Origin of the sequence: Ensifer sp. KUDG1 (assembly GCF_050434285.1) — a bacterium.
Taxonomy (GTDB): Bacteria; Pseudomonadota; Alphaproteobacteria; order Rhizobiales; family Rhizobiaceae; genus Ensifer.
Genome location: NZ_JBNDIG010000009.1, coordinates 1 through 115,343, shown reverse-complemented (window position 1 = coordinate 115,343; position 115,343 = coordinate 1). Strand labels below are relative to the sequence as shown.

Here is a 115,343-nt window from a genome sequence, read left to right as displayed (position 1 = left end):
CGATGCGGCCGGCATTGCCCGCAGCCGCTTCCGGCCGCTTCGCCCGGGCGAAATCTTCGATGTACCGGCCGGCGGCGAGGGAGCCAAATAAAGGCGGCACTGGTATTTTCCGGGCTTTTCCGCCATATACAGCCCGAATGAAGGATTGCCCGCCCGGAGCGGGCCCGTTTGGACAATCGCGACATGACCGACAACGTGCAATTTGCCAGGATGAACGGGCTTGGAAACAAGATCCTCGTCGTCGACATGCGCGGTCGGAAAGATCGGGTGACGCCGGCTGCCGCAATCGCGCTCAATGCCGATCCGGCAACTGCCTTCGATCAGATCATGGCGATCCACGACCCCAAGGCCGCCGGCACCGACGCCTGGATCGACATCGTCAACTGCGACGGCTCCATGGCCCAGGCCTGCGGCAACGGTACCCGCTGTGTTGTCCAGGCGCTCGCCGCCGAAACCGGCAAGAAGGCCTTCACCTTCCAGACCATTGCAGGCATCCTCAACGCCACCGAGCATGAGGACGGCACGATCTCGGTCGACATGGGCAAGCCGGTCTTTGCCTGGGACAAGATCCCGCTTGCCGAAGAGTTTGCCGATACGAGCCGCATCGAACTGCAGATCGGCCCCATCGACAATCCCGTCCTGCATTCGCCCTCGGCAATGTCGATGGGCAACCCGCACGCGATCTTCTGGGTCGACAAGGACCCGATGTCCTTCGACCTCGATCGTTTTGGCCCGCTGCTTGAAAACCACCCGATGTTTCCCGAGCGCGCCAACATCACGCTGGCACAGGTGCTTTCGCCCTCGTCGCTGCGCACCCGCACCTGGGAACGCGGCGCCGGGTTGACGCTTGCCTGCGGCTCGGCGGCTTGCGCGGCAGCCGTCAGCGCCGCGCGCACCGGCCGCACCGGCCGCAAGGTGACGATCGATGTCGCCTCAGCCCCTGCCCCGGCAAAGCTGACCATCGAATGGCGCGAGCACGACGACCATGTCGTCATGACGGGACCGGCCGAATGGGAATGGTCCGGCACGCTGAACCCGACGACCGGCATCTGGCAGCGCGACGCGGCCGAAGCCGGCGGAGCCCGGGCGCTTTGAGCGGCGTCGAGGTCATAACCTTCGGCTGCCGTCTCAATACCTACGAATCCGAAGTGATGCGGGCGGAAGCCGAGAAGGCGGGACTGAACAACGCCATCCTCGTCAACACCTGCGCCGTCACCGGCGAGGCGGTGCGACAGGCGCGCCAGGCGATACGCCGTGCGCGCCGCGACAATCCGCATGCCCGCATCATCGTCACCGGCTGCGCCGCGCAGACAGAGAAGCAGACCTTCGCCGAAATGGCCGAGGTCGACGCCGTGCTCGGCAACGACGAGAAGCTAAAGAGCGCCTCCTATCGTTCGCTGCCGGATTTCGGCGTCTCGGCGGAAGAGAAGCTGCGGGTCAACGACATCATGAGCGTGCGCGCCACCGCGCCCCAGATGGTCAAGCATATCGACGGGCACGTGCGCGCCTTCATCCAGGTGCAGAACGGCTGCGACCACCGCTGCACCTTCTGTATCATCCCCTATGGCCGCGGCAATTCCCGCTCCGTGCCGATGGGCGCCGTGGTCGATCAGGCGCGCAGACTGGTCGAAACGGGCTATTGCGAGATTGTGCTGACCGGCGTCGACGCGACGAGCTACGGCACTGATCTTCCGGGCGCACCGACGCTCGGGATGCTCGCCAAGACGCTCCTGAAGCAGGTACCGGAAATTCGCCGCCTGCGCCTTTCCTCGATCGACGGCATCGAGGCCGACAAGCACCTCTTCGACCTGATCGCCGACGAGGCGCGCTTCATGCCGCATCTGCACCTGTCGCTGCAGCATGGCGACGATTTGATCCTGAAGCGCATGAAGCGTCGCCATTCGAGCGCCGACGCTCGCGCTTTTGCCGATCAGGTGCGCCGCCTGCGCCCGGAGGTCAGCCTCGGCGCCGACATGATCGCCGGCTTCCCGACCGAAACCGAGGAGATGTTCGATAATGCCGCGAGGCTGGCCGAGGACTGCGGCATTGCGCATCTGCACGTCTTCCCCTACAGCCCGCGTCCCGGTACGCCGGCGGCACGCATGCCGCAGCTCGACCGGGGCCTCGTCAAGGATCGTGCCGCTAGGCTTCGCGCCGTCGGCGCGATGCTCTATGCCCACCACCTCGACGGCATGGTCGGCAGCGATCAGACGATCCTGGTCGAGAACAACGGGCTCGCCCATACACAAAATTTCACGCTCGTCGACGCGGCTGGCCTGACGCCCCGTGCGCTTGTCCCGGTCTTAATCACCGGCCACAATGGCAAGCATCTGACGATGCAGGTAAAACAGATGGCTGCGGCCTGATTTATGCGGAATTCCTGAATGGCAATGGGTTTCATCAAGAGGATCTTCACCTTCGGCAAGGGCGCGGTGGAGGAAACGAAGCCGCCGGAAGGTGTGCCGGAGGAGACCATCGTCTCTGCGCCCGAGGCGGAACAGCCGTCTCCGCTGTCCACGGAAAGTCCCGAAGCGGCCGCCCCCGTCGTTCAGGCAGTGGTCGAAGAGAGCTCGGAAGCTGCTTTCGAACCGCTCGTCGAGATCGAGACCTTGCCACTCTCCGACAGCGATCCTGTGCTGAAAGCCGAGATCGAGACCGCCGGCGGCCCGGCTTCGGATGATGCCGAGGAACTGGCGCGTGACGATGCCGCCGCGGTCGAGGCTGAGGTAACGCCGGCCGAGACCGACACCGCGATACTCCCCTCCGTCCCTACGGAACATCTCCCCCACAAGGAGGGAGAGCCGACGGAGGCCGAGGCTGCGGCAGAAGAAGCGGTAGCAGCTACCGAGACTGCGGAACCAGTTTCCAGCGAAAGCCCTGCGACCGAGGAAGACACGCTTGCAGCCGCTCACGCGGAGACCATCGAAAACACCGCGAACACGTTGCCAGTCGACGCCAACGATGTCGAAGTGGAAGCAACGACCGAAACGCATGCTTCCGAACTCGAGAGCGAGCCCAGCGCAATCTCTCCCCTTGTGGAGGAGATGCCCGGCAGGGCAGAGAGGGATGAAGCCGCAGCGCTCCGCGAGGGCGTCGCGACCGACACGGCAGGAGCTGTCGAAACCCCATCGACCGAGACAACCGAGGCCGAGCCCACTGCCGCCCCCGCTCTCCCCAAAGGCTTCTCCACCAGCGAGCGCAAGCCCAAGGAAGAACCTGTCGCCGCGCCGAAGGAAAAGCTCAGCTGGTACCAGCGCCTGCGCCGCGGCCTTGCGCGCACCTCGTCGCAACTGACCGGCCAGATCGCCAGCCTGTTCACCAAGCGCAAGCTCGACGAAGCGACGTTGCAGGACCTCGAAGACCTCTTGATCCAGGCCGACCTCGGCGTCGAAACCGCGATGCGCATCACCGACACGCTCGCCTCGGAACGCTACGGCAAGGATGTCTCCGGCGAGGACGTTTCGCGCATCATGGCCGGCGAGATCACCAAGGTGCTATCGCCCGTCGCCAAGCCGCTGGAACTCGATCTCAGCCACAAGCCGCACGTCATCCTTGTGGTCGGCGTCAACGGCACCGGCAAGACGACGACGATCGGCAAGCTCGCCGCCAAGCTTTCCGGCGCGGGCCTGAAGGTGATGCTCGCCGCCGGCGACACCTTCCGTGCCGCCGCGATCGAGCAATTGAAGATCTGGGCCGAGCGCACCAACTCCGAGATCGTCTCCTCCAAGCTCGGCGCCGATGCGGCAGGCCTTGCCTATGAGGCCTTCCAGCAGGCGCGCGAGAAGCAGTCCGACGTGCTGATCATCGATACGGCCGGCCGCCTGCAGAACAAGGCGGAGCTGATGGCCGAGCTCGAAAAGATCGTGCGCGTGCTCGGCAAGCTCGATCCTGATGCGCCACACACGGTTCTCCAGACGCTGGACGCCACCACTGGCCAGAACGCGCTGCAGCAGGTCGAGATTTTCCGCAACGTCGCGGGCGTCAGTGGACTGATCATGACCAAGCTGGACGGCACGGCGCGCGGCGGCATCCTCGTGGCGATCTCCGCCAAGCACAAGCTGCCGGTCTATTTCATCGGTGTCGGCGAAGGCATCGACGATCTCGAACCCTTCGAAGCCAAGGATTTTGCCGAGGCGATCGCCGGCGTTGCCGCCTGACGGGGCGATCGGGCCCGTGCACAGTTGCGCCGGCCCGTTGCCTTGATATGGTTTTGCCGCAAAGCTGGTGTTATGAGCAGCAGGTACATGCAGAAACAGGACCCCCAGATGTCGTCGATCGAGGCTTCCAAGCCGCAGAAGGAAGTCAGCCCCTTGCTCAAGATGGTGCTGGAGCTTGGGCCGCTGATGGTCTTCTTCTTCGCCAATTCGCGCGGCGAGTGGCTGGCCGGGCATTTTCCGGCGCTTGCCGAGCTCGGCGGTCCGATCTTCATCGCCACCGGCCTCTTCATGGCCGCGACCGCAATCGCGCTTGCCGTCTCCTGGGTGCTGACACGCACCCTGCCGATGATGCCGCTGATTTCGGGCATCGTCGTCTTCGTCTTCGGCGCGCTGACGCTCTGGCTGCAGAACGACACCTTCATCAAGATGAAGCCGACGATCGTCAACACGCTGTTCGGCGCGATCCTGCTCGGCGGCCTGCTGTTCGGCAAGTCGCTGCTCGGCTACGTCTTCCACTCCGCCTTCAAGCTCGACGAGGCCGGCTGGCGCAAGCTGACGCTGCGCTGGGGCGTGTTCTTCCTCTTCCTGGCGGTGCTCAACGAAGTGGTCTGGCGCTCGTTCTCGACCGATTTCTGGGTCGCTTTCAAGGTCTGGGGCACGATGCCGATCACCATTCTGTTCACGCTCGCCCAGATGCCGCTGATCATGAAGCACTCGCTTGACCAGGAGAACGCCGAGTGAGCACGATGCTCGAGGAGAATGACAGCCGCAACCGGCACGCACTCCTCTGGCTCGCCGCCTGTCTTGCTGTTCTCGTCATCCAGATCGTCACCCAGCATCTGATGGGTCGTCTCTGGATCTGCGAATGCGGCTACGTCAAACTGTTCGAGCCGGTCGCCAAATCCAGCGGCAACTCGCAGCACATCGCCGACTGGTACACGCCGTCGCACATCATCCACGGCTTCCTGTTTTACGGCCTCGGCCATCTGCTCCTGCGCGGCAAGCCGCTGACGGCAAAACTCTTCCTTGGGACAGTGATCGAATCCGCCTGGGAGATCGCCGAAAACACGCCGATGGTGATCAACCGCTACCGCTCGGCAACGATCTCGCTCGACTATTTCGGCGACAGCATCCTGAATTCGACGATGGATACGCTGGCCATGGCCGCTGGCTTCCTGTTTGCCGCCCGCATGCCGGTCTGGCTGACCGTGACGGTCGCCATCGTCTTCGAGCTCTTCACCGGCTGGCTGATCCGCGACAACCTCACGCTCAACGTGCTGATGCTCGTCTGGCCGCTGGATGCGGTCCGGGATTGGCAGGCAGGGATCTAGCGGACCTTCGGCATTTGCTTCGGCGCCTTATCCGCGCGGTGAGGGCTTGCCCTCATCCGGCTGCCGCCACCCTCTCCCCGCTCGCGGGGAGAAGGGAGTTGTGCCAACCCGACTGCGCTACATTCCCACGCCCTCAAGGGCGAGATCAGTCACGCCCACGACATGCAATCCCGATGATTTGGACGGTCGATCGCCACACGTCTCCTTCTCCCCGCGAGCGGGGAGAAGGTGGCCGGCAGGCCGGATGAGGGGGCAGTTTCCGACGACAGCGCCCAAGCGCTCACGAGCCCGCAGCCGCCTTCTCGATCGCCGGCAGCAGACCGGTTTTCACGCTATTTTCGTCGAACGGGCCGACGCGCTTGTAGAGGATCGTGCCGTCAGCGCCGACGAGATAGGATTCTGGGATACCGTAGACGCCCCAGTCGATCGCTGCCTTGCCGCGCGGATCGACGCCGATGGCGGAGAAGGGATTGCCGAGTTCGCCGAGGAACCTGAGCGCGTTTTCGTTCTGGTCCTTGTAGTTGATGCCGACGACGGTCAGCCGCGGATCCTTCGACAGTTCCAGGATGAAGGGATGCTCCTGCCGGCAGGGCACGCACCAGGAGGCCCAGACGTTGACGAGCGTCAGCTTGCCCTTGATCGCCGCATCGGTCAAAGCCGGCATCGGCTGGCCGTCACGGGTGGCGCCTTCGAGCACCGGCATGTCGAGCTTCGGGGCCTTGGTGCCGATCAGCGCCGAGGGGATTTCGCTCACATCCTTGCCGGAATTGAGCTGGCTCCAGAAGATCGCGGCAAGCGCAGCGAAGATGATCAGCGGCAGCGCCGCCAAAATGTAGCGCATCGGCCCAGGCTTACGCTCCTCGCCGCGCGGGGCGGGGATGTTTCTCATGGCGTTTCTCCCGGGGCGTGACCGGCGGAGCGCCGGCGGATGCCGGAAGCCTCAAGTTCGGCCAGTTCGCGACGGCGGGCGCGACCGTCGAAAACGACCCAGGCGATCAGCCCGAGCACCGTCACCGTCGCGATGCCGTAGCTTGTGAAAACATAGGCGGCGTGGCTCATCATTACGCGCGGGCTCCCCGTCCGGCAGCACGGGCCGCGAGACGCCTGAGTGCTGTGACGCGCCGACGCAGGATTTCATTGCGCATGGCGGCGATGTGCAGCGTGAAGAACAGCAGCGTAAACGCGATCGCCATCACGATCAGCGGCCGCAGGAATTCCGGATCGATCGTCGGCCCGTCGAGCCGCATGACGCTCGCCGGCTGGTGCAGCGTGTTCCACCATTCGACCGAGAACTTGATGATCGGGATGTTGACGAAGCCGACCAGGACCAGAATGGCCGAAACCTTGGAGGACCGGGCGGGATCGTCGATCGCGCGGTTGAGCGCCATCAGCCCGAGATACATGAGAAACAGCACGAAGACCGAGGTCAGCCGCGCGTCCCAGACCCACCAGGTGCCCCACATCGGCTTGCCCCAGAGCGAGCCGGTGACGAGCGCCAGGAAGGTGAAACAGGCACCGATCGGCGCTGCAGCGCGCGAGGAGACGTCGGCAAGCGGATGGCGCCAGACGAGCGTACCGAGGGCGGCGAGGGCCATCACCGAATAACACATCATCGACAGCCAGGCGGCCGGCACGTGCACATACATGATGCGCACCGTCTCGCCCTGCTGGTAGTCGCCTTCCGTCGTGAAGGAAAGCCAGACGCCAGCAACGAAGAACAGCGCCGTCAACCCGGCAAGCCAGGGCAGCAGACGGTCGGCCAACGCCAGGAACCGCGTCGGGTTGGCGAGATCGCTGAATTTGCGGATGGCCAGGCTGTTTTCGCTCATGTTGGCTCTTTAACGCTTAAGGCGCCCGGCTGCAATTGATCCGCGTCAATCGCCCGATCACGATCGAGTTGGAGCGCGGACCATAAAGGTGTTCGATCTGAACAGTTTAGCGCCAAATCCATGGGAACGCCGCAAACACTTTCGCCCGTTCTGGCGCGATTGCGTCAATCGGACGCGTGCCGAAGGGCGGCAGCGGCGGCGACCGGGCCGATGACGGCAAAGAACAGGGTGATCGCCGCAAGGATCATCAAAGGCGGCAGGAACGGCGCCGGATCTTCGATCGCCGCATAGACGGCGCTGACGCCGAAGATCAGCACCGGGATCGCCAGCGGCAGCACCAGGATCGATACCAGCAGCCCCCCACGCGGCAAAGACACGGCAACGGCCGCACCCACTGCACCGATGAAGGTGATCGCCGGCGTGCCGATCAGAAGCGTCAGCATGGTGGCGCCGATGGCGATCTCGCTCATGTTCATGAAGAGCCCGAGCAGTGGCGAGGCGATCACCAGCGGCAGGCCGGTCGCCGCCCAATGAGCCGCGCATTTGACGAAGACGGTGGCAAGCAGCGGCGTTTCCTGCATCAGCATCAGGTCGAGCGAGCCATCGTCGCGCTCGGCCTGGAACAGCCGATCGAGACCGAGCAGCGAGGCGAGCAGCGCCCCAATCCAGAGAATGGCGGGTCCGATGCGCGAAAGCAGGTTCAGGTCCGGACCGACGCCGAAGGGAATGACAGCCACCACCGTCATGAAAAAGAGCACGCCGATCATCGCCCCGCCGCCGGCGCGGATCGACAATTTGAGATCGCGGAAGAAGAGCGCGATCATAGCGGCAGTGTCCGGTTGGGCACGGGCGCGTTTTCCGGCAATGGGCGTCCAGGCATCGCGTCCCTATGCATCATGCCAGTGGTCTCCCGCCAGATGCTCGAACCCCGTCATGTGCAGTTCCTTCTTGCGGTCGAGCCCGAGCGGCTGGTGGGTCGCCGCAATGACGATGCCGCCCTTGCCAAGATGTGCCTTCACCAGGTCGGCAAACAGCCGGTCGGCGCCGGCGTCAAGGGCTGCTGTCGGCTCGTCGAGGATCCAGATCGGCCGATAGGCAATGAGCAGCTTCGCCATCGCCATGCGCCGCTGCTGTCCGGCCGAGAGATAGCCGAAGGGCAGATGAGCGATATCCGGCAAGCCGACCGCTTCGACGGCCTCGGTGAGCGTCGCGCCCTTCCCCTCTGGTGAATCACCCATGAAGTCCCGCCAGAAGGAGAGATTTTCCGCGACGGTCAGTTCGCGCTTCATCGCGTTGCGGTGTCCGAGATAGTGGCTGAGCTCGGATGGATGGGCTATTTCCGGGGGGCCATTCTCAAGTTTCAGATGCCCGCTTTCGGGCCTCAACAACCCCGCCAGAACCCGCAGCAAAGTCGACTTTCCCGACCCGTTCGGGCCTGTCACGACAAGGGCTTCCGAGGCGTCGAGAACAAAGGAAATATCGTTAAAAATCAGATCCTCACCGCGCTTCGCGCTCAACCCTTCAGCCATGAGGCGCATGAACTATCAGCTTCCCTTCACTCTCTTTGTCGCAGGGCAAAAAAAGTCCCCTTTCGACCTTCGTTGCTCTGGCACGTTTTGGAGAAATTATCTATAAGGCGGCCAACACGCCAGCGGTCGGCGTGAATTTCATCCAAGCGCCGAACATGGAAAGAATTTCCACGTACGGACAGCGGAAATGGCCGCACCCGCATCCCAATTCGCGCTTCACAGGCGCTCGGGCGTTCGTACGTCAGTTTTTGGCGATCAGACGGAACGGGGTATTATCCAGTGTCCAAGTCCCTAGATAGCTTCAATTGTCGCTCCACGCTCACCGTCAACGGTGTGGACTACGTCTATTACAGCCTGCCCAAGGCTGAGGCGAACGGTCTCGCCGGCGTATCCAAGCTTCCCTACTCGATGAAGGTTCTGCTCGAGAACCTGCTGCGCAACGAAGATGGCCGCTCCGTCACCAAGAAGGACATCGAGAACATTGCCGCCTGGCTCAACGACAAGGGCACGGCTGAAAACGAAATCGCCTACCGCCCGGCCCGCGTGCTGATGCAGGACTTCACCGGCGTTCCGGCCGTCGTCGACCTCGCAGCGATGCGCGACGCCATGGTCTCGCTCGGCGGCGACCCGGAGAAGATCAACCCGCTCGTTCCCGTCGACCTCGTCATCGACCACTCCGTCATCGTCGACGAATTCGGCACGCCGAACGCCTTCGCCCGCAACGTCGAACTCGAATACGAGCGCAACGGCGAGCGCTACCGCTTCCTGAAGTGGGGCCAGCAGGCATTCAAGAACTTCCGCGTCGTGCCTCCGGGCACCGGCATCTGTCACCAGGTCAATCTGGAGTATCTGGGCCAGACCGTCTGGACCCGTGAAGAAGATGGCGAAATCACCGCCTACCCGGATACCTGCGTCGGCACCGACAGCCACACCACCATGATCAACGGTCTCGGCGTTCTCGGCTGGGGCGTCGGCGGTATCGAGGCGGAAGCCGCGATGCTCGGCCAGCCGGTCTCCATGCTCCTGCCCGAGGTCATCGGCTTCAAGCTGACCGGCAAGCTCAAGGAAGGCGTTACCGCGACCGACCTCGTGCTCATGGTCGTCCAGATGCTGCGCAAGAAGGGCGTTGTCTCGAAGTTCGTCGAATTCTTCGGCCCGGGCCTCGACAACATGACGCTCGCCGACCGCGCCACCATCGGCAACATGGGCCCGGAATACGGCGCGACCTGCGGCTTCTTCCCGGTCGACAGCGAAACCATCAACTACCTCACCATGTCCGGCCGCGAAGAGAGCCGCATCGCTCTCGTCGAAGCCTATTCGAAGGCGCAAGGCATGTGGCGCGACGGTGACGGCTCCGAGCTCGTCTTCACCGACACGCTCGCACTCGACCTCGGCGACGTCGTTCCGGCCATGGCTGGTCCGAAGCGTCCGGAAGGCCGCATCCCGCTCGAAAACATCGCCTCGGGCTTCGCAACTGCACTTGAAGGCGACTACAAGAAGCCGGGCCAGCTTTCGAACCGCTACGCCGTCGAAGGCACCGATTTCGATCTCGGCCACGGCGACGTTGCCATCGCCGCGATCACGTCGTGCACCAACACCTCCAACCCGTCGGTCCTGATCGCTGCCGGCCTTCTCGCCCGCAACGCGGTCGCCAAGGGCCTGAAGTCCAAGCCCTGGGTCAAGACCTCGCTCGCACCGGGATCGCAGGTCGTCGGCGAATACCTCGCCAAGTCCGGCCTGCAGAAGGACCTCGACGCGCTCGGCTTCAACCTCGTCGGCTTCGGCTGCACGACCTGCATCGGCAACTCCGGCCCGCTGCCGGCGCCGATCTCGAAGACGATCAACGACAAGGGCCTGATCGCCGCCGGCGTTCTCTCGGGCAACCGCAACTTCGAAGGCCGTATCTCGCCGGACGTCCAGGCGAACTACCTCGCTTCGCCGCCGCTCGTCGTCGCCTACGCGCTTGCAGGTTCCGTCCAGAAGGACCTCACCAGCGAGCCGCTCGGCGAAGACAAGGACGGCAAGCCGGTCTTCCTCAAGGACATCTGGCCGACCTCCAAGGAAATCCAGGAGTTCATCTTCAAGTACGTCACCCGCGAACTCTACGCGACCAAGTACGCCGACGTGTTCAAGGGCGACGAAAACTGGCAGGCCGTTCAGGTTCCTCCGGGCCAGACCTACGCCTGGGACGACGGTTCGACCTACGTGCAGAACCCGCCCTACTTCGTCGGCATGGGCAAGTCCGGTTCGGGCATCTCCGACATCAAGGGCGCCCGCGTGCTTGGTCTCTTCGGCGACAAGATCACCACCGACCACATCTCGCCCGCCGGTTCGATCAAGGCTGCCTCGCCGGCTGGTGCCTACCTCATCGGTCATGGCGTCGGCGTTGCCGACTTCAACCAGTACGGCACGCGTCGTGGCAACCATGAGGTGATGATGCGCGGCACGTTTGCCAACATCCGCATCCGCAACCACATGCTCGGCCCGAACGGCAAGGAAGGTGGCTACACCATCCACTATCCGTCGAAGGAAGAGATGTCGATCTACGACGCCGCCATGCAGTACAAGGAAGAGGGCGTTCCGCTCGTCATCTTCGCCGGCGTCGAATACGGCAACGGCTCGTCGCGCGACTGGGCTGCCAAGGGCACCAATCTGCTCGGCGTCAAGGCCGTCATCGCGCAGTCCTTCGAGCGTATCCACCGCTCGAACCTCGTCGGCATGGGCGTCATTCCCTTCGTCTTCGAAGAAGGCACGACCTGGGAATCGCTGGGCCTCAAGGGCGATGAGATCGTCACGATCGAAAACCTCGCCAACGTCCAGCCGCGCGAAAAGCGCGTTGCCAAGGTCACCTATGGCGACGGCAGCGTGAAGGACGTGCCGCTGGTCTGCCGTATCGATACGCTCGATGAAGTGACCTACGTCAACAACGGCGGCATCCTGCAGACGGTTCTGCGCGACCTCGCCGCTTAATCGCGCGAGCGCAGACAAGACTCTTGAGCCGGGACGCCGAAAGGCGCTCCGGCTCTTTCTTTGAGGTGCAACTGCCGCGATCCGGCTGCTGGATCGCACTCACTTGCCACCTCACTCCAACGTGACTTCCCGTTGATGCAGGGGCGTCGTATGTAGTGAACTCCCCCACAAGGAGTAGGCCGACGGCCGGTAACGAAGTGACGCCATGACATCCGCAGACCGTTCTTTCATTCGTCCTGTTGCACTGGCTCTCGGGCTGCTCGCAGCTGCCAGTACCCCCGTCGGGGCGCAGGAGAAACAGGCGGTCAAGGGCGTTGTCGAGCTGTTCACCAGCCAAGGCTGTTCGTCCTGTCCGCCGGCGGATGCGGCGCTGAAGTCGCTGGTCGACGAAGGCGATGTGGTGGCGCTCGCCTATCACGTCGACTACTGGAACTATCTCGGATGGGCCGACACGCTGGCATCGAAGGAAAACACCGAGCGGCAATATGCCTATGCGCGCATGCTCGGTCGCAACGGCGTCTACACGCCGCAGGCGATCCTGAATGGCCGCGACCATTTGAACGGCGGCAACCTGCAGGCAATCAAGACACGGCTGGAAACGATGAAGGCGGAAGGCAAGGGGCTTGCTGTTCCCGTCGACGCCAAGATCCTCGGTGAAGAAATCCAGATCACCGTCGGCAGCGGCATCGGCAAGGCCAATGTCGTCGTCGTCTATTTCGATCGCGCCAAGATCGTGAAGATGGAGAAGGGGGAAAACAGCGGCAAGGAAGTCCCCTATTGGCATGCGGTGCGTGACATTCAGACGATCGGCATGTGGGACGGCCAGCCTGCGACCTTTACGCTGCCGGCAACGGTGCTGACCGAGCGCCCCGGAAACAGCGGCTGCGCGATCCTGCTGCAATCGATGAAGGACAAGGAAACGCCGGGCGCCATCATCGGCGCTGCGGCCGTGCTCGCCGGCCCTCAGGGCAAATTGTAGGGACGGCGAAGCGCAAGGGGTTGGTTCGGCCCGGCAGCATCGAGGGGCTGGGGCTGAGGGTTCGAAGTTACCGGACCGAACCGGCCATAACTGCGTTCGGTGAACTCCCGCAGCATGACGATCTGACCGGACATACGGTGGCAACGACTCTGTCCGTCAGCGCCCGCGAGTTTTGCGATGAATTGGGGCGCCGGTTTGACTGAAATGGGGCAGAGGCAAGAAATGACCTCACTGTCCCATGGCTTCCGGCTTGCTTTTCGGCTCGTGTCAGGCACACTGTTATCGTTCTGTCACAACAGAAGGCCGGATTGCCGATGACCGATGAGCCGGATTTGCCGCAAGGCGAGGCGCGCCATCAGCGCGAGACCACCTCGGAAGTGGTCGTCGATCTTCACGAATACAAGAACGCCAAGAACGCTCCCCCCATCACTTTCCATCGCCGCGAATTGGATCAGATCCTGTGGGTTTACGGCCGCATGGTCGGCGAAGGCGAGTGGCGGGACTACGCCATCGACCACCTGAGGGACCGCGCGGTCTTCTCGGTGTTCAAGCGTTCGGGCGAAATGCCGCTCTACCGGATCGAGAAGAACCCGAAACTGGCCGCGAAACAGGGCGCCTATAGCGTGCTGAACATTCACGGCACGATCCTGAAACGCGGCCACGAGCTCGCCCAGGTGCTCAAGGTATTCGACAAGGTGCTGAGGCTGGTGGAAACCTGACCACCCGGGAAAGGGTGCGATCAGGGCGCACGCCGACGTCACAGGCGGCAACGGCACGATTTGCCTATGCGGGCTGCGAGCGCGCTTCGCCGACCGAGACCCTTCAGCAAGCGACGATCACTGGTAGAGCGTGTCCGGATAGACGTCTTCCGGCGGGTCGGTCGCCTGGCCCTCGCCAAGCGCGAGCTGCATGATCGTCGTGTCGAGCCAGCGGCCGTGCTTGAAGCCGGTCGCTTTCATCGTGCCCTGGAGTTCGAAGCCAAGCGACCGGTGTACGGCGATCGAGGCCGGATGGGCACCCCCGATCACCGCGACCATCTGGCGGAAGCCGAGCTCCGTGCAACGCCGCACGAGTTCGACCAGCAGCGCCTTGCCGGCGCCCTTGCCGCGGGCTTCCGGCGCCAGGTAGATGGAATCCTCGACCAGGAAGCGATAGGCTGTGCGCGTCCGGAAACCGGATGCGTAGGCATAGCCGATGATCGTCCCGCCCTCGTCTACCGCGACCATGTAAGGGTAGCCGTTGCCGATGATCGTTTCGAACCTGGCCCGCATCTCCTTTTCGGATGGCGGGTTGATCTCGTAGGTCGCGACGCCGTGCAACACGGATTCGCGATAGATCTCGGTGATGACGGGAAGATCGGCCAGGGTGGCGTCGCGCAGGGTCAGGGACATGGCTTTAGACTTGATCCCAAGGTTTCGTCGTCCTTTCACTCCCACGGAGCCCGGACGCTTTCAAGCTGCTTCAAGAAACAAAAAAGGCGGCCGAAGCCGCCTTTTCCGTCTGCTGTTCAGACTTAGTTGTTCCGGTTGCCCATGAACTGGAGCAGGAACATGAACAGGTTGATGAAGTCGAGGTAGAGCGTCAGCGCGCCCATGATCGCCTTGCGGCCGGCAACGGTGCTGTCATCGGCTTCAAAGTACATTTCCTTGATCTTCTGCGTGTCGTAGGCGGTGAGGCCTGCGAAGATCAGCACGCCGATCACGTTGATCGCGAAGGCGAGCGCCGAAGAGCCAAGGAAGATGTTGACGATCGACGCGATGATGACGCCGAACAGACCCATGATCAGGAACGAGCCCATGCCGGACAGGTCCTTCTTCGTGGTGTAGCCGTAAAGCGACAGGGCTCCGAACGAAGCTGCGGTCACGAAGAACGTCTGAACGATGCTCTGGCCGGTGTAGATCACGAAGATCGACGACAGCGACAGGCCCATCAGGGCGGCATAGATCCAGAACGTCGTCTGCGCGGCAGAAACGCTCATGCTATTGATGCGGAAGCTCATGAAGAACACGAGTCCCAGCGGCGCCAGCATCACCACCCACTTCAGCGGGCTCGTGTAGATCGCAGCACCGAAGGCAGTCAGCTGGCCATCCGAAAACGCCATCTGGAAGGCCAGGTAGGCCGCGACGCCAGTGATCGCCAGACCAAGCGCCATCAGGTTGTAGACCTTCAGCATGTATGCGCGAAGGCCTTCGTCAATCACGGCACCCGCCTGAGCGCCGGCGGGCGACATTCGGGTTTGGTAATTTCTCAGATCAGCCATTGTTTCCTCATTCAAGCTCCGGTGGATGTTACGGTGTCGGGCGGCGAGTATCGCCCTGGAAGATGAGCTTCCACGCCCAGGCGCCGCTGCGGAGCTCCAGCATGCCTGTGGACAAATATGATGCCGAAACCCGCTGCACACAAGACCCGGCACTCCCGGATTCCGTTGCACCGGACCGATTCAGTCCGGTGCAATAGGGATTTACGGTTAACTCGGCCCGGTCAAAGTTCGCGCAGGACGGGCGCCGCCTTCTGCCCGAGAATGCGCCATGTACCGGCAAGTCCGATGCCGACCGTCATCACCAGCGCCGCTACAACCGTCACGATCGCCACGTCGGGCAGGAAGCTCGAGGGTAGCGTCATGATGCGGTTGACGACGAACCAGGCGGCGATACCGCCGGCAAACAGCGCAAAAACGGCGGTTGCAAGACCGAGGATTGCGTATTCGTAGCTGAAGGCCTTGATGAGCGTCACCCGCGTTGCCCCCAGCGTCTTCAGGACGACCGCGTCATGGACGCGCGCCCGGTTGCCGGCAGCAAGCGCGCCGGCCAGCACCAGCACGGAAGCGACCAGCGCCACGGCCGCCGCCGCCCGGATCGCCGTTGCCAGCTGTCCGAGCAGACCATTCACAATGTCGAGAGCGTCCTTCACCCGCACGCTGGTGATCGTCGGATAGGCATTGGTGACGGCCTTCAGGACCGCCGCCTCCTCTTCCGGCGTCGCCGACGGATCGATCACCGTCGCCAGCCAGGCATGCGGCGCGCCGGCAAAGGTATTCGGCGAGAACACCATGACGAAGTTGATCGACAGCGATTCCCACTCGACATTGCGGAAATTGGCGATCTTGGCGGTGATGTTGCGGCCGAGCACGTTGACGGTGACCGTATCGCCGATCTTCAGGCCGAGTTCGCCGGCCTCCTCGGACGAGAAGGAAACCAGGGGTTCGCCGCTGTAGTCGGCCGGCCACCAGGTGCCCTCGGACAAGGTCGAGTTCTCCGGCTTGTTCTTGGCGTAGGTGATGCCGCGGTCGCCGCGCAGCACCCATTGTCCTGCGGGCGGCACGTTGCGGCTGTTCACGTCCTCGCCGTTGAAGGCGGTGATGCGGCCGCGCAGCATCGGCACCTCGATGACCTTGCCCTTCGGGATCGCCTGGTTCAGCACCGAACGGAAACCTTCGATCTCGCTGCCCTGGATATCGACGAAGAAGAAGTTCGGCGCGCGCTCCGCCATGCTGCCGGTGAGTTCGCGGCGCAGGTTGCCGTCGATCAAAGCCAGCGTCACGAGCAGCGCAAGCCCGAGGCCGAGCGACAGCACCACCGAGGAGGTCAGCGCACCCGGACGGTGAATGTTGCCGATCGCCAGCCTGAGAGCCGGCGAATTGACCCGCGGGCTGCGGCGCGCGAGCCAGGCGATCGCCAGCGCAACGGCCCGAAGCACGATGAAGGCGAAGGCGATCGCGCCGAGGAAGACGAGCGAAATGTAGCGGTCGTAGGCCGTAAAGATCGCCAGCCCTGCGAGCGCGGCAAGGCACGCAACGGCACCGAGCAGATAGGGCCATGCCGGAAAGCCCGAGGGGTCGAAGCCCTGCTGGCGGAAGAGCGCCGTCGCCGGAATGGCGCGCGCCCGGCCGAGCGGCAGGATGGCGAAGGTCAGCGCCGTCAGCACACCGAACAGCGCGGCAAGCCCGAGTGCCCCCGGATAGAGATGGAAAGCGGTCGAAATCGGCAGCAGGTCGGCCAGGAATTGCGCCGCGACAAAGGGGATCAGTGCCCCGAGCACAAGCCCGATGACGATGCCGATCAGGGCGATCATCAGGATCTGCGCGAGATAGATCATCGCCACCAAGGCGGCAGGCGCGCCCAGACATTTGAAGGTCGCGATCACGCTGCGTTTGGCATCGAGATAGGCGCGCACCGCATTGGCGACGCCGACGCCGCCAACGATCAGCGCCGTCAGGCCGACAAGCGTCAGGAACTGCGAGAAGCGGGTGATGTTGGCCGTCAGCGCCGGTGCCGCGTTGCCGCTGGTGCGGATCGACCAGCCGGCGGCCGGCTGGCTTTTCTCCGCCTCGGTGCGAATGGCGGCGACCCCTGCCGGGTCGGCAAGCTTCACCTTGTATGTGTGCTCGACGAGGCTTCCGGTCTGCACCAGTCCCGTCGCCGCCAGGGCTTCTTCCGAGATCATCAGGCGCGGCGCGAAGCCGAAGCCGTCGGAAAGCGCGTCCGGCTCGCGTGTGATCGTGCCGGCGATCCGGACACGGGCGTTGCCGAGAAGGATTTCGTCTCCGACCTTGACGTCGAGGCGGTCGAGCAGCAGAGGCGCCACGACCGCACCGAAGACGTCGCCGTCACGGGCGATGAGGTCGTGCAACGGCCGGTCGGGTTCGCTTTCCAGCGTGCCGTAGAGCGGATAGGCCGCATCGACGGCCTTCAGTTCCACCAGGGCCTGGTTGGAACCATCGGGCAACCGCGCCATCGATCTGAGGCCAGCGGAAACCGCAACGGTTCCAAGGCCATCGAGATAGGCGCGCTCTTCGGCCGTTGCGACACGATTATTGAGCTCGAAGCGGATATCGCCTGCGAGCAGTTCCTGCCCTTGCGAGGCGATCGTCGCGGTGATCGATTGCGACAGCGAGTTGACGCCGGCAATCGCCGCGGTCCCGAGCGCAATGCAGGCGAGGAAGATGTAGAAGCCCTTGAGCCCGCCGCGCATTTCACGCAGCGCCAGCCTGAGGGCAAGCAGCGGCCGCAGCCGTACCGAAGGCGCGCCGATCATGCGGAGGCCGCCTGCTGAACCGGCGCCACCGCCACGGGGTCCGCCGCACCGCCGGCAACGATCTCGCCCGAGCGCACCCGTACCTGCCGCGCGCAACGGTCCGCAAGGGCGGCATCATGAGTCACGAGCACGAGTGTCATGCCACGGTCACGCTGTTCGGCGAAAAGCAGGTCGGCGATCTGCCGTCCGGTTTCGGCGTCGAGGTTACCGGTCGGTTCGTCGGCGATCAGAAGCTTCGGCGAGGGCGCAAGCGCCCGTGCGATCGCAACGCGCTGCTGCTCGCCGCCCGAGAGCTGGCCGGGATAGTGGCTGAGCCGCTCGCCCAGGCCGACGGCGACAAGCTCCTTGCGCGCAATCTCGAAGGCGCCGGGGACATTGGCAAGCTCAAGCGGCACGGCGACGTTTTCGAGCGCCGTCATGTTGGGAATGAGGTGGAAGGACTGGAAAACGATGCCGATATTGCGTCCGCGAAAGTCCGCGACCCGGTCCTCGTCGAGCCGGTGCAGCGGCGTGCCGTCGATAACGATCTCGCCGCGATCCAGCCGCTCGAGCCCGGCAAGCACCATCAGCAATGTCGACTTGCCCGAACCGGACGGGCCGACGATGCCGACGGATTCTCCGGCATCGATCGTCAGGCTCATACCCTTCAGCACATGCACCGAGGCGGCCGCCTCGCCCAGCGTCAGATCCGCGTTTTTAAGTTCGATGATGGTGCTGGCCAAGCGAAACAACCCTATATGAAACGAAGTGGGGAACAGAAACGGCATTCGGGATTTAGGAACAGGCCCATGGCATTAAAAGGATTTCAACGGGTTTTCTTGGCACTGATGATGACATTTGCGTTATCATGCACGGCACGCGCCGAGACGATCAGCCTCATCGGCTTCGGCGACAGCCTGATGGCGGGTTATCAGCTCCCGCCGGAGGACGCCTTCCCGGCCCGGCTGGAAAAGGCGCTGAAGGAAAAGGGCTTCGACGTGACGATCGCGAACGCTGGCGTTTCCGGCGACACGAGTTCCGGCGGTCTTGCCCGCATCGACTGGTCGGTGCCGGATGGCACCAAGGGCGTGATCCTCGAGCTCGGCGCCAATGACGCGCTGCGCGGCATTGCGCCTGAAGAGACCCGCAAGAACATCGAGGCGATGATTACCCGATTGAAGGACCGCGGCATCGCCGTGCTGCTGGCCGGCATGATGGCGCCGCCGAACATGGGCGCAGACTACGCCGCCCGCTTCAACCCGATCTATCCGGAACTCGCCGAAAAATACGGGCTGGAACTCTATCCGTTCTTTCTCGATGGCGTGGTGACCGAGGCCAAGCTCAAGCTTGAGGACGGCATGCATCCCAATGGCGACGGCGTCGGCGTCATGGTCGAGAAGGCCCTGCCCGTCGTCGAACGGTTTCTGGCAACGCTGAATAAGACGGAGTGATGACATCGTCCACAGTTAAGACAACGTTAATATTCTGAAGCGTCAAATACCAGTTGCGTGCAGATGCGATGCGTGATTCGCTAAGACATCTGCAAGAGATTCGGGGAGCTCGCCATGCCGAGACTATTCACCGCCCTCGAAATTCCGCGCAATGCTGCAATGAGTCTTTCATTGCTGCGCGGAGGTCTTCCCGGAGCTCGCTGGATCGATGTGGAGAACTACCACATCACCCTGCGCTTCATCGGTGACGTCGACTGGCGCACCGCCGACGAGATCATCGACAAGCTCGATCGCATCGAACGTCCCGAATTCCAGCTGCAACTGACCGGCACCGGCGCCTTCGGCTCGAAGAAGCCGCATTCGGTCTGGGCCGGCGTCACCAATCATCCGGAAATGTATGCGCTGCAGGCCGAAATCGAGCGCATCTGCCAGCGGCTCGGACTGGGGCCGGACCCGCGCAAGTTCACCCCGCACGTGACGCTCGCCCGGCTGCGCTCCAGCCGTGTCGAAGACGTGGTCGAGTACCTCTCCGGGCGCGGCAACTTCATGACCTCGCTCTTCAACGTTTCCCGCTTCGTGCTGCTCTCGTCGCGCGATTCGGTCGGCGGCGGACCCTACCTGACGGAAGAGGTCTTCCCGCTTCATGAGGTGCGTTCGCCGAACCTTTCGAGCAACGACGAACATCCGGCCTCAAGCATCTGGTAAAGCGCCTCGAAGGCTTCCGGCCCGTCATAGTAGGGATCCGGCACGTCCCGGCTCTTGCCTGACGCATAGTCGAGAAAGAGATGCACCTTCTGTGCCGTGCCCGCAGGCGCGAGCCTTTTCAGTGTGCGGACATTGTTCTCGTCCATGCCGAGGATGATGTCGAAATCGTCGAAATCTGCCGCCGCCACCTGGCGGCCGCGCAGCGCAGAAATATCGATGCCATGCCGCCGCGCCGCCTGGATTGATCGCCGGTCCGGCGGATCGCCGATATGCCAGGCGCCGGTTCCCGCCGAATCGATCTCCAGCGCGACGGCCAATCCCTTTTGCTCCGCCAAGGCGCGCAGCACGCCCTCGGCAAGCGGCGACCGGCAGATGTTGCCGAGACAAACGAAAAGAACTCTGACCGGTTTCATGCTATTCAGATTCGAAGGCTGGAGACAGTGGACGCTTATACGCGACAGCTCGGCCTTCGAACAGGCGGATGGGAGGAGACAAGCGATGGCAGCGGAGAAACTGGACGAGGCGGCGATTGCCGACAACCTGCACAAGATGGAAGGTTGGGTGCGGGCCGAAGACGGCAACTCGATCTGGAAGGCGTTCCGCTTCAAGAACTTCGTCGAGGCCTTCGGCTTCATGACCGAATGCGCAATCGTCGCCGAGAAACTCAACCATCACCCGGAATGGTTCAACGTCTACAATCGCGTCGACGTGACGCTCACGACCCATGACGCCGGCGGATTGAGCGAACTCGACTTCAAGCTGGCGGCGCGCATGGACAAGGCAGCGGCCGGCCGCATGCCCGATCATTTGAAATAGAACAGCCAATCCCCATATTGTGAAGCGCTGCAACAGCGGAAGCGGGACGATGGACGACATCAAGATCGGTGAAATTCTCTTGCCGGGCGAAGAATCCGAGCAGGAGCGGCGGGAAAAGCGCGTGAAGCGCCGCTTCTGGCCCACCTTTCGAAGGGCTGCCCGGCAGATCCCCTTCAGCCGCGACCTGGTCGCCGCCTACTATTGCGCGATCGATCCGAAGACGCCGACGCGCACCCGCGGCATCCTGCTTGCCGCCCTCGCCTACTTCGTGCTGCCGATCGATATCATCCCCGACGTGCTGGCCGTCGTCGGCTTCTCCGACGACGTGGCCGTCTTGACCGCGGCCTTTGCTGCGATCAGCGGGCAGATCAAGGAAACGCACTATACCAAGGCCGACGAGACGCTGGCCGACACGCCGGAGAGCTGACGTCGGACGCACGGCTGTCCGGTTGTGGCGCCCCATTCCCGCCCAAAAGTCAAACTCTTGCCCAATTCTTTGTGGCATACACATGCAAATGACGCCGGCCGCGCGATTTGGCGTGGCTGACGTCAAAGATTGGCTTGGGGCAGGAAACCTTCCGGAACGGCATTCCGAGGCAAGGCGCATCCGGTATCGGACCCGGTTCGGCGAAGATGCGAAGCGGCGGTCGGAAAGCAGTGCGCAACGGGGCAAACCGCTCCGTTTCGGGGCTAAAAGCCGAGGTTTTCGGCCATCGTTGACGGTTTGGTAACCTGAATTAAGTCAAAACAAATTCAAATGATGACTACGCGTCGCCCGTCTAACCTGTTTCGGGTGATCGAAGAGCAAGAAAAGCGGCAGGACCTCATGTTTGTAAGAAAGATCGCAACCGCAATCGCACTCGTTCTGGCGACCGCCAGCATGGCTGCCGCCCAGTCTCCGACGCGCATCCAGCAGTTCAACGCCTGGGGCGCCTATTCCTACAACGCCGGCGGCGGCAAGGTCTGCTACGTCCTCTCGGTTCCCAAGGACAAGAGCCCGGCCGGCGTCGACCACGGCGACATCTTCTTCCTCGTTTCCCAGCGCCCCGGCCAGAACATCAGCTACGAGCCGCAGGCGATGATGGGCTACCCCCTCCAGGAGAACTCCAAGGTCAACGTCGTCATCGACGGCCGCACCTTCGTGATGTTCACCAAGGGTAACTCCGCCTGGGTCGAAAACGCTGCCGAAGAACCGGCCCTCGTCGCCGCGATGAAGAACGGCAAGGCCATGTCGGTCAACGCCAAGTCGCGCAAGGGCACGGCAACCTCCTACTCTTACTCGCTCTCGGGCATCTCCGCTGCGCTGAAGCAGATCGAGGCCTGCAAGTAATCACGGGACGACACGTCACGCGCAAAGGGCCGGCTGCAGAGCCGGCCTTTTGCGTTCACGGACCCTGCCGCGTGACTCCGGGCCAAAACAATGCTAAAGCCCGGCCCAACTTGAGAGCCTCCGCGCCCCGATTGGCCGCTTTCGATGGCTCGACCGATTTCAATTCGCGCATCAGGACGATTTCCGGACCCGCTCTCCGGACGGCCTCACGCCGTATGACAGGACATCATGAGCATGGCAGCCACTGAAATTCTGAACCGGGTGGAAATCGCCAAGGCGCCCCAAGTGCGCGCAGCCGTAGAGGCGGAAAAGCCGTCGCTGATCGGTCTTCTGCGCGAGGACATGGCCAAGGCGCTGGTCGAAAAGGGCGTGCCGGAGCGCCAGGTCAAGATGCGCGTCAGCCAGCTCTGGCATTGGCTCTATGTGCGCGGCGTCTCCGACTTCGACCATATGACGAACGTATCCAAGGACATGCGCGAGATGCTGAAGCAGCATTTCACCATAGCACGCCCGGAGATCGTCGAAGAGCAGATTTCCGGTGACGGCACCCGCAAGTGGCTGCTGCGCTTCCCGGCGCGTGGCGCCGGCCGCCCGGTCGAGATCGAGACCGTCTACATTCCCGAGGAAGGCCGCGGCACGCTCTGCATTTCGAGCCAGGTCGGCTGCACCCTTACCTGCTCGTTCTGTCACACCGGCACACAGAAGCTGGTGCGCAACCTGACGGCCGAGGAAATACTCGCCCAGCTGCTGCTTGCCCGCGACCGGCTCGGCGATTTCCCCGAGCGCGATACGCCGCAGGGTGCAATCGTGCCGGCCGAAGGCCGCAAGATTACCAACATCGTGATGATGGGCATGGGCGAACCGCTCTACAATTTCGAGCAGGTGAAGACCGCGCTCCTGATTGCGTCCGACGGCGAAGGCCTGTCGCTTTCCAAGCGCCGCATCACCCTTTCGACCTCCGGCATCGTGCCGGAGATCTACCGCACCGGCGAAGAAATCGGCGTCATGCTGGCGATTTCGCTGCATGCGGTTCGCGACGACCTGCGCGACATGCTGGTGCCGATCAACAAGAAGTACCCGCTGAAGGAACTGATGGACGCCTGCCGCGCCTATCCGGGGCTTTCGAACGCCCGCCGCATCACCTTCGAATATGTGATGCTCAAGGACGTCAACGACAGCCTGGAAGACGCCAAGCAACTGGTGAAGCTGCTGAAGGGCGTGCCGGCGAAGATCAACCTCATCCCCTTCAACCCCTGGCCGGGCACCAACTACCAGTGTTCCGACTGGGAGCACATCGAGAAGTTTGCCGACTTCATCAACCAGGCCGGCTACGCCTCGCCGATCCGCACGCCCCGCGGCCGCGACATTCTCGCCGCCTGCGGCCAGCTGAAGTCGGAATCGGAACGCATGCGCAAGGTCGACCGCCTCGCCTTCGAGGCGATGATGATCGCCAACCACGGCGAAGACTGAGGCGCAGCGCCTGCTTGCGGTTCCTCCGCTCTGCCATCACCCATCGATGAAGAACTTTGATGGGTGATGCAGATCCTATCGATTGATTTCATGTCCCCGGTTTCCTAAGAAAGCGGGAAATCAATTCAGGAGGACAACCCATGCGCTCACTTCTCATCGCCCTTGCCGCCACGGTGGCATTCACTCTGCCCGCCCGTGCCGATGAGGTGACCGTCGCCGTGACCGCGATCGTCGAGCATCCGGCGCTCGATGCCGCCCGCGACGGCGTGAAGGATGCGCTGGCCGCCGCCGGCTACAAGGAAGGCGAGAACCTCAAGTTCCTCTACGAGTCGGCCCAGGGCAACCCGGCGACCGCCGCCCAGATCGCCCGTCAGTTCGCAGGCGAAGCCCCGAACGTGATCGTCCCGATCTCCACGCCTTCGGCACAGGCGGTCGTCTCCTCGACCCGTGATATCCCGGTTGTCTTCACTGCCGTTTCCGACCCGGTCGGCGCGCAGCTGGTCAAGGACATGGACAAGCCCGGCGGCAACGTCACCGGCCTCTCCGACATGTCACCGGTTGCCGAGCACGTCGCCCTGATCAAGGAAATCCTGCCGAACGCCAAGTCGATCGGTTACCTCTACAATTCCGGAGAAGCCAACTCCGTTTCGCTGCTCGCGGTGCTGAAGACCGAAGCCGAAAAGGCCGGCCTGACCGTCGTCGAGTCCGCCGCGACCAAGTCGGCTGAAGTCCAGGGTGCTGCCCGCGCTCTCGTCGGCCGCGCCGATGCGATCTACGTGCCGACCGACAACACGATCATCTCCGCGCTCGAAGGTGCTGTCGCCGTCGCCGAGGAAGCCAAGCTGCCGCTCTTCACTGCCGACACGGATTCCGTTGCTCGCGGCTCGCTCGCAGCCCTCGGCTTCAACTATTACGACGTCGGCAAGCAGACCGGCGAAATCGTCGTTCGCATCCTCAAGGGCGAAAACCCGGGTGATATCGGCGTCAAGGTTGCTGCCGGTTCCGACCTGGTGATCAACAAGAAGGCCGCCGAGAAAATGGGCGTCACCCTTCCGGAAAGTGTCGTAAAGCGCGCAACCCGCGTCGTTGAATAACGCGTTCGACCTTTTCAGGTTCAAGTTTGTTGCGTTTTGCCCGCCTCCGTTCCATACGGGGGCGGTTCGCTATGAGGGGCCTGATCCTTTGGATCGCGGGGCCGCTCCGAAAGTTCTGAGCCGCACATGCGCCGGCCTTGGGCCCCATGTGCCAAGCGGGAGCGTCGCGCCCATAACGACAACCACGCGCGACACGTAAAAAGAGGGTCTGGGGTTGAGTCTAATCGCTTTCTGGGGAGCCGTGGAACTGGGGCTGGTCTACGCCTTCGTCGCCCTTGGCGTCTTTCTCGCATTCCGGGTGCTCGATTTCCCCGACCTGACCGTAGACGGGTCCTTTCCGCTGGGGGCAGCCGTCACCGCCGTGCTGATCATCGCCGGCGTCAACCCGTGGCTTGCGGCCTCTGTCGCCATGGTGGCGGGTGCCGCCGCCGGTATCGTCACGGCGATGCTCAACGTGCGCTTCAAGATCCTCAACCTGCTCGCCTCGATCCTGACGATGATCGCGCTGTTCTCGGTGAACCTGCGCGTCATGGGCAAGCCGAACGTCGCGCTGATCAATGCCGACACGATGCTATCGCCCTTCTACGGCCTGGGCTTGCGCGATTTCTACGTCCGGCCGCTGTTCATCGGCGTGCTCGTCGTCGTCGCCGTCATCATCGTCTGGCGCTTCCTTGAGAGCGATGCCGGCCTTGCGATGCGCGCCACCGGCGCCAATGCCCGCATGGCCCGCGCTCAAGGCGTCGATACCAACCGCCAGATCTATCTCGGCATGGCGATCTCCAACGCGCTCGTCGCCTTCGGCGGCGCGCTGTTTGCCCAGACCAACGGTTTCGCAGACGTCACCTCGGGCGTCGGCACGATCGTCGTCGGCCTCGCAGCCGTTATCATCGGCGAGACGCTGCTCGGCGCCCGCGGCATCCTGATTGCGCTCATCGGCTGCGTGCTCGGCTCGATCCTCTACCGTATCGCGATCCAGCTGGCGCTGTCGACCGACATGCTCGGGCTACAGGCCTCCGACCTCAACTTCGTGACTGCGGCACTCGTCACCTTCGCCCTCGTCCTTCCCCGTCTGCGTCGTGGAGGTGCGGCATGATCAGCGTCAACAACATTCAGGTCATCTTCGGCAAGGGCACGCCGCTGCAAAAGCAGGCGCTGAACGGCGTCAGCCTGACGATCGAGCAGGGCTCGTTCGTCACCGTCATCGGCTCCAACGGTGCCGGCAAGTCGACGCTCCTCGGCGTGCTCGCCGGCGACGTGCTGCCGAGTGCCGGCCAGGTGATGATCGGCAAGACCGACGTCAGCCGCAAGGGCACCGCCGCCCGCGCCGGCCTCGTCGCCCGCGTCTTCCAGGATCCGCTGACCGGAAGCTGCGGCGCGCTCTCGATCGAGGAAAACCTGGCGCTCGCCGCCAAGCGTGGCGAGGCACGCGGCCTCGCGGCCGCCCTCGGCCCGAAGCGCCGCGAGCATTTCCGCGAGCGTATCGCCGAGCTCAACCTCGGCCTTGAAAACCGCATGGGCGACCGCATGGATCTTCTGTCCGGCGGCCAACGTCAGGCGGTCTCGCTGGTCATGGCGACGCTTGCCGGCTCCGAAGTGCTGCTGCTCGACGAACACACGGCAGCGCTCGACCCTGGCATGGCCGAATTCGTGATGAACCTGACGCAGAAGATCGTTTCCGAGCGAAAGCTGACGACGATGATGGTGACCCACTCGATGCGCCAGGCGCTCGACTACGGCCACCGCACCATCATGCTGCACGGCGGCGAGATCGTGCTCGACGTCGCCGGCGACAGCCGCAAGGAACTGCAGGTCGAAGACCTCATCGCCATGTTCCGCCGCATCCGCGGCCAGACGCTCGACGACGACGCGCTGCTCATCGGCTGAGTACGGAAGACGACTTCAGAACGAGGCCCGGACATCCACGATGTCCGGGCTTTTTGTTTACCGCGCCGTCGTCATGAAAATCTTCACCGCGAACACCGAAAAGACGCCGGCGAAGCTGAAGTCCAGTGCCCGCATTACGCCCCTGTTGCGCTGCAGCCATGAGGCAAGCCAGTCGGCAGTGAAGACGACCAGCATGTTCACCGGCATGCCGATGGTGATGAAGAACGCGCCGAGGAACAGAAGCTTGCCGGTGACCGAGGGATCGTCGGCGCTGACGAACTGCGGCAGGAAGGTCATGAAGAAGATGATGACCTTGGGGTTCAAGAGGTTCACCCAGAATCCGGCCGAGATGTTGGCAAGCGCCTTGCCTTCCGTCGGCTCGACCTTCTGCACCGAAATGCTGGAGCCGAAGCGGATCGCCTGGATGGCAAGCCACAGCAGATAGGCGGCACCGCCGGTCTTGAGGATGGCAAAGGCGGTCGGCGAAGCGGTGATCAGCGCCGAGATGCCGAAGGCGACGAGCAGCGTATGCACGACGATGCCGAAGCTGGTACCGAGCACGACGAAAAGGGCTGCCTTCTTGCCCTGGGCGAGCGCCCGGCTGATCGAAAGCGTCATGTCGGGGCCCGGCGTGGCCGCCAGGAGCAGTGTCGCGGCCGCAAAGGTCAGAAGGGTCGCAAGGCTGGGAATGAAGTCCATCGTCGTTTCCTCGGCGCGGGGGTCGCCTCCAGTAATCATGCGCCTGCGCTTTTGCCAGCGGATTCGCATCGTCAGGCGTTCTAGCGCTTGTATCGCCGCAGGTTCTGGCTAAAGTGCCGCAGATTTGCACGCGGCATCGCCGCCCTCCCCAAGACCAGACGGACGGAAACCATGGCATCGCATAAAGACGTGAAAAAGGTCGTTCTCGCCTATTCGGGCGGTCTCGACACCTCGATCATCCTGAAGTGGCTGCAGACCGAACTCGGCGCGGAAGTCGTCACCTTCACCGCCGACCTCGGCCAGGGCGAAGAGCTCGAGCCGGCCCGCAAGAAGGCCGAGATGCTCGGCATCAAGGAGATCTACATCGAGGACGTCCGCGAGGAGTTCGTCAAGGATTTCGTCTTCCCGATGTTCCGCGCCAATGCCGTCTATGAAGGCGTCTACCTGCTCGGCACTTCGATTGCCCGCCCGCTGATCTCCAAGCACCTGATCGACATCGCCAAGAAGACCGGCGCCGACGCGATCGCCCATGGCGCGACCGGCAAGGGCAACGACCAGGTTCGCTTCGAGCTTTCGGCCTATGCGCTGAACCCGGACATCAAGATCATCGCGCCGTGGCGCGACTGGTCGTTCAAGAGCCGCACCGACCTGCTCGAATTCGCCGAGAAGCATCAGATCCCGGTTGCCAAGGACAAGAAGGGCGAAGCGCCGTTCTCCGTCGACGCCAACCTGCTGCACTCCTCGTCCGAGGGCAAGGTTCTCGAAGACCCGGCACTGGAAGCCCCTGAATACGTGCACATGCGCACGATCTCGCCGGAAGCCGCTCCGGATCAGGCCACCGTCATCAAGATCGGCTTCGAGCGTGGTGACGCCGTCTCGATCAACGGCGTGCGCCTGTCCCCGGCCACCCTGCTTGCCAAGCTCAACGAATACGGCCGCGACAACGGCATCGGCCGCCTCGATCTCGTCGAGAACCGCTTCGTCGGCATGAAGTCGCGCGGTGTCTACGAGACCCCCGGCGGCACCATCCTGCTCTCGGCGCACCGCGCGATCGAGAGCATCACGCTCGACCGCGGCGCTGCCCACCTCAAGGACGAGCTGATGCCGCGCTACGCCGAGCTGATCTATTACGGCTTCTGGTTCTCGCCGGAGCGCGAGATGCTGCAGGCGGCGATCGACAAGAGCCAGGAGCATGTTGAAGGCGAAGTGACGCTCAAGCTCTACAAGGGCAACGTCATGGTCATCGGCCGCGAGAGCGACAAGTCGCTCTACTCCGACAAGCTGGTCACCTTCGAGGACGACCAGGGCGCCTACGACCAAAAGGACGCCGCCGGCTTCATCAAGCTCAACGCGCTGCGCCTGCGCACGCTAGCCGCGCGCAACCGCTAAGCCCTGACTGTTGAAACAGAGCCGCGGCGGAGCGCTCTGCCGCGGCTTTTTTGTGCGTGAATGGTGGGGAGGAGAGTTACCGCCCGGCACCCGGCTAGCGTGCTACTCCGCCGGCTCGGAAAGCGACGCACCCGCCGCAGCAGCCAGCGGCCGTAACCGCACCGTCCGGCGATACCAGACATAGCTGAGGATACAGACGAGGCCGAAGCTGGGGATGATCGCGCCGAGCGCCAGCACCGGCACGCCGACGGCAGCGGCAATCGCACCGCCGAGCAGGCCTGAGCCCATCTGCACGAAGCCCATGACAGCCGATGCCGTACCAGCGATATCGGGAAAAGGCGCCATTGCGGCGGTCATCATGTAGGGCATGACGAAGGCGATACCGAACGCATAGATGCCTATGGGCAGCATGACGGACAGGAAGCTCGGTGGAAGCGCGTGCATGGTATAGGCAAGCGCCAGGCTGGCAGCCCCGATGAAGACGAGGCCGGCGGGCACCAGCGCCTGCGGCGTGAAGCGCCGCATCAAGAGCCGCACCACCACAGTTCCCGAAAAGAACAGGCCCGACTGCATCAGCATCCCAACGCCGAATTCGGTGGGCGTCAGGCCGACTTCGTTGATCAGCACAAAAGGCAGCATGGTCGCCCAGGCATAAAGTGCGCCGACCGCTCCGCCGATCACAAGTGTCGAGGAGATGAAGCGGCTGTCGCTCACCAACCGCCGATAGGCCGCAAGGATGGGCTTCAGGTGGCCCTTGGCCGGATCCGGGGTCGCGGTCTCGGCCATGAAAAACTGCACGGTGAGACAGGCCATGGCGGCAAAGCCGACCATCAGGAAGAAGATCGACTGCCACCCGAAGAGACCGAGCGCCAGGCCGCCAAGCGTCGGTGACACGGCGGGTCCGAGGGCCAGCATCATGCCAATCATGTTCATGATGCGTGCGGCTTCAGTCCCGGTGAACTGGTCGCGCACGATCGCACGCGCCACGGTCATCCCGACGGAGGCGCCGATGCCTTGCACCAGGCGGCCGGCCAAAAGCACCGCGACGGAAGGCGCGAAGGCCGCCATCAGGCTGCCGACGAGGTAGATGGCCATGAAGATCAGCGTCGCGCGCCGGCGGCCGATGACGTCGGAAAGCGTGCCGGAGACAAGCTGGGCAAAGGCAAAACCGGCGAAATAGAGCGACAGCGTCATCTTGATCGCCGCTTCGCTTGAGGAGAAGGCACGCACCAGTTCGGGCATCGCCGGCGTATAGAGCGCCATGGAAACGGGGCCGAGCGCCACCAGGAAGGCGCCGATGATGCTTGTGCGCCGCTCGCTCATGCGACGCGTCATTGCGAGGCTCCGACCCGAACCTCGGCCTTCTCCGCTGTATCCTTGCCCGCAAGGCACGGATCGAGCTGACGCAGATTGTCACGCAGGATGCGCAGGTTGGAACAGAGAAGCGCGCGCGCTTCCGCATCCAGCCCCTCGGTATAGGCATCCATCATTTCGCGAAGCCCGGTCATCAGCTCGTTGAGCAGCGGACCCGCCTTTTCGGTGATGATGACATTCTTGGCGCGACGATCCGCCGGATCGGGAACACGGGCGACGAGCCCGTTCGTCTCCAGCCGGTCGAGATAGGCCGACAGCGTCATCGGCTCAATGCCCATGCGCGTTGCGATTTCGGCCTGTTTGATGCCCTCGGTAAGCGCCGCCTGGATCAGCGTGCGCGCCTCGCCGGGCGTGATGCCCAGGTCCATGGCATTGACCTTGCGGTCGAAGGCCCCGCGCAAGAGGCGCGAGACATCGGTCAAAAGCATTCCAATGGTTTCGGATTCTAGCTTGAAGGGCATCATGATCGTTCACAGGTGATATAATAAGTTTTACTTATCATAGCATCTGATAACGTTCAACGCGGCAAGCCATCTTTCCCTTACCAGTTTAACGGTAAAACCCGCAAGGATTCAACGTATTACCTTCGCATTCACGCATGGAGCCGTCGTGGTTGCGCCTCAGCCCTCGAGCTCCTCGCGCAGCATCTCGAGCTCCAGCCATTCCTCTTCCATGCGAGCGAGGTCGGCACGCAGCTTTTCCAGTTCCTGTGCCAGTTTCGCAAAAGCATTTGGATCTTTTGTGAAGAGCTTGGGATCCGCCATCTTTTCTTCGCGCTTGGCAGCCTCGGCCTCCGCCTTGGCGATCTCCTTCGGCAGGTTTTCGAGCGCGAATTTCTGCTTGTAGGAAAGCTTGCCCTTGGCAGCCTTCGGCGCTTCGGCGGCAGGCACGGCGGCATCGGCCTTGGCCTTTTCCGCCTTCTCGGCTTTGCGCTTCTCCTCGATCGCGCCCTTGCGCTGCGCCATCATGTCGGAATAGCCGCCGGCATACTCGATCCAGCGCCCATCCGGCGCCTCCGGATTGGCTGGCGCAATCGTCGAGGTGACGGTGCGGTCGAGGAAGTCGCGGTCGTGGCTGACGAGGATCACGGTTCCGGCAAAACCGGCGACGATCTCCTGCAGCAGGTCGAGCGTCTCGATGTCGAGATCGTTGGTCGGTTCGTCGAGAATGAGAAGGTTCGTCGCCCGCGCCAGAATGCGCGCCAGCATTAGCCTTGCGCGCTCGCCGCCCGACAACTCACGGATCGGGGTGCGCGCCTGCTCCGGCTGGAACAGGAAGTCCTTCATGTAGCCGGTAACGTGGCGCTGCTCGCCATTGACCAGCAGGTTGTCGCCGCGCCCGTCCGTCAGGTAGTGCGCCAGCGTATCGTCGAGATTGAGGTCTTCGCGCTTCTGGTCGAGCGTCGCGATTTCCAGATTGGTGCCGAGCTTGACCGTGCCTGTGTCCGGCTCGATCTGCCCGGTCAGGATCTTCAGGAGCGTCGTCTTGCCGGCGCCGTTCGGGCCGACGAGACCGATGCGGTCGCCGCGGTGCACGCGGATCGAGAACGGCGCGACGATGGTGCGCTCGCCATAGGCCTTGGTGATCTTCTCGGCCTCGATCACCAGCTTGCCGGATTCCTTGGCGTCGGCGGCCGTCGCCTGCACGGTGCCCTGCGGCCCCTTGTGGCCGCGATAGGTCGCCCGCATGGTCTGCAGCTCGCCGAGGCGGCGCATGTTGCGCTTGCGCCGCGCGGTCACACCGTAACGCAGCCAATGTTCCTCGCGCTCGATCGCCTTGCCGAGCTTGTGCTGCTCCAGCTCCTCGGCCTCCAGCACCTCGTCGCGCCAGGCCTCGAAATGGGCAAAGCCACGGTCGAGGCGACGGGACTGACCACGGTCGAGCCAGACGGTGGCGGTCGAGACCTTTTCCAGGAAGCGCCGGTCGTGCGAGATCAGCACCAGCGCCGAGCGGCTGCGGATCAGTTCGTCTTCCAGCCATTCGATCGTCGGCAGGTCGAGATGGTTGGTCGGCTCGTCGAGCAAAAGGATGTCCGGCTCCGGCGCCATGACGCGCGCGAGTGCTGCGCGACGCGCTTCGCCGCCAGAAAGGCGCTTGGGATCCTCTTCGCCGGTCAGACCCAGATGCTGCAGCAGATAGGCGACGCGATAGGGATCGTCGCTCGGGCCGAGACCCGCCTCGGCATAGGCCTGCACCGTGTCGTAGCCGTCGAAATCCGGCGCCTGATGCAGATAGCGGATGGTTGCCGAGGGATGGCGGAACACTTCGCCCGACTGCGCCTCTGCAAGGCCCGCGGCGATCTTCATCAGCGTCGATTTGCCCGAGCCGTTGCGGCCGACCAGGCAGATCTTGTCGCCCGGCTCCACTTGAAAATTGGCGCCGGCAAGCAGCGGCGTGCCGCCAAAGGTGAGGAAGATATCGTCGAGTTTCAGAATGGGAGGCGCCAAGGCTCAGGCTCCGGAAAGGTCATAGGGGCGGGCAAGCACGAGGGCGCGGCCGCTCTTGAGAGTGAAGCGAAGGTGACCCTCCGCAACGTTGGAAACGGTTCGGGACGAGCCGAACGGCAGGGTGAAATCGTCGAGCGGATAACGCGCATTGACGATCGAAAGACCGGTCAGCTCGGTCAACCCGAGGACCGAGAAGAGGCAGCCCTTGGGCAGGTCGACTTCGAGCGAGCCGGCCAGCAGCGGATAGGCCTCCTCCTCGCCCGACGTCATCAACACCGAAAGCCCGCGCTCGGCAAGGGCGACGGCATGAAGCAGATGCATGAACGCATGATCACTGCGGGTGCCGCCGAGCGCGCCGGCGAAGATCAGGCGATCGGCGCCACGCGACAGCGCCGCCTCGACCGCGATCTCACCGTCCGTCGCGGCCTTTGCCGCCGGATAGGGCTCGCGCGGGACGGAGGCGTAGTCCGCAAGAAGGGCTTCCTCGGTCGAGTCGAAATCACCGACCCAGACATCGGGCACGATGCCGAGCAGCCGCGCATGGCGCATGCCGCCATCAGCCGCGATGAAGCGACTTGCGGCCAGCTGGTGAGCCAACCGGTCGGTCAGCGAAAGGGCGCCGCCAAGCAGAATGGTGAAGGTCGATCGAGCCATGGCAAAGCCCATAGCGCAAAGGACCGCCGAAGGAAAACGAAGAAAACCGTCGGGCGACCGGTTCTTAAGATTTTGGTCAGACCGTCAATGCCCCTCGGGCACCGGATCGGGGAACAGCATGCCGGCATAAATGCCGGGGGTCGAATCCGGGATCTCGACGGCCCCGGCCACCCGCTCGTAGAACTTCGCCGGCCCGACACCGCCGATAATCGCGTAGCCGTAGCCGGCCTCGCGCATGGCCGTCAGGCTTGCAAGCAGCAGCGCCTCGCCGATGCCCTGCCCGCGCATGCTTTCGTCGACACCGGTCGGACCAAAGAAGCCGAGCGCCGTCACGTCGTGGCAGGAAAAGCCGACAATCTTTTCCTCATGGACTGCGACATGCATACGCGTCGGGGTCGAGGAAAAGGCGGCTTCCGCCTCGCCCGCCCATCCGGCGCCAAAGGTCTTTTCGATCCAGGACACGACAAGGCGGCGCTCCGGCGCCATGGCGCGGCGAATGCTGACGCCAGGACCAAGCTTCGACTGAGGCTCAGCCGGCAGGGCATAAAGTCGAACGAGCATATCGGGCATGACATTTCCTCCTCGCTGCCGTTGTGTAGCGCAGTTGGCGGCTTACGCAAACACGCGCCGTCGTGCCGGCCAGGCGCCTTTGCTTCCCCGCAAACATCGCTTGCCTTGGGGCCTTGGCAGCGGTAAATCTCTTGCCGCTCTAACGGGGTGCCTCCCGACCGCACAGCGGCCGGAGGCTGAGAGGCGTCAAAACGCCAACCCGCGGAACCTGATCCGGCTCATACCGGCGGAGGGATTAGACGCGATCGGATCGATACGCCCTTTTCCCATGTAACAACGAACTTTGGGAGAGAGGTCCTCGCCATGTCCAATTCATCGCAACTCAAACTCTTTAGCCGGCTAGCCCTTGCGGCCACCGCAAGCCTCGTTTTTTCCGGCGTCGCGATCGCCGCCGACAAGACGCTGACGGTCTATACCTATGAGAGCTTCATCACCGAATGGGGACCAGGCGCCAAGGTTGCGGAAGCGTTCGAGAAGACCTGCGAGTGCAAGGTCAACTATGTCGGCGTCGCCGACGGCGTCGAGCTTCTCACCCGCCTGAAGCTCGAAGGCGAGGCTTCCAAGGCCGACATCGTGCTCGGCCTCGATACCAATCTGGTTGCGGAAGCCAAGGAAACGGGCTTCTTCGCGCCGCACGGCATCGAGGCAACCGGCGTCACCGTGCCCGGCAACTTCTCCGACGACACGTTCCTGCCCTATGACTACGGCCACTTCGCCGTCGTCTACGACACCGAGACGCTGAAGACGCCGCCGAAAAGCCTGAAGGAACTGGTCGAAGGCGACCCGTCGCAGAAGATCGTCATCGAGGATCCGCGCACGTCGACGCCGGGCCTCGGTCTGCTCCTCTGGGTCAAGGCCGTCTATGGCGATGAGGCGGGTGCCGCCTGGGCGAAGCTGAAGGACCGCGTTCTGACCGTCACCCCCGGCTGGTCGGAAGCCTATGGCCTCTTCACCAAGGGTGAGGCGCCGATGGTGCTGTCCTACACCACGTCGCCGGCCTACCACATGGTCGCGGAAAATACCGAGCGCTATCAGGCGGCTGCCTTTTCCGAAGGGCACTACATCCAGATCGAAGTCGCCGGCATGACCAAGAACGCCAAGGAGCCGGAACTGGCAAAGCAGTTCCTCGCCTTCATGACCGGTCCGGAGTTCCAGTCGATCATCCCGACGACCAACTGGATGATGCCGGTCGCAGCAACCAAGGAGCCGCTGCCGGACGCCTTCAACAAGCTGGTCAAGCCGGATAACACCTTCCTCCTGCCCTCGGAGGAGGTCGCCAAGAACCGCAAGGCCTGGATCGACGAATGGCTCGCCGCCATGAGCAAGAACTGAGGCCGGATTGTTCGCACTGCGCGAAAATCGCATGACAGTGGTCGCCGGGGCAGCCTGCCTCGGCGCCTTCGTCCTTTTCGTCGGCCTGGCGATCGTCGCCTTGCTGAGCCAGACGGGCGGCGCCAGCGATGACGCGCTGTTCGACGCCTATATCTGGCGCGTCACCCGCTTCACCCTGCTGCAGGCGACACTCTCGACGCTGCTGTCGGTGCTCTTTGCCATCCCCGTCGCCCAGGCGCTGGCGCGGCGGCCGCAGTTTCCCGGCCGCATCTGGCTCTTGCGCCTGATGGCGCTGCCGCTCGGCCTGCCCGTTCTCGTCGGCGCACTCGGGCTGATCGAGATCTGGGGGCGCCAGGGATTCCTCAATTCCGGCCTGCGCTGGCTCGGCCTCGCGCAGCCCGTCAGCATCTACGGCCTGTTCGGCATCCTGCTCGCCCACGTCTTCTTCAACATGCCGCTTGCGGCACGCCTGTTCCTGGCCGGGCTCGAGCGCATCCCCGCCGAATACTGGCGCAGCGCCGCCAATCTCGGCATGCCGTCGCGCGCACTCTTCCGCTTCATCGAATGGCCCGTCCTGCGCGGCCTCCTTCCAGGTGCCGCCGGCCTTGTCTTCATGCTCTGCGCCACCAGCTTCACCCTCGTGTTGACGCTCGGCGGCGGGCCTGCGGCCAGCACAATCGAAGTGGCAATCTACCAGGCGCTGCGCTTCGATTTCGATCCGCCCCGCGCGATCGCGCTATCGGCCCTGCAGATCGCCATGACCGGCCTGCTGCTGTTCCTGCTTCGTCATCTGGCGACCGGGCCGGAAGAGGGCATGACCGGTGGCCGCACCGTGCGCCGCTTCGATGGCGCATCCAGGATCGCGCGCCTGACCGATGCCGCCTGGATCGCCCTTGCCTTTCTGTTTCTTGGCGCACCGCTGGTCGCCGTCCTCATCTCCGGTCTCGAAGCCGATCTGCTGAAGCTCGCCCGCGATCCGGCCGTGCACCGGGCGCTGCTGACCAGCGCGGCAATCGCGCTCGCCTCGGCCCTCGCCTCCGTCACCATGGCGGCCGTGATGATCCGCGCAGCCGCGACCGTCACCGCGCCGCGTCACGCGACGTCGCTCGCCCGCGGTTTCGCCGGCGCCATCGGCGCCAGCACCTCGCTGATCCTGCTGGTGCCGCCCGTGGTGCTTGGCGCCGGCTGGTTCCTTCTGCTGCGTCCCTTCGGCGATGTCGCGCGTTTTGCGCCCGTTATCGTCGTGGCGATCAATGCGCTGATGGCGCTTCCCTTCGTCCATCGCATCCTCGCGCCGGCAATGGCGACCCATGCGGCGCGGTCGGAACGGCTGACGGCAAGCCTTGGCATCCGTGGTTTTGATCGCCTGCGATGGATCGACTTTCCGGCGCTGCGCAAGCCGCTGCTGATGGCACTTTCCTTCGCCATGGCGCTGTCGCTCGGCGATCTCGGCGCCGTCGCCCTCTTCGGCAGCCAAGACATGGTCACGCTGCCCTGGCTGCTCTACAGCCGCATGGGCAGCTACCGCACCGCCGACGCCGCCGGTCTCGCCCTTTTCCTCGGGCTTCTGTGCCTGATCTTCACCATCCTCGGCACGGCGAATGACAGCCGGCCGGAAAGACGCAAAGCATGACCCACCCCGTCCCCGCGATAGAGCTGCGCGATGTCGAGGTCCGTTTCGAAACGGCCGCGCTCACCTTCGATTGCGCGATTGCCACCGGTGGCATCGTCGCCGTCGCCGGTGCGTCTGGCTCCGGCAAGTCGACGCTGCTCCACCTTATTGCCGGGTTCGAGGACCCCGATCGCGGCGAGGTCCGCATTCTCGGCGAGAACGTGGCCGATCGGGCGCCGTCGGAACGGCCGGTCTCGATGATCTTCCAGGACAACAACCTTTTCGCCCATCTCGACGTCGCGACCAATATCGGCCTCGGCATCGACCCGGCGCTTCGATTGACCGCGACCGACCGCGACAAGATCGAATACGCGCTCCGCCGCGTCGGGCTCGAAGGCTTTGGGAAAAGGCTGCCGCCAACGCTTTCCGGCGGCGAACGCCAGCGTGTCGCTCTTGCCCGGGCGCTTGTGCGAAAGCGCCCGCTGCTGCTGCTCGACGAGCCCTTCGCAGCGCTTGATCCCGGCATGCGCGCCGGCATGCGCACACTCCTGCGGGAACTGCACGCGGAGGAGGCCAACACGATCCTGATGATCACACACCATCCCGAAGACGTGAAAGCCCTGGCCGACAGCGTGCTTTTTCTCGACCAGGGGCGTATCATCGCAAACGATACCCTCGACCGTTTCCTGGAGCGGCGGGATAATGCGGCGATCGACCGCTTTCTCGGCAATACTTGAAGGACGGATCGGATTCACCGCGCCCTTGGCCGGTTGCCACAATTTGACCGCGGCGCCATGCGACGCGCGAAATATCCGGCAAGGCGCGAATATTCCCGCATCCGTTGCCGTGATACCACGGGGCAACTATTTCTACCGAGACAAACTAGGCAGGTGGCGCTGAAATCAGATACAGCAAGACCAGGACTGAAAGGTCGCGGCAGAGCAACGCTGCCGGGCTGAAAAAGTAGGACTTTCAACGCTGTCGTTCCACGTTTCCGCAGGATGCGGGCGGAGCGACGGACGGAAACGGGCTGAGGCATGGAGAGGCATACAGTCACACACGACCGGATCCCGCCGACGGGCGGACGGCTGCGTGGACGCGCCGTGGTTGCATTGCTTGCGACCACGCTCCTTTCCGCATGCCAATCCGTGATCGAGCAGACTTATCAGCCGACGGTTTCGCCTTCCTCCAATCCGCAGATCGTCGAGGAAGTCCAGAAGAACGATCCGCGGGCACAGCTGGGCGCGCGCGAACATCCGCGCATCGTCGCAAGCTACGGCGGCGAGTACAAGGACGCCAAGACCGAGCGCCTGGTGGCGCGCATCACCGGCGCGCTGACGGCGGTCTCCGAGAATCCGCAACAGTCCTATCGCATCACCATCCTGAATTCGCCGGCGATCAACGCCTTCGCACTGCCTGGCGGCTATCTCTACGTCACCCGCGGCCTGCTGGCGCTTGCCAATGACGCCTCCGAGGTCGCAGCCGTGCTGTCGCACGAAATGGCCCACGTCACCGCCAATCATGGCATCGAGAGGCAGCAGCGCGAGGAAGCGGAAGTGATCGCCAGCCGGGTGGTCTCCGAGGTGCTGTCCTCCGATATCGCCGGCAAGCAGGCACTCGCCCGCGGCAAGCTCCGGCTCGCGGCCTTCTCGCGCAACCAGGAACTCCAGGCCGACGTGATCGGTGTGCGCATGCTCGGCGAAGCCGGCTACGACCCCTATGCCGCCGCGCGCTTCCTCGACTCGATGGCCGCCTATAGCCGCTTCACGGCGGTCGATCCGGAATCCGACCAGAGCCTCGACTTCCTGTCGAGCCACCCGAACGCGCCCCAGCGCGTCGATCTCGCGCGCCGGCATGCCCGTGCCTTCGGCCCCGAAGGCACCAGCGGCGACCGCGGGCGCGACTACTATCTCGCCGGCATCGACGGCCTGCTCTATGGCGACAGCCCGCAAGAAGGCTATGTGCGCGGGCAGACCTTCCTGCACGGCCAACTCGGCATCCGCTTCGACGTGCCCGCCGGATTCCAGATCGACAACAAGGCCGAGGCGGTTCTCGCGACCGGCGCCGGCGACATCGCCGTGCGCTTCGACGGCGTCGCCGACACGGGTGGCCGAAGCCTGACCGACTATATCGCCAGCGGTTGGGTGACGGGCCTGAAGCCCGATACGATCCGGCAGATCAGCGTCAACGGCCTGGAAGCCGCGACCGCGCGAGCCTCCGCCGACCGTTGGGATTTCGACGTGACGGTCATTCGTATCGATACGCGGATCTACCGCTTCCTGACCGCCGTGCCCAAGGGATCGAACGCGCTCGAGCCGACCGCAAACCAGTTGCGCACCTCGTTCCGCCGCATGACGGCCGCCGAGACACAGTCGCTGAAGCCGCTGCGGATCCGGGTCGTGACCGTCCGGCCCGGCGATACGATCACCACGTTGTCGGCCCGCATGATGGGAACCGACCGCAAGCTCGACCTCTTCCGGGTGATCAATGCGATGCAGGTCAGCTCGACGATAAAGCCGGGCGACAAGGTGAAGATCGTTTCCGAATAGCGTGAGGTGGGCGCGGTTGCAGCGCGTTGGTGCGCGCGTGATTGCCTGCCGTCTGTAAGGCAAGCGCGTCGCTGGGTACCTCTACGATTGCCCAAAAAGCCCAGCACCAATCGTCTCATTGCCAAACCATCAACGGGCAGCCCGGCTCAGTGCCGGGTCGCCGAGCACAGCCGGCATGGCGGCGTCAGACGGTCAATGAATTCCCGCGGTCAGCGCCGGCGCTCTCGTCGCCAGGGCCGCCCGGAGCTTTTCCAGGGCCCGGGTTTCGATCTGCCGCACGCGTTCCTTGGAAATGCCGAGATCGATGCCGAGCTCTTCGAGCGTCGCCCCTTCTTCCGTCAGCCGCCGGGCGCGGATGATGCGCATCTCGCGCTCCGTCAGCGCTCCCAGCGCATCGCGCAGCCAGACGCGGGCCCGTTCGCCGTCGATCATCTCGCTCACCTGCTCGTCCGGCAACGGCGCGTCGCTGGCGAGGAAATCGAGCCGTTCACCGCCATCGGAATCGCTGCCGCCGACCGGCGCCTGCAGCGAGGTGTCGCTTCCGGAAAGCCGGGCATCCATCGTCTGCACATCAGCGATGCTGACACCGAGGGCGGCGGCAATCTCCTCATGCATAGCCTGCGATGTAAGCTGCCTGTCACCCTGGGCAAGCCGGGCACGAAGGCGCCGAAGGTTGAAGAACAGGGCCTTCTGCGCAGAACTGGTTCCACCGCGGACGATCGACCAGTTGCGCAGGACATAATCCTGCATCGACGCCCGGATCCACCAGGTGGCATAGGTCGAGAAGCGGACCTCGCGGCTCGGCTCGAAACGGGCTGCCGCCTCCAAGAGACCGATATGGCCCTCCTGGACGAGGTCACCCATCGGCAGGCCGAAATTGCGGAACTTCGCGGCCATCGAGATCACCAGGCGCATATGCGACATGGCGATCTTGTTGCGGGCTTCCTGATCGTTGTCGTTTCGCCAGGCTTGCGCCAGCTTATGCTCCTCGTCGCGCTCGAGATAGGGCGCCTCCATTGCGATCTTGATCATCCGCCGGTCTGCAGTGAGAGTCTTCATCGATCACTCCGTGACTGGCGCCGGGCGCCATTGCGTGTGAAGTCCAAAAGGCCGGACGGAGAAGATGTCCGGCAGCAGGGGCGTCTCGCGCCGCGATGTCGAAACTTGAAGAAACGACGCGGCGCCCTAACTTCCAAGTCACGAACCTGAACGGTGACGAAGCACAGAACCAAGATCGCCCGGCGCGCAAGCGGCGCGTTTCTGCCGGCTTTTATAAATGCGCGCAGGCGGCAAAAGTTCCACGCGATCAAAGAAAAAGCCCGGCGCGATGGCCGGGCTTTTTGGTAGTCTCAGTGCAGTCGGACAGCTTATGCAGCTTCGTCCTGAGCGTCGTCTTCGTCGATCGCCTTGCCGCGCTTCGGACCCTTGCTGAGATTGGCCTCGACGAGGCGAACAGCTTCGGTTTCCGACATCTTGTTGACGGCAGCGATTTCGCGCGCCATGCGGTCGAGGGCAGCTTCATAGAGCTGGCGTTCGGAATAGGACTGTTCCGGCTGGTTTTCGGCGCGGTAGAGATCGCGCACGACTTCCGCGATGGAAATCAGGTCGCCGGAATTGATCTTGGCATCGTATTCCTGCGCGCGGCGCGACCACATGGTGCGCTTCACGCGAGCCTTGCCCTGCACAACCTTCAACGCGCGGTCGACGAAATCGGTTTCGGAGAGCTTGCGCATACCGATGCTGACGGCCTTGGCCACCGGCACTTTCAGGCGCATCTTGTCCTTCTCGAAATCGATGACAAAAAGCTCAAGCTTCATGCCGGCGACTTCCTGCTCTTCGATCGCCACGATCTGGCCAACACCGTGGGCCGGATAGACGATCGATTCACCGGTCTTGAAGCCCTGGCGTGTCGAAGATTTTTTCTGCTGGGTCGTCATTCGTTTCAAAAACTCCCTGTTTCGCGCCGGCCATTCTGGCCGGGGCCGGGTCAGTGAGGCCCGGGATAGACGGGGATACCGCCGGGTGGGTACATCCTGGTCCGTCCAAGGAATGCGAACAGCCTCATAAAATGCGGTCACAACAGAGCAACGCCATGTTGCGTACTAGGGAGAAACCGCGTTTTGGAGATCGTTTGCTTTCGTGATGGTTTTCGGGCGCGCAAAAACACCCTCTGTGGATCAGTAGAAGGAACCTATCACAAAAAAGTGCCGAAATCAATAATTTGCTGCATGGCAGCCATCAAGCCACCATTCTCGCAACTGCGAGCGCGGCTCGTGTTTTCCCCAGCTTTGCGCCCGGGAGCAGTTCTGCTTCGTCAGGCTCGGCGAACGGTGGCGACCGCTTCGTCTCAGTCGCCCTGGCCCGGCTCGGTCGAGAAGAACTTCTCGTACTTGCCTTCGACGCCGTCCATTTCCTTCGCTTCCGGCATCGGATCGCGCTTGACGGTGATGTTCGGCCACTTCGAAGCGAAATCCGCGTTCAGTTTCAGCCACATATCAAGGCCCGGCTCGGTATCCGGCTTGATCGCCTCGGCAGGACATTCCGGTTCGCAAACGCCACAGTCGATGCACTCGTCAGGATGAATGACGAGGAAATTCTCACCCTCGTAGAAGCAATCCACGGGGCAGACTTCGACACAGTCGGTATACTTGCAGCGAATGCAATTGTCGGTCACGACATACGTCATGAGGTACTCCAGCCGATGCTCACGTTTGATGGCAGACGGCAATCAATGGTGATGCTCGTCGTCCGCGCATGCTAGGAATGTCCGGCGCGCATAGCTGCCGAAGCAAACCCGATGCACCCAACGTGGGTCTGTCAGGTAAAGGCTTTATGGACCCTTTGCAAGAATATTCAATGCGCGAAACGCCACGGCAAAGGCAGAGTTTTCTAAAGGCTGTCGTGCAAAAGCGCTTAGTGTTTTGCAGCCAGGGGCCGGTAGGGAACGAGACGCCCTTCAGTCGTCGCGGGGATCGAAATCGGGCTTCAGCCGGTCGGTTTCCCGCCGCTCCTTCTTCGTCGGCCGGCCTGCGCCACGTTCACGCGTGGCAAGCTCGTAGGCCGACAATTTCTCCTTCGGCTGCTCCGGCGTCAGATCGTCGTAGAGCAGGCGCGCTTCCTCATAGGGACCGCGCCGCTCGCCCGGGCCAAGGACCCGGACGATCAGGCTGCGCCGGTCGAGCGCGAGTTCGAGCATATCGCCCGTCTTCAATTGAAACGAAGACTGCGTCACGCGCTCGTCGTTGACGGCGACGCGGCCATCCTCGATCGCCTTTTGCGCAAGCGATCGGGATTTGATCAGCCGCGTGAAAAACAGCCACTTGTCGAGACGCTGGCGCGAGGCCGGGTTGGACGCAGGCTGTTTTTCCATGGTCTACCTTACTTCTTCATCTGCTCCTTGAGAGCAGCAAGCTTGGCGAAGGGCGAATCCGGATCCACCGGCTTCTCGCGACGCGGCGGACGCGACTCGAACTTGCCCTGGCCCGGCTTGCCGCCGCGGTCGTGACGATCATGACGATCGCCGCGTTCCTGACGCGGCCCGCCTTCCGGCTTGCCACCGTCATGACGCTTACCGCGCGTCTGCTGACCACCCTTGCGGCCGCCTTCACGACCTTCGCCCTGGCCCTGGCCTTGACCACGCCCGTGGCGCTGACCGCCGCGACGCTGTTCACCCTCGTGGCGGCCACCGCCCTGGCGCTGGTTGTCCTGGCGGGTGCCGGGACGCCAGAGCAGAACGGGCTTGGCTTCGACCGGCTCACCGGTGTCCGTAACTTGGCTCTCCGTCGCCTGGGCCTCAGCAGGCTGGGCTTCGACGACAACGTCAGCTTCGGGCTTCTCGCCTTCTGCGGCAGGCGCCTCGACGACGGCAGTCTCGGCTTCAGCCGCACTGTCGCCGGCATCGGCATCATCAACGGCAGAAGCCGGCTCGGAAGCAACGGCAGCAACGGCAGCACCGCCATCCTGGCCAGCGAGGAAGGCCTGGGCCTCCTCGGCCTTGACGCTGTCTGCACGGTAGCCGAGGCCCTTCAGGATCTCTTCCATGTCGTCGGGCGTCGCGCCGAGGATCGAGAGCATCGACGTCGTCGCGGTAAAGCGACGGCCGTCATAGGCGCCTTCCGGACGCGGCTGCGTGCCCGGCTTCCACTGCAGGAGCGGCCGGATGAGGTCAGCGAGGCGCTCGAGGATATCGATGCGCACCGCGCGCTTTCCGAGGAAACGGAAGCCGGCCAGCTTGTAGAAGGTCCGCTCGAAGGACGGATCGGTAACGACAGACGTACGACCGGCAGCGAGCATCGGGATGAGGTCGCCATAGCCGGGCTTGTCGAGGCCGTCGTTCTTCAGCGCCCAGAGAAGCGTGATGAGTTCGGCCGGAGCCGGCTTCAGCAGCGCCGGCAGGAAGATGTGGTAGGCGCCGAAGCGAACGCCGTATTTGCGGATCGAAGCGCGGCCGTCCTGGTCGAGCGACTTCACGTCGTCGGCGACATCGCGGCGGAAGAGCACGCCGAGGTTCTCGACGAGCTGGAAAGCGAGGCCCTTGGCGAGACCTTCGAGATCCTCTGCACGCGAGATATCGTCGAGCGGCTTCAAGACCGTGCCGATGTGATGGTTCACGAAACGCTCGATGCGCGCCAGAACATGCTCGCGGGCGTTCGCCTGCAGCTGATCGTCAGCCAGAAGGATGACGCGCGGGCGCATGACGTGGTCGCTTGCCGTCAGACGGGCGACGGGATCGCCGAGCCAGCGCACCAGACCATCCGACGAAAGCGCCAGGTCGTTGTTGCCGGAAGCATGCAGCCGCGCGGCGCGTGCTTCGAACTCGAGCGCCAGCGCCTTCTGGGCAGCACCCTGCACAGCCTTGGCATCCGGGCCATCGCCGCCGGTCGCCAGCGTAAACCGGAAACCGGTTAGTTGTCCTACGTGGTGTCCTTCGACGAAGACATCACCATTCACACTGATTTCAGCTTCCAGCATAGCATTCTCTCTCAGGCGCTTCATGAGCACAGATGTCCTGCGATCAACAAAGCGTTTCGTCAACCGTTCATGTAGTGCGTCGGATAATCGATCTTCAATTTCCCGCGTCTTTTCTTGCCAGTGTGTCGGATCGGCCAGCCATCCGGGCCGGTTCGACACATAAGTCCATGTCCTGATCTGCGCGATTCGCGCCGAAAGTGTGTCGATCTCACCGTCCGTATGATCGGCACGCCTGACCTGCTCGGCCATGAAATCTTCGTTTACGGTACCGCGGCGGACAAGATCCGCGTAGATCGTCGAGATCAAGTCGGCATGTTGAGCCGGTGTAATGCGCCGATAGTCCGGCAGCGCGCAGGCTTCCCACAGTTTTTCCACCCGCTCGGCATTGGTCGTGATGTCGACGACCTCGGGATACCGGGCCAAATGCTCGAACGCCTGCTGGTCTACCGCAGGTAGCGCCCGGGCAAGGCCGGGAACCGTCGGCGCGGCCTCAAGACTCTTCTTCAGAGCGGCGATCGAAGCGTAGTCGAAAGCCTTCGAGCGCCACTGCAGCACCTTCACCGGATCGAACTCATGCGCTTCGATGCGATGGACGAGTTCGTTGTCGAAGGGATCGACACGGCCGGTCACACCGAACGTACCGTCGCGCAAATGCCGGCCGGCGCGGCCGGCGATCTGCGCAAGCTCCGCCGGATTGAGATTGCGGAACTGATAGCCGTCGAACTTCCGGTCCTGCGCAAAGGCGACATGGTCGACGTCGAGATTGAGCCCCATGCCGATCGCGTCGGTCGCGACCAGGTATTCGACGTCGCCTTCCTGGTAGAGCGCCACCTGGGCATTGCGCGTGCGCGGCGACAGCGCGCCGAGAACGACGGCGGCACCGCCGCGCTGGCGGCGGATCAGCTCGGCGATCGCATAGACCTCGTCGGCCGAGAAGGCGACGATTGCCGTGCGATGCGGCAGTCGGGTGATCTTCTTCGAACCGGCATAGAGCAGCTGCGACATGCGTGGCCGCTCGACCACGGTGATGCCGGGCAGCAATTGCTCGAGGATCGGCCGCATCGTTCCGGCACCGAGCAGCAGCGTCTCGCCGCGGCCGCGCAGGTGCAGGATCCGGTCGGTGAAGATGTGGCCGCGCTCGAGATCTCCGGCAAGCTGCACTTCATCGATTGCCACGAAGGAGGCCGTCGTCTCGCGCGGCATCGCTTCGACGGTGCAGACCGAATAGCGCGCCCGGTGCGGCGTGATCTTTTCCTCGCCGGTGATCAGCGCGACGTTGTGATGGCCGACCCTTTCGACCAGGCGCGTATAAACCTCGCGCGCCAAGAGGCGCAGCGGCAGGCCGATGACGCCGCTGTCGTGCGCAATCATGCGCTCGATCGCGTAATGCGTCTTGCCGGTATTGGTGGGCCCGAGCACCGCGGTGACGCCGCGGCCGCTCAGGATCATGGGGTGAACGGACACGTCATCGATCCCGGGCATTCAGAAATTACGGCAGCGTCTTTTCACGCTGGCGGCAAACACATGCCCACGCACCGAGCCAAACGCAAGGGGCGCAGACAACTAAAACCATCGCTTGGCATCTCTCAGCCCATTGCACCACCTGTTGTGGTCGGCGCAATCGGCAATTGGAACAGCCGTGGAACGAATCGGCGACGAATCGACGACTCATTGTGATTCACTGTATGTTCACGACTACATATAGATTTCAACACCGAACGTTGCACCACATGCTGAATCTGGCAATGATTCCGCCCATCAGGCGCTTTGGCGCACAACAATCCCGGCTCTCCCGTTGCCTGACACGTCCAAGGATTCCGAATCCAAGACTCTGGAAAGCCTGGAAAATTTTTCACGAAATTCGTCAGGGATTCACCCAAGCGAGAGAATGAGAATCGCAGTTCGGAGTCGCGATCAGTGCGGGAACATTCGGCAGCGACTCGCAGACCGCGCGTCATTCCACCTTTGTTCTCCACAAGATATAGTGTCTACGCCCCACTCCGGCAACGGAACTGCCGGCACAACTTCAGGATTTCGAGCAGGATTCTCATGCGCCGCCACCACATGGAAACGGCGCCTCGAAAGGCGCCGTTCGCTGGTGTTCAGCTTGCCTGTTGCTCAGACGAAAAACTGCCCGCCGTTCGCCGAAATCGTCGAACCGGTGATGAAGCCGGCATCGTCGGAGGCAAGGAACACCACGCAGCGGGCGATTTCTTCCGGTTCGCCGAGGCGCCCGACCGGGATCTGCGGGATGATGCGCTCGTTGAGCACCTTCTCCGGCACCGCCAGCACCATCTCCGTACCGATATAGCCGGGGCAGATCGCGTTCACGGTAATGCCCTTGGCGGCCCCTTCCTGGGCGAGCGCCTTGGTGAAGCCGAGATCGCCGGCCTTGGCCGCCGAATAGTTGGCCTGACCCATCTGGCCCTTCTGGCCATTGATCGACGAGATGTTGATGACGCGACCGAAGCCGCGGTCGCGCATGGCCGACCAGAGCGGATGCGTCATGTTGAAGAGACCGGTCAAGTTGGTACCGATCACCTCGCCCCATTGCTCCGGCGTCATCTTGTGAAACATGGCGTCGCGGGTGATGCCGGCATTGTTGACCAGCACGTCCACCGGACCGAGGTCGGCCTCGACCTTGGCGATGCCTTCGGCGCAGGCCTGATAGTTGGAGACGTCCCACTTGTAGACCGGGATGCCGGTTTCCTGCTTGAAGGCCTGGGCCTTCTCGTCATTGCCGGCATAGTTGGCAGCCACCTTGTAGCCGGCATTCTTGAGTGCGATGGAAATTGCCGCACCAATGCCGCGCGACCCACCCGTGACCAATGCTACCCTGCTCATATGCGCCTCCCACTTGATCAGTTCAGTTTTTCGAATGCCTTCTTCATCAGCTTTTCGCCGACCTGTTGCCCGTAGAGCCCGGCGGCCGCTTGAAACTGCGGCGTAGCCAGCGCGGACAGAGCCACCTCGCACTTTTCCAGCGCGAGACCCATCATCACCTCGGAGAGCTGCGCCAGCGACACCTTCAGCGCGCCGCTGTCATCGTTCAAGGCCGCGACCATCACGTCCTTGAAAACGCTCTCCTCGTCGGAAGTCGTGTGTTTCAGCATGCACTGTATCAGCCGCGCCTCGTCGAGAGGCGCGGGATTGGCATGTGCAGAAACGATCGGCGAACCGGCCAGAAGCAGGGAAAATGCAACCCACCTGGCGCTGTTCATGCCGCCAGACCGATCAGAGCCGCTCGACGCACATGGCGACGCCCATGCCGCCGCCGATGCAGAGCGTTGCAAGCCCCTTCGAAACGCCGCGGCGCTTCATTTCAAACAGCAGCGTGTTGAGCACGCGGGCGCCGGAAGCGCCGATCGGGTGACCGATGGCGATCGCGCCGCCATTGACGTTGACGATCGACGGATCCCAGCCGAGATCCTTGTTGACCGCGCAGGCCTGGGCCGCGAAGGCTTCGTTGGCCTCCACCAGTTCGACATCGCCGATCGCCCAGCCGGCCCTTGCCAGCGCCTTGCGCGAGGCCGGGATCGGGCCGGTGCCCATGACCTGCGGATCGACGCCGGCGGTTGCCCAGGAAACGATGCGGGCAAGCGGCTGGATGCCGCGCTTGGAGGCCTGCGCCTCGGTCATCAGTAGCGTGGCTGCAGCGCCGTCATTGAGGCCCGAGGCGTTGCCGGCGGTGACCGTACCTTCCTTGTCGAAGGCGGGGCGCAGCTTCGTCATCTGGTCGAGCGTTGCACCGTGGCGGATATATTCGTCCTGGTCGACGGTCACGTCGCCCTTGCGGCCCTTGACGATGAAGGGAATGATCTCGTCCACAAAGCGCCCGGCCTTCTGGGCGGCTTCGGCCTTGTTCTGCGAGGCGAGCGCGAACGCATCCTGCTCCTCGCGGCTGAGCTGCCACTGGCGAGCGACGTTCTCGGCGGTAATGCCCATGTGATAACCGTAGAAGGCGTCGGTCAGGCCGTCCTTGATCATCGTATCGATCATCTTGAAGTCGCCCATCTTCACGCCGCCGCGAAGATGCGAGCAGTGCGGCGCCATCGACATGGATTCCATGCCGCCGGCGACGATGATCTCAGCATCACCGGTTGCAATCTGCTGCATGCCGAGAGCCACGGCACGAAGCCCCGAGCCGCAGAGCTGGTTCATGCCCCAGGCGGTCTTTTCCTGCGGAACGCCCGCCTTCATCGCAGCCTGGCGCGCAGGGTTCTGGCCTTCGCCGGCCTGCAGCACCTGGCCGAGGATAACCTCGTCGACCTCACCGGCTTCGACGCCTGCGCGCTCGAGCACGCCCTTGATGACGGCGGCGCCAAGCTCGTGCGCCGGCGTGTTGCCGAAGGCGCCGTTGAAGGATCCGACCGCGGTGCGGCCGGCGCTGGCGATCACGATGGAGGGATTGCTCATGGGACGTTTCCTCAGATCTTCTGGCCTAATACGGGCAGACTGGCAAAGCGCGCGACGCAAGTCAAACGCCTTGATGCAGTGCCATAAAAGCGTCACCTAAAACGCAACCGCAAGATTTTGCACTTGCGTCGCCGCAACGCACAAAGACATTGTCAGCGGCGCGCTTTTGCGGATACTCTGAAAAACGCAATAAAGACGGGATGATGGGGGAGAGGAGACCCTGATGGCGAAGCACGAAGGCCAGATCGTTATCAAAAAATATGCGAACCGGCGGCTCTACAACACCGGGACCAGCACCTATGTCACGCTCGACGACCTGGCTGTGATGGTGAAGAAGGGTGAGGACTTCATCGTTCAGGATGCAAAATCCGGCGAGGACATCACCCATTCCGTGCTGACGCAGATCATCTTCGAGCAGGAGTCCAAGACCGGCAACACGCTGCTGCCGATCTCCTTCCTGCGCCAGCTGATCTCGTTCTACGGCGACCAGATGCAGATGGTGGTGCCGAGCTATCTCGAACATTCGATGCAGGCTTTCACCGAGCAGCAGTCGCAGATGCGCGAGCAGATCAACAAGGCCTTCGGCGACACGCCGCTCAGCAAGAACCTGCAGGTTCCGCTGCAACTTGTCGAAGAACAGGTGCGTCGCAACACCGAGATGTTCCATCAGGCCATGCAGATGTTTTCGCCCTTCATCACCGCGCCGCCGGTGAAGGAAACGAAGAAGGCCGAAGCCAAGGATATCGACGAACTGAAGGAGCAGCTGCGCGCGCTCCAGACCAAGCTCGACAATCTCGGCTGAAGGACGACCAGGCAGGGAAAACGCTTCCTGCCTTCACTTCACCTGCAACAGCGATCGCGGAAATCGGGGCGGCGTCGCCCCGAACCGTCAGGCCTAGAGGCCGATCGACACATCCCGGCCGGCCGAGCGCATCGACACGGCAAAGCCGGCGATGACATCGATGAAGCTGATGGTCATCAGGATGAAGAAGAGCTGCGTTGCCGCCGGTGCGAGCAGCAGAAATTCGATCAAGAAGACGATGAACAGGATCATCGACAGCAGATGATCCATCAGTGCGCGGCTGCTCGTGCGCGTCGCCTTCAGCAGCTCGACGAAGAGCAGCAGTAGGGCGCCGACGATCAGGAGGTCGCCGAAGCGCATCGTCCAGGTCGCACCTGAAAGCATGGAGAGCGACACCATGTCGGCATTCAGGCCGGCGAGGCCGCCGAACATACCGATCATCGCGAGATTGTAGATTGCAAAAGGCAGGATCAGCAGCGGTATGGCAGCAAGCATCAGAACTCCTTGACCGCGTTTATGGGGGACCATGTTCGTGCGGCGTCGTCACGCAAGGCGCCAGCGATACCACGGCGTCCCAGCAAGATCATGTCAGATGCAAAACAAAAGGGCCGGCAGAGCCAGCCCTTTGAACCTAATCCGCGAACGGAAACGCTTATGCGCTTTCCTTCGGGGTCAGAACCTGACGGCCACGGTACATGCCGGTCTTCAGGTCGATGTGGTGCGGGCGACGCAGTTCGCCGGAGTTCTTGTCTTCGACGTAGGTCGGGGTCTTCAGAGCGTCAGCCGAACGGCGCATGCCACGCTTGGACGGGCTCGTTTTTCTTTTAGGTACAGCCATTTCATTCTCCACTTATCGGGCAAACACTGTTCAGCAGCCGAAATGGCCGTGTAAAACAGATGTTAATCACGGAAATTTGGCGCGCTTATACATGGCCAGCTGCTGTTTGACCAGTCCCCACGGGCAATTTTTCGACTCGACCTTTTCAGACCTCGTCTTCGATGACGACCCAAGGCTCTGCGCGGGCGGCTTCTTCCCATTTCAGGAACGCCGGATGTGCCTTTACGCGGTTCATGTAGCCGAGCGTTTCTGGATCCGCAACGAGATCATAGACGTCGAAGCGGTTGACCACAGGTGCGTACATCGCATCGGCCGCGGTGAAGGCGCCAAAGAGGAACGGACCGCCGGATTGGGCGAGCGCCTGCCGCCAGATCGTCTCGATGCGGGCGACATCCGAACGGACGTCCTCGGCAACGTCCAGCGCCTTCTTCGCCCGGCGAACATTCATCGGGCAGGCGCCGCGCAACGCCCTGAAACCGGAGAGCATTTCCATCGAATAGCTGCGCGCCCGGGCGCGCGACTGACGGTCGGCCGGCCACAGCCCTGCATCGGGAAAAAGCTCGGCGACGTAGTCGATGATCGCCAGCGATTCCCAGACAAGGAAATCGCCATGCCTAAGCAGCGGCACCTTACCCGTCGGCGAGACCGCGCGAATGTCCGGGTTTCCCGCGGCGAAGTCGAAGGGGATGACCACCTCGTCGAAGGCGATACCGGCCGCCGTCATCGCGATCCATGGCCGCATCGACCAGGACGAATAGTTCTTGTTGCCGACAAAAAGCGTAAGTCCGGTCATTTCCGTTCCTTGGTTGCTGGTCTCTCCGAGAAAACGATCAGTTCCTCGAAATGGTTCATGTCCTCGAACGAGCAGAAGGCGGGTGGATCGAGCGCGATCACCGGCACCTGCTCGCGCAGAAAAGCGAGCTGTTCGTCCAGCATCATCTGCCAGCGCGGTAGCGCAGAATCGTCGAGCCAATCGACGGGGTAGGCATAGGTGATGTGGAATTCGTAATCGTCATGATCAGGATGGCGGTAGCCGAAGGCGTCTGCGAAGGCGTCGCGCCAGGCTTTGAGACAGGCGCGATCGGTGGCACTGTCGCCTTCGAGCGCAAGGCCCGTCGGGGTGATCTCGGTCACGCGGGCGCGGAACGGCTCCAGCGGCACAAAATTCGCGAGCTGTTCGCGGTAATGCGCGGTCATCACCTCGATCGGCGTATCGAGCGACATGTCAGCCGGCCAGTAAGGAAGCTTCCGGCGATGTTCGATGATGCCCTGGAAGATGGTCATGTGCAGGCTGGAGGGCGCGGTAAAGGCGAACTGCCGCGCCTCGGGCATCGCCATCAACCGGTCGCGCACGCCAAGCACGGCGGCCTCGGACGGCGACCCGGCAGTGACGTGAGAGACGACCGTGTTGCCCGGTTCAGAAAGGAAGCGACCTTCGGGGTCGTAGCGCGTTCCGAGATGTCTCGGCGGGGCATGGTTGGCGTTGCGGCCAAAGGCGAGAAGCGAGGGGGAAATCAAGGTCATGGAGCGATCGGGCCTTTCAAAGGGAGAGAGGCCCAGATGGCAGAACTCTACAACGTGAGCATGACATCGCCCAGTGAGCCCATCCAATGAAAAGGTCTGATCCTAGTTATAAAGGCAAGTGATGTAACCGCCGGAGCGGCTGGCGCGGCGCTCGATCAGGTTCGCCAGGCGCTTCAGCCCGCGGCCCGGCTTGCCGGCGTTGCGCTCCTTCGGATTGGGCAGCGAGACCGCAAGCAGCGCCGCCTGCCGGCGCGAGAGCTTCGACGCCGAAACCCCGAAATGATGGCGGGCGGCCGCCTCGATACCATAGATCCCGTCGCCCCATTCGGCGATATTGAGATAGATCTCCATCATCCGCCGCTTGCTCCAGACGAAGTCGGCGGCAACCGCCAGCGGCAGTTCCATGCCCTTGCGCAGGAAGGAGCGGCCGTTCCAGAGGTAGAGGTTCTTCACCGTCTGCATCGGAATGGTGCTGGCGCCACGGGTGGATTCCCCTTCGAGCGCATCCTCGACCACGCCCCGCATCTGGCCCCAATCGACGCCGTCATGGGCGCAGAACTGGCCGTCTTCCGACATCATTACCGACTGCACGAGAACCGGGGCGATATCGTCGAACTCGACCCATTGCCGATCGTAGCCGCGCAGCAGCACGAGATCACGCAGCATCAGCGTCGAGACGGGATGGATGAACTCCACCAGATAGAGAACGATCAGTGCGTAAGGAAGGACGAGCAGGCCAAGCACGGCGAGCACGATCTGGCGGCGGCGCGTGCGCAACGTCCGGCGAAGCGAAGACCAGCGACTGGAAGGCACTTCGCCCTCCTCGCGCGCTTCCGGAACGACGTTCGCGGCCTGACTGTTCACCTCGCTGTCCATCCGCTTCTCTTAGTGCATGCGCAGGCAGAGTTGAACGGGCTTTCTGGCAAAAGGCAAGGCGTGCAGGCGGCTGTCCCAGGGAAAGCGCGCGGCTGCGACACGAATCCCCGTTGAAAGCCCTCTTCGCCCATGTCAAAGAGCGCGCATGAGCCAGGAACCATCGCCTTTTACCCGTCGCCTCGCCACCAATGCCCGCGCCGTCGAGGCGCTGCTGGAACGTCTGCTCGGCCAGACGACGGAAGCCGACGAAATCGCCCGGCCGGCAGACCTGTTGGCTGCCATGCGCCACGGCGTGCTGAACGGCGGCAAGCGCCTGCGCCCCTTCCTGGTGATCGAATGCGCCGATCTGCTCGGCGGCAATCGCGACGCGGCCCTGCGCGTCGGCGCGGCACTCGAATGCGTGCATTGCTACTCGCTCGTCCATGACGACCTGCCGGCGATGGACGACGACGACATGCGCCGCGGCCAGCCGACCGTGCACAAGGCCTTCGACGAGGCAACGGCGATCCTTGCCGGCGACAGTCTGCTGACCTTCGCCTTCGATATCATCGCAGCCCCCGAAACAGCGCTTTCGGATGCGCAGAAGGTGGCACTGGTTCTGGCCCTCGGTCGCGCCGCCGGCCACGGCGGCATGGCCGGCGGACAGGCGCTCGACCTGGCCGCGGAAAAATTGCCGCCGGACGAGGCCGGGATCGTCACGCTGCAGGCGATGAAGACGGGGGCCCTCATCCGCTTTGCCTGCGAGGCTGGAGCCATCGTCGCCGGCGCCTCCAGGGACGATCGCGCGCGCCTTCGCGCCTTTGGCGAAAAGATCGGCCTCGCCTTCCAGCTTGCCGACGACCTGCTCGACCTCACCGCCGATGCGGAGACCATGGGCAAGGCAACCGGCAAGGACGCCGCCCGCGGCAAGGGCACGCTGCTGGCGCTCCATGGCCAGGCCTGGGCGGAAGAGCGGCTGGAGCAACTGGTCGCAGAAGCCGAAGCGCTGCTTGCGCCCTATGGCGAGCGCTCCCCCATTCTCGTCGAAGCCGCCCGTTTCATCGCCAACCGCAGGAGCTAGATCCATGAGCAAATACTGGTCGCCGATCGTCTCCAAGCTGAAACCCTACGTGCCCGGCGAACAGCCGCGCATCGAAAACCTGGTGAAGCTCAACACCAACGAATGCCCCTACGGCCCGTCGGAGAAGGTGCTCGACGCGATCGCCGCGGCAGCGAGCAGCGATCTTCGCCTCTACCCCGACCCGCTGGCGCTGAAGCTGCGCCAGGCGATTGCCACGCGCTATGGCGTGACCGCCGAAGAAGTGTTCGTCGGCAACGGCTCCGACGAGGTGCTGGCGCATATCTTCGCCGGGCTGTTGAAACATGACGCGCCGCTGCTGTATCCGGATATTTCCTACAGCTTCTATTCGACCTATGCGCGCCTCTTCGAGATCGACACGGTCGAGGTGCCGCTCAACGATCGCTTCGAGATCGATCTCGTCGACTATGACCGGCCCTCAGGCGCGATCATCCTGCCGAACCCCAACGCCCCGACCGGCATAGCCTTGCCGCTCGTCGACATCGAACGGCTGGTCGCAAGCCATCCGGACCAGCCCGTCGTCATCGACGAGGCCTATGTCGACTTCGGCGGAGAGTCCGCCGCAACGCTGGTTTCGAAATACGAGAACCTGCTGGTCGTCCAGACCTTCTCCAAGTCGCGTGCGCTTGCCGGCCTGCGCGTCGGCTTTGCCATCGGCCAGCGACCGCTGATCGAGGCGCTGGAGCGGGTGAAGGACAGCTTCAATTCCTATCCGCTCGGCCGTCCGGCCCAGGCTGGCGCCATTGCCGCAATCGAGGACGAAGCCTGGTTCGAGGAAACCCGCGCCAGGATCATCGCATCGCGCGAGCGCCTTGCAGCCGAACTGACCGCGCGCGGCTTCGAGGTGTTGCCGTCATCGGCAAACTTCGTTTTTGCCCGCCATCCCGGCCATAGCGGCGAAACGCTGATGAAGGCGCTGCGTGAACGCGCCGTGCTGGTGCGCCATTTCGCCAAGCCGCGCATCGGCGATTTCCTGCGCATCACCATCGGCACCGATCAGGAATGCGCCCGTCTGATCGAGGCGCTCGACGAGATCGTCTGACATCTTGTCTCGGTGACATTTCGCCGTTTCAAACCAGCGACGAACTGATCTAGCCTCCGGCGACCTCGCCGGAGCTTTGTCTGACATGTTCGACCTGACGCCCTATCTGCCACAGTTGCTCATCGCCTGGACCGCCTATCTGATCGCGACCGCTTCACCGGGGCCTGCGATCCTCGCGATCATCACCACCTCGGTCAGTCAGGGACGCAAGGCCGGACTGGCGCTTGCCCTCAGCGTTCTCACGGGAAGTTACACCTGGGCGATGCTGACGGCCTCCGGTCTATCGGCGCTGATCCGCGCCTACGGCCACGCGATCATCGTCCTGAAGATCGCCGGCGCCTGCTATCTCTTCTGGCTCGCCTACAACGCACTGCGCGCCGCCATGCGCAGCGACAAAAGCGCGATCGTGCCGATGGCGAAGGCGCAGACGTCGCTGAAGCGGCTCTATCTCAAGGGGCTTGGCATTCACCTGACCAACCCGAAGGCGATCTTCTCCTGGATCATGCTGGTTTCGCTGGGGATGCCCGAGGGTGCGCCCGTCGGCGTCACCGCCACATTCATCGGCGGCTGCATGGTGCTCGGCCTGATGACCTTCTGCGGCTTTGCGATCGTCTTCTCACTGTCGCCGGTCCACCGTGCTTATCTGAAGTCCAAGCGGCTGATCGAGAGCCTGATGGCCGGCTTCTTCGCCTTTGCCGGCTTCAAGCTGCTGACGTCACGGCTCTGAGACCATCGCACTCAGACCAAGCGCAGGCTACTTACTCGGCAGCCGCCTGGCCGCGGCCGTAGCGCTTCTCGATATAGTCGGAAACCAGCGTCTCGAAGTCACCGGCGATGTTGGGGCCGCGCAGCGTCATTGCCTTCTCGCCGTCGATGAACACCGGAGCGGCCGGCATTTCGCCGGTGCCCGGTAGCGAGATGCCGATATCGGCATGTTTGCTTTCGCCGGGGCCGTTGACGATGCAGCCCATGACCGCGACCTTCAGGCCCTCGACGCCGGGATATTTCTCGCGCCAGACCGGCATGTTGCGGCGGATATCGTCTTGGATCTTCTGGGCGAGCTCCTGGAACACGGTCGACGTGGTGCGTCCGCAGCCGGGACAGGCGGCAACGACCGGAATGAACTGGCGGAAGCCCATGACCTGCAGCAGTTCCTGGGCCACCTGCACCTCGCGGGTGCGGTCGCCGCCGGGCTCCGGCGTCAACGAAATGCGGATCGTATCGCCGATGCCCTGCTGCATCAGGATGCCGAGCGAGGCCGACGAGGCGACGATGCCCTTGGTGCCCATGCCGGCCTCGGTGAGGCCGAGATGCAGCGCATGGTCGGAACGGGCCGACAGCATGGCGTAGACGGCGATCAGGTCCTGCACGCCGGAAACCTTGGCCGACAGGATGATGCGGTTGCGCGGCAGGCCGATCTCTTCGGCAAGTTCCGCCGAGAGCAGCGCCGACTGCACGATCGTCTCGCGTGTCACTTCCTGGGCCGTGAGCGGAAAGCCGTTCGCCTTGTTCTCGTCCATCAGCCGCGTCAGCAGCTCCTGGTCGAGCGAGCCCCAGTTGACGCCGATGCGCACCGGTTTGTCGTAGCGGATCGCCATCTCGACGATTTCGGCGAACTGCTTGTCCTTCTTGTCCTTGAAGCCGACATTGCCCGGATTGATACGGTATTTCGCCAGCGCCTCGGCGCAGGCCGGATGATCGGCAAGCAGCTTGTGGCCGATATAGTGGAAGTCGCCGACGAGCGGCACGTCGAGACCGAGACGTTCAAGGCGCTCGCGGATCTTCGGCACCGCCGCCGCACTCTCGTCGCGGTCGACGGTAATGCGCACCAGTTCCGAGCCAGCCTTGTGCAGCGCGGCCACCTGGGCCACGGTGCCATCGATATCGGCCGTATCGGTGTTGGTCATCGACTGGACCACGACCGGTGCGCCACCCCCGACGATGACGCCGCCGACATCGACGGCGACGGAGGCGCGGCGGGGCTGCGGATCGAAATCGAAGGCGGAAGACATGAAGGCCTCTTCGTGGGTCACTGAGCCGGGCGAGGATGCGGGCAGAACCCACATGGACTTTCCTCAACTCGCCCTGGCCATTGGCCCATCAGGTGGATGAGGAAAGTCTGATTGTCAACGGCGACATCATGCCCTGACGGCGATTTGATGGCGGCGCTGCGCCTCAGTGCCCCTTGGCGCCATCCGCATGATCGGCATGGTGCGACAAGAGAAGCACGACGATGAAGAGCAGCGGCACCGAGGCGAAGATGATGGCAAAGCCCGTATGCTCGGCGACGAAGCCGATCAGCGATGGTGCGAACAGCATCCCGGAATAGCCCATGAAGGTCGCGACCGACAAGCCGATGCCAGGCTGCAGGCCCGGCATGTTGCCGGCCGCCGAAAACGCGATCGGCACCATGTTGGAGATGCCGATGCCGGCGATCGCAAAGCCGAGGATGGCGATATAGGCATTGGGCGCCGTGCCCGCGATAATCATGCCGACGAGTGCCGTGACGGTGCAGATGCGCAGAGTCCGTTTGGCGCCGAAGCGATCCCGGACGAAATCACCGGCAAAACGCATGGTCGCCATGGTGGCGGAGAAGGCCGCAAAGCCGAAGCCGGAAAGCTCGACGGAGGCGCCAAGCTCGTTGCGCAGGTAAAGCGCACCCCAGTCGAGCACCGTGCCCTCCGGCACCATCGAGAACAGCGCCATGATGCCGATCAGCCAGGGAAGCGGCGTCATCGGCAGGCGAAGCTTTTCCTTGGCGGCACCCGGATGCGGCTTGTCGGCCAGGATCATCGGCCAGGCGGCGGCGATTAGGACCAAGCAGATCGCAGTGACGACGAGGACGTGCGGCAGCACACCGAAGCGAGCCATGAGGAAGCCGCCAATACCGGCACCGATCAGGCCGCCGAGGCTCCAATAGGCATGGCAGGACGACATGATCGCCCGGCGCATGGATTTTTCGACCTCGACCGCATTGGCGTTCATCGCGACGTCCATTGCGCCGGCAAAACCGCCAAGCAGGAACATGGCGACAGCCGCCGTCCAGACGTCAGGGACAAGCGTCAGAAGCAGAAGCAAGGGCGACAGGATGATGGCGGTGACCTTGACCACCTTCTGCGAGCCGACGCGGGCGATAAAGCCGCCGGCAATCGGCATGAGCACCAGCGAGCCGATGCCGAACATCAGGATCAACAGGCCGAGCACGCTTTCGCTGATGCCGAGCCGGTCCTTGAATTCGGGGATCTTCGGCGCCCAGCTGCCAATGACGAAGCCATTCAATAGGAACAGCAGCGATACCGCCAGCCGGTTGCGGGTCATGTAGCCCTGGCGGGCGGTCGCGGTGGGAGAACGTTGGTCCATGGTCTTGCCTCTGTGCCGGATCGCCCGGCTCAAATTGTGATTTCGATCAGATTTCCATCGGGGTCGCGAACAACGGCCTCGTAGAAGCCGTCGCCGGTCCAGCGCGGTTTTGCGACCAGAATGCCCTCGGCTTCGGCGCGCGCCGCCATAGCCTCGACTGCCTGCTCGCTGCCGAGCGACAGCGCCACATGGGCAAGGCCGGTCCGTTCTTCGGCGGGATCGGCAGGCCCAACCCAGGGGCCTTCCATGATCTCGAATGCCGGCCCGTCGCCAAGCCTTAGGAACCGCGAACGAAAGCCGGGCCGCCGCCGGCTTTCATAGATCTCGCCGACTTCGGCGCCGAAGAAGGACGACCAGAACCGGGCGATCGCCTCGAGGTCCCGCGTCCAGAGCGCCACATGCGTGATCGTCGTCATCCCGTCTCTCCCGCCATCAGGACCTCTGCCCCTGCCGCCTCGAAGGCCGCCCGATGCTCCGCAGACGCATCCGCCTCGAGCAGAAGCGTGACCTTGTCATTGATATCGACGACACCGTGCGCGGCCGCCGTACCGAGCTTGTCGCTGGTGACTGCGACGACAAGACGCCGGCTGCGCTGGGCAACGAGCCGCTTGAATTCCGCATCCTCGAAATAGATCGCCGTCAGGCCCGCGACGGCGTCGGCGCCACAGGTGCCGAGGAAGCAAAGATCGGGCCGGAGCAGTTCCGCATCGCGCTGCGCCCGGGCGCTGATCGCAGCGCCGACGGCGCGGTTGAGCGGACCACCGAGCAGGATGAGATCGACGCCCGGTTTCTCCATGAGCGCGACGGCAATCAGCGGCGTATTGGTGACGACAGTGACCGGCAGGTCCGGCTCGATCAGGTGCGCGATGGCGAGATTGGTGGAGCCGGCATCGAGAAACACGGTCATATCAGGCTTGATCAGGCCGATGGCCGCGCGCGCCAGCGCCGCCTTGCGTTCCGGCGCCATCGCCACCCGCTCCCGCAAGGTGCTGTGCGCTGCCGGCGCAACCGGAAGCGCACCGCCATAGACGCGCTCGCACAGTCCCGCCGCTGCCATCTCCCTGAGGTCGCGGCGGATCGTATCCTCGGAAACGCTAAGCTCAGCCGCAAGGTCGGCTGCAAGCACCCGGCCGTTGGCCTTTAGCCGTTCCTGAATCAGCGTCTTTCGCTCACGAAGAAGGAGTTCACCGGACATTGCCATCAACCGTGCATAAACGTGCATGAATCGCTATAAATGTGCATATCAACTTTTGAAACCGTTTTCAAGTCGATGCAGCGACCAAATCGGGGCCGCGCGCGATTTCCGACAAACCGTGGCTTTTGCGCCCGGCCGGTGCCATTTCGAGGAAAATTCTTCATCAAAACGCTCAGGAATTGGTGTTTTATACGCTCAGATCGCCGATTTTTTATGCGATTGTCCGCTCAATCCGGACGACGGGCCGGGCCAGAAAAAAGATGGAAAATCACGATGAAACTCCTCCCCACGCTGTTTGCCGCCGCTCTGATGCAGGTCGCCGCGCTCGCCTCCGCTCAAGCCGGCGAGAACCTCAATGCGGTCAAATCCGCCGGCGTCCTGAAGATCGGCACCGAGGGCACCTATGCGCCCTTCACCTATCATGACACCTCCGGCGCCCTCGTCGGCTTCGACGTCGAGATCGGCCAGGCGGTCGCCGAGAAGCTGGGCGTCAAGGCGGAATTCCTCGAGGGCAAGTGGGATGGCCTGATCGCCGGCCTCGACGCCAACCGCTACGACACGGTCATCAACCAGGTCGGCATCACCGAAGAGCGCAAGAAGAAGTACGACTTCTCCGAGCCCTACATCGCCTCCAAGGCGGTGCTGATCGTCAAGTCCGACAACGAAGAGATCAAAGGCTTTGCCGATCTCAAGGGCAAGAAGTCGGCCCAGTCGCTGACCAGCAACTTCGGCAAGATCGCAACCGCATCCGGCGCCGAGCTCGTCGGCACCGACGGCTTCGACCAGTCGATCCAGCTGGTTCTCACCGGCCGCGCCGACGCGACGATCAACGACAGCCTCTCCTTCCTCGACTTCAAGAAGAAGAAGCCCGACGCACCGGTCAAGATTGCCGCCGAGCAGGCCGATGCCGACTTCTCCGGCATCATCATCCGCAAGGGCGAGCCGGAACTGCTGGAAGCGATCAACAAGGCGCTCGTCGACATCAAGGCCGACGGCACCTACGACAAGATCTCGCAGAAGTACTTCGGCGCCGACGTCTCGAAGTAACTCTGTCGGCAGCGTGGTCGGTTTCTCCGACTGACTTTCTCGGCTATGAAAAGCGATCCGTTCCGGACCCCGGAGCGGATCGCGCTTTTTGAAAGGCCCGCCCCTTGCCCACCTGGCTCCAACTCATGCTGGATTCGGCGCCGTCCCTCCTTTGGGCCGGCCTCACCTTCACCATCCCGCTGACGCTGCTTTCCTTCATCTTCGGCCTGATCCTCGGACTCGCAACCGCCGTGGCCCGCCTGTTCGGGCCGACGCCGGTCGTCGCAATCGCCAGGTTCTACGTCTGGGTGATCCGCGGCACGCCGCTGCTCGTACAGCTGTTCGTGATCTTCTATGGCCTGCCGAGCGCCAATATCCTGCTCGACGCCTTTACCGCGGCCCTCATCGGCTTCTCTCTCAACGTCGGCGCCTATACCTCCGAGATCATCCGCGCGGTCATCTCCTCGGTGCCGCGCGGGCAATGGGAAGCGGCCTACTCGATCGGCATGAGCTGGAGCCAGGCGATGCGCCGCACCATCCTGCCACAGGCGACCCGCGTCGCCGTGCCGCCGCTGTCGAATACCTTCATCTCGCTGGTGAAGGACACCTCGCTTGCCGCCGCCATCACCGTGCCGGAGATGTTCCAGACAGCGCAGCGTATCGTCGCCACCACCTATGAACCGCTGATCCTCTACATCCTCGCGGCGCTGATCTACCTTGCCATGAGTTCGGTTCTATCAGCCCTGCAGGTCAGGCTGGAACGGCGCTTCGCCCGCTATGGTGGTTTCCTGGAGGCGCGCACATGATCGAGCTTTCTCACATCGAAAAGCGCTTCGGCGACAATCTCGTGCTGAAGGACATCTCCGTCAGCCTGCCCGAGGGCAGCGTGACGGCGCTTGTCGGCCCCTCCGGAGGCGGCAAGAGCACGCTGCTGCGCTGCATCAACCTTCTGGAGATACCCACCTCCGGATCGATCAAGCTCGGTAGCGAACAGGTCCAGTTCTGGCCTGGAAGCCGGGTTGGCTGGGCAACCATCCAGCGGCTACGCCGGCAGACCGGCATGGTGTTCCAGAACTTCCAGCTCTTTCCGCACCAGACAGCACTCGGCAACGTCATGGAGGGTCTCGTCACCGTGCTGAAATGGCCGGCCGACAAGGCCCGGGCGCGCGCCATGGAACTCTTGGAAAAGGTCGGCATGGCCCACAAGGCGGACGCCTGGCCGGCGACACTCTCCGGCGGGCAGCAACAGCGCGTGGCGATCGCCCGGGCGCTGGCCCCGTCGCCGCGCGTCCTGCTCTGCGACGAGCCCACGTCTGCCCTCGATCCGGAACTGGCCGAGGAAGTGGTCGAAGTGTTGAGCCGGCTTGCGCGGGAGGGAACGACCATGGTGATCGCGACCCATGACCTCCGGCTTGCCTCGCGCGTCGCCGACAAGGTGATCTTCCTCGATGGCGGCCTCGTCGTCGAAAGCGGCGCGCCGAAGACAATCTTCTCCGCGCCGGAGCGCGAGCGCACCAAGAAGTTCATCGCCTCGCTCAGCGCCCCGCACGACTACGAGATCTGAAGGGAAGCATTACGACCGGTTACGATGGATAAGGAGCAGCAGGCGACAGGCGTCTCCATTATCCTCGCCTCCCCGCAACAGTTGTCATCCTCGGGCTTGACCCGAGGATGACGGCGGAGAAGTACGCCCGCTACAGTGGCCCTTTGCGCCTCTCGCAAAACAAAAACGGCCGGATTTGCATCCGGCCGTTTCCGTTTGTCCGTGGTGGCGAACGCTTACGCGTCGAACACGATCAGCAGGTCCTTGGCGTCGATCTGGTCGCCGGCGCGCACGAGCACCTCGGAAACCGTGCCGTCCTTCTCGGCGTGCAGAGCCGTCTCCATCTTCATCGCTTCGATCGAAAGCAGCACGTCGCCGGCCTTGACCGCCTGGCCGGCGGCAACGGCAACGGTCGAGATGACGCCTGGCATCGGCGCGCCGAGCTGGGCGGCATTGCCGCCCTCGGCCTTGCGGCGTACCGCGCTCGTTGCACTGCGGTTGCGGTCCGGAACCTTGATCAGGCGCGGCTGGCCGTTGAGTTCGAAGAACACCTTGACCATGCCCTTCTCGTCCGGCTCGCTCTTGGCCTGGTGCAGGATGACGAGCGACTTGCCCCGCTCGATCTCCGGCTGCAGCTCCTCGCCCGGTGCCAGCCCATAGAAATAGGCCGGCGTCGGCAACACGCTGACCGGACCATAGGTGTCGGCCGCGATCGCATAGTCGGTGAAGACCTTCGGATACATCAGGTAGGAGGCGAACTCGAAGTCGTCGACCTTACGCTCAAGCTTCTCCTCGATGGCTTTACGCTCCGCATCGAGATCGGCCGGCGGCAGCAGCGAGCCGGGAACGGCGGTGTAGGCCTTCTCGCCCTTCAGCGCCTTCTTCTGCAGCGCTTCCGGCCAGCCGCCCGGGGGCTGACCAAGATCGCCCTTCAGCATCGAGACGACCGAATCCGGGAAGGCGATGTCCTTTGCCGGGTTCTCGACGTCGGCGACGGTGAGGTCCTGCGAGACCATCATCAGCGCCATGTCGCCGACCACCTTGGAGGACGGCGTCACCTTGACGATATCGCCAAACATCTGGTTGGCGTCGGCATAGGCCTGGGCAACGCGGTGCCACTTGGTTTCCAGCCCGAGCGAACGGGCCTGTTCCTTGAGGTTGGTGAACTGGCCGCCCGGCATTTCGTGCAGGTAGACTTCGGACGCCGGTCCCTTGAGGTCGCTTTCGAAGGCGGCGTACTGGTAGCGCACTGCTTCCCAATAGAAGGAAATGCGGCGGATCCATTCGGGATCGAGGCCGGGATCACGTTCCGAGCCGCGCAGCGCCTCGACGATCGAGCCGAGGCAGGGCTGCGAGGTGTTGCCGGAGAGCGCGTCCATCGCCGCATCGACCACGTCGACGCCGCTATCGACGGCGGCAAGCACCGTTGCAGCCGCAATGCCCGAGGTGTCGTGCGTGTGGAAATGGATCGGCAGGTCCGTCGCCTCGCGCAGCGCCTTGAAGAGCACCCGTGCGGCCGCCGGCTTCAAGAGGCCCGCCATGTCCTTGACGGCGATCATGTGCGCGCCGGCCTTTTCGAGCTCGGCCGCCAGCGCCGTGTAGTACTTGAGATCGTACTTCGGGCGGGCCGAATTCAGGATGTCGCCGGTGTAGCAGATCGCCGCCTCGCAGATGCGGTTCTCCTCGGCAACGGCCTCCATCGAGACGCGCATGTTGTCGACCCAGTTGAGGCAGTCGAAGACGCGGAAGACGTCGATGCCGCCCTTGGCCGCCTGGCGGACGAAGTACTTCACGACGTTGTCCGGGTAGTTCTTGTAGCCGACGCCGTTGGCGCCGCGCAAAAGCATCTGCAGCAGCAGGTTCGGCGCATCCTCGCGGATGCGGGCAAGGCGATCCCACGGGTCTTCGGTGAGGAAGCGCATGGAGACGTCGAAGGTCGCGCCACCCCAGCATTCGAGCGAGAAGAGCTGCGGCAGGGCACGGGCATAGGTGCCGGCGACACGGGCGATGTCGTGCGTGCGCATGCGCGTGGCAAGAAGCGACTGGTGGCCGTCGCGCATGGTGGTGTCGGTGAGGAATACCTGCTTTTCGCCGCGCACCCACTCGGCAAACTTCTTCGGGCCGAGTTCGTCGAGCTTCTGCTTGGTACCCGCAGGGATCTCGCCCTGGATGAACGGCACGACGGGCTTGGCCGCGTCTGCCGGCGGCCGCGGGCGGCCCTTGGCCTCAGGATGGCCGTTGACGGTGACGTCGGCGAGATAGGTCAAGAGCTTCGTCGCACGGTCCTGGCGCCGCACCTGCTGGAACAGCTCCGGCGTCGTGTCGATGAAGCGGGTGGTGTAGGTGTTGTTGCGGAACTGCTCGTGGCCGATGATCGCCTCGAGGAAGGTGAGGTTGGTCGCCACGCCGCGGATACGGAATTCGCGCAGCGCCCGGTCCATACGGCTGATCGCTTCCTGGGGCGTGCTGCCCGAGGCCGTCACTTTCACCAGCAGCGGATCGTAGTAGCGCGTGATATAGGCGCCGGTATAGGCCGTGCCGCCGTCGAGACGGATGCCGAAGCCGGCCGCCGAGCGATAGCCGGTGATGCGGCCATAGTCGGGAATGAAGTTCTGTTCCGGATCTTCCGTCGTGATGCGGCACTGCAGCGCGTGGCCGTTAAGCCGGATGTCTTCCTGCTTGGGAACGCCCGAGGCCGGCGTGCCGATCGCCTCGCCGTCGAGGATATGGATCTGCGCCTTGACGATGTCGATGCCGGTCACCACTTCGGTGACGGTGTGCTCGACCTGAATGCGCGGGTTCACTTCGATGAAGTAGAATTTGCCGGTGTCGGCATCCATCAGGTATTCGACCGTGCCGGCGCCGACATAGCTGGTCGCCTCGGCGATCTTCAGCGAATAGTTGGCCAGTTCCTGGCGCTGCGCATCGGAAAGGTACGGAGCCGGCGCACGCTCGACGACCTTCTGGTTGCGGCGCTGGATGGAGCAGTCGCGCTCGAACAGGTGCACGACATTGCCGTGGGTATCGCCGAGGATCTGGCTTTCGACGTGGCGGGCGCGCTCGACCAGCTTTTCGAGGTAGACCTCGTCCTTGCCGAAGGCGGCCTTGGCCTCGCGCTTGGCTTCCGTCACCTCGCGGATCAGGTCCTTCGGGTCGCGAATGGCGCGCATGCCGCGCCCGCCACCGCCCCAAGAGGCCTTGAGCATGACGGGGTAGCCGATCTCGGCGGCAAGGCGATGGATTTCCTTTTCGTCTTCCGGCAGAGGATCGGTGGCCGGCACGACAGGCACGCCGACGGATATGGCGAGATTGCGGGCCGCCACCTTGTTGCCGAGCTGGCGCATCGTCGCCGGCCGCGGACCGATGAAGATGACGCCGGCGGCGTCACAGGCATCGACGAACTCAGGGCTCTCCGACAGCAGGCCGTAGCCCGGGTGAATGGCGTCGGCACCCGAGAGCTTGGCGACGCGGATCACCTCCTCGATCGACAGGTAGCTCTCGATCGGGCCGAGGTCGCGGGCAAGGTGCGGACCGCGGCCGATCTGGTAGCTTTCGTCCGCTTTAAAGCGGTGCAGCGCGAGTTTGTCCTCTTCCGCCCATATCGCGACCGTTTTCAGACCGAGTTCGTTTGCAGCGCGAAAAACGCGGATGGCAATTTCAGAACGGTTGGCAACAAGGATCTTCGAGATAGGCAAGTCGGTCTCCTCAATGACTTGATATTGCGGGAAATGCTGCACCCGCGAAATAAAGTATTAGCGGGTCACCGGGCAGAGCGCAATTTCAGATGCGACAGGAAACCGAATGCCTTTCGACTTTAGGAAATCAGGCCGAGACGGAAGGCGATCGCCACGACGTGGTGGCGGTTCTTGGCCTTCAGCTTTTCCTGGATTCCGTTCATGTACCAATCGACCGCGTGGCTCGAAATATCGAGTACCTTGCCGATATCGTTGGAGGTCAGGCCGTCGGCCAGGTAGTTGAGCGCTTCCATTTCGCGCCGCGTCATTTGCACCTCGACGCGCGAGCCGAGTTCGGCCGAAACCTCCGGGTCGGTCAGGTCCAGGAGCTTCCAGAACAGCCGCTTGGCGATCGAGTCGAACAGGCTGATCTCGACCGGGCTCAGATCGACGACACGCCCGCCGACCGTCAGGTTGCCGAGCAGGCCGCGCCGGCCGTGCACCGGGAAGATGTAGCCGTCGTAGAGGCCGTGGTTGCGGGCCTCGATCATCATGCTTTCCATGCGCTTGCGATGCGGATCGGAGCGGAAGGCAAAGAGCGTATCGCGCCAGCGGAAACCGCGCTGGGCATGGCCGAGATAGCGGATGGTCGGGTCGATCACCACGAACTTCTTTCGGATGTAGATCTGCGGCCAGCCCTCGGGCCAGCGACCGGCAAGCAGCAGCCTCAGCGGGTTGTCATGCGGCTTGGGCTGGCGCACGACGCCGTAGAAGTCGAAGCCGCAGCGATCGAGCAGACGCTCGAATTCAGGGATGATTTCCTCGCGAGTCTTCATCTCCTCCAGAAGCGCGAGAAACTGTACGAGCAGCGTAATGTTCATGGATCACCTTCCAGGGTCGATGCATATGGTCGCATTTCCGAATCCGGACATAAAGGCACCGTTCAGCGACCATTCATGTTGCACCCGCGATAATCCGTCATACCACGCCCGGTCTTATGCGAAATATGCAAGAAATCGGAGTTGGCACGACAGATAGCAGACTATGAATATTCTCGCCAAGCTCGCAGACGAGCGAAACGGGAAAAGGAATAGCTGTCCTGCGTCCGGCTACGGCTTCCCATTGCCGCCAAAGACCGTCTCAGCGCGGCCCCGAGTGTTCTAACGGCGCGAAGCTTCAATGCCCGCCATGGGGAACCTCGAGGACGCGGGTGCATCCGCCGCAGAAGGTCTGCGGCGCGTCAAATCCGGTACCCGGAAGGGGTGAGACAGTGTCATTGTTCCAGGTGTATGCAAGAGCGCTCCAGTATCTTGCGGTTCACAAGTTTCGCGTCTCAGCGATCGTTCTCGCCAACGTCGTTCTGGCAGCCATCACCATTGCCGAACCGATCCTGTTCGGACGCATCATCGACGCCATCTCGTCGAAGGGCGAAGTCACGCCGATGCTGCTGATGTGGGCAGGCCTCGGCGTCTTCAACACCGTCGCTTTCGTGCTCGTCGCCCGCGAGGCCGACCGGCTGGCCCATGGCCGCCGCGCCACGCTTTTGACGGAAGCCTTCGGCCGCATCGTTTCCATGCCGCTCGCCTGGCATAGCCAGCGCGGCACCTCCAACGCCCTGCACACGCTGCTTCGCGCCTGCGAAACCCTCTTCGGTCTCTGGCTCGAATTCATGCGCCAGCACCTCGCGACCGCTGTCGCGCTTATTCTGCTCGTTCCGACCGCCTTTGCCATGGACGTGCGCCTGTCGCTCGTGCTTGTCGTTCTCGGCGCGCTCTATGTGGTGATCAGCAAGGTGGTGATGAGCCGCACCAAGGAAGGCCAGGCTTCGGTCGAGAACCACTACCACACGGTTTTCTCCCACGTTTCCGACGCGATCAGCAACGTTTCGGTCGTGCACAGCTACAACCGCATCGAGGCTGAAACCCGCGAGCTGAAGAAGTTCACCGAGCGGCTGATCTCCGCCCAGTTCCCGGTTCTCGACTGGTGGGCGCTGGCAAGCGGGCTGAACCGCGTCGCCTCGACCATCTCGATGATGGCGATCCTCGTCATCGGTACCGTGCTGGTGCAGCGCGGCGAACTCGGCGTCGGCGAAGTCATCGCCTTCATCGGCTTTGCCAACCTGCTGATCGGCCGTCTCGACCAGATGAAGGCCTTCGTCACGCAGATCTTCGAGGCCCGTGCCAAGCTTGAGGACTTCTTCACCCTCGAAGATGCCGTCCGCGAACGCGACGAGCCGGCCGGTGCGACCGAACTGCCGGCGGTTGTCGGCGAGGTCGAGTTCCGCAACGTCTCCTTCGACTTTGCGAACACGAACCAGGGCGTGCACAACGTCTCGTTCACGGCCAAGGCCGGCCAGACGATCGCCATCGTCGGCCCGACCGGCGCCGGCAAGACGACGCTCGTCAACCTGTTGCAGCGCGTCCACGACCCGCGTGACGGTCAGATCCTGATTGACGGCAACGACATCTCGAAGGTGACACGCAAGTCGCTGCGCCGTTCGATCGCCACCGTTTTCCAGGATGCGGGCCTGATGAACCGCTCGATCTCGGACAACATCCGCCTCGGCCGTGACGATGCGACAATCGAAGAAATCATGGCTGCCGCCGAAGCGGCTGCTGCCTGCGACTTCATCGAGGGCCGCACGACCGGTTACGATACGGTGGTCGGCGAGCGCGGCAACCGCCTGTCGGGCGGGGAACGCCAGCGCGTGGCCATCGCCCGCGCCATCCTGAAGAACGCGCCGATCCTTGTGCTCGACGAGGCGACCAGCGCGCTCGACGTCGAAACCGAGAACCGCGTGAAGGATGCGATTGACGCGCTGCGCAAGAACCGCACCACTTTCATCATCGCCCACCGCCTGTCGACGGTGCGCGAGGCCGACCTGGTGATCTTCATGGACCAGGGCCGGATCGTCGAGATGGGTGGCTTCAACGAGCTCAGCCAGAGTAACGGCCGCTTTGCCGCCCTGCTCCGCGCCAGCGGCATCCTGACGGACGACGATGTCCGCATGAGCCACACGGCAGCCTAAGACACGCTCCAAGCAAGCGAACAAGCTTCAAGCCACCCGCAGCCAACTGCGGGTGGTTTTTTCGTTTCGGCGCCACTTGCATGGAGCGGACTTGCCATTCTGGGGAATGTTGGTATTCCGGAATTCCGGCTTCAATTCCAAGGGAACCACCAATGCCGGACATTTCCACGATCGCAGTTTTCGCCGCAGCAAGCCTCGTGCTCACCGCCACGCCCGGGCCCGACATGCTGCTGATTGCCTCTCGCAGCGTCAGCCAGGGACGCGCGGTCGGGTTTCTTACCTATGCTGGCATCGCGCTCGGCACCTATTGCCACGCGCTCGCCGCCGCACTCGGTCTGTCGCAGCTCTTTGTCACCGTTCCGATCGCCTATGAGATCGTCCGCTGGGCCGGCTGCGCCTATCTGCTCTATCTCGCCTGGAAGACCATCCGCTTGGATTCAATGGGCGCCTCCCCGATTGCAACCCTCAAGCGGCTATCGGCCCGCCGGGTTTTCGGCGAGGGGCTGATGACGAACCTGCTCAATCCGAAAATGGCGCTCTTTGTGCTGGCCCTGTTTCCGCAATTCGTCGATCCGAACGGCGGATCGATGGTCCTGCAGATGCTGCTGCTTGCGACCATCCTGAACGGGATAGGCCTGCTGGTGAACGGTTCGGTCATCCTCGTCGGCAGCCATCTGCGCGCGCGGCTGTCCGGCTTCCGGCGTTTCCCCAAGCTGCCGCAATACCTTCTCGCCGGCGTGTTCACCGCCCTTGCCTGCCGCCTGGCCCTAGGTTCTCGAACCTGACACTGAAGCCCTGTGACGGGCGGCGTTTCTCACGCCGCCCTTAGCGGCTTAGCCACAGCGATGCCGCGCAGCCATTCGAGATAATAGGCATAGACGAAGTGCAGCCCTATGCCGGCGACGACGAAGAGGCTGCCGACAACAGGGTTTTTCCCCGTCACGAACAGCAGCACCTGGCCGGACATCGCCAGGATCGTGCCAAAAATGAAGATCGGCAGGGAATGCCGGCCGACCACCGCCAGCGGATGATCGCTGTCGAGTTTGGCAAGGTTGCTGATCCGCGGCGTCACCGCGATGAGGTAGCCGAGCGCCAGCACATGCAGCAGTCGCGGCGTGGACAGAAAGGTCTTGTCGAAGCCCGTCAGAACGGCCGGAAGACCGAAGGAAAAATCGATGCTCCAGAACGAGAAGAGCACCCAGACGGCGGAAACCGCGAGATAGAGCCCGGAAAGCGCGATCAGCCAGGGCCAGCGCGGCAGCGATCCGCCGTTGCGCACATAGGTCATCATGACGACGCCGATGACGAACAGGAACTGCCAGGACCAGGGATTGAGAAACCAGTAGCCCTCGTCGAGGAAGTTCGACGGCACGAACTTGAAGATGCCCGCAACGAGCCAGAGGGCGGCCGAGAGCAGAAGCAGCAGTTTCTTGCTGACGCCATTCAGCCAGAGGATGCCCGGCAGCATCAGGAACAGCGCCGCATACATCGACAGGATGTTGTTGTAGCCGAGCTGATGCCCCAAGAGCACCATGGCGACGATGCCCTGCTCCGTCTGCTCCACCATCGGGCGGATGTTGATCTCGCCGATCAGGTCCTGCCGCCCGAAATAGAGTGCGCCGCCGGCAAAGATCGCCAGCGTCACGATGCTGGTCATGATGTGAGCAATGTAGAGCGCCAGGGCCCGGCGCCAGATTTTCAGCGTCATGGCCAGCCGTGCGCCGGAGACGAACTTGCCGCCATAGGCGATCCCGACCGAGAGGCCGGAGATCAGGACGAAGGCTTCGGCGGAATCGGAAAAACCGAAGTTCTTGTGCGTCAGGTATTCGAGATATTGTCCGGGAACGTGATTGACGAAGATCGTCAGGAGACACAGCGCCCTGAATACATCAAGGCGTGTGTCGCGCTCCTTCGGAACCAAACGGGCGGACATCGGCTCGACGCCACCCGGAAAAGTCTTTTGCAGCATGCGGTCCGTTTTCCAGGATTTGGCGCCCCTGCCCCATCCCTGTTGAAACGGGCACCGACGTCCCGCCTTTCGCGCGATGCCCGGCACCATGAAAGAGAGCGGGATGTCAATGTGCTCGCGGTTTCCCGCCCACACCCCGCTCACGAGATTTAGAGCACGACGCCCGGCCGTCGAGGTCGTGCCGCCCCGCATCTCCGCAAAGAAAAAACCGGCCTTGCCCTTGCGGGAACAAAGCCGGTTTCATCCTGTCTTCAATGCCGGCCGTTACAGCAAAATGCCTTCATGCGCGTTTTTTGTGACACTATTGTTGACGCTGACGATCGGCTCGCCACTTTTCTTGTCGCGCTCAACCGAAATCTTGTGCCGCGCGCCATTGAGCGTCACTTCGGCCGAGTAGCCATTCCAGGCCGCCGGCAGCACCGGCCGGATAACCAGCCTGTCACCCTGCCTGCGAATGCCGAGGATGCCTTCGACACCGACGCGGTAGAGCCAGCCGGCAGAACCGGTGTACCAAGTCCAGCCGCCGCGTCCCGCAAGGTCGCCCTCGCCATAGATATCGGCGGCAACCACATAGGGCTCGACGCGGTAGTGTTCCGCCGCTTCGCGGCTTCCCGCATGGGAAACCGGATTCAGCATGTTGAACACGCGCCAGGCCTCTTCCGCCCTGCCCTGTTCGGCAAAGGCGAGCGCCACCCAGGTGGCCGCATGGGTATACTGCCCACCGTTCTCGCGCACGCCGGGCGGATAGGCCTTGATGTAGCCCGGATCCTGCGCCGTGCGCTCGAGCGGCGGCGTGAACAGCCGCACGATGTGCTGGTCCGGATCGACGAGTTCGGCCATGACCGCATCCATCGCCTTCAGCGAGCGCTGCTCGTCGCCTTCGCCCGAGAGCACGCTCCAGGACTGGCCGATGGAATCGATCCGGCATTCGAGCGCTTCGCTGGTGCCGAGCGGCGTGCCGTCGTCGTAGTAGCCACGGCGATAGTAGTCGCCGTCCCAGCCCGCCGCGTTGAGCGCTGTCTTGAGCGCTTCGAGATGGGCTTGCCAACGGGTGACGCGGGCCTCGTCCTTGCGCTCGCGCGCATAGGGCAGGAAGCCGCGCAGCGTTCCTGCGAGGAACCAGCCGAGCCAGGTGCTTGTGCCCTTGCCGGCCTGGCCCACCCGGTTCATGCCGTCGTTCCAATCGCCGCCGAGGAACAGCGGCAGGCCGTTTTCGCCGGTCCGCTTGATCGCAAGATCGAGGGCACGGGCGCAATGCTCGTAAACGTCGCCAATCTCTTCAGAGATCTCCGGCTTGTAGAAGGCGTCGTGCTGTCCCTCTTCCAGCGCCGGGCCGGTGATGAAGGCGAGCCGTTCCGCCAGGATGTCGGAGGTGCCGGTCACCGTGCAATAGTGGGTGACGGCATGGGCGAGCCAGACCACGTCATCGGAGATCATCGTGCGCACGCCCGCGCCGGTTCCCGGCAGCCACCAGTGCTGTACGTCGCCTTCGACGAACTGGCGCGCCGCGGCGTTGAGGATCTGCGCCCGGGCAAGCTCCGGCCGATGGATCAGGAACGCCAGCGTGTCCTGCAACTGGTCGCGGAAGCCGAAGGCTCCGCTCGCCTGGTAGAAGGCCGAGCGCGCCATGATGCGGCACCCGAGGCTCTGATAGGGCAGCCAGTTGTTGATCATGGCGTCGAAGGCCGGATCCGGCGTTTCGACCTTCACGATGTCGGTGAAATCGCGCCAGAACGACTTTGCCGCATCAAGCACCGTATCGAAGGCGGTTTGACGCAGTTCGCCGACGACGGCGCGAAGCTGCTCTTCATTGTCGGCATCGCCGAGAATGAAGGTGACCTGCCGCTCGGCGCCGGGTTCGATCGTCAGATCGGTCGCGACGACCGCGCAAGGATCGCCGTCGACATCGACGGAGCCCGAGAGATCCGCCCCCGAAAGCACGGCCTGCGGCACGAGGATACCCCCGAGCGAGCCGAGGAACTCCCGTCGGCTGGATGTGTAGCCGGCCGCTTCGCCACCATCGACGGTGAAGAAGGCGGAACGTCCGCCGAAGTCTATGCTGTAGGGGTTGGTCGCGACCAGGGCCGACGTCTCTTCGTCCCACTTCGAGAGAATGAAGGGCGCCGAGCGCGCGCGGTTGTTGCCGAGTACCCATTCGGCGTAGCCGTAAAGCCGCAGCTGCCGCGCCGTCGCCGCACGGTTGCGCACCGTGAGACGAACGAGCTTGGCCGGCAGGCTGCGATGAACCGTGTGGGTCGCCTCGATGTCGAGATCGTCCTGGCTGCTGCGGAAGCGCGAGTAGCCGAGCCCGTGAACCGTCTCGAACACGACCGAACGACGACGCGACAGCGCCGCATAGGGCGTCGACACCGAGCCGCTCGCCATATCGCGGATGAAGATCGCTTCGCCCGGACGGTTGATGACGGTGTCGTTGGTCCAAGGCGTCAGCTGGTAGTCGCGCGAATTGCGGCTCCAGGAGAAGGCAGCGCCTTCGGCCGAAACATGGAAGCCGAACTGCTCGTTGGAGATGACATTGATCCAGGGCTGCGGCGTCGCTTCGCCGCCGCGCAGGCGCACGACGTATTCGCGTCCGCCTTCGGCAAAGCCGCCGAAGCCATTCCAGAAGGAGAGATCGTCGCCCTTGATCTCCGCCAGTGCGACATCTGCCGCTTCCTGCGGCGCCGCCAGGAGCGGACCGACGAACTCGCTGCTCTTTTCGGCGCCCTTTACCGGCGCCGGCGAATAGAGCGAGTTGGCGCGGGCGATCTGGTCGGAGATCGTGCCGTTGCGTGCATGGAAGACGGCGCGCGAGGCCGACAGCAGCGTCGACCACGTCTCGGCTTCCATCAGGTCGCGGCGCACCGAGAAGATGTGCTGGCGCGGACCGTCCGAGAGGCCGCGAAGCCTCAGGTTCTCGCACATGGAATCGAGCGCGTGCTGCATGTCCTGGGCATAGGACGAGGCGCGCTCGTTGATGATGACGAGATCGGCGGTGATGCCGCGGGCGCGCAGGTATTCCTGGGCGCGCAGCGCCTCGCGGGCGATGCCAAGATCGCCGTCGTCGTTGATGCGCAGGCAGAAGATCGGGTAGTCGCCCGAAATCGCCAGCGGCCAGAGCTTCGACTGGGAATCGAGGCCGGCCTGAACCGTCGCCGAATCGGCACGCAGATGCATGTCCGGATAGACGAGGTAGCGGCCAAGCATCTGGAAGCTTGCCGCTTCCTGCGAGGTCACGCCGACATGGCGCATCTGCACCTGGCTGCGGGTCCAGGCGTGGATGAGCTCCTGGTTGAAGGTCTCCGGATGGCGGTAGCGGTCGATCGCGCGATCGACCTCCTCGCGGCTTGGGGCAGCGATCGTCCAGAAGACGACGCTGACCTTCTTGCCGGCGGGTACGCGCACGACCCGGCGCAGCGACATGATCGGATCGAGCGTGAAGCCGTCCGTGCCCGAAAGCGCCGCATCCGTATCGAAGGCGGCGGCTTCCGCAAGGGTGCGGCCCGGGCCGATGAAGCGGCGACGGTCGGTCTCGGCTTCCGTATGGCGGTCGCTGCCGGCATTGTCGGTGACGAGATGCGCCACTTCCATGTCCGGATCGCCGGAGCTGCGCTTGTTGCGGCTGACGCGAATGACGTCGCCGCGGCGGCTGATTTCCGTGCGCAGGAACATCTTCGAAAACGCCGGATGGGCGCTATCGGCCTCGTCGGTCGAAAGCACCGGCTCGGCATAGGAGGTCACTTCGATGAAGCGGTCCTGGGTGCCGGTGTTGAGCAGCATGACACGACGGCCCTCGGCATCGTGCTCGGTGGCGACGATGCACTCGACCTCGCTGGTGAGGTCGCCGACGGTCTTGACGAATTCCGCCTTGTCGTCGCCGAAGCGGGTCAGCATCTTCTCACCGGCCGCACGCCGCGGCTCCGCGGTCGCCGACCACCAGTCGCCGGTCGTCGTATCGCGCAGGAAGATGAAGGTGCCGGTACGGTCCTCGACCGGATCCGGCTTCCAGCGGGTGACGGACTGGCCGTTCCAGCGCGCATAACCCGCGCCGTTGGCCGTCAGCATCACCGAGTAGTGGCCGTTGGAGAGAAACACGGTCTCGCGGTCCTGCGAAAGCGGGTTCTCGATGATGCGGACCTCAGGGCGCAGGAGATCGTCCTGGCCCTTGCCGACCGATTCCGGCTCGCGCTTGGCATTCATGATCGGAATGTCGCGCGGCGCCTTTTCCTGCAGCAGCAGTTCGGCAGCCTCGATCACCGGATCGGCGTGGAACCACTCGCGCAGGCGGCCATTGAAGACGACGTTGGCGACAGCCGCGATCGACATGCCATGGTGGTGCGCATAGTAGTTGCGAACGACCGCGCACTTCTGCCCCTCGGGCACGCGCGTCGGCGTGAAATCGACGGCGTCGTGGTAGCCGTAGGCGCCGAGCGCACCGACCTCGCGAAGACGCCCGAGGTTGGCGAGCGCCGACTTCGGATCGTACATGCAGGCGAGGATCGAGGCGTAGGGCGCGATGACCGCGTTCTGGCCGAGACCACGCTTGAGGCCGAGCGTCGGCACACCGAAGTTGGTGTACTGGTAGGTCAGTTCGTGGTCGCGCGCGTTGAACGCCGCTTCCGAGATGCCCCACGGCGTGCCGAGGCGACGGCCGTGGTTGATCTGTTCCTTCACGACCAGATTGTTGGTCTGGTTGAGGATACCGCCCTGACGCTCCTGCATGACCAGCGGCGGCATCAGGTATTCGAACATCGAGCCGGACCAGGAGATCAGCGCGCCGCGCGCGCCGATCGGCACGATCGGTCGGCCGAGCTTGTACCAGTGCTCGGTCGGCAGATCGCCCTTGGCGATGGCAAACAGGCTGGTGAGACGCGCTTCCGACGCCAGAAGGTCGTAGCAGGCCTCGTCGAGCTCGTTGGCATTGACGCGGAAGCCGATCGACAGCAGGCGCCGCTCCGGACGGAAGAGGAAGCCGAAATCCATCGAGAAGGCGATGTCGCGTGCCCGGTCCTTCAGCACCAGCAGGCGCTGGCGCAGCGATTCGATTGCGCCGAGATCGAAGACGCCATCGGCGATATGAGCTTCGCAGGTGGTGACGAGCGAGTTGGCCCACTTCGTCACTTCGCTGCTTTGCGGTGTGCGCACCTCATGGTCGAGATTGACCGTGAGCTTGTGCATGTCGCGCGCCAGAACGGCCAGATTGATCACCCGGATCGAGGCGAACTCGTGTTCGCGCATGATCGCGGCGAGCGCATTCTGGAAGCCGACGATGCGCTCCTCGATCAGGCGGCGCAACGGACGCACCGTCTTGCGGTCGTCGGGCAGGTCGCGCAGCACTTCCTGAAGGATCGCAGCGACGTCGCCGATACCGATCAGGCTGCCCTGGACATGCGCCGACGGCGCTTCCGCCCAGTCGCGACACATGGACGACACGGCGATCAGGTGACCGGCCAGATTGCCGCTATCGACCGACGAAATGTAGCGCGGCTCCATGGTTTCGAGCGTGTTCGTCCGGTACCAGTTGAACAGATGGCCGCGATATTTCGGCATCCGGTCGATGGTGGCGATCGTCTGCTCCAGCCGGTTGATCGTCTCCTCGAAGCCGATCCAGCCGAAGTCGCGCGCCGACATGACGGAGAGCAGATAGACGCCGATATTGGTCGGCGACGTCCGCTCGGCGAGAACCGGCTGCGGCGTTTCCTGGAAGTTGTCCGGCGGCAGGAAGTGCTGCTCGGCGGTGACGAAGGTCTCGAAGTAGCGCCAGGTGCGGCGCGCGATCAGGCGCATCTCGTCGATCGCCTCGTCGGAAACGACGAGCTGGTCTTCTGTTTCAGCCGACTGGCTGACGAACCAGGCAACGGCGGGCGACAGCGCCCAGAGCAGCGCGAAGGGAATGCCGATGAAGGGCAGGCCGGTGTCGGAAATCGCAGCTAGCGCCAAGGAGATCGCCGACAGTGCCGGCGCGATCCACATGGCGCGATAATAATCGCCGATGGTGCCGTGGCCGGCGCTCTGAACCTGCGCGGCCGTGCGCCATTCGAGCATCAGCTTGCCGCTGACGAAGGTGCGGTAGAGCGAACGCACGATGGCGTCGCCCATCATCGCCGCATTGTGGGCGATGAAGACGATGCGAAGAGCAACTTGCGCGTTGGCGGCACGGACTTCGGTCAGGACCGCATGCAGGTGTGCGCGTGCGACGATGTCGTTGCGGCGCGGCAGGAGGCCGTTGATCAGCGACAGGGTGGGGGCGACGAACAGGCTGAAGATCAGCACGATCTGCCAGATCAGCGCTTCGGTCGGCTCCATGTAATACCAGCCCATGACCGAGGCGACGAGCCAGGCGAGCGGGATCAGCGAACGGCGCAGGTTGTCGTACATCTTCCAGCGCCCGAGCATCGACAGCCCGTTCGAGAAATTGAAGATGTAGGGCAAGAGTTGCCAGTCGCCCCGCGCCCAGCGATGCTGGCGCGACATCTCGACCTCGTAGCGGGTGGGGAAGTCCTCGACGAGTTCGACGTCGGTGACAAGCGCGCAGCGCACATAGGACCCTTCGAGCAGGTCGTGGCTGAGAACCGCGTTTTCCTGGATGCGTCCCTTCAGCGCCGCCTCGAAGGCGTCGACATGGTAGAGGCCCTTGCCGGTGAAGCTGCCTTCTCCGGCGATGTCCTGGTAGACGTCGGACACGGTGAAGACATAGGGGTCGATACCGCGGTTGGAAGAGAAGATGCGCTGGAAGGCGGAGGCTTCGCTGCCGGTCGTCAGCGACGGCGTCACGCGCGGCTGCAACAGGCTGTAGCCGGCGATCACGTCCTGGGTCTTCGGATCGACCACCGGACGGTTGATCGGATGGTACATCTTGCCGACGAGCTTCGTCACCGCATCGCGCATCAGGCGCGTGTCGGAATCGAGCGTCATGACGTATTGCACGTTGTCCGGCACCGTGTTGGCGCCCTGCAGGAACGAGGTGTCACGGTCGCCGCGGAGCAGCATGTTCAACTCATGCAGCTTGCCGCGCTTGCGCTCCCAGCCCATCCACACGCCTTCCTGCTCGTTACACAGGCGGCGGCGATGCAGCAGGTAGAAGCGGGTCTTGCCGTCATAGGCATAACGCGCCGAAAGCTGGGCGATCTCGCGCTTGGCATAGTCGAGCACGTCGGCGTCGGCGCTCGATTCCTCGTCCTTGCTATCGGCCCAGTCGCTGACCAGCGCAAAGTAGATCTCGCCGCGCGGGTTGGCGAGGTAATGGACCTCGAGATTGCGCACCAGTTCGTCGACGTGATCGCGCTTGGAAATCAGGCACGGCACCGCAACAAGCGTGCGGGCGTCCTGAGGGATCCCGTCGAGGAACTCGTAGCCGACCAGCCGCGACGGTTTGACGAACAGCGTCACCAGCGTGTTGAACAGGCCCATCGCACCTTCTGAAGCCGGCAGGGCAAAGAGCAGCAGCATGATCAGCTTCGCGCCGTTCGGGATCTCCATCGGGCTGACGAAGGAATAGACGGCGATCATCGCCAGGATGGTCAGAAGGATGTTCGGCCCGGCGATCGCAAACCAGTCGAGCTTGCGGCTGAGGCGAATGATGCTCTGCAGCACAGACGGCCGGTAGCTGATCTTCTTTTCCAGAAGCTTGCGCTGCTTGCCGACGAGGAACGATCCGACATTCGGCTGCTGCAGCGGCGCTTCCGTCTCCGCCGCGACTTCCGCCTCGCGAACCATCTGGATGGCGATCTGCGTCACTTCGAATTCGCTGTGCCCCGAGCGGCGCGCCAGCTTTTCGATTGTGTCGCGGTACTTGTTGCGCGAGCCGAAATCGAGTGCCGCGTAGTCGGAACCTTCACGCAGTGCCGCGTCGATCTTGCTGACGCTTTCGAACCAGACGGCCCAGTCGGTGTCGTCGATCTCGCGCAGGCTGCGGATGATGTTGCTCATCGTCGCGTTGCCGGACGACAGGCGATTCTGCTCGGCGACCAGCGCGCTTTCGACGTCGCTGCCGCGCTTTTCGAGCTGTTCCTCGATCCAGCCGATGACGGCGCCCGAGGTCTGCGAACCATCACGCATGCGGTAAAGCAGCTGCGCGACGAAGGTGTTGTCGGCCGCCAGTGCCTCCGATTCCGCAAGCAGCGTGCGCGACTTTTCCGGATCGCTGAGGCGAATGATCTGGTCGGCGACGTCGTTGGCCTTGCGCCGCATGCCGCGCGAGCGTTCGACACGGATGGCAATCCGGCGCAGGTTCTCGATCAGCACGAAGCGCAGGATCGAAGGCAAGGCCCAGAGTTCGCCGATCTTGAAGGTCTCGTGCTTCTGGAAGCCCTCGACCATCGCCGTGATGCTTTCGCGCGTCACCGTGCTATGGGTATGGGCAGCATAGAGCCAGGCAAGCGCCATGGTGCGCGGGATCACCGTGCCCGAAACCGAAAGCGTCGGGAGCTGGCGATAGAACCGGCGCGGGAAATCGCGCCGCACTTCCTGTATCGCCTCTTCGACGACGTGATGGTTGTCGAGCAGCCATTCGGCAGCCGGCGTGATCGTTGCGCCGGCCTCGACGTCCGCGGCCGTCGCCCGGTAGACGCGCAGGATCTCGTTCTCGTTCTCGCGATGCCGCGGACGGAACTCGAACGGGAAGAAGCCCGGCAGCGAGGAGACACCCTTGGCCGCGAGATCCTCGCCGCATTGGCGGAGGTCCTCCATCGAGAAGAAGGTGGCGCGGATCGAATCGTTGTAATCGATCTGCTTCGCTTCCGGTTCGCGCGGAGAGGTGGGCGGCGTAGTTTGGAGCTGCATGGGTACGGGTTCTGAATCCAACCGGGGTTGATCGGCCCGGCCCTCGTCGGGGTGCCGGGTTGGCTGCGGACCTGAGAAATCAGGCTGAGCCGGCGCGTTGCTAGACACGGTCATGTGTCCTCCCATCCACCGTCATTTCCCGGGAAACCGGGACCTGGCGGTAACAGGCACCGCCCACGACTGGGCATCGGAGATCGCAAAGCCGGCGGCGCATTGGTTTTCAAGGCCGCGTGATGCATGAAAATGGCATTTTTTAGCCGTGGTGCCAACAGCTTGCAAGGATTGCTCATACAAGATTGGTCGATTTGCGCACAGACGAAACAGGCCGGAACAGGCCGCTGGATGCGCCCCCAATGGCACTAGGATACAGCTCTCTCAAACGCCCTCTTTCAAGCTTCATGCGGGTGGCAGACGAGGCGAAACGTGATGGGGGCGAGGAAGGTTCCCACGAATTTTCGACAAAACGTCGGTCGGTCAGCCCACCTGCTCGGTAATCCACTCGCGAAACGCCAGGCTGATCGGGTTTTCGAGCTTGCCCTCGGGCACCGCGAGATAATAGCTGTTTTCCGTCTGCATCGGCCGGTCGAGCACGATCCGCAGCGTGCCGGCGGCAATCTCCTGCTCGATCAGATAGCGCGGCAGAAGCGCAAAACCGAGGCCGGCGGTCGCCGCCTCGATCACCATGGAGAACTGGTCGAAGCGGTTGCCGCGATAGGCCCCTCGCCCGTCCATGTCGTTGGCCTCGAACCATTGCGCCCAGAGCTTGGGCCGGGTGGCCAGATGCAGGAGCGGACCGGCGACCAGGTCTTCCGGGGTTGCGATCGGATGGTCCGCCAGCAGGGCAGGGCTTGCGGCCGGCACGATGATCTCGCTGCAGAGGTAGCTGCAGGTGGCGCGTGCCCAGACCGGCTGGCCATAATGAATGGCGAGATCGAAATTCTGCTCTTCGAAATCGAACGGCGCCGAGCGTGACGCGATGTTGATCACCGTGTCCGGATGACGTTTGAGGAAATCGGGCAGGCGCGGCACCAGCCAGCGGCTGCCGAAGGTCGGCAACGACGCGATCGAGAGCGTCGAATCCGCCCGGGCAGACGCCATCGCCCGCACCATCAGCTCCTCGGTCTGGTTGAGCAGACGGCGCACCTCCGGCAGAAACTTCTGGCCGGCATCCGACAGGATCACCCGCTGGCGCACGCGCTCGAACAGGAGCACGCCAAGCTGGTTTTCGAGATCCTTGATCTGGCGGCTGACGGCGCTCTGGGTAAGGTTCAGCTCGGCGGCGGCCTGCGTGAAGCTGCCGTGTCGCGCCGCGCATTCGAACGCCTGCAGCGTCGTCACGTCGGGAACCAGTCTACGGCTCAACTTCATTCCGCCCTCGCATCAACATAGTCAGAAGCAACGCGATCAATGGCCAGTTCGATCGGATATGATCCGAAATGAGAATGACCTTGTCCTTCACCCATAGCGCGAGGCGAGCCCCAGTGAAAGAGAATAGTTTCGTATCCGCCGACGACATCCGCTCGGCCTTTTCCGCAGCCATGTCGGTCATGTACCGCGAAGAGGTGCCGGCTTACGGCACGCTGATGGAGCTGGTCGCCAAGGTCAACGACGATACGCTCGCCGCCGACCCCAAGCTGAAGGAGCGCCTCGACGCGACGGATACGCTCGACCGCATCTCAGAGGAGCGCCACGGTGCGATCCGGCTCGGCACACCTGCCGAACTTGCGATGATGCGCCGCGTCTTTGCCGTCATGGGCATGTACCCGGTCGGCTACTACGACCTGTCGACCGCCGGCGTTCCGGTTCACTCCACCGCCTTCCGCCCGGTCGGCGACGCGGCGCTCAAGCGCAACCCGTTCCGCGTCTTCACCTCGCTGCTGCGTCTCGACCTCATCGCCGACGAAGCGCTGCGCGCCGAAGCCGACGTCATCCTGGCCGCACGCCAGATATTCACGACGGGCGCTGTCGAACTCACGGAAAAGGCCGAGCGCGACGGTGGTCTCGACAAGGCGGATGCCGAGCGCTTCGTTTCGGAAGTGCTCGAAACCTTCCGTTGGCACGACAAGGCCAATGTCAGCCCCGACATGTACAAGCGCCTGCATGACGCCCATCGCCTGATCGCCGACGTCGTCTCCTTCAAGGGCCCGCACATCAATCATCTCACCCCGCGCACGCTCGACATCGACAAGGTGCAGGCGCTGATGCCGGAATACGCGATTGCCCCGAAGGCCGTCGTCGAGGGTCCGCCGACCCGCAAGTGCCCGATCCTCCTGCGCCAGACCTCGTTCAAGGCGCTCGAAGAGGCGGTCTCCTTCATGGACGCCGACGGCACCTGGAAGGAAGGTTCGCACACCGCCCGCTTCGGCGAGATCGAACAGCGCGGCATCGCGCTGACCCCGAAGGGCCGCGCCCTCTATGACGAGTTGCTCGACGCCTCGCGCAAGATCGTTCGCCCGGCGGCTGACGGCTCCAACGCCCGCGAATACGAAGCGGCGCTTGCAGGGGCTTTCGAGCCCTTCCCGGACACCTGGGCAGGCATCCGCGAAGCCGGACTCGGCTATTTCAGCTATTCGCTGACGGAAAAAGGCCGCAAGGCTGGCATCTCTGCTGCACGCGACATCGAAGCGCTGATCGTCGCCGGCCTCGTTCAGTTCGATGCGATCGTCTACGAAGACTTCCTGCCGGTCAGCGCCGCGGGTATCTTCCAGTCGAACCTCGGTGACGGCGCCCAGCAGGACTTTGTTGCCAGCCCGAACCAGAAGCGCTTCGAGAGCGATCTCGGCGCGACCGTGCTCAACGAGTTCGATCATTATGCCGGCATCGAGCAGGCTTCGATCGAAAGCTGCCTCCGGGTCTTGACCGGCGCCATCGCTGCGGAATGATATTGATCCTATGATCGATCAACTGCACATCGACGCACTCACTGGCATCCTTGGAGACAAGGGTGTCGTGACGCGTCCTGAAGACCTGGAAGCCTATGAGACCGGCGCGCGCTACGATCGCGGCCGGACCTCGCTCGTTCTGCGGCCGGCAACGACCGAAGAGGTCTCTGCTGCCGTTGCCTACTGCGTTGCGAACGGCATCGCGCTGATCCCGCAATCCGGCAACACCGGGCTTGTCTCCGGCTCGACCCCGGATCAGTCGGGCGACGAAGCCATCCTCAGCCTCGACCGGCTGGCAAAGCGGTTCGAACTCGACCTCGATAACCGAACGGTGCGGCTCGACGCCGGCTTCCGGCTGTCTGATCTCAACCGGCGGCTGGAAGAGCACGGCCTGTTCTTCCCGATCGACCTCGGCGCCGACCCGCGCATCGGCGGCATGATCGCCACCAATACCGGCGGTTCGCGGTTCCTCAAATACGGCGACGTGCGCCGCAACACGCTCGGCCTCAAGGTCGTGCTCGGCGACGCGGACGGCACCGTGCTCGACCTGCAATGCGACCTGCGCAAGAACAACACCGGCGTCGACTGGAAACAGATCTTCGTCGGCACCTCGGGCGCCTTCGGCATCGTCACCGAATGCGTCTTGAACCTCGAGCGCCTGCCGCAACAGACGGCAACCGCACTGCTGGTTCCGGCAAGCGGCGCCCATGTGCTGCCGCTGCTGCGCGCCATGGAAGAACGCCTCGGCGCTTATCTTTCGGCCTTCGAAGGCATGTCGAAGAACGCCGTAACGGCCGCCTTTGCCCATGTACCGTCGCTGAAGAACCCGTTCCAGGGCGGTAACGTCCCTGACTACGTCATCCTCGCCGAGATCAGCCGCACCTGGGCACCGCGCGAGGGCGAACAGTCGCTCGACGCCGTACTGGAGACGGCGCTGGCCGAAATCTGGGAGATGGAGGAGGCGCCGCTCGCCGATGCCTTCGTCGGCCCGCCGCACGAAATCTGGGCGCTGCGCCACGCGCTTTCCGAGGGCGTCAAGCATCTCGGCAAGCTGATCGCCTTTGACGTCTCCTTCCGAAGGGGTGACATCATGGCCTTCTGCGACCATATGAAGGCCGAAATGCCCTCGAAATTCCCCGACGTAACCGTCTGCGATTTCGGCCATATCGGCGACGGCGGCGTGCACTTCAACCTCGTCGTGCCGAAGGACAGCGCCCTGCTCAAGGACGAGACTTTCGAACCGCGGCTGCGCGAGTGGGTTTTCGCTGTCGCCGTCGAGGAGTATCACGGCAGCTTCAGCGCGGAACATGCGATCGGCCGCCGCAATCAGGCCTATTACGACTTTTATACACCAGACAAACTCAAGGACATGGCCGCGGGCCTGAAGACGCTGACCTCGCCGGGAAAGCTCGGCAGCGTGCGTTTCGGATAGGCCAGAGCGAAATACTGTGTGCGGTTTTCCGCCCCATACCGCTCCATCGAATGATCTAAACCAATAAGACGGGAGTCAGACCATGAACATCGCAACCAAGAAAGTCGACGTGACCAAGGAAGCCGCAGCGCTTCTCGAAAAGATGGGCGTCGCCAAGGAACTCTACACCGGCGGCGACATGCCGTCCTTCAGCCCGGTCACCGGCGAAAAGATCGGCAACCTCAAGACGGTTTCGGCTGCTGAAGCTGCCGCCAAGATCGAAAAGGCCCACGAAGCCTTCAAGGCCTGGCGCCTGGTTCCGGCACCGAAGCGCGGCGAACTGATCCGCCTGCTCGGCGAAGAACTGCGCGCCTTCAAGGCCGACCTTGGCCGCCTGGTTTCGATCGAAGCCGGCAAGATCACCTCGGAAGGCCTCGGCGAAGTCCAGGAAATGATCGACATCTGCGATTTCGCAGTCGGCCTTTCCCGCCAGCTCTACGGCCTGACGATCGCCACCGAACGTCCCGGCCACCGCATGATGGAAACCTGGCACCCGCTCGGCGTCGTTGGCGTCATCTCTGCCTTCAACTTCCCGGTCGCCGTCTGGTCGTGGAACGCCGCCCTTGCCATCGTCTGCGGCAACTCGGTCGTCTGGAAGCCGTCTGAAAAGACGCCGCTTACGGCGCTCGCCTCGCAGGCGATCTTCGAGCGCGCGCTTGCCCGCTTCGGCGATGCGCCGGAAGGCCTGTCGCAGGTCCTGATCGGCGACCGCACCGTCGGCGAAGTTCTCGTCGACAACCCGAAGGTACCGCTCGTTTCGGCAACCGGCTCGACCCGCATGGGCCGCGACGTCGGTCCGCGCCTTGCCAAGCGCTTTGCCCGCGCCATCCTCGAACTCGGCGGCAACAATGCCGGCATCGTCTGCCCGTCGGCTGATCTCGACATGGCGCTGCGCGCCATCGCCTTCGGCGCCATGGGCACCGCCGGCCAGCGTTGCACCACCATGCGCCGCCTGTTCGTGCATGAAAGCGTCTACGATCAGCTCGTTCCGCGCCTGAAGAAGGCCTACGGTTCGGTCTCGGTCGGCAACCCGCTGGAAACGACAGCCCTCGTCGGCCCGCTCGTCGACAAGGCGGCCTTCGACGGCATGCAGAAGGCGATCGCTGAGGCGAAGTCGCATGGCGGCACCGTCACCGGCGGCGAGCGCGTCGAACTCGGCTACGACAACGGCTACTACGCCAAGCCCGCTCTGGTCGAAATGCCTGTCCAGGCTGGCCCGGTTCTCGAAGAAACCTTCGCGCCGATTCTCTACGTCATGAAGTACAGCGACTTCGACGCCGTCGTTGCCGATCACAATGCGGTCGCAGCCGGCCTGTCGTCCTCGATCTTCACCCGCGACGTGCAGGAATCCGAACGGTTCCTGGCCGTCGACGGCTCGGATTGCGGTATCGCCAACGTCAACATCGGCACATCGGGTGCCGAAATCGGCGGCGCCTTCGGCGGTGAAAAAGAAACCGGCGGCGGTCGCGAATCCGGTTCGGACTCGTGGAAGGCCTATATGCGCCGCGCCACCAACACGGTGAACTATTCGAAGGCTCTGCCGCTGGCGCAGGGCGTGTCGTTCGACATCGAATAATCGGCGCACCCAGTTAGGTAGAGACCATGACCATCAACGCAACGGTCAAGGAGGCGGGCTTTCAGCCCGCCTCGCGGATCTCCTCGATCGGAGTGTCCGAAATCCTGAAGATCGGCGCCCGCGCGCAAGCCATGAAGCGCGAAGGCAAGCCGGTGATCATCCTCGGTGCGGGCGAGCCGGATTTCGACACGCCCGACTTCGTCAAGGACGCCGCCTGCGAGGCGATCAAGCGCGGCGACACAAAGTACACCGCACTCGACGGCACGCCGGAGTTGAAGAAGGCAATTCGCGAAAAGTTCCAGCGCGAAAACGGCCTTGCCTACGAGCAGGACGAAATCACGGTTTCGACCGGCGCCAAACAGATCCTGTTCAACGCCATGATGGCGTCGATCAACCCCGGTGACGAAGTGGTCATTCCGACGCCCTACTGGACCTCCTATTCGGATATCGTCCAGATCTGCGAAGGCAAACCGGTTCTGATCCCCTGCGACGCGTCCACCGGCTTCCGGCTGACCGCCGACAAGCTCGAAGCGGCGGTTACGCCGAAGACGCGCTGGGTGTTGCTCAATTCGCCGTCGAACCCATCGGGTGCCGCCTATAGCGCTGCCGACTACCGGCCGCTGCTCGACGTGCTCCTCAAGCATCCGCATGTGTGGCTGCTGGTCGACGACATGTACGAGCACATCGTCTATGACGGCTTCCGCTTCGTCACCCCGGCCCAGCTCGAGCCCCGGCTCAAGGATCGCACGCTCACGGTCAACGGCGTCTCCAAGGCCTATGCCATGACCGGCTGGCGCATCGGCTATGCCGGTGGCCCGCGCGACCTGATCAAGGCGATGGCTGTGGTCCAGAGCCAGGCGACCTCCTGCCCCTCCTCCGTCAGCCAGGCCGCCTCGGTTGCAGCGCTGACCGGTCCGCAGGAATTCCTGAAGGAACGCACCGCCAGCTTCCAGCGCCGCCGCGATCTCGTCGTCAATGGCCTCAACGCCATCGACGGTCTCGACTGCCGCGTCCCGGAAGGTGCTTTCTACACCTTCTCCGGCTGCGCCGGCATGCTCGGCAAGGTCACGCCTTCGGGCAAGACGATCGCAACGGATACGGACTTCTGCGCCTACCTGCTCGACGACGCCCATGTCGCCGTCGTGCCGGGCTCGGCCTTCGGTCTCTCGCCGTTCTTCCGCATCTCCTATGCGACCTCGGAAGCGGAACTGAAGGAAGCGCTGAAGCGCATCGCCGACGCCTGCGCGCGGCTTTCGTAGTTGGGTCATCGGCGGGCGCTCTGAGTTCGGAGGCGCCCCTCACCCTAGCCCTCTCCCCGCCTGCGGGGAGAGGGGACAGCGTCGAGATCGACGCGCCGACCCTTTTCCATTTGACCAATCTTCTGGCCCCTCTCCCCTTGTGAACCGAGCTCCTTGGTACCGTCACAGGCCTTGAGACGGATCGAGCGCGAGCGGCATATCCCTTCTCCCCGTCAAAACGGGGAGAAGGTCGCGGCAGCGAGATGAGGGGCATTCGCGCACTCCGGCACTGCGATTAAGACGTCCCTCTCTCTCAAAACGTCGGCGGCGTGCAGGCGCTGATCACCTCGCAAGGGACAGGCCCGACGCAGCGAAAGCGGTGCGGTCGCCGGCTTTCGAAGTAATAGGCATCCCCTGGCCCGAGAATCCGCCGCTCGTCGTCGACGGTGACCTCGATGCGGCCCGACAGCACGATGCCCCCTTCCTCGCCATCGTGCACCAGCGGCACCTTCCCGGTGTCGGCGCCCGGCTGGTAAACCTCCTTCAGGATCTGCAGGCTGCGACCGAAGAGGTTTTCGCCGATCTGGCGATAGGAAATCGGCCCCTTGCCGATCTCCACCAGTTCTTCGGCCGCATAAAAGGCCTTGCGCGGCTTTTCCGGTTCGAAGGAGAAGAATTCCGCCAGCCCGATCGGTATGCCATCGAGAATGCGCTTCAGCGCGCCGACGGACGGGTTGGAGGCATTCGATTCGATCAGCGAGATCGTCGAGTTGGTAACGCCGGCGCGCTTGGCGAGTTCGCGCTGCGACAGATTGTGCATCAGTCTGAGATGCCGAAGCCGGTTTCCGATATCGACGGTCATGGGATCCGAACCTTGGTGTTCAGGTTGTTCGAAATATCGCAAACACGCTGAAACAGCATGATGTATTTCAATGACTTAACTGACAGCAGAAAAGGACTTGTTTGGCAAATCAAATCATGGCGTCAATCGCCGACCTCAGGAGGATGCCATGTACCAGCACACCAAGCCCAACGCCCCCGTTCTCGACAGCTATTGGATGCCGTTTACCGCCAACCGGCAGTTCAAGCAGGCCCCGCGCCTGCTCGCCTCGGCCGAGGGCATGCACTACACCAGCACCGATGGCCGCACGATCCTCGACGGTACCGCCGGGCTCTGGTGCGTCAATGCCGGCCATGGCCGCCGCCAGATTGCCGCTGCCGTCGAGCGCCAGCTGTCGACGATGGATTTCGCCCCCTCCTTCCAGATGGGCCACCCGATCGCCTTCGACTTTGCCGAGCATCTCGCCGAGATCGCGCCGGGTCCTGAAGGCCAGAAGCTCGATCGCGTCTTCTTCACCGGCTCCGGTTCGGAATCGGTCGACACGGCGCTGAAGATCGCGATCGCCTACCAGCGCGCCATCGGCCAGGGCACCCGCACCCGCCTGATCGGCCGCGAGCGCGGCTATCACGGCGTCGGCTTCGGCGGCATCTCGGTCGGCGGCATCCTCAACAACCGCCGCGTCTTCCCGCAGCTTCCCGGCTCCGACCACCTGCGCCATACGCATGACCCCGCCCGGAACGCCTTCGTCAAAGGCCAGCCGGAACATGGCGCCGAGCTTGCCGACGATCTTGAGCGTCTGGTGGCGCTGCATGGTGCCGAGACCATCGCCGCCTGCATCGTGGAGCCGGTCGCCGGCTCGACCGGCGTGCTCATCCCGCCGAAGGGCTATCTCGAGCGCCTGCGCGCCATCTGCGACAAGCACGGCATCCTCCTGATCTTCGACGAAGTCATCACCGGCTTCGGTCGCCTCGGCGCGGCTTTCGCCACCGACTTCTTCGGCGTCACCCCTGATATGGTGACGGCGGCCAAGGGTCTCACCAACGGTGCGATCCCGATGGGCGCGGTCTTTGCCAGCCGCAAGGTGCATGACGCGCTGATGCATGGGCCCGAAAACGCGATCGAGCTCTTCCACGGCTACACCTATTCCGGCCACCCGGCCGCCTGCGCCGCCGGTATCGCCACGCTCGACATCTACCGCGACGAGGGTCTGATGACCCGCGCCGTCGAGCTGCAGGACGCCTGGCACGACGCCATGCATTCGCTGAAGGGCCTGCCCAACGTCATCGACATCCGCACGATCGGCCTGATCGCCGGCATCGAGCTGCAGTCGCGCGACGGCGCTATCGGTGCCCGCGCCTACGACGTCTTCGTTGATTGCTTCGAGAAGGGCCTGCTGATCCGCGTCACCGGCGACATCATCGCCTTCTCACCGCCACTGATCGCCGAAGAGAAACACTTTGGCGAGATCGTCTCGATCCTCGGCGATGCGCTGAAGCGCGCCAAGTAAGGCGAAACGCCGCAAATCAAGACAACGCCGCCGCCGAAGATCTCGGCGGCGGCGTTGTCATTTCGGGTACAGTGTTGAATCCGGCTAACGTCTCCACAGAAGAGCCGCACCCTAGCGAATCAACAGCGCCCGGAAATCGTTGACGTTCGTTCCGGTCGGGCCCGGTACGAACAGATCGCCGCTCGCCGAAAAGGCCGACCAGGCGTCGTGGTGGGCAAGACCCAGGCGTGGATCGATATTCGCTGCCCGCATGCGGGCAATGCTCTGCCCGTCCGCAAAGGCACCGGCATTGTCTTCCGAACCGTCGATGCCATCCGTATCGGCGGCAAGTGCATCGATGCCCGCAACACCATCGATGTCGAGCGCCAGCGACAGCAGAAACTCGCTGTTGCGCCCGCCCCTGCCATAGTCCTTGCCGGAGATTGTAACGGTCGTCTCACCGCCGGATAAAAGCACGACCGGCTTGGCGAAGGGACGGTTCCTAAGCGCCACCTCGCGGGCAAGGGCCGCATGCATGCGGCCGATGTCGCGGGCTTCTCCCTCGATCGCATCGGAGAGGATGTGCGCCTCGATGCCGAGCTCGCGCGCCTTGGCGGCCGCCGCTTCCAGCGATACGGCAGCCGAGGCAATGACGTGGCATTCGTGCCGGGAAAACCGCGGATCATCGGGATCGGGTGCCGCAGCCGCTTCCGAGCGCAGATGGGCGATGACGCCATCCGGCAATTCCATGCGGTAGCGATCAACAATCTCGAGCGCCTCCGCCGCCGTACTCCGATCCGGAACCGTCGGCCCCGAGGCGACGAAGGCCGGGTTATCGCCGGGTACGTCCGAAACGACGAGACTGACGACACGAGCCGGGAAGGCGGCGGCAGCGAGCCGACCGCCCTTGATGCGCGACACGTGCTTGCGCACGACGTTCATCACCGAGATCGGCGCGCCGGAGGCAAGCAGCGCCCGGTTGACGGCGACCTCGTCAGCGAGCGTCAAGCCTTCAGGCGGCGCCGGCAGCAGGGCCGAGCCGCCACCGGAGATCAGGGCAATGACGAGGTCGTCCGCGGTCAGACCTGCGACCGCCTTCAGCAACGCATCCGATGCGGCGAGCCCCGCCTCATCCGGCACCGGATGGGCCGACTGCAGCACCGTGATTGTCTCGCAATGTTCGATCGGTCCATGGCGCGCCACGACCGTGCCGCTGAAGGGATGCTTCCAGAGTTTCTCGAAAGCGGCGGCCATCTGGCTTGCCGCCTTGCCGGCACCGACGACCACGGTCCGCCCTTTCGGCGGCTCGGGCAGATGCGCCGTGATCGCCTCATAGGGATCGGCGGCTCGAACGGCCGCCGCGAAAAGCTCTGTCAGGAAAGGGCGCGCGTCGATCATCACTGCCACTCAGTCAGCGATTTCGATGTCGTAGACGAAAATGCCAGCGATGCCGCCTTCGGCTGCCGCGACGATCTTGGCGCCAGTCTTGCGATGCTCCTCGTCCTCCAGATAGGCGTCGCGCGCCGCCGCGTCGGTGAAGTCGACGATGAAGCCTTCGGCAAACCCCTTGTCCATGCCCACTTCCGGGCTGACATTGGCGCCGATATGGGCGGCAAGGAATCCCGGCAGCCGGGACTTCAGCGCGGCAATCTCCCCGAAGATTACCGCCTTCTCCTCGCTGGAGACTTCGGGGCGGAAGCGGATGAAGACGCAATGGCGGATCATGGGGAACCTCAACGGATATCGGCGCGGGCGCGCGGGCGGCTGTCGTTGCGTTCGTGGGCGAAGATCGCCGGCGGCAGGGGCTGGCGCTCGCGGATGATATCGGCGCCCTTTTCCCCCATCATGATCGTCGGCCCATTGGTGTTGCAAGAGGGAACGCGCGGCATCACCGAGCTGTCGCAGACGCGAAGGCCTTCAAGTCCGCGCACCTTCAGGTCCAGCCCGACCACGGCCGAGGCATCCGTCCCCATCTTGCAGGTACCGACCGGATGATGGTCGGTCTTGGCATTGGCGCAGCCGTATTCGAAGAACTGCTCATCGCTCATGACCGAGTTACCCGGCAGGCGCTCCGCCAGCACGAAGGGCTTCAGTGCCGCCTGCTGCAGGATCTCGCGGGCGATCTTCAAGCCCTCGATCGACATCTTGCGGTCGTGCGGATCCTCCCAGTAATTCGGATCGATCAGCGGTGCTGCCGCCGGATCGGAGGACGAGAGCCGCACCGTGCCGCGCGAGCGGGGATGCAGATAGGCGGAATTCAGCGTCACGCCGGCATTCTTCAGCTTCTCGACGCCCGCCTCGATGCCGGAGCCGAGACCGAGATGGAACTGGATATCCGGCGAACGGGCGTTCGGATCCGCATACCAGAAGCCGCCGGTCTCAAATAGCGACGATGCGACCGGGCCGGAACGGAACAGTACATACTGCAACCCAGCCCATAGCGTACGATGGAGTTTCGCCACACCGTCATAGGTGTGGTCGCCGGTGCATTCCGAGATCACGAAGAGATCGAGGTGATCCTGCAGATTGCCGCCGACGCCGGGCAGGTCGTGTTTCACCGAGACGCCCACCGATTTCAAATAATCGGCCGGCCCGATGCCGGACTGCAAAAGCAGCTTCGGCGAGCCAATGGCACCCGAGGTAACCAGCACCTCGCGATCCGCGCGGATTGTCTCGCTGCCCTTGGCCGTAACGACTTCCACGCCCACGGCGCGGGTGCCCTCAAGCACGATCCGCGCGACACGCGCGCCGGTGCGCACCTCCAAGTTCCGGCGATCCTTGATCGGCGAGAGATAGGCAAGCGATGCGCTCGACCGGCGGCGGTTGCGCTGGGTCAATTGGTAGAAGCCGACGCCCGCCTGCTGGCGGCCGTTGAAGTCGTGGTTGTAGGGTATGCCGAGTTCCTGTCCGGCGCGGATATAGGCGTCGCAGATCGGCAGCGCCGCCGTGGGCATCGAGACGCCGAGCGGCCCGCCATAGGCGTGGTAGTCGTCGGCAAAGCGCTGGTTGTCTTCCGAGCGTTTGAAATAGGGAAGCACACTGCGATAGTCCCAGCCGGCGCAGCCATCCTCGGAGGCCCAGAGGTCGTAGTCGGCAGCGTTGCCGCGGGTATAGAGCTGGGCATTGATCGACGAGCCGCCTCCGATCACCTTGGCCTGGGTGTAGCGCAGCACCCTGCCCTTCATGTGCTTCTGCGGCACCGTCTCCCAGCCCCAGCTGGCAACGCCCTTGGTCATCTTGGCAAAGCCTGCCGGCATGTGAAACAGCGGATTCCAGTCTCCGCCGCCGGCTTCGAGCAGCAGCACGCGAACCGATGGGTCCTCGGAGAGGCGATTGGCGAGAACGCAGCCGGCCGGGCCGGCGCCGGTGATGATGTAGTCGTAGCTCATTCCCTGTCTTCCCTCCGCCGCCATCAATTTGGAACGTTCCAAATTTTCGACGTGTTCAACTCAAACCCTGCCCGCTTGCGAGCCTCAAAAGTCCTGCCTGTTCCTAGAGACGGCCGATCGACAGCCCGCCATCCGCCTGGATGACCGAGCCGGTAGCAAAGGCGAATTTGCCGCCAGCAAGCCCGGCCGCGATATTGCCGATATCGTCGGGCTCGCCCCAGCGCCGCATCGGCACCAATCCGCCATCGATCAAGCCATCGTATTTCACCGAGACGCCGGCGGTCATGTCGGAGCGAATGATGCCCGGACGGATCTCGAAAACCGAGATGCCGGTATTGGCAAGCCGCAGCGCCAGCCCCTGGCTGAAGGCGGCAAGCCCGGCCTTGGTCATGCAGTAGTCGAGCCGCTCCGGCGACGTCATCGTCGCCGAAACCGAGGTGATGTTGATAATCGAACGCGGTGTTACACCCGCTGGATCGGTCAGCATCGACACCAGAACGGCCTGGGTGAAGAACACGGTGCCACGCAGGTTGGTGGCGACGATCGTGTCGAAATTTTCCGGCAGCATATCCAGGAAATCACCCCGCACCACCGAGGCGATGCCGGCATTGTTGACAAGGCAGCGGATCGGGCCGAGTTCGGCCCGGACGCGCTCGACGGTCGCTGCGTGCCCCCCGACATCGGCAAGGTTCGCCTCGATGTAGATCGCGCGGCCATGCTCACCGGAGAGTTCCGATAGCGTCTGGGTGGTCGTCGCATCTGCCGCACCCAGGCCGGTAAGCGCAATGTCGAAGCCCTCGCGGGCGAGCGCGCGGGCAACGCCGAGACCGATGCCGCGGCGGCCGCCGGTGACGATGGCGACGGGGCGCGTCGATGACGTCATGACCGGAACTCCTTCGCAATGATATGGTCGGCAACCCTGAGCGCCTGGGCGGCAATCGTCAGCGCCGGGTTGACGGCGGCTGAGGTCGGCAGGCAGCCGGCGTCAACGACAAAGAGATTGGGATGATCGAAGGCGCGGCAATAGACGTCGAGCGGCGCGTCCTTTGGGTCCTGGCCCATCCGCACCGTCCCGCACTGATGCGACGGCGTGCGCTTGTCGAAGGGCTGAGAGAGCACGATCGGATAGCCGGCCGCCTTGAAATGGCCGCGCATCTTCGCTTCGAGACTGGAAAGCGCCTCCATGTTCGAGCGCCGCCACCGCATGATGATGCCCTTGCCATCGACCATGATGCGGCTTTCCGGGTTCGGCAGGTCCTCGGTCATCATGTACCAGTCGATCGCATGACCGGCCATGAAATCGAAGGCAAACCGGGGCGCCCAGACGGGCGCGTTGGCCTTCAGGATGTCGGCGTTGATCTTACCGAGAAGCTGGACATTGCCGAGCGGCAGGCCGTCCCTGCCGCCGGTCAGGTAATAGTCGTTCAGCATCAGCGTCTTCTGGTAGACGCTGTCATTGCGCTTGAACGGGTTGATCGCGAGCATGGCGCTGCAATTGTGGTTCATGAAGTTGCGGCCGACCTGATCAGATGCATTGGCGAGCCCCTTGCCGTCGCCGGAGCGCAAGAGGATGGCAGCGGAATTGATCGCGCCGGCCGACAGGATCACCAGCTTCGGCGACAGCGTCTTCTTCTCGCCCCTGTAGGTGTAGTGGACCGCCTCGATCCGTCCGCCCGGGCCTGCCTCCAGCGTGTCGACATGCGCCGACGTGATCAGCTCGATGTTCGGATCCTTCAGCGCGACGGCGAGCGGCGCGGTTTCGGCATCCTTCTTGCCGTTGCCGGTGTTCGGGAACCCGTCCCAGGGCGTGCGCCCGCCGGCAAGCCAGGTGTCGATGTCGACGCCGAGCGGCAAGGTCGCCGGATGCAAGCCCTGCGCCTTCAACTCCGCACGAGCGCGGGCGATGGCCGGCTCGTCCGGCACCGGGCCGAAGGCATAAGGGGAACTGTGGAACGGCTCCGTCGGGTCGTCGCCGAGTTCGCCGCGCACCTCGAACAGTTGCTCGGCCTTGCCGTACCACGGCTCCAATTCCTCGTAGGGGAAGGGCCATGCCGGCGAAACGCCGCCAAGATGCTGCATCTCGGTGAAATCCTCGGCCCGGTAGCGCAGAAGCACCGCACCGAAGAGCTTGGAATTGCCGCCGACGAAATAGAAGTTTCCCGGATTGAACTCGGTCCCGTCTGGCTCACGCCACATCTCCCTCGGGCGGAAATGACCCTTGACGAAAATCGAGCTGTAGCTGCGCGTCTCCGGCGTATCGGGCAGGCGCTCGCCGCGCTCGAGGATGCAGATGCGGGCGCCGGAGCCGGCAAGCCCCGCCGCAAGCGTGGAGCCGCCGATCCCCGACCCGATGATGACGATGTCCGGCTGCTCCTGCATGATCGATTACGCGATCCGCTGCTGGCTCTGCGGGTCGAAGAACACCGCCTTGTCGAGGTTGAAGGCGAGCCGCGAGGTCTGACCGGCAGCAATGCGGGCATCGGCGCGAAGCCGGGCAACGATCTCCTTGCCGCCGAGACGGGTGACCGCGAACGTGTCGGAACCGGCCGGCTCGACCACCTCGATCAGGCATTCGCCCTCGGCGACCACCTTCGCATTGCGGTCGGCGCCATCTGGGTCGGTCAGCGCTTCCGGACGAATGCCGAAGACCACGTCCTTGCCGGCATAGGCCGACAGCGCGCCGTTGGCCTGCGGCACCGCGAGTTTCAGCGGCTCGGCATTCGGACGCGCCAGCGCCACGGCGATATCGGAACCGCTCTTTTCGATGCGCGCGGTCAAAAGGTTCATCGCCGGCGAACCCATGAAGTCAGCGACAAACATGTTGGCCGGGTTGTTGTAGATCTCGGCAGGTGTTCCGAACTGCTGCAGCACGCCGTCCTTCAGAACGGCGATCTTGGTCGCCAGCGTCATCGCCTCGATCTGGTCGTGGGTGACGTAGACGATCGTCGTCTTCATGCGGTTGTGCAGCCGCTTGATCTCGGTGCGCATGTCGACGCGCAGCTTGGCATCGAGGTTGGAGAGCGGCTCGTCGAACAGGAAGACCTGCGGATTGCGCACCAGCGCCCGGCCCATGGCGACGCGCTGGCGCTGGCCGCCGGAGAGCTGGCTCGGCTTGCGGTCGAGCAGATGGCCGATCTGCAGCATGTCCGCCACCTGCTTGATCGCCTTCTCGCGCTCGTCCTTCGGCACACCGCGGATTTCCATGCCGAAGGCAATGTTTCCGGCGACCGTCATGTTCGGGTAGAGCGCGTAGGACTGGAACACCATGGCGATGTCACGCTTCGACGGGTGCAGGTCGGCAACCGAGCGGCCGTTGATGGCGATCTCGCCAGACGTGATCGGCTCGAGACCGGCTATCGTGTTCAGCAGCGTGGACTTGCCGCAACCGGACGGGCCTACGAGAACGAGGAAGCCGCCCTTTTCGATCTCCAGGTTGATGTCCTTCAGGATCTCGAGCGAGCCATAGGATTTGCGCAGGTTGCTGATTTTCAAGAAAGACATGAGCTTATCCTTTCACGGCGCCCGACATCAGGCCGCGAACGAAGTAGCGGCCGGACACGATGTAGACGATGAGCGTTGGCAAGGCGGCGAGGATCGCGCCCGCGAAGTGGACGTTGTATTCCTTGACGCCTGTCGAGGACGAAACGAGGTTGTTGAGCGCGACCGTCATCGGCGTCGAATAGGGGCCGGAGAAGGACGCGCCGAACAGGAAGTCGTTCCAGATGTTGGTGAACTGCCAGATGACCGAAACGACGATGATCGGACCGGACGACGGCAGCAGGATGCGCCAGAAGATCTGGAAGAAGCTGGCGCCGTCGATCTGCGCTGCGCGCACCAGCTCGGTCGGGAAGGCCTCGTAGTAGTTGCGGAAATAGAGCGTCGTGAAGCCGAGGCCGTAAATCACGTGGACGAAAATCAGGCCCCAGATCGAACCGGCGAGCCCCAGGATGCCAAGGATGCGCGCCATCGGGATCAGCACGATCTGGAACGGGATGAAGCAGGACAGAAGCAGCATGGCGAAGAAGATGTTGGCACCGGGAAAGCGCCACTTCGTCAGCACGTAGCCGTTCAGCGCACCGATGATCGTCGAGATCGCCACGGCCGGAACGACCATCAGGATCGAGTTGATGAAGAAGGGTTTCAGGCCGGTGGGCTGCACGCCGATCTGTGCCGTCGACCAGGCCTGAAGCCAGGGCTCCAGCGTAAAGGTCTGCGGCAGGTTGAGCATGCCGCCCTGGCGGATCTCGTCGAGCGGCTTCACCGAGTTCACCAGCATCACATAGAGCGGCAGCAGCGAATAGAGCGCAAAGAGGATCAGCGCGGTGTAGATCAACGCGCGGGTGAGGCGGTTGTGCGAGATGATGTTGTCTGGGCTCGGAGCGCTCATCAGCGTTTTGCTCCCCGGATTTCGGAATAGAGATAGGGAACGATGATCGAGAAGATCATCACCAGCATGATGATCGCCGAGGACGCGCCGATGCCCATCTGGTTGCGGGTGAAGGTGTAGGAATACATGAAGGTCGCCGGCAGCTCGGTCGCCTGGCCGGGGCCGCCACCGGTGAGCGCGATGATCAGGTCGTAGGCCTTGATCGCCAGATGCGCGAGCACGACGAAAGCCGAGAGAAACACCGGCCGCATCAAGGGAATGATGATCCGGCGATAGATCGTCGAGGTCTTGGCGCCGTCGATCTGGGCCGCCTTGATGATCTCGTTGTCGACGCCGCGAAGGCCGGCCAGGAACATCGCCATGATGAAGCCGGTCGACTGCCAGACCGCCGCGATGACGACGCAGTAGATCGCGTAGTTGCGGTCCTTGATCCAGTTGAACGAGAAGCTCTCCCAGCCCCAGAGGTGCATGGTGTTCTCAAGGCCGATGCCGGGATCGAGGAACCACTTCCAGGCCGTACCGGTCACGATGAAGGAAAGCGCCATCGGATAGAGATAGATCGGCCGCAGGAACCCTTCAGCGCGGATCTTCTGGTCGAGCAGGATCGCCAGCCCGAGGCCAAGCACCGAGCAGATGGCGATATAAAGTGCGGCGAAGATCGCCAGGTTGCTCACCGCCCGCCACCAGTGCGGCAGCGCCCACAGCTTCGTATAGTTGCTCAAACCGACGAAATTGTAGGACGGCAGCATCTTGCTGTCCGTCATCGACAGAAAGCCGGTATAGGCGATGAAACCATAGACAAAGATCAGGACGATGAGGAAGCTCGGGGCAAGCACCAGCTTCGGTATCAGGTCCTGCAGGCGACTGCGGCTATCCATGAACGTTCACCACTTCTGGCGCGGCCGTCGGGCACAACCCTGATATCGGCATCCGCGCGAGGTTCTGGGTATCAAAGCGCCCCTCCCCGCGTCCTGTTGGCCACGGTGGTTCGACGGCGCCTGCATGTCGGAATGGGGTGTCCGGGGCGCCTAGCAGCGCCGCGTGTCTCGCAAGACACGCTAAGGTCGCTGCAACACCTAAGTTGCTGCATAATTTTGTCCTTAAATCCATGCGGATCTAAGGAATTATGCAGTACGCGCCCCGGAGCGAGCCCGTTACTTCGCGGCCTCGACGGCCGAGACCAGTTCCTTGACGGCCTCTTCGGACGTCAGTTCGCCGTTGAACTCACGCGTCACGACGTCGTAGATCGCGTTCTTGACGGCAGCCGGATTGGCATGGCCATGGGCCATGGAGCCGAAGAGCTTGCCGTTGGTGTTGGCTTCCGCCAGGTCCTTGATGCCCTTCTTGCCGCAATCGTCGAAGGCCGTGTCCGGAACGTCGGTGCGGGCCGGGACCGAGCCCTTAACGACGTTGAAGGCCGACTGGAAGGTCGGGCTTTCGATCGCCGAAGCCATGGCGAGCTGTGCGGGAACCTTGTCGTCGGCAACCTTGAACATCGCGAACTGGTCGGAGTTGAAGGTCACGGACCCTTGCGTACCCGGGAAGCGCATGCAGACGAAATCGGTGCCCGGCACCTTCTTCGCCTTCAGGAACTCGCCTTTGGCCCAGTCGCCCATGAACTGCAGGCCGGCCTTGTTCTCGATGACCATAGCGGAAGCGAGGTTCCAGTCACGGCCGGAGAAGTTGTCGTCGACATAGGAGCGCAGCTTCGTCATGCGGTCGAAGGCTTCCTTCATCTTGTCGCCGCCGAGCGCTGCCGGGTCGAGGTCGATGAAAGCCTGCTTGTAGAAGTCGGTGCCGAGCGAAAGCACGACGGCGTCGAAGATCGTCGCATCCTGCCAGGGCTGGCCGCCATGGGCGATCGGCGTGATGCCCTGAGCCTTGAAGTTGTCGAGCAGGGCAACCAGTTCGTCCCAGTTGGTCGGCTCCTTGCCGCCAGCCTTGTCGAGGGCGGCCTTGTTGATCCAGACCCAGTTGGTCGAATGCACGTTGACCGGTGCTGCGATCCAGTGGCCGTCATACTTCGAGAACTGCTGCAGGGCGGTCGGGATCACCTTGTCCCAGCCTTCCTTGGAAGCCGTCTCGTCGAGGTTGCCGAGTGCGCCTTCCTTGGCCCAGTCGAGAATGTCGAAGCCGAGCATCTGCACGGCGGTCGGAGCGTTGCCCGCGGTGACGCGCGCGCGCAGCACCGTCATGGCTTCCGTACCGCCACCACCGGCAACCGGCATGTCGGTCCAGGTGATGCCCTTGCTTTCCAGATCCTTCTTCAGAACGTCGAGTGCGGCGGCTTCGCCACCGGATGTCCACCAGTGCAGAACTTCCACATTTTCGGCTGCGCGTGCGGCGGTGGCCGCCATCATCAGCGCCACAACGGCCGTCGTCGTCATCAACTTGCGCATCGTTTTCCTCCCGTTTGCAAGTTAACGAGGCGGAACCTCCTCCACCCCGGAATTCGCGCCGCTTCAGCCAGCGGCTGGCCATTTAAAACGTTATAAATTCAGCAAGTCAAGCATTCCGCCATTTTGTACTTTAGCACCTTCGGAACCGTTTGAATTTACTGAATTATATAGCTCACATTAGCTATTGCAGCGCAGCAATCCATGCCGCGATGCGAGATTTAAAACGTTTTCATGATTCGATTGCCTAAGCGTTCGCACCACGTTACAAAACCCGCTCTTGCCCGCTCTCAGGATGACTAGCATTGGCCGATCCCTCCAAGCCCGCCCACCACGAAGACAGCGGTGCCACCGTCAAGCGCGGCAAGCCGACCCTTCGCACGATCGCGGAAATCACCGGCCTTGCGGTCACCACCGTCTCGCGCGCGCTGTCCGATGCGCCGCAGATCTCCATCGAAACCCGCAAGCGGGTGCGCGAGGTCGCCGACGAGATCGGCTATTCGCCCGACCGTGCCGCCCAGCGCCTGAAGACTGGCCGCACCAATGTCATCGGCGTGCTGCTCGATCCACATGAGGAAATTCTCGGCTACGGCACCTCGATCATGAGCGGCATCGCCAAGGCGCTGCAGGGCACCGCCTTTCACCTGATCGTCATGCCGAACTTCCTCAACTCGACAAATGTCGAAGCGGTCAACTACATCACCCGCAACGCGATGGCCGACGGCCTGATCTTCTCGCGCACGGAACCGCTCGATCCCCGCGTCCGATTGCTGTCCGATCTCGGCTTTCCCTTCGTCACCCATGGGCGCACGGAGCTTTCCACCCCGCATCCCTATGTCGACTACGACAACTTCACCTTCTCCTACCAGGCGACGAAGCGCCTGATCGCCAAGGGCAGGCGCAAGCCCGCGCTGATCAGCGGTCCCGCCGATTTCACCTTTGCGGGCCATCTGCAACACGGCTTCATGACCGCCGTGCGCGAGGCCGGCTGCGCCTACGAGATCCTCTCGGGCATCGACCTCGACAGCCCCGCCGGCGCGATCCGCGACCGTGTGCGCCAGCGCTATGCCGAGCCCGATCCGCCGGATAGCTTCATGTGCGGCGGCGAGGTCTGTGCGCTGGCGACCATCACCGGCATGAGCGATTGCGGCCTCACGCTCGGACGCGAATACGACATCGTCGCCAAGCAGACCTCGCACCTCTTGAGCGCCATCCAGCCGCAGGTCGAAACCATCTACGAAGACCTGACAGCGACCGGCGAGGACATGGGCCGGGTGCTCCTGCAGAAGATCGGCGGCGAGAGCGACATCAGCAAGCTCCAGCTGCTGCTCTGTCCGCAGATCCCATCGAGCTTCGGCACGGCCGGCTGAGCGGGCGAACACGGCGTGCAGGACGGCGTCGCGTGACGCTGCCTCCTGCCCCAATGTTCTCCCCGTCGTCCGCATGTCGTCTCTCCCTCTGATCCAGCCTTAGCGCGGCATCCACCAGCCGGTGCGCGGTCCCATATGCATGTTGAGCGTCTTGGTCTCGGTATAATCCTCGACCGAATGCCGGCCGAGTTCGCGGCCGAGGCCGGACTGGCGGTAGCCGCCAAAGGGCAGTTCCGACGCACCGTCCATGAAGGTGTTCATCCAGATGGTGCCCGCGCGCACGCGGCGGCCAATCGTCAGGCAGGTGTCGAAGTCACGGCTCCAGACGCCGGCCGAAAGGCCGTAGTCGATCGCATTGGCAATGCGGATCGCCTCCTCGGTCGTCTCGAAGGTCAAAACGGAAAGAACCGGCCCGAACACTTCTTCCCGCGCCACTGCCATGTCCGGCCGCACGGAAGAAAGGATCGTCGGCGCCATGAACTGGCCCATGCCGAGATCGAGCGCCGTGCCGCCATGAGCGACCGCTGCACCGTCCCTGGAAGCGGCAGAAACATAGCCGGCAATCTTTTCCAGATGCTGCGGCGTGATGATGGCGCCCACCTGGGTTTCCGGATCAAGCGGATCGCCGACCTTGACCTTGGCAGAAAGTTCGGCGATGCGGCGCGTCACCTCGTCGGCGATATCGCGATGCAGGATCAGGCGCGAACCGGCATTGCAGCATTCGCCGGCATTGAAGTAAGCGCCGAACACTGCGGCATCGATGAACTCATCGAGATTGGCGTCCGGAAAGACGATCTGCGGGTTTTTGCCGCCGAGCTCCAGCGAGACCTTCTTCAGCGTCTGTGCAGCATTGGCCATGGTCAGGCGGCCGACGCCGGTCGAGCCGGTGAAGGACACCATGTCGACATCCGGATGCGTCGTCATCGGCGCGCCGACCTCCGGCCCCGTGCCGGTGATGATGTTGACGACGCCGGCGGGAACACCGGCGGCTTCGAGGATCTCGCCGAGCAGCAGCGTCGAGGCCGAGGTCAGTTCCGACGGCTTGACCACCGTGGTGCAGCCGGCGGCCAGCGCAAAGGGCAGCTTCTGGCTGACGATAAGGAACGGGAAATTCCAGGGCGTGATGATCGAGACGACACCGATCGCCTCGCGCAGCACGACACCAAGTGTACCGTCACCGAGCGTGTTGTAGCTTTCACCATGCAGATCGCGGGCGAGAGCCGCGGCGTAGCGCCAGATATCGGCGGCACCGCCAAGTTCGCCCTTGGCCTGGCTGATCGGCTTGCCGGACTCGATCGCATCGAGATAGGCAAGCTCATCGGCGCGCTCGGCAATGATGTCGGCGGCACGCAAAAGCACCAGCGAACGCTGTGAAGCGGTCATGCGCGGCCAGCTACCTTCGTCGAAGGCACGGCGGGCGGTGGCAATCGCTTTTTCAGCGTCGGCCTTGGTGCCGGCCTGATAGCGGCTGACAACGACGCCATGGCCCGGCGCCACACGCTCGATCGTGCGCCCTTCGGCGCTGTCCACCCACTTGCCGTCGATCAGCATCTGGAAGGCGCGAACCTTGTGGCCTTCGATCGGCTTGGGTTTCACGAGCACGGTCATTACCATTCTCCCTTGAATTGGGCTTCACGCTTCTCGGTGAAGGCGGCGACGCCTTCTTTGAGGTCGCCGGTCTTGGCGACGAGGATCGAGCCGAGTGCCTCGACCGCAGATCCGTTGTCTTCGCCATTCGCCGAAGCGAGCATCAGTTTCGAAATTTCGAGCGCCGCAGGGCCACGCTTGGCGACCCGCGCCGCATAATCACGGGCGGCGGTAAGTACCGTCCCGGTCTCGACGACTGCATCGACCAGGCCTTCCTTGAGGGCAGTCTCGGCCGAGAACATCTCGCCGCCAAGCACCATGCGCCTGACAATCTGGGCACCAAAACGCGAGACCAGGCGCTGCGTGCCCGACCATCCCGGCACCATGCCGAGGCTCGTCTCCGGCAGGCCGATCTTGATCTGCGCCTCGGCCAGCCGGATATCGGCGGCCCCCGCAAGCTCCAGCCCGCCGCCGAGCGCGTGGCCGTTGAGGGCCGCAATGACAGGCATGCGCAGGGTCGCCAGCCGCTCGAACACGCGATGGCCGAAGCGCACCCAGTCATGCCCGAATTCAGGCGCATCCATGCCGCCCCAGGCCTTGATGTCGCCACCGGCGGAAAACGCCTTGCCCTCGCCGGTCAGGATGACGACGCGTACGTTGCGGTCAGCCTCGACCGTATCGCAGGCGGCTGCGAGCGCCTTCAGCATGTCGATGTCGAAGGCGTTGAGCTTGTCTGGACGGGCGACCGTCATGGTCGCGATCGGCCCATCAACCTCGATGCGAATACGACCCTCAGCCACGACCGCCTCCCTGAAGCCGGCGCGCCGGCTTTTTCGGCAGCTCCAATCCGATCAACGCTTCCTGGAACAGCGCTGCGTCCATGGTCTTCAGCCTGTCGGAAACGATCAGCGGGAATTCCGACTGGTCGAGAATATGCGTCTGCAGATCAACGCCAGGCGCGATCTCGGTCAGCATCACGCCCTCGGGCGTCAGCTTCATTACGCAGCGTTCGGTCACATAGGTGATGTCCTGGCCCTGCTCGATACCGCGGCGGCCGGAGAAGGTGACGTGCTCGACTTCGTTGACCAGCTTCTTGAGCTTGCCTTCCTTCTCGATCACCAGCCTGCCGTCGGCGACCGAAAGCTTGGCGCCGGCATTGAACATGCCGGAGAAGACGATCTTCTTCGCCCGCGCGGTGATGTCGACGAAACCGCCGGCACCGGCCGTCACATGCGGGCGGAAGGAGAGTTTCGAGACGTTGACCGAGCCGTGGCGGTCGATCTCGAGGAAGGAAAGCAGCGAGGCATCGAAGCCCGCACCCTGGAAGTAGGTGAACTGGTAGGGCGAGGGCATGAAGGCATCGGCATTAGAAGCGCAGCCGAAGGCAAAGTCGAGAAGCGGCACGCCGCCGACCGCACCCTGCTCGATCACCCAGGTGACCGCACCATGCAGCCCTTCTTCGAGCAGGATGCGCGGCACATTGGCCGAAATGCCGAAGCCCAGATTGACGGCGCTGCCGGCTTGCAGCTCCTGCGCCACGCGGCGGGCAATCACCTTCTGGATATTGAATTCCGGCACCCGGAAGCTGTCGAGCGGCCGGAAGATCTCGCCGGAGATCGCCGGATCGTAGAGCGTCTGCGTCGTCTGCTTCTGGTCGGGATCGACGACGATGTAGTCGACAAGCACGCCGGGAACCCGCACGTCGTGCGGCTTCAGCGAGCCTTCCTTGGTGATGCGTTTGACCTGGGCAATGACGATACCGCCGCTGTTGCGGGCGGCGAGCGCCTGGTCGAGACCGCCGAGATAGGCGCCCTCGTGTTCATAGGTGAGGTTGCCGCGCTCGTCGGCCGTCGTCGCGCGGATGATTGCCACCTGCGGCGCGATCGCCTTGAAATAGAGCCAGTCCTCGCCTTCGAACGAGACCTTCTTCACCACCGGCTCGGCCGCAGCAGAAGCGTTCATGGCGCAGCCTTCGCGCGACGGGTCGACGAAGGTGTCGAGACCGACCTTGGTCATCACGCCCGGCCGCTTGGCCGCCGCCTCGCGGTGCATGTCGAAGAGGATGCCGGAGGGGACGTTGTAGGCGGCCACTTCATTGGCGCCGATCATCTGCCAGATCAGCGGCGGTTCCGCGCTCGACGGGCCGGAGGGATAGGAGCCGCCGATGATTTTCTTCAGCAGACCTTTCTTGGCGATGTAATCGACACCCTTGATGCCGCTCATGTCGCCGGCGGCAATCGGGTGCAGTGTCGTCAGGTCGCGCGGATGGCCGGTCGTCTCGAAACGCTCCCCGATGGCCTTGAGCATCAGGTCCGGGCAACCGAGTCCGCTGGACGACGAGACGGAAACCACCGCGCCATCCGGGATCAAAGCGGCCGCTTCGGCCGGCGAGATATGCTTGTTCGTCGACATCCGTTCAAAGTCCCGTTTCGATCGCTACCGCCTGGCCGGTGGCCGCCGCCTTGACGACGGCAAGGCCCGTTGCCAGCGACCAGACGCCGTCTTCGCCTGTCGCCGAAGCACGGCCTTCGCCCCTGACGGCAGCATGGAAGGCGGAAAGTGCGGTTTCGTAGAGATTGGCATGGTCGAGCGTCAGCTCGCTCTCGCCATCGGCGTTGCGCAGCGTCACCGTGCCTGTCGGCTTCTGCGTCATCACGTTGCGGCCGATCAGCGATCCTTCGGTGCCATGCACCTCAAGACCGGTCTCGGCGTATTTGGTGGTGAAGGCATCGTGGAACTGAGCGATGACGCCGGAGCGGAAGTGGATGACACCCATGACACCATCCTCCAGGCCTTCCTTGCCCATGCCGGCACTGTGGCTGATGGCAACGGCCTCGATCGGATCGTCGTTGAGGATGAAGCGTAGCGTATCGGCGTCATGCACAGTGATGTCGAGAATGACGCCGCCGCCGGCATCCGGCCTCTCCAGTCGCCAGCCCTGGAGATGCGGCGGCAGATAGACGGCGTGGAAGACGCGGGCTGCAATCGGCCGGCCTATCCTGCCCTCGGCGATCGCATCGCGCATTGCGCGGTGGCTCGCGGCATTGCGCAGGTGGTGGTTGGTAGCAAGAACGACACCCGCTTCCTGCGCTGCGCCCACCATGTCGCGCGCATCCTCCAGCGTCATCGCCAGCGGCTTTTCGCAGAGCACGTGTTTGCCGGCAGCGATCGCCGCCAGCGTCTGCTCGCGATGCAGTTCATTGGTGGTGGAGACATAGACGGCATCGACATCGGGATCGCCGACCAGGTCCGCGACAGATGTCACCGACTTCGGAATCCCGTTCTCTTCGGCATAGGCCGCACCACGTTCGGCGCTGGTGCTCATGACCGAAACGACCTCGCCTCCGGCGGCGCGGATCGCGCCGATCACCCATTCACGCGCAATCGTGCTTGCGCCGATCAGACCCCAACGCGTCATGCCAGTGCCTCCCTTTTTCTTTCCACCGCGGCGCCGCAGCTCTGGCGAACCACGAGACGAACCGAACCGACGATCGTTTCCGGCTCCGCCTTGCCGGCCTTGATCTGCTTCAACAGCAGCTCGGCGGCCCGCTGACCCATGCCTTGCGGATCGACGGACACCGTCGTCAGCGCCGGCACCGCCGTCTTCGCCTCGATCACGTCGTCGAAACCGATGACGGCGAAGTCTGCGCCCGGTTCAAGCCGCCGGGCCCGGAGACCATCGCAAACGCCGAAGGCGACCGCATCGTTGAAGCAGAGTGCGGCCGTCGGCCGGTCGGCGAGCATCATCGCCTGCTCCACCGCGGTCACCCCACCGGCGCGCGACGGCGCCGAACCGATGATAAGCGCGTCGGAAACCGGCATGCCAGCCTCCACAAGAGCATCACGGTAGCCGCGCATGCGCGCCTCGAAAACGGCCGTATCCGGAAAACCGCCGAGGAAGGCGATGCGCTGGTGGCCGCGCTCGATCAGGTGACGCACGGCAGCCATGGCGCCGGCATGATTGTCGGAGATCAGCGATGACACCTCGGCACCCGCGATGTCGCGAACGACGAGCACGACCGGAATGCCGCTCTCGACCAGCGGCGCGAGATCGGCCGCTTCCGTGCCGCGCGCCGGGGAGACGATCAGGCCGGAAACGCCGTGCTCACGCATGGACGCCACAACTTCGCGCTGGCGCTCGATCTTCTCACCGGTGTTGGCGAGGAACTGCACGAAGCCCGCAGACTGCACGACCGCATCGACGCCGACGGCGAGCTCGGCAAAGAAGCTGTTGGTGAGATCGTTGACGACGATGCCAATGATCTTGGACTTCGCCTGGCGAAGGTTGGCGGCGCTACGGTTATAGACGTAACCAAGATCGCGGATGGCGGCATTCACCTTGGCGCGCGTCGTCTCGTTGACGAGCGAGCTGCCTTGAAGAACGAGCGACACGGTCGACTTCGACACGCCGGCGGCGCGCGCAATATCGATGACCGTTACCCTCTCCTTGACCACAGCATCCTCCCGAATTCTTCTGCCTGCTTTTCTCTTTCATAATTGGAACGTTCCAATTTCGTCAAGAGTTAGCTGATCACTTTTTTCCGGTCCGGCCGCGCCCGGCGCAGAGACAAGACGTCCAGAGAGACGTTAAGATTCGCGCGATAGACAGATTATTTGATTGAATTTCAATAATAATATCGAAAATATGCATTCACTCGGAGGAGAGGCGCCTCGCCTGAAAAACATTGTCGCTTGCCATTTGGAACGATCCAAAGTATTCCAAGACAAACGTCCGCGGAGGAGACCAACCCCAATGACAAGCCTGACGCTGCCGTGCAAAGACGGTTCGCTTGAACAGTATCGTCTGACCGGAACGCCGATCGAACGGCCCAGCACGCCGCCGATCTTCAACCGCATCGCCTATGCGGCTGCCCACGTGGTTTCGGATCCGCTTGGCGACCTCGATCCCTGGGGCAATCCGGCGATCGACTGGGACGCGACCATGGCGTTTCGCCATCACCTCTGGAGCCTGGGCTTCAAGATCGCCGAGGCGATGGACACGGCCCAGCGCGGCATGGGCCTTGCCTGGCCGGGCGCGCAGGAACTGATCCGCCGCGCGCTGAGCGATGCTCGGCAGGTGCCGGGCGCTGATCTTGCCTGCGGCGCCGGCACCGATCATCTCGCCCCGGCAGACGCGCGGTCCCTGGACGACGTGATTGCGGCCTATGAGGAACAGGTCGGCTTCGTAGAAGGCGAGGGGGGCAGGGCGATCATGATGGCAAGCCGGGCGCTTGCCCGCGTCGCCCGTTCCGCCGACGACTATCGCCACGTCTATGGCCGCATCCTCGGCCAGGCCAGGCACAAGGTGGTGCTGCACTGGCTCGGCGACATGTTCGATCCGCAGCTTCGGGGCTACTGGGGTTCGGAGGATTTCGACAAGGCGCTCGATACGGTGCTGTCGATCATCGAGGCCAACCGCGACAAGGTCGAGGGCATCAAGATCTCGCTGCTCGATAACACCAAGGAAGTGGCACTGCGCAATCGCCTGCCCGAAGGCGTGCTCTGCTTCACCGGCGACGACTTCAACTATGCCGAACTGATCGAAGGCGACGGCACGAAGTATAGCCACGCGCTGCTCGGCATCTTCGATGCGGTGGCGCCCTCTGCCTCCAAGGCCTTGGCGGCACTCGCGAAAGGCGATCTAGCGACCTTCCGCGGCGTGATCGAGCCGACCGTGCCGCTGTCCCGCAAGATCTTCGAAGCGCCAACGCAATACTACAAGGCCGGCGTCGTTCTCCTCGCCTGGCTGAACGGGCACCAGCGCCACTTCACCATGCCGGCCGGCATGCAGTCCGCCCGCGGGGCGCTGCACTATGCCGATATCTTCCGCCTCGCCGACCGCGCAAATGTACTCGACCGGCCGGAACTGGCGGCGCAGCGGATGAAAAGCCTGCTATCGACTTTTGGCGTCGACCAAAACGCTTGAGAAAGACGGGCGCCTGAGAAAAGCCAGACGGCGCCCGGAAGGCGCCGTCTGTTCTCGATCTGAAGCCGGGCAGGGACCGGCCGGATAATCAGAATGTCGCCGTCAGGCTCAGCCAGAACCGGCGACCTTCCCCGACGGCATTGAAATCGGTCGGCTCCACTTCCTTGTCGAAAAGGTTGTAGACGGCTGCGTTCAGCGTCAGGCCTTCGCCGACATCATATTTCGTGCCGATATCGACGGTGGTGTAGGCATCATACTTGTAACCCGTTTTGCCGTTGATCTTCACAGGCTTGCCGCTGGTGGTCGAGACACGCGGGCCGGCGGAGATTTCTTCGCCGTGATAGTTGACCGAGGCCCAGGCCTCGAGCCCTTCGACCGGCGTGAACCAGTCAGCTCTCAGATTGGCCATGTGCTCCGGTGTGCGCGCCAGCGGGAAGCCGGCAAAATCTCCGGTCTGCTGTTCCGACTGCGTATAGGTATAGCTGGCGCGAAGTGTCAGATCCGGGGTCGCGTTCCAGGTCGCCGTCAGTTCCACACCCTGGATAATCGCGTCGTCGATGTTGTAGTTGTACCAGAGGCGGTAGTTCGGATCCTCGCTCCAACGGACCGGATTACCCGAGGCATCCAACACCGGCATGTTGGCGATCTTGTCCCGGAAGTCCGTGTAGAAATAGGTTCCGCCGAGGATGACATCGCCATTGTCCCAGACCGCGCCGATTTCATAGCTGGTGCTCGATTCGGCCTTCAGGTTCGGGTCCGCGATGATGACGCCGCAGGTGCCGGTCGGCCCGTAGGTGCAACCGCCGCCGCCGGTGGTGTAGGCATAGCCCGGGGCGATGCTGCGGATATCGGGCGCGCGGAAGCCGGTGGACACGCCGCCCTTCACCGTCAGCATGTCGGTCGCGTTCCAGACGCCATAGATGCGCGGGCTCAGGTGGTAGCCATATTCTTCATGGTGATCGAGACGCAGGCCGGTGGTCAGCGCGAAGTCATCGACCATGCGCCATTCGTCCTCGGCAAACAGCGCCCATTGGGTGGCCGAGAAAGTTTCGTTTTTGCCCGTGCGTCGACCCGGATTCTGGTCGGACAGCCGCGCCTCGAAATATTGCCCGCCGGTCACCAGCGTGTGGCTGCCGCCGAGATCGAAAGGGGTGGTGAACTTGCCGTCGATGACGGTGTTGCGGACTTCGGGTGCGCGTGGCTGCTTGATGAAACGGCCATCCGCCTGGCTGTAATTGTAGTTCCGCCGCTCCGCCCATTCCTGCAGGATCGAGAAGTCGGACGTCGTAGGTCCCCAGCGCCCGGTATGGGAAAACGACCAATGATCGCGGTCGTTTTCGTTGTAGGTACTGACGGCGCGCGGCCCGGGGGCAATGGTGTTACCGACATTGGCGTCGCGCTTCAGCCTCGCCGTGCCGCCTTCCAGGAAGAAGTCGTGATCCTCGTTTGGCGTATAGGAAAGCCGCGCCGTCAGATCGTGCTCCTTCGCGCCGGTGATGCCGGACAGGAACTTGTCCTCACTGCGCTTCAGGCCGCGGCCCCAGATCTGCACGCCGAGCGTATCTTTCAGGATCGGGCCGCTGGTGTAGAACGACATCTGGCCAGAATTGCCGAACTGCCTATGCTGCTGCATCGTGCCGTCTGTCGTGAACGAACCGGTCCAGCTATCGGCGACCTTGCGGGTGATGATGTTGATGACGCCACCCATGGCATCGGAACCGTAGAGCGACGACATCGGGCCGCGCACGATCTCGATGCGCTCGATGGCGGCGGCGGGCGGGATGAAGCTCTGCTCGAAACCGGAATTGCCGTTGGTGCGCGCGTCGCGCGTGCTCTGGCGTTTTCCGTCGACGAGGATCAGTGTGTAGGAGCCGGGCAGGCCGCGGATGAAGATGTCGCGCTCGTTTGCGACACCGGTCACCGCCACCCCTTGCGCGTCGCGCAGCGCATCGGTGAGATCGCGGAACGACCGCTTCTGCAGGTCTTCGCCCGTGACCACCGTGATGCTCGCCGGCGCATCCTTGACGTTCTGCTCGAACCCGGTCGCCGTCACCACGATCTGCTCAAGCTCGGTCGCTTTCTCCTTGTCCTCTTCCTTGGCCTTCTGCGCCAAGGCGTCCGTCGGCACTGTCAACGCCGTGCCGGCAAGGCAGGCGCAGACGAAACGACGTGACCATCCGGCCGGACCGCACCGGTTCCGGCGGGCCCCTTGCCGCCGCCCCTCGGTTTCGGTCGCAAGCCCCATCCGCTTCATCATCTTCGCCCCGCATATATCTTGAGTAATGAACTCCACTTAGTTATTGGCGAGGGAGACGGTCAACGACGCTGTTTTGGAACGGTTCCAAATACGAAACGACGCAAAACAGCGCCCGCGAATATGCCGGATGAGACAGGAAGGCAGGACGAACCATGGCGGAAGAACAAACGGGCGAGGCAATTGGAAAGCCGGTCTCGAACGAACGTCAGACGGATCTGAGCAAGCTGCGCCTACTGGTGGCGCTCGACGCGCTGCTGCGCGAAAACAGCGTCAGCCGTGCCGCCTCAAGCGTCGGCCTGCAGCCCTCGGCGATGAGCCGCCTGCTCGGTCAATTGCGTGAGGACTATGCCGATCCGCTGTTTCTGCGCACCGGTCATGGGCTGCGCCCGACCCCGCTAGCCGAGTCTCTGCGGCTACGCGTGCGCGCACTTGCCGCAGAGACCGAAGCCCTGCTTGACGCACGCTCCAATGCCTCCGCCCCCACAGCGACGGGTCACGCCGGTTGGGGAGGGCAGGCCTTGACCGACGCACCGCCGCTGGCGGTCCGGCCAAGCCGCCTGCTTGAGGGGGAGCCGGCGCCGGAACAGTTCGCCGCAAAGCTGGCCGAAATCGGTGACGACGCCGCCCCTGAACGACGATTGGCCCGCTGCATCGCGACTGTCGGCACAGGCGCCGGCCGCAGCCGGCCCTTGAGCGAAGAGGAGGCAGAGGACGCGCTGGCGATCATCCTTGGCGGGGAGGCTGATCCGGTGCAGATCGGCGCGCTGATGACGGTGCTGCACTATCGCGGGCCGACGGCGGTGGAGGTGGCCGGCTTCGTGCGCGCCATTCGCCGCCATATCGGCGCAATCGAGCCGGCAGGCGGCTTTGCCGACCTCGACTGGCCCTGCTACCTCTCGCCGAAATTGAAGACTGCGCCCTGGTTCCTGCACGCGGCACGGCTCGTCGCCGACGCCGGCCATCGCGTCGTACTGCATGGAAGCTGCGGTGAAGAGGGTCAGGAGCGGCACAAGCTGGAGGTGGCCGCTTCCACAGCCGGCATCCCGGTCTGCACGTCGATCGCAGCGGCGAAGGCTGCACTTGGGTCGGCGGGCATCGCCTACCTGCCGCTCTCGGCCTTTGCGCCGCAGGTCTATCGTCTGCTGGGGCTCTATCGGCTGATGGAGATGCGCATGCCGCTGAACGCCGCCATTCACCTCATCAATCCGATGGGCGGGCGGGCAAGCCTGCTCGGCGTCGCCAATCCTTCGAGCCGTACGCTCAGCCGCGACATCGCTCTATTACTCGAAACGAGAGAACTGACGATCCTCGGCAACACCCGCGACCACGCCGAGTTCACGCCCTACCGCCAGACGCCGCTTTTCCGTCTTGTCGGGGGCGAACCATCGGACCTCATCATTCCCGCGAAAATCGCGCCGCCAGCCGAAGCGCGCACCGGCTTGAGCAGCCGCGAATACTGGCAAGCCGTCTGGACCGGTGCTGCCCGCGACCAACGCGCGGAAACCACCATCGTCACGACGGCTGCTGCCGCCCTTCTCAGCCTGCGCAATCACGACGACTACGAGGCTGCTTGCGAGACGGCGCGGGGACTTTGGAACAACCGATCACGCCGGATGGCGTGATCGGAGATAGGCGTGGCTCAGGCGGCCAGGCCCTTTTTCGCCAGCATCGCATCCGGGCTCGGCAGCTTGCCGCGGAAGGCCTTGTAGGCGTCCTCCGGATCGATCGAACCGCCGACCGAATAGATGTTGTCCTTGAGACGGGCGGCCATCGCCGGATCGAAGGCGTTGCCGGTTTCCTCGAAGGCAGCGAACGCGTCCGCGTCGAGCACTTCCGACCACATGTAGGAATAGTAGCCGGCCGAGTAGCCGTCGCCCGAGAAGACGTGCAGGAAATGCGGGCTGCGGTGGCGCATGACGATCGATTTCGGCATGCCGATCTCGTCGAGCTTCTTGGCTTCGAGCGCCATCGGTTCCGCCGTCACCGCGGCCGTGTGGTAGGCCATGTCGACCAGCGCGGAGGAGGTGAACTCGACCGTTGCAAAACCGGAGTTGAAGGTTCGCGCCGCCAGCACCTTGTCGAGCAACGCCTGCGGCATCGGCTCTCCGGTCTGGTAGTGCACCGCGTAGCGCTTCAGGATCTCCGGCACCGTCAGCCAATGCTCGTAGAGCTGCGACGGGAGCTCGACGAAGTCGCGCGACACACCCGTGCCCGACACCGAAGGGTAGGTGACGTTCGATAGCATGCCATGCAAGGCGTGTCCGAACTCGTGGAAGAGCGTGCGGGCGTCGTCGAGCGACAGCAGCGCCGGCTTGCCCTCGGCGGGCTTGGCGAAATTGCAGACGTTGTAGATGATCGGCAGCTCGCCCTCGGCGCCGTTCTTCAGCTTGAGCTTGTGCTGCGACTGGAACGAGCTCATCCAGGCACCGGAACGCTTCGAGGACCGGGCGAAGTAGTCGCCGAGGAACAGCGCCACCAGCTTGCCGGCTGCATCCTTGATCTCGAAGACGCGCACGTCGGGATGGTAGGCGGCAATGCCCTTCTTCTCGGTCGCGGTAATGCCGAACAGGCGCGTGGCGACGTCGAAGCAGGCCTCGATGATCTTTTCGAGCTGCAAATAAGGCTTGAGTTCGCCCTCGGAGAAATTGAACTTCTCGGCCCTAAGCTTCTCGGCGTAATGGCGCCAGTCCCAGGGCATGACGTCGTGATTGCGGCCCTCGTCGGCAACCAGCCGGGCAAGCTCAGCCTCTTCCTCGCGCGCACGGGCAACCGCCTTTTCCCATACCTGCATCAAGAGGCCGTTCACCGCATCAGGCGTCTTCGCCATGGTGTCGTCGAGCTTCAACGACGCGAAGTTTTCATAGCCGAGCAGCTTTGCCTTTTCCGCCCGTAGCGCCAGCGTCTCGGCGATCAGCCCGCGATTGTCGGTCTCGCCGCCGTTTTCACCGCGCGCAATCCAGGCGCGAAAGGCCTGCTCACGCAGCTCGCGATTGTCGGAGAAGGTCAGGAACGGTTCGATGATCGAACGCGACAGGGTGACGGCGTATTTCCCCTTCTGGCCGCGGTCGTCGGCAACCGCTGCCATGGCGTCACGCAGGAAGTCCGGTAGCCCGGCGAGTTGCTCCTCGCTCTCCAGGAACAGAACCCAGCTCTTCTCGTCGGCGAGCACGTTCTGCCCGAACTTGGCGCCGAGACCGGCGAGCTTTTCGTTGATCGCTGCCAGCCGCTCCTGCTCGGGCTTTGCGAGCTTGGCGCCGGACTTGACGAAGCCCTTCCAGTGCCGTTCGAGCACGCGCGTCGCTTCGAGATCGAGGCCGAGCGCCGCGCGCCCTTCCCAGAGCGTGTCGATGCGCTTGAACAGCGCCGCATTCATGCCGATCTTCGAATAGTGCCGCGACATCTTCGGGGCGATATCGCGCTCCAGCGCCTGGATCGCCTCGTTGGTGTCGGCGCCGGCCTTGTTCCAGAAGATCGAGGATACGCGCGAAAGTCCGTCGCCGGCAATCTCCAACGCAATGATCGTGTTTTCGAAGGTCGGCGCCGCCGGGTTTTCGGCAATCGCGTCGATCTCCGCCTCATGCTCCCGGAAAACTGCGTCGAACGCCGGGGCAAAATCCTCGTCCTTCACCAGATCGAAACGCGGCAGGCCCTCGTGGCCGGTCCAGGCGGTGAGCGCGGGATTGAGCGGGGTGCTGGTGGTCATCAGAAGTCCTTTCGCATGCGGTCCGACGCGGGGCCGGGGAGGGGCGCCACTGATCTATGACATCAAGGCGCGGAGGCAATGGAGGTGGTCGCGCAGTGGCTTGCCGTCAAGGCCTGCGCAAACCGAGAAGTCCGGGGGCTGCGTGCCAGACCGCCTGAACGGCAAAGCCGATGAACAGAAGCCCGGAAAGCCGGACGATCGCGAGTTCGTGGCGCCGGTAGAAACGCCGCACAACGGACGTTCCGATGATGACGATCAGGATCAGGTCGGCAACGAGAAATCCGATCAGCGAGACGCCGAGCAGCGCCGGCAGCGCATCGAACTCGAGCGCGTTGGCCGAACTGGCAAGCAGCGCGGTGAAGGTTGCGAGCGCCACCGGATAACCCTTGGGATTGGTGAGTCCAAAAATCAGTCCGCGCCTTAGAGGGCGCTCGACTGTCACAAGCGCACGGTTTTCGCCGGCGGGGCGTGCGCGCAGTGCCGTCCAGCCGATCCAGCCGAGATAGGCGCCGCAGAAGAGACCGAGGATATCGAAGATCGTCGTTCCGACGGAGCGGGCGCCGACGATTGCGACCAGCGCCAGGGTCGACCAGAGAACGTCACCGGCAAGATGCCCACCCATGAACAGGGCGCCTGCCTTGCGCCCCTGGCCCGCACCGATACCGAGCAGCGCCAGAAACGCCGGCCCGGGAATAAGGACATAGGAGAGGGCGGCGAGAAAGGCTCCGATCAGCAGCGTCTCGGACATGGCGGGTTCCCAGTTGTGTTGCCCGCATTCGATCCGGAGGCACCGATTCAGTCAAGAGGAAAGCTAAGCCAGCTATAGGACGAGGCCGGTGAGCGCCGGATGGACGGACGGCCAGCAAAGGTCAGGTTCTTGGTCGTGGCGCGGATATGGGCGGCGACGGCGTGGAGGAAGTTGCGCATGTTTTTTTCTCCTCGAGGGATCGATGGCCGGACAGGCACGCGGTTTCTGAAAAAATCATCGCAGCCCCCCGGCTGATCAGTTGTTCCGTCGGGAACATGTCGCTCGCGGCCGCGCACAAATCTTTCGTTTCGCCGATTTCCCTCGATACGAAGTTGCGCTAGAACGCGGCCGAGTTTTCCCCCGCGAGAAGGACTATCCATGACTGTGCGCAACCTCTTCCTTCTGCCCGGCGACGGCATCGGCCCGGAAGCCATGGCGGAAGTCCGCAAAATCATCGCCTACATGAATGCCGAGCTTTCAGCCGGCTTCGTGACGGACGAGGGTCTGGTCGGCGGTTCGGCCTATGACGCCCACGGCCAGGCGATCTCGGAAGAGGACATGGCAAAGGCGCTCGCCGCCGACGCGGTTCTGTTTGGCGCGGTCGGCGGTCCGAAGTGGGATGCGGTGCCTTACGAGGTTCGCCCGGAAGCGGGCCTGCTGCGCCTGCGCAAGGATCTGCAGCTGTTTGCCAACCTGCGCCCGGCAATCTGCTATCCGGCGCTGGCTGCCGCCTCGTCGCTGAAGCCCGAACTGGTCGAAGGTCTCGACATCCTGATCGTGCG

The 115,343-nt window shown here is 63.5% G+C and carries 98 protein-coding genes and 1 riboswitch (1 of these 99 running past the window's edge); of the genes, 41 read left to right on the top strand and 57 right to left on the bottom strand.

Annotation, left to right across the window (positions count from 1 at the left end):
- The 6 genes from M2267_RS21645 to M2267_RS21620 all read left to right on the top strand — a co-directional run.
- Window positions 1–91 carry the 3' portion of an MBL fold metallo-hydrolase gene (locus M2267_RS21645; protein WP_429117032.1) on the top strand. 923 nt of this gene lie to the left of the window's left edge, so 91 of the gene's 1,014 nt are visible here — the last part of the coding sequence; its start codon lies beyond the left edge, outside the window; the stop codon is at window positions 89–91.
- Window positions 92–183: 92 nt separating this feature from the next.
- Complete coding sequence (gene dapF / locus M2267_RS21640; RefSeq protein ID WP_429117030.1) at window positions 184–1,095, top strand: diaminopimelate epimerase; 912 nt, start codon at window positions 184–186, stop codon at window positions 1,093–1,095.
- Window positions 1,092–2,366: a tRNA (N(6)-L-threonylcarbamoyladenosine(37)-C(2))-methylthiotransferase MtaB gene (mtaB, locus tag M2267_RS21635; RefSeq protein WP_429117028.1), complete on the top strand. Its 1,275-nt coding sequence runs from the start codon at window positions 1,092–1,094 to the stop codon at window positions 2,364–2,366. Before dapF ends, mtaB begins: the two co-directional genes overlap by 4 nt.
- An 18-nt stretch (window positions 2,367–2,384) precedes the next feature.
- Window positions 2,385–4,157, top strand: a complete 1,773-nt coding sequence (ftsY, locus tag M2267_RS21630; RefSeq protein WP_429117025.1) for a signal recognition particle-docking protein FtsY — start codon at window positions 2,385–2,387, stop codon at window positions 4,155–4,157.
- Window positions 4,158–4,265: 108 nt separating this feature from the next.
- A complete protein-coding gene (locus M2267_RS21625) occupies window positions 4,266–4,898 on the top strand; it encodes a septation protein A (RefSeq protein WP_156134322.1) in 633 nt (210 codons plus the stop codon).
- Window positions 4,899–4,903: 5 nt separating this feature from the next.
- A complete protein-coding gene (locus tag M2267_RS21620; protein ID WP_402326064.1) occupies window positions 4,904–5,488 on the top strand; it encodes a DUF2585 domain-containing protein in 585 nt (194 codons plus the stop codon).
- 280 nt (window positions 5,489–5,768) lie between these two features.
- On the opposite strand, the gene M2267_RS21615 is transcribed toward M2267_RS21620, so the two are convergent.
- From M2267_RS21615 to ccmA, 5 genes are all read right to left on the bottom strand, one after another.
- Window positions 5,769–6,377, bottom strand: coding sequence for a DsbE family thiol:disulfide interchange protein (locus M2267_RS21615; protein WP_043622321.1), 609 nt, complete (start codon window positions 6,375–6,377; stop codon window positions 5,769–5,771).
- A complete protein-coding gene (gene ccmD, locus M2267_RS21610) occupies window positions 6,374–6,550 on the bottom strand; it encodes a heme exporter protein CcmD (protein WP_082006145.1) in 177 nt (58 codons plus the stop codon). Before ccmD ends, M2267_RS21615 begins: the two co-directional genes overlap by 4 nt.
- Window positions 6,550–7,317: a heme ABC transporter permease gene (locus M2267_RS21605; RefSeq protein ID WP_043622318.1), complete on the bottom strand. Its 768-nt coding sequence runs from the start codon at window positions 7,315–7,317 to the stop codon at window positions 6,550–6,552. Before M2267_RS21605 ends, ccmD begins: the two co-directional genes overlap by 1 nt.
- Before the next feature lie 164 nt (window positions 7,318–7,481).
- On the bottom strand, window positions 7,482–8,141 hold the full coding sequence (gene ccmB / locus M2267_RS21600) for a heme exporter protein CcmB (protein ID WP_192451037.1): 660 nt from the start codon (window positions 8,139–8,141) through the stop codon (window positions 7,482–7,484).
- Window positions 8,142–8,204: 63 nt separating this feature from the next.
- A complete protein-coding gene (gene ccmA / locus M2267_RS21595) occupies window positions 8,205–8,855 on the bottom strand; it encodes a heme ABC exporter ATP-binding protein CcmA (protein WP_043622312.1) in 651 nt (216 codons plus the stop codon).
- A gap of 270 nt (window positions 8,856–9,125) precedes the next feature.
- Here ccmA and acnA point away from each other — a divergent pair, with 270 nt between their 5' ends.
- The 3 genes from acnA to M2267_RS21580 all read left to right on the top strand — a co-directional run bounded on the left by acnA (window position 9,126) and on the right by M2267_RS21580 (window position 13,514).
- Window positions 9,126–11,816: an aconitate hydratase AcnA gene (gene acnA, locus M2267_RS21590; RefSeq protein ID WP_043622309.1), complete on the top strand. Its 2,691-nt coding sequence runs from the start codon at window positions 9,126–9,128 to the stop codon at window positions 11,814–11,816.
- Window positions 11,817–12,021: 205 nt separating this feature from the next.
- Window positions 12,022–12,795, top strand: a complete 774-nt coding sequence (locus M2267_RS21585) for a DUF1223 domain-containing protein (RefSeq protein WP_043622306.1) — start codon at window positions 12,022–12,024, stop codon at window positions 12,793–12,795.
- A 314-nt stretch (window positions 12,796–13,109) separates the two neighbouring features.
- A complete protein-coding gene (locus M2267_RS21580) occupies window positions 13,110–13,514 on the top strand; it encodes a DUF2794 domain-containing protein (protein WP_034802844.1) in 405 nt (134 codons plus the stop codon).
- A gap of 117 nt (window positions 13,515–13,631) precedes the next feature.
- Here the strand turns inward: M2267_RS21580 and M2267_RS21575 are convergent, their stop codons facing one another.
- The 4 genes from M2267_RS21575 to M2267_RS21560 all read right to left on the bottom strand — a co-directional run bounded on the left by M2267_RS21575 (window position 13,632) and on the right by M2267_RS21560 (window position 18,551).
- Window positions 13,632–14,186, bottom strand: a complete 555-nt coding sequence (locus M2267_RS21575; RefSeq protein ID WP_192451042.1) for a GNAT family N-acetyltransferase — start codon at window positions 14,184–14,186, stop codon at window positions 13,632–13,634.
- Window positions 14,187–14,308: 122 nt separating this feature from the next.
- Complete coding sequence (locus M2267_RS21570; protein ID WP_402325893.1) at window positions 14,309–15,055, bottom strand: Bax inhibitor-1/YccA family protein; 747 nt, start codon at window positions 15,053–15,055, stop codon at window positions 14,309–14,311.
- Window positions 15,056–15,276: 221 nt separating this feature from the next.
- Window positions 15,277–17,829, bottom strand: coding sequence for an ABC transporter permease (locus M2267_RS21565; protein ID WP_429117018.1), 2,553 nt, complete (start codon window positions 17,827–17,829; stop codon window positions 15,277–15,279).
- On the bottom strand, window positions 17,826–18,551 hold the full coding sequence (locus tag M2267_RS21560) for an ABC transporter ATP-binding protein (protein WP_043622338.1): 726 nt from the start codon (window positions 18,549–18,551) through the stop codon (window positions 17,826–17,828). Before M2267_RS21560 ends, M2267_RS21565 begins: the two co-directional genes overlap by 4 nt.
- Before the next feature lie 66 nt (window positions 18,552–18,617).
- Here M2267_RS21560 and M2267_RS21555 point away from each other — a divergent pair, with 66 nt between their 5' ends.
- Together M2267_RS21555 and thpR are read left to right on the top strand one after the other, a co-directional pair.
- Window positions 18,618–19,259, top strand: a complete 642-nt coding sequence (locus M2267_RS21555; RefSeq protein ID WP_052201995.1) for an arylesterase — start codon at window positions 18,618–18,620, stop codon at window positions 19,257–19,259.
- 114 nt (window positions 19,260–19,373) lie between these two features.
- Window positions 19,374–19,964, top strand: coding sequence for an RNA 2',3'-cyclic phosphodiesterase (thpR, locus tag M2267_RS21550; protein ID WP_043622298.1), 591 nt, complete (start codon window positions 19,374–19,376; stop codon window positions 19,962–19,964).
- Here the strand turns inward: thpR and M2267_RS21545 are convergent.
- The gene (locus M2267_RS21545) at window positions 19,901–20,377 is read right to left on the bottom strand and encodes a low molecular weight protein-tyrosine-phosphatase (protein WP_429117014.1); all 477 of its coding nucleotides are present in this window, start codon (window positions 20,375–20,377) and stop codon (window positions 19,901–19,903) included. The genes thpR and M2267_RS21545 overlap by 64 nt on opposite strands.
- Window positions 20,378–20,462: 85 nt before the next feature.
- On the opposite strand from M2267_RS21545, the gene M2267_RS21540 reads away from it, so the two are divergent.
- The 7 genes from M2267_RS21540 to M2267_RS21510 all read left to right on the top strand — a co-directional run bounded on the left by M2267_RS21540 (window position 20,463) and on the right by M2267_RS21510 (window position 26,558).
- Entirely contained in the window at window positions 20,463–20,780 is a 318-nt protein-coding gene (locus M2267_RS21540) for a 4a-hydroxytetrahydrobiopterin dehydratase (protein WP_043622291.1), read from the top strand.
- Window positions 20,781–20,829: 49 nt separating this feature from the next.
- Complete coding sequence (locus M2267_RS21535; protein WP_034802857.1) at window positions 20,830–21,207, top strand: YkvA family protein; 378 nt, start codon at window positions 20,830–20,832, stop codon at window positions 21,205–21,207.
- 399 nt (window positions 21,208–21,606) lie between these two features.
- The gene (locus tag M2267_RS21530; protein WP_113535432.1) at window positions 21,607–22,110 is read left to right on the top strand and encodes an invasion associated locus B family protein; all 504 of its coding nucleotides are present in this window, start codon (window positions 21,607–21,609) and stop codon (window positions 22,108–22,110) included.
- Between the two features lie 234 nt (window positions 22,111–22,344).
- Complete coding sequence (rlmN, locus tag M2267_RS21525; protein WP_034803143.1) at window positions 22,345–23,580, top strand: 23S rRNA (adenine(2503)-C(2))-methyltransferase RlmN; 1,236 nt, start codon at window positions 22,345–22,347, stop codon at window positions 23,578–23,580.
- Window positions 23,581–23,720: 140 nt separating this feature from the next.
- Window positions 23,721–24,674, top strand: a complete 954-nt coding sequence (locus M2267_RS21520; RefSeq protein WP_043622288.1) for an ABC transporter substrate-binding protein — start codon at window positions 23,721–23,723, stop codon at window positions 24,672–24,674.
- A 214-nt stretch (window positions 24,675–24,888) separates the two neighbouring features.
- On the top strand, window positions 24,889–25,767 hold the full coding sequence (locus M2267_RS21515; protein WP_429117007.1) for an ABC transporter permease: 879 nt from the start codon (window positions 24,889–24,891) through the stop codon (window positions 25,765–25,767).
- Window positions 25,764–26,558 carry an ABC transporter ATP-binding protein gene (locus M2267_RS21510; protein WP_192451051.1) on the top strand — a complete coding sequence of 265 codons (795 nt, stop codon included), beginning with the start codon at window positions 25,764–25,766 and terminating at the stop codon, window positions 26,556–26,558. The genes M2267_RS21515 and M2267_RS21510 overlap by 4 nt, the downstream gene beginning before the upstream one ends.
- Window positions 26,559–26,615: 57 nt before the next feature.
- Here M2267_RS21510 and M2267_RS21505 read toward each other — a convergent pair whose 3' ends face one another.
- Window positions 26,616–27,257, bottom strand: coding sequence for a LysE family translocator (locus M2267_RS21505; protein ID WP_429117005.1), 642 nt, complete (start codon window positions 27,255–27,257; stop codon window positions 26,616–26,618).
- A 171-nt stretch (window positions 27,258–27,428) separates the two neighbouring features.
- Between M2267_RS21505 and M2267_RS21500 the strand changes: the two genes are divergently transcribed.
- A complete protein-coding gene (locus M2267_RS21500; RefSeq protein ID WP_034802869.1) occupies window positions 27,429–28,646 on the top strand; it encodes an argininosuccinate synthase in 1,218 nt (405 codons plus the stop codon).
- 102 nt (window positions 28,647–28,748) lie between these two features.
- Here M2267_RS21500 and M2267_RS21495 read toward each other — a convergent pair whose 3' ends face one another.
- From M2267_RS21495 to M2267_RS21475, 5 genes are all read right to left on the bottom strand, one after another.
- Window positions 28,749–29,981: a multidrug effflux MFS transporter gene (locus M2267_RS21495; protein WP_429117002.1), complete on the bottom strand. Its 1,233-nt coding sequence runs from the start codon at window positions 29,979–29,981 to the stop codon at window positions 28,749–28,751.
- Complete coding sequence (locus M2267_RS21490) at window positions 29,978–30,481, bottom strand: MarR family winged helix-turn-helix transcriptional regulator (RefSeq protein WP_429117000.1); 504 nt, start codon at window positions 30,479–30,481, stop codon at window positions 29,978–29,980. The genes M2267_RS21495 and M2267_RS21490 overlap by 4 nt, the downstream gene beginning before the upstream one ends.
- Before the next feature lie 159 nt (window positions 30,482–30,640).
- Complete coding sequence (locus tag M2267_RS21485; protein ID WP_429116998.1) at window positions 30,641–32,467, bottom strand: ABC-F family ATP-binding cassette domain-containing protein; 1,827 nt, start codon at window positions 32,465–32,467, stop codon at window positions 30,641–30,643.
- A 3-nt stretch (window positions 32,468–32,470) separates the two neighbouring features.
- Window positions 32,471–33,121 (bottom strand): thiamine diphosphokinase, encoded by a 651-nt coding sequence (locus tag M2267_RS21480; protein ID WP_043622326.1) that lies wholly within the window; start codon window positions 33,119–33,121, stop codon window positions 32,471–32,473.
- An 84-nt stretch (window positions 33,122–33,205) separates the two neighbouring features.
- Window positions 33,206–33,691: a GNAT family N-acetyltransferase gene (locus M2267_RS21475; protein WP_429116995.1), complete on the bottom strand. Its 486-nt coding sequence runs from the start codon at window positions 33,689–33,691 to the stop codon at window positions 33,206–33,208.
- Between the two features lie 133 nt (window positions 33,692–33,824).
- A riboswitch (TPP riboswitch) is annotated at window positions 33,825–33,943 on the top strand.
- A gap of 51 nt (window positions 33,944–33,994) precedes the next feature.
- On the opposite strand from M2267_RS21475, the gene thiB reads away from it, so the two are divergent.
- The 4 genes from thiB to M2267_RS21455 all read left to right on the top strand — a co-directional run bounded on the left by thiB (window position 33,995) and on the right by M2267_RS21455 (window position 39,184).
- A complete protein-coding gene (gene thiB / locus M2267_RS21470) occupies window positions 33,995–35,023 on the top strand; it encodes a thiamine ABC transporter substrate binding subunit (RefSeq protein ID WP_429116992.1) in 1,029 nt (342 codons plus the stop codon).
- 7 nt (window positions 35,024–35,030) lie between these two features.
- Window positions 35,031–36,656: a thiamine/thiamine pyrophosphate ABC transporter permease ThiP gene (thiP, locus tag M2267_RS21465; protein ID WP_429116989.1), complete on the top strand. Its 1,626-nt coding sequence runs from the start codon at window positions 35,031–35,033 to the stop codon at window positions 36,654–36,656.
- Window positions 36,653–37,372 carry a thiamine ABC transporter ATP-binding protein gene (thiQ, locus tag M2267_RS21460; RefSeq protein ID WP_429116987.1) on the top strand — a complete coding sequence of 240 codons (720 nt, stop codon included), beginning with the start codon at window positions 36,653–36,655 and terminating at the stop codon, window positions 37,370–37,372. Before thiP ends, thiQ begins: the two co-directional genes overlap by 4 nt.
- Before the next feature lie 300 nt (window positions 37,373–37,672).
- The gene (locus tag M2267_RS21455; protein ID WP_192451061.1) at window positions 37,673–39,184 is read left to right on the top strand and encodes a M48 family metalloprotease; all 1,512 of its coding nucleotides are present in this window, start codon (window positions 37,673–37,675) and stop codon (window positions 39,182–39,184) included.
- 192 nt (window positions 39,185–39,376) lie between these two features.
- Here the strand turns inward: M2267_RS21455 and M2267_RS21450 are convergent, their stop codons facing one another.
- From M2267_RS21450 to M2267_RS21415, 8 genes are all read right to left on the bottom strand, one after another.
- A complete protein-coding gene (locus M2267_RS21450; protein ID WP_043622257.1) occupies window positions 39,377–40,243 on the bottom strand; it encodes an RNA polymerase factor sigma-32 in 867 nt (288 codons plus the stop codon).
- A gap of 308 nt (window positions 40,244–40,551) precedes the next feature.
- Window positions 40,552–41,121, bottom strand: coding sequence for a CarD family transcriptional regulator (locus M2267_RS21445; RefSeq protein WP_034802893.1), 570 nt, complete (start codon window positions 41,119–41,121; stop codon window positions 40,552–40,554).
- A gap of 410 nt (window positions 41,122–41,531) precedes the next feature.
- Complete coding sequence (gene fdxA / locus M2267_RS21440) at window positions 41,532–41,870, bottom strand: ferredoxin FdxA (protein ID WP_034802896.1); 339 nt, start codon at window positions 41,868–41,870, stop codon at window positions 41,532–41,534.
- Between the two features lie 270 nt (window positions 41,871–42,140).
- On the bottom strand, window positions 42,141–42,554 hold the full coding sequence (locus M2267_RS21435; RefSeq protein WP_402325914.1) for an RNA-binding S4 domain-containing protein: 414 nt from the start codon (window positions 42,552–42,554) through the stop codon (window positions 42,141–42,143).
- Window positions 42,555–42,562: 8 nt separating this feature from the next.
- Complete coding sequence (locus tag M2267_RS21430) at window positions 42,563–45,619, bottom strand: helicase-related protein (RefSeq protein WP_429116984.1); 3,057 nt, start codon at window positions 45,617–45,619, stop codon at window positions 42,563–42,565.
- Between the two features lie 654 nt (window positions 45,620–46,273).
- Window positions 46,274–46,999: a beta-ketoacyl-ACP reductase gene (locus M2267_RS21425; RefSeq protein ID WP_043622253.1), complete on the bottom strand. Its 726-nt coding sequence runs from the start codon at window positions 46,997–46,999 to the stop codon at window positions 46,274–46,276.
- Between the two features lie 17 nt (window positions 47,000–47,016).
- Window positions 47,017–47,376, bottom strand: coding sequence for a hypothetical protein (locus M2267_RS21420; RefSeq protein ID WP_429116982.1), 360 nt, complete (start codon window positions 47,374–47,376; stop codon window positions 47,017–47,019).
- 13 nt (window positions 47,377–47,389) lie between these two features.
- Complete coding sequence (locus M2267_RS21415) at window positions 47,390–48,571, bottom strand: acetyl-CoA C-acetyltransferase (RefSeq protein ID WP_043622249.1); 1,182 nt, start codon at window positions 48,569–48,571, stop codon at window positions 47,390–47,392.
- A 223-nt stretch (window positions 48,572–48,794) separates the two neighbouring features.
- Between M2267_RS21415 and phaR the strand changes: the two genes are divergently transcribed.
- The gene (gene phaR / locus M2267_RS21410) at window positions 48,795–49,373 is read left to right on the top strand and encodes a polyhydroxyalkanoate synthesis repressor PhaR (protein WP_043622245.1); all 579 of its coding nucleotides are present in this window, start codon (window positions 48,795–48,797) and stop codon (window positions 49,371–49,373) included.
- Between the two features lie 93 nt (window positions 49,374–49,466).
- On the opposite strand, the gene M2267_RS21405 is transcribed toward phaR, so the two are convergent.
- The 5 genes from M2267_RS21405 to mtgA form a co-directional block, all read right to left on the bottom strand.
- Window positions 49,467–49,868 carry a membrane protein gene (locus tag M2267_RS21405; RefSeq protein WP_034802925.1) on the bottom strand — a complete coding sequence of 134 codons (402 nt, stop codon included), beginning with the start codon at window positions 49,866–49,868 and terminating at the stop codon, window positions 49,467–49,469.
- 157 nt (window positions 49,869–50,025) lie between these two features.
- Window positions 50,026–50,211, bottom strand: coding sequence for a 50S ribosomal protein L32 (gene rpmF / locus M2267_RS21400; RefSeq protein WP_034802928.1), 186 nt, complete (start codon window positions 50,209–50,211; stop codon window positions 50,026–50,028).
- Between the two features lie 145 nt (window positions 50,212–50,356).
- A complete protein-coding gene (locus M2267_RS21395) occupies window positions 50,357–51,004 on the bottom strand; it encodes a glutathione S-transferase family protein (RefSeq protein ID WP_429116980.1) in 648 nt (215 codons plus the stop codon).
- Window positions 51,001–51,735 carry a DUF1868 domain-containing protein gene (locus tag M2267_RS21390; protein WP_429116978.1) on the bottom strand — a complete coding sequence of 245 codons (735 nt, stop codon included), beginning with the start codon at window positions 51,733–51,735 and terminating at the stop codon, window positions 51,001–51,003. Before M2267_RS21390 ends, M2267_RS21395 begins: the two co-directional genes overlap by 4 nt.
- Before the next feature lie 102 nt (window positions 51,736–51,837).
- Window positions 51,838–52,611: a monofunctional biosynthetic peptidoglycan transglycosylase gene (gene mtgA / locus M2267_RS21385; protein ID WP_192451069.1), complete on the bottom strand. Its 774-nt coding sequence runs from the start codon at window positions 52,609–52,611 to the stop codon at window positions 51,838–51,840.
- A 145-nt stretch (window positions 52,612–52,756) separates the two neighbouring features.
- On the opposite strand from mtgA, the gene M2267_RS21380 reads away from it, so the two are divergent.
- The 3 genes from M2267_RS21380 to M2267_RS21370 all read left to right on the top strand — a co-directional run bounded on the left by M2267_RS21380 (window position 52,757) and on the right by M2267_RS21370 (window position 55,458).
- A complete protein-coding gene (locus M2267_RS21380; RefSeq protein WP_429116976.1) occupies window positions 52,757–53,671 on the top strand; it encodes a polyprenyl synthetase family protein in 915 nt (304 codons plus the stop codon).
- A gap of 4 nt (window positions 53,672–53,675) precedes the next feature.
- On the top strand, window positions 53,676–54,731 hold the full coding sequence (gene hisC, locus M2267_RS21375) for a histidinol-phosphate transaminase (RefSeq protein WP_429116974.1): 1,056 nt from the start codon (window positions 53,676–53,678) through the stop codon (window positions 54,729–54,731).
- 85 nt (window positions 54,732–54,816) lie between these two features.
- On the top strand, window positions 54,817–55,458 hold the full coding sequence (locus M2267_RS21370) for a LysE family translocator (RefSeq protein ID WP_429116972.1): 642 nt from the start codon (window positions 54,817–54,819) through the stop codon (window positions 55,456–55,458).
- Window positions 55,459–55,489: 31 nt separating this feature from the next.
- Here the strand turns inward: M2267_RS21370 and ispG are convergent, their stop codons facing one another.
- The 4 genes from ispG to M2267_RS21350 form a co-directional block, all read right to left on the bottom strand.
- Entirely contained in the window at window positions 55,490–56,743 is a 1,254-nt protein-coding gene (gene ispG, locus M2267_RS21365) for a flavodoxin-dependent (E)-4-hydroxy-3-methylbut-2-enyl-diphosphate synthase (RefSeq protein WP_034803175.1), read from the bottom strand.
- 163 nt (window positions 56,744–56,906) lie between these two features.
- A complete protein-coding gene (locus M2267_RS21360) occupies window positions 56,907–58,091 on the bottom strand; it encodes an MFS transporter (protein ID WP_429116969.1) in 1,185 nt (394 codons plus the stop codon).
- Window positions 58,092–58,120: 29 nt separating this feature from the next.
- The gene (locus M2267_RS21355; protein ID WP_429116967.1) at window positions 58,121–58,507 is read right to left on the bottom strand and encodes a VOC family protein; all 387 of its coding nucleotides are present in this window, start codon (window positions 58,505–58,507) and stop codon (window positions 58,121–58,123) included.
- Window positions 58,504–59,286, bottom strand: coding sequence for a DeoR/GlpR family DNA-binding transcription regulator (locus tag M2267_RS21350; RefSeq protein ID WP_429116965.1), 783 nt, complete (start codon window positions 59,284–59,286; stop codon window positions 58,504–58,506). Before M2267_RS21350 ends, M2267_RS21355 begins: the two co-directional genes overlap by 4 nt.
- Before the next feature lie 273 nt (window positions 59,287–59,559).
- Between M2267_RS21350 and M2267_RS21345 the strand changes: the two genes are divergently transcribed.
- From M2267_RS21345 to M2267_RS21335, 3 genes are all read left to right on the top strand, one after another.
- Window positions 59,560–60,333: an amino acid ABC transporter substrate-binding protein gene (locus M2267_RS21345; RefSeq protein WP_429116963.1), complete on the top strand. Its 774-nt coding sequence runs from the start codon at window positions 59,560–59,562 to the stop codon at window positions 60,331–60,333.
- A 104-nt stretch (window positions 60,334–60,437) separates the two neighbouring features.
- Window positions 60,438–61,118: an amino acid ABC transporter permease gene (locus M2267_RS21340; RefSeq protein ID WP_429116961.1), complete on the top strand. Its 681-nt coding sequence runs from the start codon at window positions 60,438–60,440 to the stop codon at window positions 61,116–61,118.
- A complete protein-coding gene (locus tag M2267_RS21335; RefSeq protein ID WP_429116958.1) occupies window positions 61,115–61,876 on the top strand; it encodes an amino acid ABC transporter ATP-binding protein in 762 nt (253 codons plus the stop codon). The genes M2267_RS21340 and M2267_RS21335 overlap by 4 nt, the downstream gene beginning before the upstream one ends.
- A gap of 215 nt (window positions 61,877–62,091) precedes the next feature.
- On the opposite strand, the gene pyc is transcribed toward M2267_RS21335, so the two are convergent.
- Both pyc and M2267_RS21325 read right to left on the bottom strand, forming a co-directional pair.
- A complete protein-coding gene (gene pyc, locus M2267_RS21330) occupies window positions 62,092–65,550 on the bottom strand; it encodes a pyruvate carboxylase (protein ID WP_429116955.1) in 3,459 nt (1,152 codons plus the stop codon).
- A gap of 119 nt (window positions 65,551–65,669) precedes the next feature.
- On the bottom strand, window positions 65,670–66,410 hold the full coding sequence (locus M2267_RS21325; RefSeq protein ID WP_429116953.1) for a helix-turn-helix transcriptional regulator: 741 nt from the start codon (window positions 66,408–66,410) through the stop codon (window positions 65,670–65,672).
- 389 nt (window positions 66,411–66,799) lie between these two features.
- Between M2267_RS21325 and M2267_RS21320 the strand changes: the two genes are divergently transcribed.
- Window positions 66,800–68,557 (top strand): glucan ABC transporter ATP-binding protein/ permease, encoded by a 1,758-nt coding sequence (locus M2267_RS21320; protein WP_043625790.1) that lies wholly within the window; start codon window positions 66,800–66,802, stop codon window positions 68,555–68,557.
- Between the two features lie 152 nt (window positions 68,558–68,709).
- The gene (locus tag M2267_RS21315) at window positions 68,710–69,342 is read left to right on the top strand and encodes a LysE family translocator (protein ID WP_043625788.1); all 633 of its coding nucleotides are present in this window, start codon (window positions 68,710–68,712) and stop codon (window positions 69,340–69,342) included.
- 29 nt (window positions 69,343–69,371) lie between these two features.
- Here M2267_RS21315 and M2267_RS21310 read toward each other — a convergent pair whose 3' ends face one another.
- From M2267_RS21310 to M2267_RS21300, 3 genes are all read right to left on the bottom strand, one after another.
- Entirely contained in the window at window positions 69,372–70,526 is a 1,155-nt protein-coding gene (locus M2267_RS21310; protein WP_043625785.1) for an OpgC family protein, read from the bottom strand.
- A 264-nt stretch (window positions 70,527–70,790) separates the two neighbouring features.
- Complete coding sequence (gene ndvB / locus M2267_RS21305) at window positions 70,791–79,418, bottom strand: cyclic beta-(1,2)-glucan synthase (protein WP_429116948.1); 8,628 nt, start codon at window positions 79,416–79,418, stop codon at window positions 70,791–70,793.
- Window positions 79,419–79,778: 360 nt separating this feature from the next.
- Entirely contained in the window at window positions 79,779–80,672 is an 894-nt protein-coding gene (locus tag M2267_RS21300) for a LysR family transcriptional regulator (protein ID WP_043625779.1), read from the bottom strand.
- A gap of 113 nt (window positions 80,673–80,785) precedes the next feature.
- Here M2267_RS21300 and hglS point away from each other — a divergent pair, with 113 nt between their 5' ends.
- From hglS to M2267_RS21280, 4 genes are all read left to right on the top strand, one after another.
- Complete coding sequence (hglS, locus tag M2267_RS21295) at window positions 80,786–82,186, top strand: 2-oxoadipate dioxygenase/decarboxylase HglS (protein ID WP_429116945.1); 1,401 nt, start codon at window positions 80,786–80,788, stop codon at window positions 82,184–82,186.
- Between the two features lie 10 nt (window positions 82,187–82,196).
- Window positions 82,197–83,618, top strand: coding sequence for an FAD-binding oxidoreductase (locus tag M2267_RS21290; RefSeq protein ID WP_429116944.1), 1,422 nt, complete (start codon window positions 82,197–82,199; stop codon window positions 83,616–83,618).
- 82 nt (window positions 83,619–83,700) lie between these two features.
- Window positions 83,701–85,233, top strand: coding sequence for an L-piperidine-6-carboxylate dehydrogenase (amaB, locus tag M2267_RS21285; RefSeq protein ID WP_429116942.1), 1,533 nt, complete (start codon window positions 83,701–83,703; stop codon window positions 85,231–85,233).
- 26 nt (window positions 85,234–85,259) lie between these two features.
- On the top strand, window positions 85,260–86,492 hold the full coding sequence (locus M2267_RS21280) for a pyridoxal phosphate-dependent aminotransferase (RefSeq protein ID WP_429116939.1): 1,233 nt from the start codon (window positions 85,260–85,262) through the stop codon (window positions 86,490–86,492).
- Window positions 86,493–86,784: 292 nt separating this feature from the next.
- On the opposite strand, the gene M2267_RS21275 is transcribed toward M2267_RS21280, so the two are convergent.
- Window positions 86,785–87,333, bottom strand: a complete 549-nt coding sequence (locus M2267_RS21275) for a cupin domain-containing protein (RefSeq protein WP_192451086.1) — start codon at window positions 87,331–87,333, stop codon at window positions 86,785–86,787.
- Window positions 87,334–87,481: 148 nt separating this feature from the next.
- Here M2267_RS21275 and M2267_RS21270 point away from each other — a divergent pair, with 148 nt between their 5' ends.
- A complete protein-coding gene (locus M2267_RS21270) occupies window positions 87,482–88,819 on the top strand; it encodes an aspartate aminotransferase family protein (RefSeq protein ID WP_429116936.1) in 1,338 nt (445 codons plus the stop codon).
- Between the two features lie 111 nt (window positions 88,820–88,930).
- Here the strand turns inward: M2267_RS21270 and M2267_RS21265 are convergent, their stop codons facing one another.
- The 9 genes from M2267_RS21265 to M2267_RS21225 form a co-directional block, all read right to left on the bottom strand.
- Window positions 88,931–90,196 carry a glycerate kinase type-2 family protein gene (locus tag M2267_RS21265; RefSeq protein ID WP_429116933.1) on the bottom strand — a complete coding sequence of 422 codons (1,266 nt, stop codon included), beginning with the start codon at window positions 90,194–90,196 and terminating at the stop codon, window positions 88,931–88,933.
- A 9-nt stretch (window positions 90,197–90,205) separates the two neighbouring features.
- Window positions 90,206–90,523, bottom strand: coding sequence for a Dabb family protein (locus M2267_RS21260; protein ID WP_429116931.1), 318 nt, complete (start codon window positions 90,521–90,523; stop codon window positions 90,206–90,208).
- A gap of 8 nt (window positions 90,524–90,531) precedes the next feature.
- A complete protein-coding gene (locus M2267_RS21255) occupies window positions 90,532–92,187 on the bottom strand; it encodes a GMC family oxidoreductase (protein WP_429116928.1) in 1,656 nt (551 codons plus the stop codon).
- A gap of 103 nt (window positions 92,188–92,290) precedes the next feature.
- On the bottom strand, window positions 92,291–93,070 hold the full coding sequence (locus M2267_RS21250) for a 3-ketoacyl-ACP reductase (protein ID WP_429116926.1): 780 nt from the start codon (window positions 93,068–93,070) through the stop codon (window positions 92,291–92,293).
- The gene (locus M2267_RS21245) at window positions 93,067–94,566 is read right to left on the bottom strand and encodes a GMC oxidoreductase (RefSeq protein ID WP_429116924.1); all 1,500 of its coding nucleotides are present in this window, start codon (window positions 94,564–94,566) and stop codon (window positions 93,067–93,069) included. Before M2267_RS21245 ends, M2267_RS21250 begins: the two co-directional genes overlap by 4 nt.
- Window positions 94,567–94,572: 6 nt before the next feature.
- Window positions 94,573–95,688, bottom strand: a complete 1,116-nt coding sequence (locus M2267_RS21240; RefSeq protein ID WP_043625396.1) for an ABC transporter ATP-binding protein — start codon at window positions 95,686–95,688, stop codon at window positions 94,573–94,575.
- Between the two features lie 4 nt (window positions 95,689–95,692).
- A complete protein-coding gene (locus M2267_RS21235; protein ID WP_043625398.1) occupies window positions 95,693–96,574 on the bottom strand; it encodes a carbohydrate ABC transporter permease in 882 nt (293 codons plus the stop codon).
- Window positions 96,574–97,452 (bottom strand): carbohydrate ABC transporter permease, encoded by an 879-nt coding sequence (locus M2267_RS21230; RefSeq protein WP_043625400.1) that lies wholly within the window; start codon window positions 97,450–97,452, stop codon window positions 96,574–96,576. The genes M2267_RS21235 and M2267_RS21230 overlap by 1 nt, the downstream gene beginning before the upstream one ends.
- 276 nt (window positions 97,453–97,728) lie before the next feature.
- Entirely contained in the window at window positions 97,729–98,961 is a 1,233-nt protein-coding gene (locus M2267_RS21225; protein WP_371258915.1) for an ABC transporter substrate-binding protein, read from the bottom strand.
- Between the two features lie 314 nt (window positions 98,962–99,275).
- Between M2267_RS21225 and M2267_RS21220 the strand changes: the two genes are divergently transcribed.
- The gene (locus M2267_RS21220; protein ID WP_043625407.1) at window positions 99,276–100,340 is read left to right on the top strand and encodes a LacI family transcriptional regulator; all 1,065 of its coding nucleotides are present in this window, start codon (window positions 99,276–99,278) and stop codon (window positions 100,338–100,340) included.
- A gap of 99 nt (window positions 100,341–100,439) precedes the next feature.
- Here M2267_RS21220 and M2267_RS21215 read toward each other — a convergent pair whose 3' ends face one another.
- Genes M2267_RS21215 through M2267_RS21195 form a run of 5 tightly spaced genes read right to left on the bottom strand, consistent with a single transcriptional unit; the run spans window position 100,440 to window position 106,382 of the window.
- Window positions 100,440–101,948, bottom strand: a complete 1,509-nt coding sequence (locus M2267_RS21215) for an aldehyde dehydrogenase family protein (RefSeq protein WP_429116921.1) — start codon at window positions 101,946–101,948, stop codon at window positions 100,440–100,442.
- Window positions 101,948–102,727 carry an enoyl-CoA hydratase/isomerase family protein gene (locus M2267_RS21210; protein WP_429116919.1) on the bottom strand — a complete coding sequence of 260 codons (780 nt, stop codon included), beginning with the start codon at window positions 102,725–102,727 and terminating at the stop codon, window positions 101,948–101,950. Before M2267_RS21210 ends, M2267_RS21215 begins: the two co-directional genes overlap by 1 nt.
- Entirely contained in the window at window positions 102,720–104,339 is a 1,620-nt protein-coding gene (locus M2267_RS21205; protein WP_429116916.1) for an acyl CoA:acetate/3-ketoacid CoA transferase, read from the bottom strand. Before M2267_RS21205 ends, M2267_RS21210 begins: the two co-directional genes overlap by 8 nt.
- Before the next feature lie 4 nt (window positions 104,340–104,343).
- A complete protein-coding gene (locus tag M2267_RS21200) occupies window positions 104,344–105,345 on the bottom strand; it encodes a Gfo/Idh/MocA family protein (protein WP_429116913.1) in 1,002 nt (333 codons plus the stop codon).
- A complete protein-coding gene (locus tag M2267_RS21195) occupies window positions 105,342–106,382 on the bottom strand; it encodes a LacI family DNA-binding transcriptional regulator (RefSeq protein ID WP_429116910.1) in 1,041 nt (346 codons plus the stop codon). The genes M2267_RS21200 and M2267_RS21195 overlap by 4 nt, the downstream gene beginning before the upstream one ends.
- 298 nt (window positions 106,383–106,680) lie before the next feature.
- Between M2267_RS21195 and M2267_RS21190 the strand changes: the two genes are divergently transcribed.
- Window positions 106,681–107,853 (top strand): dihydrodipicolinate synthase family protein, encoded by a 1,173-nt coding sequence (locus M2267_RS21190; RefSeq protein WP_429116907.1) that lies wholly within the window; start codon window positions 106,681–106,683, stop codon window positions 107,851–107,853.
- A gap of 88 nt (window positions 107,854–107,941) precedes the next feature.
- Here the strand turns inward: M2267_RS21190 and M2267_RS21185 are convergent, their stop codons facing one another.
- Window positions 107,942–110,110, bottom strand: a complete 2,169-nt coding sequence (locus M2267_RS21185; protein WP_429116904.1) for a TonB-dependent receptor domain-containing protein — start codon at window positions 110,108–110,110, stop codon at window positions 107,942–107,944.
- Window positions 110,111–110,262: 152 nt separating this feature from the next.
- On the opposite strand from M2267_RS21185, the gene M2267_RS21180 reads away from it, so the two are divergent.
- Window positions 110,263–111,732 (top strand): glycosyl transferase family protein, encoded by a 1,470-nt coding sequence (locus tag M2267_RS21180; protein ID WP_429116902.1) that lies wholly within the window; start codon window positions 110,263–110,265, stop codon window positions 111,730–111,732.
- 17 nt (window positions 111,733–111,749) lie between these two features.
- Here the strand turns inward: M2267_RS21180 and M2267_RS21175 are convergent, their stop codons facing one another.
- The 3 genes from M2267_RS21175 to M2267_RS21165 form a co-directional block, all read right to left on the bottom strand.
- A complete protein-coding gene (locus tag M2267_RS21175; protein WP_429116899.1) occupies window positions 111,750–113,813 on the bottom strand; it encodes a M3 family metallopeptidase in 2,064 nt (687 codons plus the stop codon).
- A gap of 106 nt (window positions 113,814–113,919) precedes the next feature.
- Window positions 113,920–114,561 carry a LysE family translocator gene (locus M2267_RS21170; protein ID WP_034803056.1) on the bottom strand — a complete coding sequence of 214 codons (642 nt, stop codon included), beginning with the start codon at window positions 114,559–114,561 and terminating at the stop codon, window positions 113,920–113,922.
- Window positions 114,562–114,608: 47 nt separating this feature from the next.
- Window positions 114,609–114,740 (bottom strand): hypothetical protein, encoded by a 132-nt coding sequence (locus M2267_RS21165; protein WP_402325968.1) that lies wholly within the window; start codon window positions 114,738–114,740, stop codon window positions 114,609–114,611.
- Window positions 114,741–114,939: 199 nt separating this feature from the next.
- Between M2267_RS21165 and M2267_RS21160 the strand changes: the two genes are divergently transcribed.
- Window positions 114,940–115,343 (top strand): isocitrate/isopropylmalate family dehydrogenase (locus M2267_RS21160; protein ID WP_429116896.1); only part of this gene is annotated, 404 nt, incomplete at its 3' end.

What these genes read in the sequence shown, in the direction of transcription:
- dapF (WP_429117030.1), top strand. Translation starts at nt 184, where the DNA reads ATGACCGACAACGTGCAATTTGCCAGGATGAACGGGCTTGGAAACAAG.
- ftsY (WP_429117025.1), top strand. Translation starts at nt 2,385, where the DNA reads ATGGCAATGGGTTTCATCAAGAGGATCTTCACCTTCGGCAAGGGCGCG.
- M2267_RS21625 (WP_156134322.1), top strand. Translation starts at nt 4,266, where the DNA reads ATGTCGTCGATCGAGGCTTCCAAGCCGCAGAAGGAAGTCAGCCCCTTG.
- M2267_RS21620 (WP_402326064.1), top strand. Translation starts at nt 4,904, where the DNA reads ATGCTCGAGGAGAATGACAGCCGCAACCGGCACGCACTCCTCTGGCTC.
- M2267_RS21615 (WP_043622321.1), bottom strand. Translation starts at nt 6,377, where the DNA reads ATGAGAAACATCCCCGCCCCGCGCGGCGAGGAGCGTAAGCCTGGGCCG.
- ccmD (WP_082006145.1), bottom strand. Translation starts at nt 6,550, where the DNA reads ATGATGAGCCACGCCGCCTATGTTTTCACAAGCTACGGCATCGCGACG.
- M2267_RS21605 (WP_043622318.1), bottom strand. Translation starts at nt 7,317, where the DNA reads ATGAGCGAAAACAGCCTGGCCATCCGCAAATTCAGCGATCTCGCCAAC.
- ccmB (WP_192451037.1), bottom strand. Translation starts at nt 8,141, where the DNA reads ATGATCGCGCTCTTCTTCCGCGATCTCAAATTGTCGATCCGCGCCGGC.
- ccmA (WP_043622312.1), bottom strand. Translation starts at nt 8,855, where the DNA reads ATGCGCCTCATGGCTGAAGGGTTGAGCGCGAAGCGCGGTGAGGATCTG.
- M2267_RS21585 (WP_043622306.1), top strand. Translation starts at nt 12,022, where the DNA reads ATGACATCCGCAGACCGTTCTTTCATTCGTCCTGTTGCACTGGCTCTC.
- M2267_RS21580 (WP_034802844.1), top strand. Translation starts at nt 13,110, where the DNA reads ATGACCGATGAGCCGGATTTGCCGCAAGGCGAGGCGCGCCATCAGCGC.
- M2267_RS21575 (WP_192451042.1), bottom strand. Translation starts at nt 14,186, where the DNA reads ATGTCCCTGACCCTGCGCGACGCCACCCTGGCCGATCTTCCCGTCATC.
- M2267_RS21570 (WP_402325893.1), bottom strand. Translation starts at nt 15,055, where the DNA reads ATGGCTGATCTGAGAAATTACCAAACCCGAATGTCGCCCGCCGGCGCT.
- M2267_RS21565 (WP_429117018.1), bottom strand. Translation starts at nt 17,829, where the DNA reads ATGATCGGCGCGCCTTCGGTACGGCTGCGGCCGCTGCTTGCCCTCAGG.
- M2267_RS21555 (WP_052201995.1), top strand. Translation starts at nt 18,618, where the DNA reads ATGGCATTAAAAGGATTTCAACGGGTTTTCTTGGCACTGATGATGACA.
- thpR (WP_043622298.1), top strand. Translation starts at nt 19,374, where the DNA reads ATGCCGAGACTATTCACCGCCCTCGAAATTCCGCGCAATGCTGCAATG.
- M2267_RS21545 (WP_429117014.1), bottom strand. Translation starts at nt 20,377, where the DNA reads ATGAAACCGGTCAGAGTTCTTTTCGTTTGTCTCGGCAACATCTGCCGG.
- M2267_RS21540 (WP_043622291.1), top strand. Translation starts at nt 20,463, where the DNA reads ATGGCAGCGGAGAAACTGGACGAGGCGGCGATTGCCGACAACCTGCAC.
- M2267_RS21535 (WP_034802857.1), top strand. Translation starts at nt 20,830, where the DNA reads ATGGACGACATCAAGATCGGTGAAATTCTCTTGCCGGGCGAAGAATCC.
- M2267_RS21530 (WP_113535432.1), top strand. Translation starts at nt 21,607, where the DNA reads ATGTTTGTAAGAAAGATCGCAACCGCAATCGCACTCGTTCTGGCGACC.
- rlmN (WP_034803143.1), top strand. Translation starts at nt 22,345, where the DNA reads ATGGCAGCCACTGAAATTCTGAACCGGGTGGAAATCGCCAAGGCGCCC.
- M2267_RS21520 (WP_043622288.1), top strand. Translation starts at nt 23,721, where the DNA reads ATGCGCTCACTTCTCATCGCCCTTGCCGCCACGGTGGCATTCACTCTG.
- M2267_RS21510 (WP_192451051.1), top strand. Translation starts at nt 25,764, where the DNA reads ATGATCAGCGTCAACAACATTCAGGTCATCTTCGGCAAGGGCACGCCG.
- M2267_RS21505 (WP_429117005.1), bottom strand. Translation starts at nt 27,257, where the DNA reads ATGGACTTCATTCCCAGCCTTGCGACCCTTCTGACCTTTGCGGCCGCG.
- M2267_RS21500 (WP_034802869.1), top strand. Translation starts at nt 27,429, where the DNA reads ATGGCATCGCATAAAGACGTGAAAAAGGTCGTTCTCGCCTATTCGGGC.
- M2267_RS21495 (WP_429117002.1), bottom strand. Translation starts at nt 29,981, where the DNA reads ATGACGCGTCGCATGAGCGAGCGGCGCACAAGCATCATCGGCGCCTTC.
- M2267_RS21490 (WP_429117000.1), bottom strand. Translation starts at nt 30,481, where the DNA reads ATGCCCTTCAAGCTAGAATCCGAAACCATTGGAATGCTTTTGACCGAT.
- M2267_RS21480 (WP_043622326.1), bottom strand. Translation starts at nt 33,121, where the DNA reads ATGGCTCGATCGACCTTCACCATTCTGCTTGGCGGCGCCCTTTCGCTG.
- M2267_RS21475 (WP_429116995.1), bottom strand. Translation starts at nt 33,691, where the DNA reads ATGCCCGATATGCTCGTTCGACTTTATGCCCTGCCGGCTGAGCCTCAG.
- thiB (WP_429116992.1), top strand. Translation starts at nt 33,995, where the DNA reads ATGTCCAATTCATCGCAACTCAAACTCTTTAGCCGGCTAGCCCTTGCG.
- thiQ (WP_429116987.1), top strand. Translation starts at nt 36,653, where the DNA reads ATGACCCACCCCGTCCCCGCGATAGAGCTGCGCGATGTCGAGGTCCGT.
- M2267_RS21455 (WP_192451061.1), top strand. Translation starts at nt 37,673, where the DNA reads ATGGAGAGGCATACAGTCACACACGACCGGATCCCGCCGACGGGCGGA.
- M2267_RS21450 (WP_043622257.1), bottom strand. Translation starts at nt 40,243, where the DNA reads ATGAAGACTCTCACTGCAGACCGGCGGATGATCAAGATCGCAATGGAG.
- M2267_RS21445 (WP_034802893.1), bottom strand. Translation starts at nt 41,121, where the DNA reads ATGACGACCCAGCAGAAAAAATCTTCGACACGCCAGGGCTTCAAGACC.
- fdxA (WP_034802896.1), bottom strand. Translation starts at nt 41,870, where the DNA reads ATGACGTATGTCGTGACCGACAATTGCATTCGCTGCAAGTATACCGAC.
- M2267_RS21435 (WP_402325914.1), bottom strand. Translation starts at nt 42,554, where the DNA reads ATGGAAAAACAGCCTGCGTCCAACCCGGCCTCGCGCCAGCGTCTCGAC.
- M2267_RS21425 (WP_043622253.1), bottom strand. Translation starts at nt 46,999, where the DNA reads ATGAGCAGGGTAGCATTGGTCACGGGTGGGTCGCGCGGCATTGGTGCG.
- M2267_RS21420 (WP_429116982.1), bottom strand. Translation starts at nt 47,376, where the DNA reads ATGAACAGCGCCAGGTGGGTTGCATTTTCCCTGCTTCTGGCCGGTTCG.
- M2267_RS21415 (WP_043622249.1), bottom strand. Translation starts at nt 48,571, where the DNA reads ATGAGCAATCCCTCCATCGTGATCGCCAGCGCCGGCCGCACCGCGGTC.
- phaR (WP_043622245.1), top strand. Translation starts at nt 48,795, where the DNA reads ATGGCGAAGCACGAAGGCCAGATCGTTATCAAAAAATATGCGAACCGG.
- M2267_RS21405 (WP_034802925.1), bottom strand. Translation starts at nt 49,868, where the DNA reads ATGCTTGCTGCCATACCGCTGCTGATCCTGCCTTTTGCAATCTACAAT.
- rpmF (WP_034802928.1), bottom strand. Translation starts at nt 50,211, where the DNA reads ATGGCTGTACCTAAAAGAAAAACGAGCCCGTCCAAGCGTGGCATGCGC.
- M2267_RS21395 (WP_429116980.1), bottom strand. Translation starts at nt 51,004, where the DNA reads ATGACCGGACTTACGCTTTTTGTCGGCAACAAGAACTATTCGTCCTGG.
- M2267_RS21390 (WP_429116978.1), bottom strand. Translation starts at nt 51,735, where the DNA reads ATGACCTTGATTTCCCCCTCGCTTCTCGCCTTTGGCCGCAACGCCAAC.
- mtgA (WP_192451069.1), bottom strand. Translation starts at nt 52,611, where the DNA reads ATGGACAGCGAGGTGAACAGTCAGGCCGCGAACGTCGTTCCGGAAGCG.
- M2267_RS21380 (WP_429116976.1), top strand. Translation starts at nt 52,757, where the DNA reads ATGAGCCAGGAACCATCGCCTTTTACCCGTCGCCTCGCCACCAATGCC.
- hisC (WP_429116974.1), top strand. Translation starts at nt 53,676, where the DNA reads ATGAGCAAATACTGGTCGCCGATCGTCTCCAAGCTGAAACCCTACGTG.
- M2267_RS21370 (WP_429116972.1), top strand. Translation starts at nt 54,817, where the DNA reads ATGTTCGACCTGACGCCCTATCTGCCACAGTTGCTCATCGCCTGGACC.
- ispG (WP_034803175.1), bottom strand. Translation starts at nt 56,743, where the DNA reads ATGTCTTCCGCCTTCGATTTCGATCCGCAGCCCCGCCGCGCCTCCGTC.
- M2267_RS21360 (WP_429116969.1), bottom strand. Translation starts at nt 58,091, where the DNA reads ATGGACCAACGTTCTCCCACCGCGACCGCCCGCCAGGGCTACATGACC.
- M2267_RS21355 (WP_429116967.1), bottom strand. Translation starts at nt 58,507, where the DNA reads ATGACGACGATCACGCATGTGGCGCTCTGGACGCGGGACCTCGAGGCG.
- M2267_RS21350 (WP_429116965.1), bottom strand. Translation starts at nt 59,286, where the DNA reads ATGTCCGGTGAACTCCTTCTTCGTGAGCGAAAGACGCTGATTCAGGAA.
- M2267_RS21345 (WP_429116963.1), top strand. Translation starts at nt 59,560, where the DNA reads ATGAAACTCCTCCCCACGCTGTTTGCCGCCGCTCTGATGCAGGTCGCC.
- M2267_RS21335 (WP_429116958.1), top strand. Translation starts at nt 61,115, where the DNA reads ATGATCGAGCTTTCTCACATCGAAAAGCGCTTCGGCGACAATCTCGTG.
- M2267_RS21325 (WP_429116953.1), bottom strand. Translation starts at nt 66,410, where the DNA reads ATGAACATTACGCTGCTCGTACAGTTTCTCGCGCTTCTGGAGGAGATG.
- M2267_RS21315 (WP_043625788.1), top strand. Translation starts at nt 68,710, where the DNA reads ATGCCGGACATTTCCACGATCGCAGTTTTCGCCGCAGCAAGCCTCGTG.
- M2267_RS21310 (WP_043625785.1), bottom strand. Translation starts at nt 70,526, where the DNA reads ATGCTGCAAAAGACTTTTCCGGGTGGCGTCGAGCCGATGTCCGCCCGT.
- ndvB (WP_429116948.1), bottom strand. Translation starts at nt 79,418, where the DNA reads ATGACCGTGTCTAGCAACGCGCCGGCTCAGCCTGATTTCTCAGGTCCG.
- M2267_RS21300 (WP_043625779.1), bottom strand. Translation starts at nt 80,672, where the DNA reads ATGAAGTTGAGCCGTAGACTGGTTCCCGACGTGACGACGCTGCAGGCG.
- M2267_RS21290 (WP_429116944.1), top strand. Translation starts at nt 82,197, where the DNA reads ATGATCGATCAACTGCACATCGACGCACTCACTGGCATCCTTGGAGAC.
- amaB (WP_429116942.1), top strand. Translation starts at nt 83,701, where the DNA reads ATGAACATCGCAACCAAGAAAGTCGACGTGACCAAGGAAGCCGCAGCG.
- M2267_RS21280 (WP_429116939.1), top strand. Translation starts at nt 85,260, where the DNA reads ATGACCATCAACGCAACGGTCAAGGAGGCGGGCTTTCAGCCCGCCTCG.
- M2267_RS21275 (WP_192451086.1), bottom strand. Translation starts at nt 87,333, where the DNA reads ATGACCGTCGATATCGGAAACCGGCTTCGGCATCTCAGACTGATGCAC.
- M2267_RS21270 (WP_429116936.1), top strand. Translation starts at nt 87,482, where the DNA reads ATGTACCAGCACACCAAGCCCAACGCCCCCGTTCTCGACAGCTATTGG.
- M2267_RS21265 (WP_429116933.1), bottom strand. Translation starts at nt 90,196, where the DNA reads ATGATCGACGCGCGCCCTTTCCTGACAGAGCTTTTCGCGGCGGCCGTT.
- M2267_RS21260 (WP_429116931.1), bottom strand. Translation starts at nt 90,523, where the DNA reads ATGATCCGCCATTGCGTCTTCATCCGCTTCCGCCCCGAAGTCTCCAGC.
- M2267_RS21255 (WP_429116928.1), bottom strand. Translation starts at nt 92,187, where the DNA reads ATGAGCTACGACTACATCATCACCGGCGCCGGCCCGGCCGGCTGCGTT.
- M2267_RS21250 (WP_429116926.1), bottom strand. Translation starts at nt 93,070, where the DNA reads ATGACGTCATCGACGCGCCCCGTCGCCATCGTCACCGGCGGCCGCCGC.
- M2267_RS21245 (WP_429116924.1), bottom strand. Translation starts at nt 94,566, where the DNA reads ATGCAGGAGCAGCCGGACATCGTCATCATCGGGTCGGGGATCGGCGGC.
- M2267_RS21240 (WP_043625396.1), bottom strand. Translation starts at nt 95,688, where the DNA reads ATGTCTTTCTTGAAAATCAGCAACCTGCGCAAATCCTATGGCTCGCTC.
- M2267_RS21235 (WP_043625398.1), bottom strand. Translation starts at nt 96,574, where the DNA reads ATGAGCGCTCCGAGCCCAGACAACATCATCTCGCACAACCGCCTCACC.
- M2267_RS21230 (WP_043625400.1), bottom strand. Translation starts at nt 97,452, where the DNA reads ATGGATAGCCGCAGTCGCCTGCAGGACCTGATACCGAAGCTGGTGCTT.
- M2267_RS21225 (WP_371258915.1), bottom strand. Translation starts at nt 98,961, where the DNA reads ATGACGACGACGGCCGTTGTGGCGCTGATGATGGCGGCCACCGCCGCA.
- M2267_RS21215 (WP_429116921.1), bottom strand. Translation starts at nt 101,948, where the DNA reads ATGACCGTGCTCGTGAAACCCAAGCCGATCGAAGGCCACAAGGTTCGC.
- M2267_RS21205 (WP_429116916.1), bottom strand. Translation starts at nt 104,339, where the DNA reads ATGTCGACGAACAAGCATATCTCGCCGGCCGAAGCGGCCGCTTTGATC.
- M2267_RS21200 (WP_429116913.1), bottom strand. Translation starts at nt 105,345, where the DNA reads ATGACGCGTTGGGGTCTGATCGGCGCAAGCACGATTGCGCGTGAATGG.
- M2267_RS21190 (WP_429116907.1), top strand. Translation starts at nt 106,681, where the DNA reads ATGACAAGCCTGACGCTGCCGTGCAAAGACGGTTCGCTTGAACAGTAT.
- M2267_RS21185 (WP_429116904.1), bottom strand. Translation starts at nt 110,110, where the DNA reads ATGATGAAGCGGATGGGGCTTGCGACCGAAACCGAGGGGCGGCGGCAA.
- M2267_RS21180 (WP_429116902.1), top strand. Translation starts at nt 110,263, where the DNA reads ATGGCGGAAGAACAAACGGGCGAGGCAATTGGAAAGCCGGTCTCGAAC.
- M2267_RS21175 (WP_429116899.1), bottom strand. Translation starts at nt 113,813, where the DNA reads ATGACCACCAGCACCCCGCTCAATCCCGCGCTCACCGCCTGGACCGGC.
- M2267_RS21170 (WP_034803056.1), bottom strand. Translation starts at nt 114,561, where the DNA reads ATGTCCGAGACGCTGCTGATCGGAGCCTTTCTCGCCGCCCTCTCCTAT.
- M2267_RS21165 (WP_402325968.1), bottom strand. Translation starts at nt 114,740, where the DNA reads ATGCGCAACTTCCTCCACGCCGTCGCCGCCCATATCCGCGCCACGACC.